This window comes from Pseudomonas putida (assembly GCF_001941965.1).
Classification (GTDB): Bacteria; Pseudomonadota; Gammaproteobacteria; order Pseudomonadales; family Pseudomonadaceae; genus Aquipseudomonas; species Aquipseudomonas putida_L.
This window is the reverse complement of the sequence record NZ_MKZO01000007.1, coordinates 1-113,191: the sequence shown is the minus strand read 5'-3', so window position 1 is coordinate 113,191 and position 113,191 is coordinate 1. Positions and strand designations below refer to the sequence as shown.

Sequence of the window (113,191 nt, the reverse complement as noted above, 5' to 3'; positions counted from 1 at the left end):
GCCATGCGCCCGCCGTGTTCGTGGCCGCGATGGAACATGACCACGGCCTTCCGGTCCTGGCCCGGCTCGCGTTGGGCCGGCCAGTGGCGGTAGAACAGCTCGACGCCGTCGTGGGTGGTGAAATGCGATGAGTGCGCCTGGCGCATGGGGCAGATCCTTATCCGGCAGGGAATTCAGCGGTTTCGGCCAGACCGTGGCGAACCCGGTTATAGAGGGTGAACAGGCTCAGCAACAGGACCACCAGCAGTACGCCGTTGACCCAGGCGGCCGGGAGGGCGAAGGCCACGCCCAGGCCCAGGGCTCCGAAGACGAAGGCCCGGTCGCTCTTGCCCATGGGCCCGTCATAGCGCCGCGAAGCGCCGGCCAGCGGTCCCATGACTCCGGCGTATTCGCTGACCAGCGCGGCCACTACCACCAGCACCACCAGCAGCGGCGATACGCCGGGCAGCAGGGCGAAGGGCAGGTACAGCGCGGTATCGGCGATCACGTCGCACAGTTCGTTGAGGTAGGCGCCCAGGCGCGATTGCTGGCCGAACTCCCGGGCGAGCATGCCGTCCACGGCGTTGAGGGCCATGCGCAGCAGCATCCACAGCGGCAACAGGGCGAACAGCCAGGCATGTTGGGCGCCCCAGGCCAGCAGCAGGCCAAGCAGCACGGAGGCGAGCGCGGCGGCGAGGGTCACCTGGTTGGCGGTGATGCCGCGTTGGTAAAGGCGGGTGACGCCGGGGCGCAGCAGCGCCTGGAAGCGGGGTTTGAGCTGGTAGATCGAGGGCACCGGGACGTCCTTGAGTGGTGTGCGGGAGAAAGCCATGGATAAAGCGTAAGCGCGAAACTGTGCTTTTCCAGCGAAGCGCCGTACAGGGCTTCAGTCGGGAAATGTTACCCAGCGCAAATTTTCGGTTAATATACGAATCGTCTGCGTTTCATATAGGAATTTTCCATGGGTATCGTAAAGATCTCGGAAAACATGCATGAGAGTCTTCGCATCGCCAGTAGTGCCCTGAGCCGTTCCATCAATGCCCAGGCCGAGCACTGGATGCGTATCGGCATGCTCGCCGAGCTGCACCCCGACCTGAACCACAACGAAATCTGCCGCCTGCTGATCCAGGCCGAACAGCAGGGCGGCCTCGACATCAAGCAGGTCTGCGCCCTCGACGGCACTTCGACTGCCCGCGCCATGGAGGCCCAGCATTGAGAAACATCACCCTGCATACCCCCGAGCAGATCGCCCAGTCGCGGGTTGCCGCCGAACTGACCGCCGATGTCCTGGCGATGATCGCGCCTTATGTCCAGCCGGGGGTCAGCACCGATGAACTGGACCGCATCTGCCACGACTACATCGTCAACGTGCAGAAGGCCATTCCGGCCAACGTCGGTTACCACGGCTTCCCCAAGACCATCTGCATCTCGGTCAACGAGGTGGTGTGCCACGGCATCCCCTCGGCGCGGGTGCTGAAGGATGGCGATATCGTCAATATCGACACCGCGGTGATCAAGGATGGCTGGTATGGCGATACCAGCCGCATGTACACCGTGGGCAAGGTCAGCGCCGAGGCGCAGCGCCTGATCGACGTGACCTTCGAGGCCATGTGGGCGGGCATTCGCGTGGTGCGGCCGGGGGCGACCCTGGGCGATATCGGGCATGCCATCCAGGCGGTGGGCGAGGGTGCCGGGTTCAGCGTGGTCCGTGAGTATTGCGGGCACGGGATTGGCCGGGTGTATCACGGCGAGCCGCAGATCCTGCACTTCGGCCAGCGCGGTTATGGCATGCGCCTGAAGGAAGGAATGATCTTCACCATCGAGCCGATGCTCAACTACGGCAAGCGCCAGACCCAGACCCTGGCGGACCAGTGGACGGTGGTCACCAAGGACAATTCATTGTCGGCGCAGTGGGAGCATATGGTGGTGGTGACCAGCGATGGGTTCGAGGTGCTGACTACTTGGCCGGAAGACCGCCGCTAATCCCTGTGGGAGCGGGTTTACCCGCGATTGCTATAGTGGGGTCACCACCGCAATCGCGGGTAAACCCGCTCCCACAAGGTACGCGGTGCTTTTGCCAGTCAGGCAACACTCCCAATGAAATTCGCCAGCTCCGGCGTCTGCGGCGCATCGAACAGCACCTTCGGATCGCCCATCTCATGCACCTTGCCCTGGTGCATGAACACCAGCTTGTCGCCCACCTCCCGGGCAAAGCGCATTTCATGGGTGACCATCACCAGGGTCATGCCTTCCCGGGCCAATTCCCGCACCACCGCCAGCACTTCATTGACCAGCTCCGGGTCCAGCGCCGAGGTGATCTCGTCGCACAGCAGCACCTTCGGCGACATCGCCAGGGCCCGGGCGATGGCCACGCGCTGTTGCTGACCGCCGGAAAGCTGGTCGGGGAAGGCGTCGAAACGATTGCCCAGGCCCACCCGCTCCAGCATGCGCTGCGCCAAGTCGCGGGCCTCGGCCTTGGGCGTTTTCTTCACCAGTTGCGGGGCGAGCATGACGTTCTCGCCGATGCTCAGGTGCGGGAACAGGTTGAACTGCTGGAAGATCATCCCGACCTTCTGCCGCAACGAACGCAGGTCGGCGCGGGCGGCGTCGAGGTATTCGCCGTCCACTTCGATCACCCCGTCATTGATCGACTCCAGGCCGTTCAGGGTGCGTAGCAGGGTGCTTTTGCCCGAGCCACTGCGGCCGATGATCGCCACCACCTCGCCCTGTTCGATGCTCAGGTCGACGCCCTTGAGGACGTGGTTGTCCCCGTAGTACTTGTGCAACGCGGACACTCTAACCAGCGGCATGCAGCCTCCTCTCCAGGTATCGCGCACCCAGGGACAATGGAAAACACAGGATGAAATAGCCCAGGGCAACCAGGCCGTAGATCAGGAAGGGTTCGAAGGTGGCGTTGGCCAGCATGCCGCCGGTCTTGGTCAGCTCGGTGAAGCCGATGATCGAGGTCACCGCCGTGCCCTTGACCACCTGCACCGAGAAGCCCACGGTCGGCGCAATGGCAATGCGCAAGGCTTGCGGCAGGATCACATGGCGCAGCTGTTCATAGCGGTTCAGCGCCAGGCTCGACCCGGCTTCCCACTGCCCGCGCGGAATCGACTCGACGCAGCCGCGCCAGATCTCGGCGAGAAAGGCGCTGGTGAACAGGGTCAGGGCGATCGCCGCGGCCATCCAGGCCGAGACGTCGATGCCGAACAGGGCGATGCCGAAGAACACCATGAACAGCTGCATCAGCAGCGGCGTGCCCTGGAACAGCTCGATATAGCAACGCGCAAGCACGCGCAGGCTGGCGTTTTCCGAGGTCCGTGCCAGCAGCATCAGCAAGCCGCCGAGGCCGCCGCAGACGAAGGCCACCAGCGACAGCAGCAGGGTCCACTGCAGGCCGACCAGCAGGTTGCGGACGATGTCCCACAAGGTGAAATCCATCAGCCCCTCCTCGTAATCAGGCGCCGGCCCAGCAGGTTCAGGAACTGGCGCACGGCAATGGCCATCAGCAGGTACACCAAGGTGGTCAGGAGATAGGTTTCGAACGCGCGGAAGTTGCGCGACTGGATGAAGTTGGCGGCGAACGACAGCTCTTCGGTGGCGATCTGCGAACACACCGCCGAGCCCAGCATGACGATCACGATCTGGCTCGACAGCGCCGGCCAGACCCGCGCCAGGGCCGGGCGCAGGATCACGTGGCGGAAGGTCTCGGCGCGGCTCAGGGCCAGGGCCGAGGCGGCTTCCAGTTGCCCGCGGGGGATCGCCTGAATGCCGGCGCGGATGATCTCGGTGGAGTAGGCGCCGAGGTTGATCACCATGGCCAGCAGCGCCGCCTGCCATTCCGTCATGCGCAGGCCCAGGGCCGGCAGGCCGAAAAAGATGAAGAACAGCTGGACGATGAACGGCGTGTTGCGGATCAGCTCCACGTACACCCCGAACAGCCAGTTGAACGGCCGCAACTGCCAGGCGCGGACCACCGCGCCAAGAATGCCCACGGCCACCCCGACCACGGTGCCGATCAGGGTCAGCTCCAGGGTGAACAGCGCGCCCTTGAGCAGCAGGTCACCCTGGGCCAGCACCGCAGCGAAATCGAATTGATAGGCCATGCGTACAGGCTCACTGGAAGTCGGCAGGCAGCGGCTGCTTCAGCCATTTCTCGGCATTGGCGTTGAGGCTGCCGTTGCTGCGGGCTTCGGCGAGGATGGCGTTGACCTTGTCGCGCAGCGCCGGCTGCTCCTTGCTCATGCCGACGTAGACCGGCGAGTCTTTGAGCTTGACCTTGAGCACCGGGACCTTTTTCGGATTTTTCTCGGCGATCGCCGACATCACCACGCTGCCGCTGGCGATCAGGTCGACCTGGCCGGAGAGGTAGGCGGCGATGGTCGAGTTGTTGTCCTCGAAGCGCTTGATGGTGGCGCCTTGCGGGGCCACGGCGCTGAGTTCCATGTCCTCGATGGCGCCGCGGGTCACGCTGATGGTCTTGCCGGCCAGGGCCTGGACGTTGTCGACGCTGCTGCCTTCGGGGCCGAACACACCGAGGTAGAAGGGCGCGTAGGGCAGGGAGAAGTCCACCACTTTCTCGCGCTCGGGGTTCTTGCCGAGGCTGGAGATCACCAGGTCGACCTTGCCGGTGGTGAGGAAGGGAATGCGGTTGGTGCTGTTGACCGGGGTCAGGGCCAGTTTCACCCCGAGCTTGTCGGCCAGCAGTTGCGCGGTGTCGATATCCAGGCCGCGGGGCTTGAGGTCCGGGCCGACCGAGCCGAAGGGCGGGAAGTCCTGGGGCACGGCGACCTTGAGCACGCCGCGCTGGGTGATATCGCCGAGCACATCGGCCTGGGCGCTGAGGGCGCTGCCGCAGAGGAGGGTGGCCAGCAGGAGTTTGCGGAACGAAATCATGGTCGGTGCCTCGCAGCGGAAAGGTGTGTTTCCGGCTATTGCAGCCGCCGTGCCAACTCGCGAAAAAACCATGGAAATGCGCTGGAAGCCGGTGCTTGCGCGGTATTACTGGTCTGAACAGTTGTGCGGCGAATCAACGGCGGAGAAAGCGCAGATGCCCCGAGAAAAGGCAGGCGCCACGGGGCTGCGCCAGGATGGGGCCAAACTTGCGTGATAGGTGAGAAAGGACGTAAAACAGCGCATCTTCCGTTCCGACTGGTCTGAACATATGTTCGAAACTCCCACCCGCAGCGCCGTCCCGGAGCAGGCTCTACAGGCTATCCAGCAACTGATCCGCGACGGCGGCTACCAGGCCGGTGATGCCTTGCCTTCGCAGCGTGATCTGGCGGAGCGCCTTGGGGTCAGCCGGGCGTCCCTGCGCGAGGCGTTGTCGTCCCTCAGTGCGTTGGGCGTGGTCAGCGTGCACCCGGGCAAGGGCGTGTTCGTGCAGGCGGCGAAGCCTGCGCCGAGCGCTGAGTCACCCTGGTTCGCCTGGCCTTTCGCCGCGCAGATCGGTGCGGCGGACACCTTCCAGTTGCGCTATGTGCTGGAAGGCTTCGCTGCCGGCCAGGCCGCCAATGCCCTGACCGCCGACGACCTGGATGCCCTGGAGCTGAATGTCGAGGCCATGCGCGTGGAGCTACGGGCGGGTAACTTCGAGGCGGCGGCGCAGCTGGATTTCGCCTTCCACCGGCGCCTGCTGGAAGCCGGTGGCAACCTGGCGATGCTGCATATCGTCACCAGCAGCGAGGCGATCTTCGTCGAAAGCCAGAAGCTGCCGTTCATTCGTCCGGAGCGGGCCATGGAGACCTGGCAGGAGCACCGCAAGATCCTCCGCGCCCTGGCCCGGCACTCACCTGCTGCGGCGCAGAAGGCCATGCAGGAACATATCCGCAATGCCGCGGCCCGTTGCGGGATCGTGTTTGCCGCTTAAGTCTCCAGCGCCAGGTTCACGCAAGCCCGCGCCAGCACCAGCGTCGGATCCACCAGCGCCACCCGATGCTCCCCCAGCGCAAATCCCTCGCAATGACCGAGCACCAGCGGCAGCTCGGTACAGCCGAGGATCAGCACCTCGGCCCCCAGGTCACAGAGGTGTTCCGCCGCCACCAGCAACTGCTCGCGGCAGATCCCTTCGGTAAACCCCGCCTTGATCCCCCGTTCCCCGTAGATCGCCTCCATCACCATGGCCTGGTAATCATGCCCCGGTGCGAGCAGTTGCAGCCCGGCCTGGGCGGCGGCCTGGTGATAGACCTGGCTTTGCACCGTGCCGGAGGTGGCCAGCAAGCCGATCACCTTGTCCGTACCATGGGTGCGACGGATATGCTCGACCGTCTCGCCGAGCATATTGACGATCGGCACCCGCAGGTGTGCCTGGATCCGCTCGACGAAGGCATGGGCGGTGTTGCACGGAATGGCGATGGCATTGGCCCCGGCGCTTTCCAGGCGCTTGCAGGTGGCGTAGAGGGCCAGGGTCGGATCGGTCTCGGCGTGCAGCAGGTTGGCAGTGCGGTCGGGGATCTGCGGGTTCTGCTCAACCACCATCTTCAGGTGGTCCTGGTCCTTGCCCGCCGGGGTGCTGGCCACCACCTTGCCCATGAAATCCACGGTCGCCGCCGGCCCCACGCCACCGACGATGCCCAGTTTGAAGGGTGGCCGGCGCTCTTCGCCGGGCTCGCGGATGGCGAAGCCGGCGTAGATCTCGTTGATGTCCAGGGTGGCGATGCCGCGCCGTTGCAGGTCGGCGCAGACCAGCGACAGTTCGGTCATGCCCGGCACCATCACCTGCGCGCCGCTGGCCTGCAGAGACAGGCAGACCTGGTACAGCGTTTCCAGCGGCAGGCCGTCGAGATGACCATCCTTGACCCCGCCAGTGCCGTACATGGCCTGCATCAGCGCCTCCTGCTCCGCGGTGGAGGGATAGACCAGCGGATAACGCCCGCCCAGGTAACGCTCAAGCAACCCGGAATGGCGCACGAAGTCCGAGGCGATCACTCCGAGCGGGGTCCCCGGCACAACGCTGCGTTGCAGGTGTTCGGCCAGGGCATCGAGCATGTCCAGCACCGGGATGCCCAGTTCCTCCTGAATCTCGGCGCGGAAGCTGTGGCTGGCGAAACACGGCAGCAGCACCGCATCCACCCCGCTGGCCTCGAACGAGCGACACACCTGGAACACATAGAACTTGCGCGCATTCATGTTCGCCCCGCGATCCAGCGGCAGCTTCAGGTCGCGAAACGGATGCTGTTCGAACAGGAAGTGATAGCGGTCCTGGTCCTCCAGCACCGCGCGGGAGCGCACCAGCTTGTAGAACAGGTCGCCACCGGCCAGGGAGCCGAGGCCGCCGACGATGCCGAGCTTGCGTGGGGTCTTGGTCATGACGGGATTCTCAGGCAACGGAGGCGGCGGACGGACGGGCGGCTTCGGGTTGATCTTCTTCTTCGGTCCGCCCGGCCTCGGCCTTGGCCACCACCGCCGTGGCGATGCTGTTGCCCACCACATTGGTCGCGGTGCGGGCCATATCGAGGAACTGGTCGATACCGAGGATCAGCAGCAGCCCGGCTTCCGGCAGGTTGAACATCGGCAGGGTCGCCGCGACCACTACCACCGACGCCCGCGCCACCCCGGCCATGCCCTTGCTGGTGATCATCAGGGTCAGCAGGATCAGCAGTTGCTGGGTAAAGCTCAGGTCGATGTTGTAGGCCTGGGCGATGAACATGATGGCGAAGGCCTGGTACATCATCGAACCGTCAAGGTTGAACGAGTAGCCAAGGGGCAGGACGAAGCTCGACACCCGTTTCGGCGCACCGAATTTCTCCAGGGCTTCCATGGTCTTCGGGTAGGCCGACTCGCTGCTGGCAGTGGAGAAGGCCAGAAGCACCGGCTCGCGGATCAGCTTGCCGAGGTGGAATACGCTGCGTCCGAGGAACAGGTAGCCGGCGCCGAACAGCACCACCCAGAGCAGGCCGATACCCAGGTAGAACTGGGCGATCAGCTTGCCGAAGTCCAGCAGCAGGCCCAGACCCTGCACGGTGATGGCCGAGGCCATGGCGGCGAACACGCCTACAGGGGCGAAGGCCATCACGTAGTCGGTGATGCGGAACATGACCTTGGCCAGCTCGTCCACGGCGTTGACGATGCCGTTGTAGCCGGCACGCTTGACTGCGGCCAGGGCAAAGCCGAAGAACAGCGAGAACACCACGATCTGCAGGATTTCGTTATTGGCCATGGCCTCGGCGAAGCTGCGCGGGAACACATGGCTGATGAACACCTTGAGGCTGAAGTCGCCGGTATTCACCGCCAGCGGTGCAGTGGCGTGCTGGCTGATATCCATGTTCAACCCGGCGCCGGGCTGGAACAGGTTGACCAGGCCCATGCCGATCGCCAGGGACACCGCCGAGGCCGTAACGAACCAGAGCATGGCACGCAGGCCGATGCGCCCCACCGAGCGCGAATTGCCCAGGCTGGCGATCCCGCCGACCAGGGTGGCGAAGACCAGCGGCGCGATGATCATCTTGATCAGGCGCAGGAAGATATCGGTGACCATGGAGAAATAGGCGGCGATGTCCTTCGCCTGCTGTTCGCTTCCCGCGAAGTGATGGCAGGCCCAGCCGATCAGCACGCCGAGCACGATGCCGTAGCCGATGCGGCGCGGAAGTCGATTGTTGTTCATGTAAGCCTCTTCGATGTTGTTGTTCTGTCGGTCGAGGGCGGTGGGGTACCGGCCCATGGCGGCGATTGTAGGAACGCCGCCCCAGGGGCTTGATGAGTAATCCCGATGGGCTCATGCGCTTTTGGAATAGTTTGGCGAAACGCCTGACGGGATGGGGCGGGGCAGCAGTACACTGGCGTCTCGCAGCGAGGTGGCGGCATGCAAATCAAATGGCTGGACGATCTGTTGGCGATCGCCGAATGGAAGAATTTTTCCCGGGCGGCGGAAGTGCGCTGCGTGACCCAGTCGGCGCTGTCGCGGCGGATCCGTTCGCTGGAGGAGTGGGTCGGAGTGGAACTGGTGGACCGGGGAACCTATCCGGTGCAACTGACCCCGGCAGGACGGATCTTCTGCGAGGAAGGCCGTGAGGCACTGGCCGGCCTGTTGCGCTTGCGTTCGGCGTTGCGTGAGGTGGAGCGGATGCCCGGGCGTTCGATCCGCATCACGGCCGGGCACAGCCTGTCGATGACCTTCCTGCCGCGCTGGCTCGACCAGTTCCAGCAGCGCAACGGTCGTTTCAATGCGCGGGTGGTGGCGGCGAATATCCATGACGCAGTGATCGCCCTGGAGGAGGGTGGCTGCGACCTGATGATCGTCTATCACCACGCGCTGGCGCCGATCCTCATGGATGCCAGCCGTTTCGGCAGCCTGACCCTCGGGCACGATCCGTTCCTGCCGGTGTGCGCCCCGGATGCCCAGGGCAAGCCGCGCTACCGCTTGCCGGGCAGCTCGGCGCGGCCGGTGCCGCACCTGGCCTACACCGCCACGACCTTTCTTGGGCGGGTGGCGGATATCGTGATCAAGAACGGGCCTTCGGCCTGTGCCCTGGAGCGCTGTTACGAGGCGGACATGGCCATGCTGCTGATGCGCATGGCCATCGACGGGCATGGGGTGGCGTGGCTGCCGCAGAGTGCGGTGGCCGAGGAGCTGGAGCAGGGCCGGCTGGTGCGGGCTGGCGGGGAGGAGTGGAGTACCCGGCTGGAGATTCGGTCGTATCGGGCCAGTGCCAACCAGAACCCGACGTTGCGCAGTTTGTGGACGTCGCTGGAGGAGGGTGTTTCGCGGGACTGAGCGTCACACGGACCCTGTGGGAGCTGGCTTGCCAGCGATTTGGCCCTATCTGACAGCATCATTGCTCAGGCCGGCCTCATCGCTGGCAAGCCAGCTCCCACAGGGTTTGCGGTGGCCTCAAGATGGATGCAGCACCAACTCCACCTCATGCTCCACCGGAAAATTCACCGACCGCGCAATAAAGCACTTCTGATGCGCCAACCGATGCAGCGTCCGCGCCTGCTCCAGGTCCGCGCCCGCAGCCAGGGTCACCTTCGGCCTCAAAGTCACCGAGGTGAATTGCCCCGCGCCATTGGCTTCCTCGACCATCTCGCCTTCCGCGCGGTCTTCATACGCCTGCACCACGATCCCGGCCTCGGCGCACAGCCCCAGGTACCAGAGCTTGTGGCAGGCTGAAAGCGAGGCCAGCAGCAACTCCTCCGGATTCCAGCGCGCCGGATCGCCGCGGAAGGCTGGGTCCGACGAGCCTTCGATCGCCGGCTTACCGTCGCCCTGGATCAGATGGTCGCGGCTGTAGCCCCGATAGGACGCCGTCCCCGTGCCCTGGTTGCCGGTCCAGGTGACAGTGACGGCGTAGTGGTGTTGTTTTTCGGCCATGGGCTTCGTCCTGAAAGTGAGCGGAAGTCCAGCCTACGCCCTGACCGCAGGGCAATGAAACGTGCAGTCCGGTCAGCAGTCATTGCGCGACTGCAATCGGTGCATGGCTGAGCAGCCAGTCCAGCGCCTCGTCCCACAGCGCTTCGGAGCCTTCGCGGAAATAACCCATGTGACCGATGCTGCGTTCGCCCTGTGGCTGGATATCCGGCAGGGTCAGGGCGGCATTGCGATAAGCCTTGACGAAGGCATCCCGTGAACGCGGCGGGGCCCAGGGGTCGTCGGTGGCGGTGGCGAAGACACAGGGCAGGCGCACGCTGGCGTAGGCGTCGTGGACATGCGGCATGTCCGGATCGTCGAAGTAGTAATGCGGGTAGCGGCACCAGCGTTTCCAGTCGCGATAGACCCCCAGCGGCAAGTCGTCGCCCATGCCCAGCAGGCTCCAGGCCATGTAGCCCCTGGCGCGGATGATCAGCGGCAGGATGGCGGTCCATAACAGCCTGACTTTCATCGCTTCCAGGGGCGGCATCCAGCCCGCCCAGCCGGCGCCGCTGCCGAAGCTGTAGCAGGCGCGCAGGTGCCGGTGGTTGGGCAGCAGGCCGATGGCATGACCGCCGAAGGAGTGGCCGACCCAGTAGAGGGGCAGGTTTTCGGCGGCGAGCAGGTCGACAGCGGCGGCGAGGTCCTGGTACGCCCAGTCGAGGTAGGACATCTCGAAGCCCTTGAGCGAGGGCGGGCGGGATTGGCCGACACCGCGATAGTCCAGGGTCATGACATTGAAGCCACGGCGTGCTGCGTACTCGGCGAAGCGTCGGTAGAAGCGCTGCTGCACGCCGGTGGCGCCAGCCAGGAGCAGGTTGCCGTGAGGTGTGCCGCTGGCCTCGTAGCGGGTGGCCGTGATTGGGTAGCCGTCTCGGGCTGGCAGGTGGATTTGCACTGTTTTCGTTCCGTCTTTGGTGGGTTCGAGGGCCTCATCGCCGCGATGAGGCCGGTAAGTGTTCAGCGACCTTTGAAGACCGGAGCCCGCTTCTGCATCATCGCCATCACCCCCTCCCGGGCATCTTCGCTGCGGATCAACCTGAGCATCTGTTCGTCCAGCAATGCCAGCGCCGCGGCATCCCCCTCATCCTGCGCAGCAAACGCCGACTCCAAGGTGGCCTGCACCCCCAGCGGCGCCGCCAGGGCAATCTTCCCGGCGAACTCGAGGGCGCGCGCCAATGCCTCACCCGGCTCCACCACCTCGGTCACCAACCTCATCCGCAGCGCTTCTGCCGCATCGAACTCATCGCCGGTCAGCAGGTAACGCATGGCGTCGCTCCAGCCCGCCGCCCGCGTAAAGCGCACGCTGGACCCACCCAGGGGGGCGATCCCGCGCAGCACTTCCAGATGGGCGAAGCGCGCATCCCGTTCGGCGACGACGATATCGGCGTTCAGCATCAGCTCGATCCCTGCTGTCCAGCAGGTGCCATTCACGGCCACCACCACCGGCTTGCGCCGCCGCCTGCCGCCGACACCCCAGGGATCGATCCCGCCCGGCGGATAGGCTAACGCGCCCGAGGCCAGCTTTGGCGCCAGTTCCATCAGGTCCAGCCCGGCGGTGAAATGCGCGCCATGGGCAAACACCACGGCACAACGCAACTCATCGTTGCTTTCGTACTCGCCCAGCGCCAGGGACAGCTCGCCAAGCAGGGCGCTGTCGAAGGCGTTGCGCTTGCCGGCCCGGTCCAGGCCGATGAGAAACACAGGTCCACGCTGCTCGCGGCTGACCCGCCCCGGTCCACTGTTGGCTTCACTCATCACTCGCTCTCCTGCATCGTTGAGGTTTACTGACCGTTTGTTCGGTTTGATGAAACTAAACAAACGTTCGGTAACCGTCAAATTGAGCGGGCTGCGCTTATACCCTAGAATCACCGCCCTTGATCGAGAGGACGCCCGGCCATGCGACCGCCGAAGATTTCCCGTGATGACCTGCTGTTACAGTGCGCCAGCACCTTCAAGCGCCTGGGTTATCACGGCACCACCATGGATACCCTGGCTGCCGCCTGCGGGCTGACCAAGGCATCCTTCTATCACCACTACCCGAACAAGGAATCGCTGCTGCGCGATGTCCTCGACTGGACCCACAAGGGCCTGGCCGAGGGCCTGTTCGCCATCACCGCCGACCAGGCCCTGAGCCCTGCCGAGCGCCTGGAAACCATGGGCCGCCGCGCCATGCGCCTGTTCCAGGGCGATGCCATCGGCTGCCTGATGGGCGTGGTGGCGGTGGACGCCAGCTACGGCAAGCCGGAACTGATGGCGCCGGTGCGGGCCTTTTTCGATGACTGGGCGGCGGCCTGCGCCTTGCTCTTCAAGCCGATTGCCGATGACGAGCAGGCGAGGGAACTGGGCCAGCAGATGGTCGCCGACTACGAAGGCGCGATCCTCCTGGCGCGCATCTACAACGATCCGGCGCCGATCGAGCGGGTCACCCGCCGCGCCCTGGCCCTGCTGGCCGAATGAGGATCCGCCCATGCGCTACGACCTGACCAGCCTCGACCTGTTCATCACCGTCGCCCAGGAGCGCAACCTGACCCGCGCCGCGCGGATCAAGCACCTGGCGGTGTCGGCCATCAGCAAGCGCATCAGCGAGCTGGAGGCGCAGATCGGCTCGCCGTTGCTGATCCGCAATGCCCGCGGCGTCGAGTTGACCCCGGCAGGGCAGTCGCTGCTGTTCTACGCCCGCCAGCTCAAGCAGACCCTGGCCCAACTGGACACCGAACTGGGCGACTACGCCAGCGGGGTGAAGGGGCATATCCGCATCCACGCCATCACCTCGGCGCTGTCGCAGTTCCTGCCCCAGGACGTGGCCGGCTTTGCCGAGCTGTACCCGCAGATCAAATTCGATATCGAGGAACGGGTCGGTTCGGCGGTGGTGCGGGCGGTGGCCGACGGCCGCGCCGACCTCGGCATCATCGCCTCGCAGACCGCTGCCCAGGGCCTGGAAACCCTGCCGTACCGCAACGACCAACTGACCCTGGTGGTCCCCGCCGGCCATGCCCTGGCCCAGCGCAAGTCGGTGCCGTTCCGTGATGCCCTGGAGCACGAGTTCGTCGGCCCGCATCTTGAAAGCTCGGTGCATATGCTGCTCACCCGCGAGGCGGAAAAACTCGGCATGGCCCTGCGCCTGCGCATCCGGATCAGCAGCTTCGACTGCATGTGCCGTCTGGTGTCCGCCGGTCTGGGCGTGGCGGTGCTGCCGCGCAGCGTGGTCAGCCAGTACCAGCGCAGTCATTCGCTGAAGGCGGTGCCGCTGGCCGAAGACTGGGCGCAACGCTCGCTGCTGCTGGCGTTCCGCAAATACGACGCCGCCTCCGCCACCCTCAGGACCTTCATCGACCACCTGAAACTCAGCGAAGGCTGATGACCCTGCGAGCGTTCTCCAACGGAGAACGCTGCAGTGGCAATTGATCAATTTTCATCCCTCCTGACTGCTCCTAGTATCGGCCCCATCAACGGTGCCTCGGCTTTGCCCGGCCCGTGAACACCATAAAAAAGCCGAGCGATGAGCAGCATGACCGAGACAGCCCGCGACCTTCTTTCTACCCTGGTGATCGACCAGCAGGACTTCGCCTACGTCGACCTGCACAAGCTGCTGGACGCGGCGCAGATCGAACGCCTGCCGTACTCGATCCGCATCCTGCTGGAGAACGTCGCCCGTTGCTCGCCCGAGGCCCTGCCCTCGGTGCTGGCCCGTGCCGTCGGCCAGGGCCCGACCTGCGAGGCGCCGTTCCAGCCCAACCGCCTGATGTTCCACGACACCACCTGCCTGCCGGCCCTGGCCGACTTCGCCGGGATGCGCGACGTGGTCGCCGAGCTGGGCGGCGATCCGCAGGCGATGAACCCGCTGATCCCGGCGGTGCTGACCATCGACCACTCGGTGATCGTCGAGCGCTACGCCGAGGCCGATGCGGTGGAGCAGAACCTCGATATCGATTTTCGCCGTAACAGCGAGCGCTACCGCTTTATCAAGTGGGCGCAAAAGAGCCTGGACAACTTCGGGGTGATCCCGCCGGGCACCGGGATCATCCACCAGATGAACATGGAAGCCCTGGCCAAGGTGGTCTGGGAAAGCCGCACGGCCGATGGCCGGCGCCTGCTGCACCCGGACGATATGGTCGCCACCGACAGCCATACGCCGATGATCAATGCCATCGGCGTGCTCGGCTGGGGCGTCGGCGGCCTCGAAGGGCAGGCGGCGATGGTCGGCGAGCCGGTGCCGATCAGCTTCCCTGAGGTGATCGGTATCCGCGTCAGCAACGCATTGCGTGCGGGTGTCACCGCCACCGACCTGGCCCTGCATGTGGCCGAGATCCTGCGTCGGCGTTCGGTGGTGGGCAAGTTCGTCGAGTTCACCGGTCCCGGTCTGTCGACCCTGGGCTGGGCGGCGCGGGGCACGGTGTCGAACATGGCGCCGGAGTATGGCGCCACGGTGGTGTTCTTCCCGTTCGATGACGAGACCCTGAATTACCTGGAACTGAGCGGCCGTTCGCCGGAACTGCGTCGCCAGGTGGTCGCCTATATGAGGGCCCAGCCGCTGTGGCGCCAGGACGACCTGGTGGAGCCGCAGTTCGACGAGCTGATCGAACTGGACCTGGCCAGCCTCGAACCGAGCGTCGCCGGCCCGCACCAGCCGCACCAGCGGCAATCGTTGTCCGCCGCCGGTGCTTCGTTCCGCCAGGAAGTGCTGGGCGGGGAAGGGCTGATCGCCGGTCCTGCGGCCCAGCAATTCTTCGAGCCGTCCTTTGGCGAATCCATTTCCCATGGCGCCGTGGTGATGTCGGCGATCACCAGTTGCACCAACACCGCCAACCCGTCGCTGATGATCCAGGCCGGCCTGCTGGCCCGCCGTGCCCGTGAGCTGGGGCTGCAACGCAAGCCGTGGGTGAAGACCTCGCTGTCGCCGGGCTCGCGGGTGGTTGCCGACTATCTGGCCGAGGCCGGGCTGCTGGAAGACTTTTCCGCCCTTGGTTTCGATCTCGCCGGTTTCGGCTGCATGACCTGCATCGGCAACTCCGGCAAGCTCGAAGAACATGTCGAGGACTTCGCCGAGCAGGGCCTGAAGGGTGTGGTGGTGTTGTCCGGCAACCGCAACTTCGAAGGCCGGGTCAACCCGAAGGTGCCTGCCGGCTACCTGGCCTCGCCAGCGCTGTGCGTGGCCTATGCCATTGCCGGGCGCATCGATATCGACCTGAACTGCGATGCCCTGGGTGAAGACGCCGACGGCCAGCCGGTCTACCTGCATGACCTGATGCCGGCGGACGCCGATGTCGCCGAGCAGGTGGCGCGTGTAGTACGGCCGGAGTACTTCCAGCAGCGCCTGGCGACCGTCTGGGACGGGACCCATCACTGGCAGGCGCTGTCTGCCGAGGGCAGCGTGCAGTTCCCGTGGAGCCCGCAGTCCACCTACCTGCGCCGCCCGCAATACCTCGCCGATATCCAGGCCGAGGCCCGCGACAGCCTGGCGATTGCCGGGGCGCGGGCTCTGATGGTGCTGGGCGACAACGTCACCACTGACCATATCTCCCCGGCCGGGGCAATTCCGGCCAACAGCCTGGCCGGGCAATGGCTGCTGGAGCGCGGCGAGGATCCGCAGGACCTCAACCAGTACTCCACCCGACGCAGCAACCACGAAGTCATGTTGCGCGGCGCCTTCACCAACAAATCCGTGCACAACCGCCTGCTGGCCGAGCAGCCGGGGCAGGGCGCCTGGGCGCGCACGGCGGATGGCGCTGACGTGCTGCCGTTGTACGAGGCGGCCAAGAGCTACGCCGGCACCCCGCTGGTGGTGTTCGCCGGGATCAACTATGGCGCCGGTTCCAGTCGCGACTGGGCCGCCAAGGCCCAGGCCCTGCTCGGGGTCAAGGCGGTGGTGGCGCGCAGCATCGAGCGGATCCACCGCAGCAACCTGATCGGCATGGGGGTGATCCCGCTGCAGTTCCGGGACGGGCAGGCGGTGGACGATCTGCAGCTGGACGGTAGTGAAAGCCTGGATTTTGTCGGGCTGGATGATCTGCAGGTCGGCGACAACCCGGTGCTGCTGGTGATTCGCCGGGTTGGTGGCGAGCGGGAGGAGGTGCAGGTCGGGGTGCGCATCGATTCGCTGCAGGAGGTGCGCTACCTGCGCAATGGCGGGGTGCTGCCCTATGTGATTCGCAAGGTCGTGGCCAGGACCAAGACTGCGCGGTGACCCCAATCGCTGGCAACGCCAGCTCCCACAGGTCCAGCGGCGCACGCGATCCCTGTGGGAGCTGGCTTGCCAGCGATGAGGCCCTCAAGAACAACAAGGATTTCGGAGTAACCCCCATGTTTGCCTACATCGGCTCCCGCACCACCCGCGAACGCCACGCCCGCGGCGACGGCATCAGCGTCTTCGCCGTCGACCCTGCGCAAGGCCGGCTTGAGCGTGTGCAGGTCGTCGAGGACCTGGTCAACCCGTCCTTCCTCGCCCTCAACCGCGCTGGCGACCGTCTCTACTGCGTCCACGGCGACCGTAGCGAAGTCAGCGCCTTCAGCGTCGACAAGTCCAGCGGCCAGCTGACCTTCCTCAACCGTCAGAGCTGCGAAGGCAAGAACCCGGTGCACCTGGCCCTGGACCCGAGCGAGCGCTTCCTGGTGGTGTCCAACCACCTGAGCGGCACCCTCGCGGTACTGGCAATCGAAGTCGACGGCGCACTCGGCGCACTTGTGCAACTGGTCGCCCTGCACGGCCCCGCCGGCCCGCACCGGATCGAACAGCCGTTCGCCAAACCCCATTTCAACCTGTTCGACCCCAGCGGCCGGTTCGTCCTGGTGCCGGACAAGGGCCTGGACCGGATCTTCGTCTTCCACTTCGAGGACGGCCGCCTGGTCCCCACCGCCCAGGGCTTCGTCGCCACCCGTGAAGGCTCGGGCCCGCGTCATGTTGCCGTGCACCCGAGCGCGCCACTGGTGTTTGCCGTCAACGAACTGGACTCCAGCGTCACCAGCTACCGCTTCGATCCTCTGACCGGCGCGCTGGACTCCGTGCAGGTACTGCCGTCCCTGCCCTCGACCTACACCGGCAACAGCCGCGCAGCGGAAATCGAGGTCAGCGCCGACGGGCGTTTCCTCTACGCCTCCAACCGCGGCTACGACAGCATCGCAGTGTTCGCCATCGATACCGCCAGCGGCTGCCTGAGCCCGGTGGAATTCGCCCCGAGCCTGGGCCGCACTCCGCGATTCTTCGCCCTGACGCCCAACCAGCGCTTCCTGTTCGTGCTCAACGAAGACAGCGATTCCATCGTCTCGCTGGCCGTCGACGCCGCCAGCGGGCAGCTACACGACAGCGGTTTCTCGATCGCCACCGGCAGCCCGGTGTGCCTGGTTTTTTCTGCCTGATCCACCCGGGATTTGCCCCGGTCACTATAAAAATGCATGAGGCGGGCGCAAGCTTGTCCTCCACGAGGTCGCCATGAACAACAACAAGACGCTTGATGAACACGCGATAGTCCGCAAGATCACCTGGCGGATCATCCCCTTTGTGTTCCTGCTGTACATCGTTTCCTACCTGGACCGGGCCAACATCGGCTACGCCGCGCTGGAGATGAACAAGGAACTGGCCCTGACCAGCGAGGCCTTCGGCTTCATTTCCGGGATCTTCTTCATCGGCTACTTCCTCTTCGAAGTGCCGAGCAACGTGATGCTCAACAAATACGGAGCGCGGGTGTGGATCGCGCGGATCCTGGTGACCTGGGGCCTGATCGCCGCCGGCACGGCTTTCGCCCAGACCGCCAACCAGCTCTATGTGCTGCGCTTCCTCCTGGGCGTGGCCGAGGCCGGGTTCTTCCCGGGGATCATCGTCTACCTGACCTACTGGTTCCGCTCCAAGGAACTGGCGACCACCGTGGCCCTGTTCACCGCGGCGATCCCGGTCAGCTATATCATCGGCGCGCCGCTTTCCACCTGGATCATGGACAACGTCAAGTGGTTCGACTGGAGCGGCTGGCGCTGGATGCTGTTCCTCGAAGGCATCCCTGCCGTGCTGCTGGGCGTCGCCTGCTACTTCTTCCTGACCGACAAGCCGGAGCAGGCCAAATGGCTCAAGCCCGAGGAGAAGGAATGGCTGCTGGCCGAGCTTGAGCGCGACCGCAAGAGCCGCAAGAACGTCAAGAGCCTGGGCGTCATGAAGACCATGACCAACCCCAAGGTGCTGTACCTGGCGTTCATCTACTTCGTCTACCAGTGCGGCAGCCTCGGTGTCGGCTATTGGATGCCGCAGATCATCAAGGGCTTCTCCACCAGCCTGACCCACACCGAGATCGGCCTGATCGCCATGCTGCCGTATATCGTCGCGACCATTGCCATGGTCATCTGGTCGCGCAGTTCCGACCGCCGCAACGAGCGCAAGCTGCACTCGGCGATCCCGCTGCTGGTGGCGGCGCTGGGGCTGGTGGGGGCGGGCATGCTGGGTAGCCCGGTGCTGTCGATGGCGATGATCTGTGTCGCGCTGTCCGGGTTGTACAGCTTCAAATCGCCGTTCTGGGCGCTGCCCACGCTGTTCCTCGACCGCACCACGGCGGCGGTGTCGATCGCGGTGATCAACTCGATCGGCAACCTGGGCGGCTTCGTCGGGCCTTCGATGATCGGCGTGGTGAAGGGCAGTAGCCAGAGTGCGGCGACCGGGTTGCTGTTCCTCAGCGGGCTGCTGGCGATTGCCTTCCTGATGACGGCCTTGATGCGGGTCAGCAACAAGGAGCCGGGTCAGCCCGTGGCGGCTTCCGCGCACTGACGACCGCTATCGCTGGCAGCCAGCCCCACACGGACCCTGTGGGAGCCGGCGTTGCCGGCGATGAGGCCCCCAAATCCAACACTTTCCTTCCTGCCTGGCCCCTGGGAGCCAAGGCCCCCCCCATACCTATAAAAAAGCGGACCCCACCGATGCACAACAACAAGAACATCATCAAGACCCTGCTCACCCTGTCCCCCTGCCTGGCCACCGGCACCGCAACCGCCGCCGGTTTCATCGAAGACAGCAAGGCCAGCCTGCAAACCTCCAACTACTACTTCAACCGCGACTTCCGCGACGGTGCCGGGCAGAACAAGCGCGAGGAATGGGCCCAGGGCTTTATCCTCGACCTGCGCTCCGGCTACACCCAGGGCACCGTCGGTTTCGGCCTGGACGCCATGGCCATGCTCGGCCTCAAGCTCGACTCCAGCCCTGACCGTACCGGCACCGGCCTGCTGCCGACCCACGATGACGGCCGCGCCGCCGACGAATTCGGCCGGGTTGCCCTGACCGCCAAGGTCCGTGTATCGGACACCGAACTGAAGTACGGCACCCTGATTCCCAAGCTGCCGACCCTGCAGGCCAACACCGGGCGCATCCTGCCGCAGACCTTCGACGGCGGCCTGCTGACCAGCAAGGAAATCGACGGCCTGACCGTCACCGGCGCGCGTTTCGAGCGCATGACCGACCGCGACTCGACCAATGCCGTGGGCCTGACCCTGAACAACAAGAACCGCCGCTTCCGTTCTACGGCCGACGGTGATGCCTTGCTGATCGGCGGTGCCGACTATGCGCTGAACAAGCAGCTCACCCTCAGCTACCAGTACGCCGAGCTGGAAGAGGTCTACCGCCAGCACTTCCTGGGCCTGGTCCACACGCTGCCGCTGGGCCCGGGCAAGCTGAAAAGCGACCTGCGCTACATGCTCAGCGACGATGCCGGTGCCGCCCGTGGCGGGCGTATCGACAGCGGGGCGCTGAGCGGCCTGTTCACCTACAGCCTCGGCGGCCATGCCGTTGGCCTCGGTTTGCAGAAGATGAACGGCTCGACCTCGATGCCGTTCGTCAATGGCACCGACCCGTACCTGGCCAACTACATCCAGATCAACGATTTCGCCGAGCCGGGGGAGCGTTCGTGGCAGGTGCGTTATGACTATGACTTCAGCGCCATCGGGATTCCCGGGCTGACCTTCATGAGCCGCTATGTCCGTGGTGACCAGGCCGATGCCGCGACGGCGGCCGGTGGCGGGCAGGAATGGGAGCGCAACACCGATGTGGGGTATGTGTTCCAGACCGGGGCCTTGAAGAATGTCGGGGTCAAATGGCGCAATGCGGCCTATCGTTCCAGCTTTGCCCGTGGTGCGGACGAGAACCGCCTGATCGTTTCCTATACCTTGCCGATCTGGTAAGCCTTTCGGGCCTCATCGCTGGCAAGCCAGCTCCCACAGGGTTCAGCAGCGCCGCGGACACTGTGGGAGCTGGCTTGCCAGCGATAGGGCCCGAGAGATCCCATCAATGCCGGAGACACACCAATGACCCCAGTAACCCCCGCCATCCTCGCCGACCTCGCCCCCGACGGCATCCTCCGCGCCGCCATCAACTTCGGCAACCCGGTCCTCGCCCAGCGCGGCCCCGACGGCGAGCCCCAGGGCGTTTCCGTGGCCCTGGCCAAGGCCCTCGCCGAAGAACTCGGTGTCACCCTGGAAATGCGCACCTTCGACGCCGCCGGCAAGGTCTTCGCCGCCCTCGAGGACAACGCCTGGACCGTCGCCTTCCTCGCCATCGAACCGGTGCGCGAGGCGCAGATCCATTTCAGCGCCCCCTACGTGCTGATCGAAGGCACTTACCTGGTGAAAAAAGACGCTCCGTTCCAGCATGTGGAACAACTCGACCAGCCCGGCCTGCGCCTGGCAGTCGGCGAGGGCGCCGCCTATGACCTGTATCTCAGCCGCACCCTGCAACACGCACAACTGCAGCGGGCCGGTACCTCGGCTGGCGCCGTAGACCTGTTTATCGAGCAAAACCTCGATGCGGCGGCCGGTGTGCGTCAGCCGCTGGAGAAGGTCGCCGCCGCCGATTCGCGCTTTCGAGTGCTGAACGGTGCATTTACGGCCATTCGTCAAGCCATGGCGGTGCCGAAAAGGTGCGACAATGGCGCCGTCTTTGTAAGTGACTTTATCCAGCGTTGCTTACGTCAAGACTTCGTCCGTGCCGCTTTGCTGGCGACCGGACAGACTGATGTCAGTGCCCCGCGCTGACCGCTCAACCTTTTTTCCCCGATCCTGCAATCCCATTTGAGGTAGCAAGCAAGATGGCCAAGGCCGCCGATGTCGTTGTGCAATGCCTGGAAAACGAAGGTGTCGAGTATGTGTTCGGCATTCCCGGTGAGGAAAACCTCGACCTGCTGGAATCCCTGCGCAAGTCGAAGATCAAGCTGGTGCTGACCCGCCACGAACAGTCCGCCGGCTTCATGGCCGCCACCTACGGCCGCCTGACCGGCAAGACCGGCGTCAGCCTGTCGACCCTAGGCCCTGGTGCGACCAACCTGGTCACCGCCGGTGCCTACGCCTACCTCGGCGGCATGCCGATGCTGATGATCACCGGCCAGAAGCCGATCAAGAAGTCCAAGCAGGGCCGCTTCCAGATCATCGACGTGTGCGCAATGATGGACCCCATCACCAAGTACACCCACCAGTTTGCTTCCGCCGACAACATCCCGTCGCGCATGCGTGAGGCCTTCCGCCTCGCCGAGGAAGAGAAGCCGGGCGCCGTGCACCTGGAGCTGCCGGAAGACATCGCTGCCGAGCAGACCGACGTCCTGCCGATCCCGCCAAGCCTGCACCGTCGCCCGCTGGCCGAGCACGTGGCGATCGACGCCGCCATCGACAAGCTGCGCACTGCCCGCAGCCCGATCCTGGTGATCGGCGCCGGCGCCAACCGCAAGATGACCGCCAAGGTCCTCGAGCAACTGATCGACAAGACCGGCATCCCGTTCGTCACCACCCAGCTGGGCAAGGGCGTAGTGGACGAGCGCAACCCGCGCTTCCTCGGCAACGCCGCGCTGTCCTCCGGTGACTTCGTTCACCGCGCCGTCGAAGCTGCCGACCTGATCATCAACATCGGTCACGACGTGATCGAGAAGCCGCCGTTCTTCATGGTCCGTGGCGGCACCGAAGTCATCCACATCAACTTCCGCTCCGCCGAAGTCGATGCCGTGTACTTCCCGCAGATCGAAGTGATCGGCGATATCGCCAACGCCGTGTGGCAGATCGGCGAAGGCCTGGGCGACGTGTCGCACTGGGACTTCACCCGCCTGATGGCGATTCGCGAAGCCAACGAAGCACAGATCGCCGAAGGCAAGGACGACGACCGCTTCCCGGTCTATCCGCAGCGCCTGGTTGCCGACATCCGTCGCGCCCTGCCGTCGGAAGGCATCGTTGCTTTGGACAACGGCATCTACAAGATCTGGTTCGCCCGTAACTACAAGGCGCACAAGCCGAACACCGTACTGCTGGACAACGCCCTGGCGACCATGGGCGCGGGCCTGCCGTCGGCCATGGCTTCGCACCTGGTGTATCCGGACCGTCCGGTGATCGCTGTTTGCGGCGATGGCGGCTTCATGATGAACAGCCAGGAACTGGAAACCGCAGTCCGTCTGAACATGCACGTCACCGTGGTGATCCTGCGGGATGACGGCTACGGCATGATCCGCTGGAAGCAGGCGAACATGGGCTTCACCGATTTCGGCCTGGACTACGGCAACCCGGACTTCGTCAAATACGCCGAAGCCTATGGTGCCAACGGTCACCGGGTGGAAAGCGCGGAAGGCCTGCTGCCACTGCTGGAGCACTGCATCAAGACTCCGGGCGTGCATGTGATCGACGTGCCGGTGGACTACAGCGAGAACGATCGCATCCTCAATACCGAACTGCGTGAGCGCGCCCTGGCCGTTTAAGCCGCTTCGGGATTGAAGAGAAACGCCGCTTTCCGGGTTCCGGAAAGCGGCGTTTTTTATTTGCTGGTAAAGGCGGCGAAGCGCTTGTTGAAGCCGGCGACCCGGCCTTCGGTCTTGGCTTTGCGCTCCTGACCGGTGTAGACCGGGTGGGAGGCGCTGGACACGTCCAGGGTCACGTAGGGGTAGGTGTTGCCGTCGCTGTGGACGTAGGTCTTGTCGGTGTCGACGGTGGAACCGATGAGCCAGAAGGCGTTGGCGCTGGTGTCGTGGAACAGGACAGGGCGATAGGCGGGGTGGATGCCGGGTTTCATGGGGTACTCCAATTGATACGATATAAAGTAACAAAACTCTAGTTGATATCGAATCTCATTTCAACCCTGGCTTATGGTTGTTCTCTCGGGCCTCATCGCTGGCAAGCCAGCTCCCACAGGTATCGCGGTGCTCTCAAGAACACTGGTGAACCTGTGGGAGCTGGCTTGCCAGCGATAAGATCGACCCGGTATCAAGCCGGGCTGAACAGCCGGATCTCCCGAATCTCTACCTTCTCCCAAACCCGCTCCATCACATAAACCTCACCCTGCAACCAATCCTCCAGCTCCTCGCGCCGCTCGAACCCCAGGTGCACATTCGAGCCGATCATCTTCCCGCCCTCATCCAGCAACACCCCGCCGCCGAGAAACAGCCCCTGTTCCGCCAGCGCCTTGAGCCGCCCCAGATGCTGCTCCCGACAAGCCAGGCGCCGCTCCAGCGCATCCGGGTAATCGTGGGCGATCACTGCAAAAGCCATGTGTGTACTCCTTGAAAAAGAAAGGCCCCGCACTAAGACGGGGCCAAGAGGGAATCAAGCGTGTCGTGCCTGCAACACCGGCTCGTCGGCACCCGCCGGCCGCGACACGATGGCCGCGATCGCCGCGAACAACGACAGCCCGCCGATAAAGCACGCCACCGGAAGCCAGTCATTGCCATCGCTCATCAGCGCATAGCACAGGCTTGGCGAGAAGCCGGAGATGATGAAGCTCAACTGGGTCGCCAGCCCGACCCCGGTATAGCGCACGCGAATGCTGAACATCTCCGCATAGAACGACGGCCACAGGGCGTTCGGTGCGCTGTACAGCACGCCCTTGAGCAGCACGGTGCTGAACAGGATCAGGCCGAGGTTGCCGGTGCTGATCGACCAGAGGAACAGGAACACTCCGGCGCAGCAGGCCAGCGAGCCGATGGCGAAGATGCGCTTGCGTCCGATGCGGTCGGCGAGCAGGCCGAACAGCGGCTGGCAGATCAGCGCCACCACCTGGCTCGCGGCAATCGCGCTAAGCATCGAGGGCCGATCGACGTTCTGGTTGTTGGTCGCCCAGGACAGGCCGAAGATCATCACCAGCGACGACACCGCGCAGATCAGCGCACAGCAGAACACGGTAAAGAACGCCCGGCGCTCCTTGCTGAACAGCTCGGCCACCGGCAGGCGCCGGGGCTCCGGTTTGCTGGCCTTGAACTCCGGGCTTTCCTCGACGCCACGGCGGATCAGCCAGGTAATCACCACCATCACCGCGCTGAGCAGGAAGGGAATCCGCCAGCCCCAGGCCAGCAGTTGTTCCTGGCTGAGCATCGACAGTGGAATGAACACCGAGGTCGCCAGGATCGAGCCCATGGACGCGCCGTTGATCAACCAACTGGTGTAGAAGGTTTTGCTCTTGCCGGGCGCATGTTCCATGGTCAGCAGGCTGGCGCCGACCTGTTCGCCGCCGGCAGAGAAGCCTTGCAGCAGGCGGCAGAACACCAGCAGCGCCGGAGCCCAGGCTCCGATGCTGGCGTGGGTGGGCAGCAGGCCGATGGTGAAGGTGGCCAGGCCCATCAGCAGCAGGGTCATCATCAGCACCTGCTTGCGTCCGATGCGGTCGCCGAGGTGGCCGCAGACCAGCGCGCCGATCGGCCGGGCGATATAGCCCACGCCAAAGGTCGCCAGGGCCGCCAGGGTCCCGGCCATGGGGTCGTTGGAGGGGAAGAACAGCGTGCTGAACACCAGCGCCGCCGCCGAGCCGTAGATGAAGAAGTCGTAGTACTCGACGACGCTGCCGAGGAAGCTGCCGAACGCAGCCCGGCGCGCCATGCGCCGGTTATCGGGATGGGGAGTGGTCATAGCGAACCTTTCTTGTAGTTGTGATGGTCGGGTAAGGCAGGTTTCAGTTGCCGAAGGGCGCCAGCTGGCTGCCACCGCAGACATGGATGACTTCGGCAGTGATGAAGGCGGCATCCTTCGAGGCCAGGAAGGCGGTGGTGCCGGCGACGTCGTCCGGGGTCACCAGGCGCTTCAGCGGCGTGTTGTTGATCGAGCCCTGGGCCATGCGCTCGAAGCTCTCGGCATCGCGCCCGTCCAGGGTGAAGGCCGACGGCAACAGGCCGGGGGCAATGGCATTGACGGTGACGTTGTGCGGCGCCAGTTCCCGCGCCATGGAGCGGGTCAGGCCGACCAGCCCGGCCTTGCAGGCGACATAGGCGGGCGGTCCGCCGGCGACCCAGCAACGCGAAACGATATTGATCACCCGGCCGCTGGCCTGGGCTTTCCAGTACGGCGCCACCTGCTGGCAGAGCAGGGCGGGGCCGCGCAGGTTGACGGCCATCATGTGGTCCCATTGCCCCGGGTCGAAGTCGTAGATCGAGCCGCGATGATTCACTGCGGCATTGTTCACCACCACATCGATGCGACCGAAGGTGCTACCGCCCAGCGCCACCAGGGCGGCGATGGAGGCGGCGTCGCCGAGGTCGGCGTGCACGGCGATGGCGCGTTGGCCCTCGGCCTGCGGCAGGCTATCGACCAGGGTTTGGGCGGCGTCCAGGTTGATATCCGCCGCGATCAGGTCGAGGCCGTCCTGGCTCAGGCGCTGGCAGATGGCGCGGCCCAGCTCGCCGGCGGCACCGGTGACCAGGGCGACGCGGCGCGGGGTGTGGGGCAGGTTCATGGGCAAAGTACCTCTGGGGTGGAAACAGGGACAGCCGGCGCATCCAGGTCGAGATAGCGGCGGATCAGGTCGCGGTTGCGCAGCAGCTTGTGGGCGTCGGGCCAGGTGGCGTCGAAGTCCTCGATCGACAGCCAGTCGGCGAAACCCCGGGCGGCCAGGGTCTGCAGCATGCTGCGCAGGGGCAGCACGCCCTGGTCCGGCGGGCACCATTCCCAGCGCCAGCCCTGGTCGTCGGCCTGGGCCACCCAGGCCACATTCTTCACCTGCACATGGGCCAGGTGCTCGCCCATCAGGTCGAGGGACAGGCGTACATCCTCGCGGCCTTCGATGGCCAGGTTGCCGAGGTCGTAGATGATGCCGAGGTGTTGCGCCGGATAGTGTTCGGCGATGCGCATGGCCAGGGACGGGCTGGAGCAGATGGTGCGTTGGTGCACTTCCAGGGCCAGGCGCACCCCGGCGGCTTCGGCGCGGGGCAGCAACTGGTCGAGGAAGCGGCGCATGCGCGCGCTGGCAGCGGCGTAGCGTTCGTCTTCGTAGCCCGGCGCCCACAGGCGCAGGCGGGCATTGCCGGCCAGGGCAGCGAGGTCGATCAGACGGAAGGCCTGCTCCACATCGCCCACCGGCAGGTAGGGGCTCAGGCCGAAGATCTCCAGGCCGTTGGCCTGGCACTGCTGGCGGATCCGGGCGATGGTCCGTTCGCACGGCGGCAGGGTGCAGCGGTTGTTGCTGCGGGCATCCCAGCCGCGGCTGGCGTCCAGCAGGTCGGTGTTGGCGACCCGCCATTCGACGCCCTGGTAACCCAGGCGAGCGAGTTCGTCCACCAGCGCCTCGGGAGCGAGGCTGGGCAGCGAGGCGCTGGAAACACCCAGGCGGGGGCGGGCTTGAGTCATGGCGAGGGAATCCTTGTTGACGATGGAGAGGATGCTAGATGAAGTTGGCGGTTGATTAAATTGATATAAAAGCGCGCCTTGGTTAACTTGCAGGTTGATTAACTCTTGAGTCGGTCCAGTGAATCTCTCCACTATCAACCTGCGTCACTTCCGCGTCTTTCTCGCCGTGGTCAGCTCCGGCAGCCTCGCCACCGCCTCGCGCCTGCTGCATATCACCCTCTCGGCGGTGTCCAAGAGCATCAAGGAACTGGAGCAGGAACTGGGCTCGCAATTGCTGGTGCGCGGGCGCAAGGGCGTGCAACTGACCCGGGCCGGCGAGGCCTTCCACAAGCATGCGGCGCAGGCCATGGCGAGTTTCCGCATGGCCCTGGACGAGGGCCAGGTGCAGCCCCAGGCGCCGCAGGTATTGCGGGTTGGCGCCTTGCCGACGGCGGCCGGCTACATGCTGGCGCCGGTGATCGCGCAGATGCGCCAGCGCTTCCCGCAGATCCAGGTGCAGGTGCTGGCGGGGGTGTATGACTTTCTGGTGGGCAAGCTGCGCACCCACGAGCTGGACCTGATCGTCGGGCGCCTGATCGGGCGCGACATGCTCGGGGTGGTGTTCGAAGCGCTGTACGAGGAAGACCTGCTGCTGGTGGTCCGCAGCGGGCACCCGCTGGCGGCACGCGAGCGCCTGGTGCTGGAGGACCTGCGACCCTATGTGCTGCTGGTTTCCCCCCAAGGCACGCTGGTGCGGATCAGTGTCGACAACTTCCTCCTGTCCAGTGGAGCGGGGGAGGACTTTGCAATCCAGGAGTCGCTGAGCGAGACGTTCTCGCGGGTGTATGTGCAGGATTACGACGGGGTGTGGTTCGTCCAGCGCGGGGTGGTGGATCTGGACCTGAGGTTGGGGATCGTCAAGGCGTTGCCGTTCAGCAGTACCTTGCTGCGGGCGCCGATCGGCCTGACCACGCCGACGGACCGGCCGTTGTCGGAGGCGGCGCAGGTGTTTGCGGGGTTGTTGCGGGAGTGGTGTGCCCCTCAAGCTTCAAGGTGATCTCCCGGGCCTCATCGCTGGCAAGCCAGCTCCCACAGGGTCAGCGGTGCACGCGGTCACTGTGGGAGCTGGCTTGCCAGCGATGAGGCCCGTCCAGACAGCACAAGTCCTTCAGGCCTCCATAACAGGCTTCAACAACGCCTGCGCCTCATACAGCGGCATCAGGTACCGCCGCCGCATCTCCTCCAGGCTGATCCTTGATGCATGGGTGGTAATGGTCAACGTCGACCGCAACACCCCATGCCGATCCACCAGCGGCACTCCCAGCACGCGCATCCCCACCTCGAATTCCTGGTCCACCTCGGCATACCCCTGGGCCGCCACCCGGCGCAGTTCCTCGCGCAAGGCCTGCTCATCGACACAGGTATGCGGCGTCAGCCCGCGCAACGTGACCCGCCCGAAATACGCCGCCAGTTCCTCCTCCGCCAGCGACGCCAGCCAGATCCGCCCACCCGCCGTGCAATACAGCGGCAAGCGCGACCCTGGCCGGATCGACAGCGAGGCGATGTGGCTGTAGCGACTGCGCACGATATGCACGATCTCGTCGCCATCCCGCGTGCCCACCGACACATGCTCCTGGGTGGTGCGCGCCACCTGTTCCACCACCGGCCGCAGCATCCGTGGCAGTTGCGCCGAATCCACATAGGCCTGGCCGATCCGCAGCGCCTTGGGCGTCAGCCAGTAATGGCGGCCATCGGTTTCGAGAAACGCCTCGTGCACCAGGGTCAGCAGAAAACGCCGCGCCGCACTCGGTGTCAGCCCCGACAAGCGTGCCGCCTCGGGCACGCTGAGCTTCGGCTGGTCGACGCTGAACAGCTGCATCAACGCCAGCCCCTTCTGCAGGCCGACGATCAGGTCACGGGGATGGATCTCGGGCTGGGCCATCTTCAGGCGCTCCGCTGATTTCGCAAAAGACTGCGATTATCGCAACCTCACAGCGAATAACAAGCAGATTGGCGATCCGCGCCATTGGCCCGGCCAGCGCCAGGCAGCACCCTTGCAGCACAACAACACCGACCCTCTGGAGGTCAGCATGCTGCACGGATCCACCGAACTGGTGGCGATCGTCGGGTCGCCCATCACCCAGGTCAAATCCCCGGAAAACTTCAATCGCTGGTTCCAGGCCAACAGCCAGAACCTGGCGATGCTGCCCATCGATATCCGCGAGGACGCCCTCGATGCGTTTCTCGCCACCCTGCGCGGCTGGCAGAACCTGCGCGGCGTGGTAGTCACCGTGCCGTACAAGCAGGTGCTGGCCGGGCGCCTCGATGAAGTCAGCGAGCGGGCCGGGGCGCTGGGCTCGGTGAACGTGATCCGCCGTCAGGCCGATGGCCGTCTGCTGGGGGACAACGTCGATGGCGAGGGCTTCCTCAATGCCGCCTGTCTCAACGGTTTCCAGGCCCGTGGCAAGCGCGCGCTGGTGATCGGGGCCGGTGGGGTGGGTAGCGCGATCGCCTGGTCGCTGTGCCAGGCCGGCGCCGAATTGCTGGTACTCAGCGATGCCAGTGCCGAACGTTGCCGGAACCTGGCCGGGTTGCTGGGCAAGGCGTTCGGCAAGGTGCTTATCGAGATCGGCTACGAATCCCTGGACAGCTTCGACTTGCTGGTCAACGCCACCCCGGCGGGCATGGGCGGCACCGGCGAGTTGCCGCTGCCCCTGGCGCAACTGGACAGCCTGCGCAGCAGCACCCTGGTCGCCGATGTGGTCACCTCGCCGGAAATCACCCCCTTGCTGGCCGCCGCCCGTGAACGCGGCTGCGCGATCCAGACCGGTCCGCAGATGGCCTTCGCCCAGCTCGGCAACCTCGGCCATTTCATGGGCGTCACGCCCTTGCAGTTGTGAGGAGCGCGGGATGAATACGGCAACCCGTTTCCCGCCCGGGGGCGAAGCGCAGTTCGACCTGATCGTGCTCGGCAGCGGTGCCGCGGGCTTTGCCGCGGCCGCCACTGCGACGCGCAAGGGCCTCAAGGTACTGCTGGTGGAAAAGGCCGCGCAGTTCGGCGGCACCTCGGCGATTTCCGGTGGTGCGGTGTGGCTCTATGGCACGGATCAGGCTTGCGCCGCCGGTGTTGTGGACAGCGCAGAAGCCATGCGCCGCTACCTGCACAAGACCATCGGCCCCGGCTACAACGCCGCGCTGGTGGACGCCTATATCGAGCAAGGCCACCAGGCGCTGCGCTGGCTGGAAGCCAATACCGAGCTGAAATACGCTCTGCGCCCGCTGTCGCCGGATTACTACCCGGACGAGGAGGGCGCCACCGATCGCGGGCGGGCGCTGGAGATGCTGGAGTACGACGGGCGTCGTCTCGGTGAGCACTTCAAGGACCTGAAGATGCCGCCGGCGGGCATGCTGCTGTTCGGCGGGATGATGGTCAATCGCGTGGACATCCAGCATTTCCTCAGCTTCCGGCGCTCGCCGCGCGCCTTGCTGCATTGCCTGAAGCTGATGGGGCGCTACGCCGTAGACCGTATCAGTCATCCCCGCGGGACCCGGCTGACCACGGGCAACGCCCTGATCGCACGGTTGGCGGCCAGTGCCTTCGAACATGGCCTGAGCCTGTGGCTGAACAGCTGCACCGAGGAACTGATCGTCGAGAATGGCGCCGTGGTGGGGGCGGTCATCACCCGCGAAGGTCGCCGCCAGCGCGTGCTGTCCCGTGGCGGTGTGGTCTGCGCCACCGGTGGTTTCGCCGCTGCGCCGCAAGCGGCTGCGCAGCGTCCGGAGACCGGCAGCGAACACCTGAGCATGTCGCCGCCGGGCAATACCGGTGACGGCCTGCGCCTGGCCCAGGCAACCGGCGCGGTGCTGGGGCAGGGGCTGGCGGCCAACTTCTTCTGGGCGCCGGTTTCCGAAGTCACCCACAAGAACGGCGAGCGCGAACGCTTCCCGCATCTGGTCACCGATCGTGCCAAGCCGGGGGTGATCGCGGTCAACGCAGCAGGCGAGCGTTTCGTCAACGAGTCCGACTCCTACCACCACTTCGTCCAGCGCATGTTCGCCACCGGCAGCACGCCGTGCTGGCTGGTCTGTGATGCCCAGGCGTTGAACAAATACGGTCTCGGCCTGGCCCGGCCCAAGCCGGTGGACAACCAGGCGCTGATCGACGCCGGCTACCTGCATCGCGCCGACAGTGCCGAGCAACTGGCGGCACTGATCGGCGTCGATCCCCAGGGGCTGCGGCGCACCCTGGACACCTACAACCGCGATGCCCGCGACGGTCTCGACCGCGCCTTCGGCAAGGGCGGCAACAGCTACAACCGCTACATGGGCGACCCCGAGCACCTGCCGAGCCCGTGCAATGCACCGCTGCTCAAGGCGCCGTGGTACGCGGTCCGCCTCCATACCGGCGACCTTGGTTCGGCCCGTGGTCTTGCCACCGACGGCCAGGCCCGGGTGCTGGATGCCAGCGGTGCGCCGATCCCGGGCCTGTATGCCGCCGGCAACGATATGAACTCGCTGATGGACGGCACCTACCCGGGGCCGGGCATCACCATCGGCCCGGGCCTGACCTTCGGCTGGCTCGCCGCCTGCCATGCCGCCGAGCGGCTGGCGCACACCCCCTCGATCACCCTGGAGAAATGACCATGTACTACGAACTGCGCACCTACACCCTGAGCCCGACCCGCATGGCCGACTGGCTGGCGCTGTACCAGAGCGACGCCCTGGCGGTGCAGACCGAACACCTGGGCAACCTGGTGGGCTTCTTCACCACCGAGTTCGGCGAAGCCAACCAGGTGGTGCATATCTGGGCCTATGAAAGCCTCGACGACCGTGCAGCGCGCCGTGCCAGCATGGCGGCCGACCCGCGCTGGGCCGAGGTCGGGCGCAAGAACAAGGAACTGGGCGCGGTGCTGAAACTGGAGTCGCGGCTGCTGCGGCCGACCGGTTTCTCGCCGCTGAAATGAGTCAGGCACCGATGCAGACGCTGGAATGCGACGTACTGGTGATCGGCTCGGGCGCTTCTGGACTGGCGGCGGCGGTGACCGCTGCCAGCCAGGGCCTGAGGGTGATCGTCGCGGAAAAGAGCCGCTGGCTGGGCGGTACCAGTGCCTGGTCCGGTGGCTGGTTGTGGGTGCCGCGCAATCCGCTGGGGCGGGTCGAAACCGACGATGCGCCGGAGCGTTACTTGCTGGCGCAGGTCCACGCAACTGCCCTGAGCGAGCAACAGCGGGCGTACCTGCAACGTGGCCCGGAGATGGTCGAGTTTTTCCATAACCATACGGCGGTGCAGTTCTATCCGGGCAACGCCATGCCGGATATGCGTGATGGCGAGGGTTCGGCGTCGGGTGGCCGTTCGCTGTGCGCGCAGCCGTTCGATGGTCGCGAGCTGGGGCCGTGGCTCGAGCATCTGCGCCCGCCGCTGGACATCGTCAGCCTGTTCGGCATGGGCATCGCCGGTGGCGCGGATATGGGCGCGTTCTTCAATGCCCGGCATTCGTTCAAGGCCGCCTGGCATGTGGGCAAGCGCCTTGGGCGGCATATGCTCGACCTGCTGCGTTACCGGCGCGGCACGCACCTGGTCAATGGCAATGCCCTGGTGGCGCGGCTGGTGCGCAGTGCGCTGGACCGGGAGGTGCAGTTGCTGACGCAAAGCCCGGTGCGGGGTTTGCTGCGCGACGGCGAGCGGGTGAGCGGGGCGCAGCTGGAGGGGCGACGGGTGCTGGCCCGGCGTGGCGTGGTACTGGCCTGTGGCGGTTTCGCCCATGATCCGCAGCGGCTGGAGCAGCGTCTCGGGCATCGACATCACTGCGCCGCGCCGCTGGACAACAGTGGCGATGGGCTGCGCCTGGGGGAGGCCGTGGGTGGCCTGCTTGGCGACGATCTGGCCCATGATGCGGCCTGGGCGCCGGTTTCTTTGGTGCCCCGGCGTGATGGGCCGCCAGGCCGTTTTCCGCATCTGGTGGATCGCGGCAAGCCCGGGTTTATCGCGGTGGGCGCGGATGGCCGGCGTTTTACCAACGAAGCCGACTGTTATCACGACTTCATGAATGATCTGTTCGCTCGCACCCCGGCAGGGCAGGAACCCGAGGCCTGGATGATCTGCGACCATCAGGCGCAACGGCGCTTCGGGATCGGCTGGGCCAAGCCGTGGCCGTTTCCGCTGGGGTATTACCGGCGTTGCGGGTACCTGCGCGAGGGGCGGGATGCGCGGGAACTGGCGCAGCGTTGTGGACTGGATCCCGAGCAATTGCAGGCAGCGATCGAGCGTTTCAACGAGCATGCGCGGCTGGGGCATGACCCGGATTTCGGGCGGGGACAGTCGGCCTACAATCGGGCTTCCGGGGATGCATTGAACGGGCCGAATCCGTCGTTGCGGCCATTGCAGGGGCGCTTGTATGCGGTGCGGCTGGTGGCCGGGAGCCTTGGGACTTTTGCCGGGTTGAAGACCGATGCGGCGGCGCGGGTGCTGGATCGGGACGGGCAGGTGATTCCGGGGTTGCATGCGGTGGGGAATGACATGAACAGCGTCATGGGCGGGTACTACCCCAGTGGCGGGATCACCCTCGGGCCGGGGATGGTGTTCGGGTATCTGGCGGGCTTGGCGCTGGCTTCCTGATCTTCTGGTGATCTTGCGGGCCTCATCGCTGGCAAGCCAGCTCCCACAGGTTCGGCGGTGCACGCGGTCCTTGTGGGAGCTGGCTTGCCAGCGATGAGGCCCTGAAGACCCACAGCAAATCCTCGGATAGACTGCTGACCCCCAGCCGCAGACGGACCCCTGCAATGCTCCAGGACGGACTCGCCCACCTCGCCACCTACCTCCTGCACATCACCCCCGGCCTGATCCTCTGCCTGCTGTGGTTCGCGTTCACCCCGAAAGCCCAGGCCGGCCTGCGCATCGCCATCCTGCTGCTGACCTTCATCCTCCTGCGCGACGCCATGACCCCCACCGGCCTGTGGGCCCTGGACGGCCAGGTGCGTATCGGCTTCATCGCCAATCCACTGGTGCTCGCTGCGCTGGGGCTGATGTCGCTGGGGCTGATTGCGGCCTTGCAGCGGCTGGCGCCGGAGCTTTGCAGACTGATTGTCTGGCGCAAGGGCCATCTCCCTACGGGACTGGCCCTCGGCCTGTTGGCGGGTTGCGCCATTGGTCTTCCTCTACGCCTGTACCAGGGCACCGAGTTCAGTGGCTTCACTCTCTGGTTCGTCGGTTTGCTAGTGCTTGCCTATGGCGGCAATGCACTTGAGGAAGTGCTGTTTCGCGGGGTGTTGCAGGGCTATCTGGAACAGCATGCCTCGCCGCTGCGGGCCGCCCTGGGCAGTGCGCTGGCCTTTGCGGCTTGCCATGTGTTTCTTGCTTACACCGTCACCCAGGCGGGCTGGTCGGTGTTGCTGTTCACCTCGCTCGAGGGTGTGACCTGTGCCTTGCTGAGGCTGCGTTATGGGGTGATTCCGGCAGTCGCTGCCCATGGCACGGCGATCCTGCTGATCGCACAGCCTTTCTAAAGGCACGCTCGCAACCACTCCAGGAATGACCGGGTCAGCGGACTCTTCTCACTGTCCTGATGCACCAGGCACACCCAGCTCATCCCGGTCACCCGCCGCTCGCTCAGCGGCTGCAGCACGCCTTTTTCCACCGCCCGCGCCGCCAGCAACTGGCTGACCAGCGCCACCCCGTGCCCCTCGCACGCGGCATCCAGCAGCAACCCCGGATCGGAAAAATTCAGCCCGTGGGTGCGTTGCCCGACATCCTCGCCACCCTGCACCGACCAGCGACTCCAGTCCATCTCCCGCTCGCCATGCAAGGTGGTGCGCTGCGCCGCCGGCCGGTCGATCAGGTCAGGGTGACAGGCCGGGTACAGCCGGTCTTCCAGCAGCACCTCGTAGCTGCATTCGGCCTGCTGCTCCAGGTCATCCCGCAGGCACAGGTCCACGGTCTGGCTGGCCATGTCCGGTGCCTCGTAGGTGGTGAACAGCCACAAATCCACCTCCGGATGCAGCCGATGGAAATCCCCCAGTCGCGGCAGCAACCAGTGCCGGGCAAAGGCCGGGGTGGTGTTGACCACCAACTGGTTGGGCTTGCGGTACTGGTCGAGGCGGCGGATCCCCACCGACAACTGCTGCAGCATGGCCTGGGTGGTGCTGTGCAGGTCGTGCCCGGCATCGGTCAGGCTGACGCTGCGCCCGCTGCGATAGAACAGCGGCTGTTCGAGAAAGGTCTCCAGGCTGCGGATCTGCTGGCTGATCGCCGATTGGGTCAGGTGCAGTTCCTCGGCAGCCTTGTGGAAACTGCCCAGGCGCGCGGCGGCTTCGAAGCCGCGCAGGGCATTCAGGGGTGGCCAGTGTTTCAGCATGATCGATAAGTCTCGCTAATCAGTTGTCGGCTAAATCCATCGTTTGTTGCCGCTCGGGTGACGCCATAGCATGACATCCATTCCGCAGCTGCGGATTTCAGTCATAAAAAATACTTAACTGAAGGTGGAATGAGCATGTTGTGCAACGGCGATCGAAGCAGTGGTTGGATGATGCCCGCGGAGTGGGCGCCCCATGCAGCGACCTGGATGGTCTGGCCGCATAACCGGGCCTTGTGGGAGAGCACCTGGAGCGTGCGCCTGGAGCAGGTGCAGGAAGACTTCGCCCGGGTGGCCAACGCCATCGCCCGCTTCGAGCCGGTGAAACTGGTGGTCGCCCCCGACGCCCGGGCCCGTGCCGCCGAGCTGTGTGGCGTGAACATCGAGCTGATCGAGCAGGCGGTGGACGACAGCTGGTGCCGCGATTCCGGACCGACCTTCGTCTGCCATCTGCAGCACGGCCTGGCCGGCGTCAGCTGGCGCTTCAACGCCTGGGGCGGCAAGTCGGCCCACGGGCTGGATGAGGGCCTGGCGCGGCGTCTGCTCAATGGCCTGGGCCTGGACTGCTTCGGCACCTGGCTGGCCAACGAAGGCGGGGCCATTCATGTCGATGGCGAAGGCACCCTGGTCACCACCGAATCGGTATTGCTCAATCCCAACCGCAACCCGGGGCTGGACAAGGCCGATGCCGAGGCCATCTTCGCCCGCCTGCTGGGCGTGAAGAAAACCATCTGGCTGCCCGGCGATCCGCAGTACGTCACCGGCGACATGACCGACGGCCATGTCGATGGCGTCTGCGCCTTCGCCCGCCCGGGTGTGCTGCTGGTGGACGCGACCCACGACCGCGATTCGGTGTACGCCGAAGTGGTGCGCGAGAACCGTCGCGCCCTGTCCCTGGCCCGGGATGCCAAGGGTCGCAGCTTCGAACTGATCGACCTGTACGAAGCCAGCGCTGCCGTGGACCCGGACGCCGAGGTGTTCTGCGCCTCGTACACCAATTTCTACATTGCCAACGGCGCGATCATCATGCCGGCCTACGGCATCGAGGCCGACCGTGAAGCGGCCAGCGTGCTGGCCGGTGCCTTCCCCGGTCGCGAAGTGGTGCCGGTACGCATCGAGCACCTGGCCCACGGGGGTGGCGGCGTGCACTGCATCACCCAACAACAACCGGCCTGGCCACTGAAGGGGCAAGCAGCATGACATTTCTCACCGTTGCCACCACCCAGATGCCGTGCACCTGGGACCTGCCGGCCAACCTCGATCGCGCCGAGCAACTGGTCCGCGATGCCGCCGCCCAGGGCGCCCAGGTGATCCTCTTGCAGGAGCTGTTCGCCACCCCGTATTTCTGCATCGAGCAGGACCACAAGCACCTCGCCCTGGCCGAGGAATATGCCCATAGCCGCGTGCTCCAGCGCTTCGCCGCGCTGGCCCGGGAGCTGGGCGTGGTGCTGCCGCTGAGCTGGTATGAGAAGGCCGGCAATGCGTTCTTCAATTCCCTCAGCGTCGCCGATGCCGATGGCCGCCTGCTGGGCGTCTATCGCAAGACCCACATCCCCAACGCCATCGGTTACCAGGAGAAGGAATACTTCAGCCCTGGCGATACCGGCTTCCGTGTCTGGGACACCGCGTTCGGCCGCCTTGGCATCGGTATCTGCTGGGACCAGTGGTTCCCGGAAACCGCGCGCAGCCTGGCGCTGATGGGCGCCGAGGTGTTGCTGTTCCCCACGGCGATCGGTTCCGAGCCGGGCGCTGCCGCCTTCGATTCCCGCGACCACTGGCAGATGACCATGCGCGGCCACGCGGCGGCCAACCTGCTGCCGGTGGTGGCGGCCAACCGCATCGGTCGCGAGGTGGCGACCGGCGACCCTGAGCTGCATATGGACTTCTACGGCTCATCCTTCATCAGCGACCACAAGGGCAAGCTGCTGGCCGAGGCCGACCGTGATACCCCCGGCGTGCTGATGCGCACCCTCGACCTCAAGGCCATGCGCGAAGAGCGCCTGACCTGGGGCATCTTCCGCGACCGCCGGCCGGAAATGTACGGCACCCTGCTCAGCCTCGACGGTGGTTCGACCAGCGTCTGGCGCCCGGCCCGGGAGGTGTGAGATGAAGCGCCTGATTAGCGTGATCAGCCTGTCCCTGTGCCTCGGCACGGTCCAGGCCGACGACCAGGACAAGCTGCTGCGCCTGTACAACTGGTCCGACTATTTCGCCGAGGACACCCTCGCGCGCTTCACCGCCGAGACCGGGATCAAGGTGATCTACGACGTGATGGACGGCAGCGAGGTGCTGGAGGCCAAGCTGATGACCTCCGGCAGCGGCTACGACCTGATCTTCCCCGGCGACACCGTGGCCGAACGGCTGATGCGTGCCGGCAGCCTGCAGCGGCTCGATCCGGCGAAGATCACCGCGCTGGCGGATATCGAACCGGGCCTGCGCCAGTTGCGCGAGCACTATCCGCATTCGGCGGCGGCCACGGTGCCCTATACCTGGGGCAGCATCGGCCTGACCTACAACGACGAGATGATCCGCAAGCGCATGCCCGACGCGCCGGTCAACAGCCTCGACCTGCTGTTCAAGCCGGAGTACGCGGCGAAGTTCGCCGACTGCGGGATCTCGGTGATCGACTCGCCGGACGAGGTGCTGGCGGTGGTGCTCAACTACCTCGGCCGCGAGCCGCGCAGCGCCAGGCCCGAGGACCTGGCCGCCGCCAGCGAACTGCTGATGAAGGTGCGCCCGTATATCCGCAAGTTCCAGTCGCAGCCGGTCACCGACCTGGTCAACGGCAACCTGTGCCTGTCCCTCGGCTACAGCGGCGACATGACCCAGGCCCAGCGCGCTGCGGATGGCGCCGGCAAGCCGGTGAGTTTCCAGTACCGCATCCCCCGCGAGGGCACCACGGTATGGATGGACAACATGGCGATCCCGGTCGACGCCAAGCACCCGGAATATGCCTACGCCTTCATCAACTTCGTCATGCGCCCGGAGAACATGGCAGCGATCAGCAACTTCACCGGCTACCCGACGTCGAGCGCCAAGGCACGACCGCAGGTCGACCCGAAGATGCGTGACAACCCGGATATCTATCCTGATGAAAGTGCCTTTGCCCGGTTGATCCCGGGCAAGGACATCCCCCAGTCGGCCATGCGCGCGCGGATGCGTGCCTGGACCAAGTTCAAGACCGCCAGTTAAAGAGTGCTTTGAATATGCCAACCCGCCGCCAGTTTATCCGGCAGCTTTCCATTGCCGGCAGCCTCGGCCTGATCGCCAGTACCGGACTGAATCCCCTGCGTGCCTTCGCCGCCGGTGAAGAGGAGTGGTTCATGCCTGACGAGGGCGAACGCCAGCGCCATGCCTGGATGGCCTTCGGCGCCCAGGACGCGATCTGGGAGGACTTCACTGGTGATGTACAGGAAGCCCTCGGCCGCATCGCCCGCGCCATCGCCCGGTTCCAGCCGCTCACCGTGCTGTGTAGGGCCGAGGAACGGGAACTGGCGGAGGAACTGTGCGGCGCCAGCAATGTGCGCTTTATCGAGACCGAGCTGGACGATATCTGGATGCGCGATATCGGCGCCAACTTCCTCGTCACCGAGGACGGCGCCGGGCTGACCGCGATGGACTTCAACTTCAATGGCTGGGGCAACAAGCAACAGCATGCCAGCGATGCGCGGATCGCGGCGTTGATGGCCCGGGATGTCGGGGCGCGGCATGTGCGCAGCGAATTGGTGGGCGAGGGCGGTGGTATCGAGGTGGACGGCCACGGCACCGCGATCATGACCGAGAGTTGCTGGGTCAATGCCAATCGCAACCCGGGCTGGAGCCGGGCGCAGGTGGAAGAGGAGCTCAAGGCCTGTCTGGGCTTGCGCAAGATCATCTGGCTACCGGGGATTCGCGGCAAGGACATCACCGATGCCCATGTGGATTTCTATGCGCGCTTCGTCAGCCCTGGGGTGGTGGTGGCCAACCTGGATACCGATCCCGAGTCCTATGACCATGAGGTGACCCGGCGGCATCTGGAGATCCTGCAGAACGCCACGGATGCCGACGGGCGCAAGCTCAAGGTGCATGTACTGTCGCCGCCGCTGGAGCCGCGCCGCAGTCGGTTCAATCGGGACAATCCGGATTTTGCCGCGGGGTATATCAATTATTTCGTGATCAATGGCGCGGTGATCATGCCGCAGTTCGGCGATGGGCCGGCGGACCGCAAGGCGCGGGCGTTGCTGGAGGCGTTGTATCCGGATCGAGAGGTGGTGGCCGTGGATATCGACGCGATTGCGGCGGGCGGCGGCGGGATCCATTGTGTGACGCATCAGTTGCCGTGGATCTAGTTGCGCACTGTCGGGCCTCATCGCAGCGATGAGGCCCGACGGCACTCAGTAGATCTCCGGCACGATCAAGCCGTCCGGCGTCGGCGTGCGGCTGTAGTCGGCCTGGCGCACCCGTTGCGGCAGCGAAACCATCGGCGCCTCCACTTCCTCGTAAGGCACCTGCTTGAGCAGATGGTTGATGCAGTTCAGCCGCGCCTTCTTCTTGTCGTCAGCCTGTACCACCCACCAGCGCGCTTCGTCGATATGGGTGCGCTCGAGCATGATTTCCTTGGCCTTGGTGTAGGCTTCCCAGCGCCGCCGCGATTCCAGGTCCATGGGGCTGAGCTTCCACTGCTTGAGCGGGTCGTGGATGCGGCTGAGGAAGCGCAGGTTCTGCTCCTGGTCGGAGATCGAGAACCAGTACTTGATCACCTTGATCCCGGAACGCACCAGCATGCGCTCGAACTCCGGCACGCTGCGGAAGAACTCCTCGTACTGCTCGTCGTTACAGAAGCCCATGACCCGCTCGACCCCGGCGCGGTTGTACCAGCTGCGGTCGAACAGGGCGATCTCACCCGCCGCCGGCAGGTGCGGCACGTAGCGCTGGAAGTACCACTGGGTCTGCTCGCGGTCGTTCGGCGCCGGCAGCGCGACCACGCGGCACACCCGCGGGTTGAGGCGCTGGGTGATGCGCTTGATCACGCCACCCTTGCCGGCAGCATCGCGGCCTTCGAAGATGATCACGATCTTCTGCCCGGTCTTGACCACCCAGCTCTGCAGCTTCACCAGTTCGCCCTGGAGGCGGAACAGTTCACGGAAGTAGCGGCGCCGCGCTTCCTTCTCCGGGCTGTCCGGGGCGTGCTCGTCGAACAGCTCGTCGAGGTTGGCGACGTCTTCGGCCAGTTCCAGTTCGAGTTCTTCGTCGCTATGGTCGACCAGCTCGTCGTAGATGCGCTGGATCAGGGATTCATCGGTCATCACCATGATGGGCCTCGTCAGATGTTGTGACGACCGATGTTAGGCCCGCTGCGTGGCAGGCAGGTGACACTACTGCAATGGCACGTAGATATCGGTTTCCCATTCGTCCAGCGGGGTCTGCGGGAACACGCTGAGGTACTGGAAGAACAGCGGCTGGTCGCGCAGTTCCTCGCCGCTGGCCGGCAGCCAGTCGCGGTACACCGGGTAGATGGTCTCGCCGATATGGTCGGGCGAGCCGTGATGGCGGACTACGGCATAGCGGCCGCCGGCGATGCGCAGTTCGCCGACGCCGGTATCGTTGGGCTTCACGGCTTCCTCGATCTCGCCGCAGACGGCGAAGCGGAAGTCTACCGCTGGCGTGGTATCGGGGTTGTTGAAGGGGATGCCGAAGGTGCGGCTCGACGCCACCGGTGACTGGCCGCTGTGCATCCGCCAGTCGATGAAGCGGCGTACGGTTTCCTGGACCAGGCCGGGCGGGCCCTGGTGTTCCAGGGCGGCGACGCGGACTTCGGCGAACTCGACGATCTTCACTTGCATGCTGATATTCCTCGAAAAGTGGGGGATGGCGAATACCGCATTCCACACCTGCCATTCCGGGTGCTGGCGAAAGGCGCTGGGGCTGCTGCCGAAGTCCCGGCGAAAGGCCCGGCTGAAGGCTTCGGGGCTGTCGAACCCGGCGTCCAGCGCCGCCTCCAGCACTGCATACTCCGCCTGACCCGCCAGCCGCCGTGCTGCGCGGCGCAGGCGCATCAGTTGCACATAGCGGGCAACCGGCACACCGACGAAGGCGCTGAACTGGCGATGGAAATGGTAGGTCGAGAAGTGCGCTACCTGGCTCAGGGTCTTCACCGACAGGTCGCCTTCGAGATTGGCGTCGATATAGGCGAGGACGGCGGTGAAGCGGGCGGTGTAGGAGGTGGGCATCTGGGGTACCGGTGGTGTGGCTTGCGATGAGCACAGGTTGGGGGATTTCGAGATTGGCAGCCTAGCCGGATTTGCTCTTGTCAGTCAGGGCCCTATCGCTGGCAAGCCAGCTCCCACAGGGTCTTGCAGCGACTCGGACCCTGTGGGAGCTGGCTTGCCAGCGATGAGGCCCTGACAGGCAACATCATCTCCTGAGCCGCGCCTGATCCGCACACCCCAGGAATGTCTCCACCACCTGGCTCGTCCGCCGCTCCGCCAGGCAATACAGGTAGGTCTCGGTAAACACCGGATCCCCCTCGATCCTGATCGCCTTCAACTGCGGCCCCGGAATGAACTCCGCCTCCGACACCACCCCCAGCCCGATCCCGCGCACCACCGCTTCGCGCAGGGCTTCGCGGCTGCCGATCTCCATCAGCATGCGCGGTGTCACCTCGCGCTCGGCCAGGGCTTTTTCGAAGTTCAGTCGCGTGGTCGAGCCCTGTTCCCGGCGCAGCATCGGCTGCCCCTGGAGCTCCTCCAGGCGCACGCTGTCGCGCCTGGCCAGGGGATGCTGGTGATGGGCGAAGACGATCACCGGATGCCGCGCATACAAGGTCGCATGAAACGCCGGATCTTCATGCAGCCCCGCCAGCACACCGATATCGATCACATAGTTCTCCAGGTCCGCCAGCACCGAGGCCGAGTTGCCGACGCGGATCGACAGTTCGATCTGCGGGTACTCGCGCTGGTAGGCATCGACCATCTCGATCACATGGAACGGCCCCACCGCGCCCAGGCGCAACTGCCCGCGCACCAGGCTGCCGGAGTCCTTCAGCAGCCCCTCGGCTTCGGCCTCCAGGGCCAGCAACTGCTGGGCAATCGGCAACAACTGCCGGCCCACCGTCGACAACTCCGCCCGTCGTCCGCGCCGATGAAACAGCTCCAGGTTGTGCGAACGCTCCAGCGCCTGCACCTGGGTGGTGATGGTCGGCTGGCTCAGCCCCAGGGCCCGGGCCCCGGCGCTGAAGCTGCCATGCCGGGCAACGGCAAGAAAGGCGCGCAGCTTGCTGTTGGACATATAGATCCTTTCAATACTTTTTCGAGAAAAGCCATATTGAATCGATGGTATGACCGTCACATGACGAAGCGAGGATGGGCGCACTCCAACCACAATCCGGAACTGCCATGAATCGCCTTCGCCAGTTGCTGTGTGCCGCCAGTCTTTCCCTGCCGTTGTTCACCAGTGTTGCCGCCCAGGCCGAAGAGGCGCTGCGCATCGGCCTGATCCCGTCCGAGGATGCCCAGTCGATGATCGAGAGCAGCAAGCAGGTGCTCGACCAGTTGCAGGCGCAACTGGGCATGCCGGTCAAACCCTTCGTCGCCACCGACTACAACGGGGTGATCGAGGCGCTGCGCTCGAAAAAGCTGGATGTCGCCTACCTCGGCCCGTTCTCCTATGTGCTGGCGAACAAGGTCGCCGGCGCCGAGGCCTTCGCCGTGGCAGTCACCCGCAAGACCGGCAAGAGCGCCTACCACAGCCTGATCATCAGCCGCGCCGACAGCCCGATCAAAAGCCTGGCCGACCTGAAAGGCCATACCTTCGCCTTCGTCGACCCGAGCTCGGCCTCCGGCCACCTGTTCCCCAAGGCCGGCCTGGAACAGGCCGGGTACAAACCGGAATCGACCTTCTCGCGGATGATCTTCTCTGGCTCCCATGACGCCAGCATCCTCGCCGTGGCCAACCGCAAGGTGGACGCCGCCGCCGTCGCCGACCGCATCCTCGCCACCGCCGTAGCCCAGGGCTCGGTCAAACAGGACGAACTGCAAGTGGTCTGGACCTCCCCGGATATCCCCGAGTCGCCCATGGTCTGGCGCAAGGACCTGGACCCGGCGCTGAAGCAGAAACTGGCCGCCGCCCTGGCCAACGTCAAGGACGTGCCCTGGGGCGACCAGGGCATGCTCAACGGCTTCCAGCCCACCACCGACGCCGCCTACGACGTGGTCCGCGACACTGCCACGGTGCTCGATCTCGACCTGGGCAAGATGAAATGATCCGCGTCCGCCAGCTCACCAAGCAGTACGGCGACAACCCGGTGCTGCGCGGCATCGACCTGGATATCGGCGCCGGCGAGTTCGTCGTGGTGCTGGGCCAGTCCGGCGCCGGCAAATCGACCCTGCTGCGCTGCATGAACCGTCTGGCCCGGGCCGATGGCGGCGAGTTGCAGGTGGCCGGCATCGATGCGATGCAGCCCCGCGACGAGCGCGCACTGCGCCGCCAGGTGGCGATGATCTTCCAGCATCACAACGTGGTGCCGCGCCTGTCGGTGCTGAAGAACGTGCTGACCGGGCGTCTCGGTGCCGTCTCGACCCTCGCGTCGATCCTGCAACTGTTCAGTCGCGCTGATGTGGACCTGGCGCGGCAATGCCTGGCCCGGGTCGGACTGGGGCACAAGGCCTCGGCCCGCACCGACTCGCTCTCCGGCGGGCAGATGCAGCGGGTCGGCATCGCCCGGGCCCTGGCCCAGCAGCCACGGGTGATTCTCGCCGACGAACCGGTGGCAAGCCTCGACCCGAAGACGGCGCGGCTGGTCATGCAATACCTGCGCGACGCCAGCCGCGAGCTGGGCATCACCGTGGTGTGCAACCTGCACCAGGTGGATTTCGCCCGGGAATTCGGCGACCGCATCGTCGGCCTGGCCCATGGCCGGCTCGTCTACGACGGTGATGCCGGCGGTCTTGATGACGCAGCGCTGCAACGTATCTATCCGGCGACGGAGGAGGGCGACTCGAACAGTCTTGCCGCCCCGGCCAGCCTGCACTACGCCACTGGCCTGGGAGGTTGAAATGGCGACCCGAGATTACCGCTGGATGGTCGACACCCCGAACAGCCTGCGCGGCTGGGCCCTGAGAGCCGGGCTGCTGCTGGCGCTGCTGGTCCTGCTGCACTGGAGCGCCGGCGGTGCCCAGCTCAGCTGGGGCGAACTGGCGGCGGGGCTGCCGCAGATCGGCGACTTCATCAGCCGTTCGCTGCCGCCGGATCCGGCGATCCTGCCGCGCCTGCTGGCGCCGGCCCTGGAAACCGTGCAGATCGCCATCTGGGGCACCTTGCTGGCGATCCTCTGCGCCGTGCCCCTGGCATTCCTGGCCGCGCGCAACCTGCACGGCAACCGCTGGCTGTACCAGGGCACCCGCCAGGGCCTGAACGTGATTCGCAGCATCAACGAGCTGATTCTTGCCCTGGTCTTCGTCTCCGCCGTCGGCCTGGGGCCGTTCCCCGGCGTACTGGCGTTGGCAGTGCATGGGGTGGGCATGCTCGGCAAGTTCTTCGCCGAGAGCATCGAGGAGATCGACCAGGGCCCGCTGGAAGCTCTGCGTGCCACCGGGGCGCGGCCGTTGCAGGTGATCGTCTTCGGCGTGCTGCCCCAGGTGATCACCGCCTGGATCGCGGTGGTGCTGTACCGCTTCGAGGTCAACCTGCGTTCGGCCACGGTGCTGGGCATGGTCGGCGCCGGTGGCCTGGGTTTCGAGCTGGTCAGCAGCCTGAAGCTGTTCAAGTACCCGGAAACCGCCACCTGCATCATCGTCATCACCCTGATGGTGATCGCCGCCGACCTGCTGTCCAGCCGCCTGCGCCGGGCCATCCAGGATAACGGCCGGCACTGAGCCGCAGCCGTTATCGGTTCAGCCGATGCTGACCCAGGATCAATCGATTGGAGTCGGTCCCGCCGCGCACTGAAGATGCGCCCAGGTGCCAACAACAAGAACGGAGATACCATGCCTGCCTACTTCCACAACCCGGTCGCCAGCCACTTCGGCGCCGGCAGCCTGAACCGCATCGTCGACCTGACCGAGGGCCAGCGCGTGGCCCTGGTGATCTTCCCCGAGGCCCGCGCCCTCGGCCTGCTGGCGCGGATCGAAGCGCTGCTGGGGGAGCGTCTGGTGCATGTCGTCGAGGATGTCCAGCCGAACCCGGACGTGGCCCATCTGCGCGCCACCTACGAAACCTTCTGGCGTGAAGCCGCCGACTGCGAAACCGTGCTGGCGGTGGGTGGCGGCAGCGCCATCGACACGGCCAAGGCGTTGATGGTCGGCACCGGTTCCGGCCGTTTCGACGAACTGCTCGGCCTGCTCGCCGCCGGCAAGCCGTTCACCCCGCCACGCTGCAAGACCCTGATCGCCGCGCCGACCACCGCCGGCACCGGCAGCGAAGTGACGCCCTGGGCGACGATCTGGGACGCTGGCGCGCAGAAGAAATACTCCCTGCACCTGGACTGCACCTGGCCGCGGGCCGCCCTGATCGACCCGGAACTGATGCTCACGGTGCCGGCCGGGGTTACCGTGTCCACTGGTCTCGATGCTCTGTCCCATGCCCTGGAAGCGATCTGGAACGTCAACGCCAACCCGCTTTCCGACACCTTTGCCATCTCCGCCATCGAGGACATCCTCGACTGCCTGCCGCGCCTGCGTGGCGACCTGGAGAACCCTGATCTGCGCGCGCGCATGGCCCTGGCTGCGCTGAAGGCGGGGATGGCCTTTTCCAACACCAAGACCGCGCTGGCCCATTCCATCTCCTACGAGATGACCCTGCGCCACGGCCTGCCCCACGGCATCGCCTGTTCCTTCACCTTGCCCCATGTCCTGGGCCTGGCCTGGGGCCGCGATGCGGCACGGGACCAGACCCTGCAGCGGGTCTTCGGCGCCGACCTCGACCAGGCCCAGGCGCGCTTGCGCGACTTCCTCCACAGCCTCGGGGTCAAGACCGAGTTCACCGACTACGGGGTCAGCGAGGAGCAGGCCCAGGCCATGATTCGCCACGCCCTGCAGGGCGCCCGGGGCAAGAACTTCATCGGTTCGCAAGCCGCCTGACCGCCATTTCTGTTGCTTTCGTCGCACCCACGAGAATGCCTGCTTGCGGCGGCGACGCCGCGAGCGCATAACAAGAAGGAAAAAGCCTCATGAACCGTGCGCAATCCCTGTCTGGTCTCGCCGTGCCCTCCCATTCGACCTTTCGCCTGGCCCAGTGGCGCATGCTCCTGGCCGCGATGTTCTGCTACCTGTTCTTCTATACCGGTCGACAGACCTTCGGTTTCGCCATTCCCGGGATCCAGGCCGAATTCGGCCTGAGCAAGGAAACCCTCGGCTGGATCTCCGCCGCCATGCTCTGGGCCTACGCCATCGGCCAGGCGATCAATGGCAGCCTCGCCGACAGCTACGGCGGCAGGCGCATCATGAGCCTCGGCGCGGTGCTGTCCTGCGCAGCCAACTGGCTCACCAGCTTCGCCGCCGGCTTCACCAGCCTGATCCTGCCCTGGGCCCTGAACGGTTATCTCCAGGCCCTGGGCTGGGCGCCGGGCAGTCGCTTGCTGTCGAACTGGTGGGGCGTGTCCGAGCGCGGCAAGGTCTATGGTTTCTATGTCTTCGCGGCCGGTTGCGCGTCGATCCTGTCCTATGTCACCTCGATGGTAGTGCTGGAGGTGCTGCACCTGGAATGGCGCTGGATCTTCCGCCTGCCGGTGCTGTTGATGCTGGCCGGGGGCATCCTGTTCTACCTGATTGCCCGTGACCGCCCGCAGGACCTCGGCTTCGAGCCCCTGGCCGACACCGGTGTGGCCAATGCCGATGACAAGGGCCATGAGGTCGCCAGCGACGCCCAGGAAAGCGCCGCGCAACGCTACAAGGCGGTGCTGAAGAACGTGCGCCTGCTGATCGCCGCCGTGTCCCTGGGCTTCCAGAACGCCGCCCGCTACGGCCTGATCGTCTGGGTCCCGGTGCATTTCCTCGGCGCCGACTGGAAGCATGGCGATGGCTGGATCGATCCGAAGTGGATCACCGTGGCCCTGCCGGTGGGCATGGCCGTGGGCGCGCTGAGCAATGGCTGGATCTCGGACAGGCTGTTCGGCTCGAAACGCTACCTGGCGATCATGCTCTACATGGTCCTCGGCGCCGCCACCAGCCTGTGGATGTGGAGCCTGCCGGCCCACAGCGGCATCGGCCTGGCCGCGCTGTTCCTCTGTGGCTTCTTCGTCTACGGCCCGGCCTCGAGCTTCTGGGCGCTGTGCCCGGACCTGGTCGGCGCACGCCGTGCCGGCACCGCCACCGGGGTGATGAACTTCTCTTCGTACCTGTTCGCCGGACTCTGCGAACCGCTGATCGGCAGCCTGCTGGACAGCACCGGCAATACCTCGCTGATCTTCATCGTGGTCGCCAGCGCCTGCCTGTGCAGCGCCGTGGTGGCGATGTTCGTGCGCCGTTGAACTTCCACTGACCCTGGATAAGGCAAACCCATGTACCAGTACCACAAATGGCTGCGCTCCTTTCACGCGGTTGCCCAAACCGGCAGTTTCACCCTGGCGGCCGAGTACCTCAGCGTGGGCCAGCCGACCGTCAGCGAGCAGGTCGGGGCGCTGGAGCAGATGTTTGCCGTGGAGCTGTTCCACCGCCGCGGGCGCTCTGTCGAGATGAGCGCGGCGGGGCGGCAGTTGTATGCCATTACCCAGGGCCTGTTCGGCCAGGAAGACGAGGCGATCCAGTTGCTGCACAGCTTCCGCGAACGCAAGGCGGGGCTGCTGCGCATCGGCGCGGTGTCGCCGCCGATCGCCATGAACCTCACCTACGAACTGATGCAGCAGTACCCGGATATCAAGCTGGAAACCTCGTTCTCCCCGGAGCACGAAACCCTGGAGCGCTTGTACAGCTTCGATATCGACCTGGCGATCCTCGCCCTGTCGGAGTTCGACCAGCGCCTGCATACCCGGCTGTACCGGCGCTACCCGATCATCGCCGTGGTCCGCGACGACCATCCCTGGGCGCAGCAGGACCAGGTGCATATCGAGCAGTTGCGCGGTGAGCGCCTGGTGCTGCGCGAGCCGTCGTCACGCACCCGGCAACTGGTCGAGGAAACCTGCCGGCATGCCGGGATCGAGCTGGACTGCGCCATGCAACTGAACAGCCGCGAAGCCATCGTCCACGCGATCGCCCGGGGTATCGGCATCGGTTTCGTCTCGGCCGTGGAGTACGCGGAGACCCCGGGGACGCGGCCGATCACCTTCGTCGACCACCCGTTCCATATCGACTACCACCTGTGCTGTCTGGCGCTGCGACGCAACCGCGCGATGATCGCCGAGTTGTTCGACGCGCCGGCCTGAACCCTGATTTTTCTGACCTGCCACTGGAGATCCACCATGAACTACCAGCAACCCAAACGCCTGCAAGCGGTCATCCTTGACTGGGCCGGCACCGTCGTCGACTTCGGCTCCTTTGCCCCGACCCAGATCTTCGTCGAGGCCTTTGGTGAATTCGGTGTCGAAGTGTCCCTGGAAGAAGCCCGCGGCCCGATGGGCATGGGCAAGTGGGACCATATCCGCACCCTGTGCGACCAGCCGGCGATTGCCGAGCGTTACCGGGCGCGTTTTGGCCGGGCGCCGAGCGACGAGGATGTCACCGCCATCTACGAACGCTTCATGCCGCTGCAGATCGACAAGATCGGCCTGCACTCGGCGCTGATTCCGGGGGCGCTGGAGGCGATTGCCGAATTGCGTGAAAAGGGGTTGAAGATCGGTACCTGTTCCGGCTACCCGAAGGTGGTCATGGCCAGGGTGGTGGAGCTGGCGGCGGCCAATGGCTACAGCCCGGACCATGTGGTGGCCACCGATGAAGTGCCCAATGGCCGGCCGTATCCGGCGCAGTCCCTGGCCAACGTGATTGCATTGGGCATCGACGATGTGGCGGCCTGCGTCAAGGTCGACGACACCTGGCCGGGAATTCTCGAAGGGCGCAGCGCCGGGATGTGGACGGTGGCGCTGACCTGCTCGGGGAATGCGCTGGGGCTGACGTATGAGCAGTACAAGGCGCTGCCGGCTGACCAGCTGGAGGCCGAGCGGGCGCGGATCGGGCGGATGTTCGAGGGCTCGCGGCCGCATTACCTGATCGACACCATTGCCGAATTGCCGGCGGTGATCGAGGACATCAATGCCCGGCTGGCGCGGGGGGAGATGCCGCAGGGCTTTTAAGTAAGGTCCGGCCGAAGTTGCTGTGGTGAATTCACCACAGCAATCGCTGGCAAGCCAGCTCCCACAGGTACAGCGCAGGTCCTGGGCTTTGTGCTGACCCTGTGGGAGCTGGCTTGCCAGCGATGGGGCCCGAAAGCCAGGCACCGATTTGGCCCCCTCACACAATCCTCGATTGGACCTTCCTCTACCCACCCCCAACAGCCTATCCTCCCGTCCTTTTGCACCTCTTGGGCACCCATGGACTCCCTCTGGCTCATCATCATCTTCGGCGCCATCCTGGCCGGCTTCGTCCAGGGCCTGTCCGGCTCCAACTTCGGCCTGGTGGCCATGGCCTTGTGGGCCTGGGCCGTACCGCCAGCCCTGACCGGCCCGCTGGTGGTCTGCGGCTCGCTCACCGGCCAGTTGCTCGCCGCCCGCACCCTGCGCCGCGGCCTGAAACGCGAGCACTTGCTGCCCATGGTGATCGGCGGCCTGATCGGCGTGCCCGTGGGCGTCCTCCTGCTGCACCAGATCGACCCGCTGCTGTTCCGCCTGCTGGTGGGCATCGTCCTGGCCCTGTGGTGCCCGCTGATGCTGTTCTCGTCCAGCTTGCCGCGCGTTCGCAGCGGCGGCGCCGGGGCGGATGCGCTAGTGGGTGTGGTTGGTGGAGTCATGGGCGGCCTCGGCGGCCTGACCGGCCCGGCCACGGCATTGTGGGCGGTGCTCAAGGGCTGGGACCGGGATACCCAGCGCTCGGTGATCCAGGGCTTCAACCTGGCCATGCAACTGCTGACGATGATGACCTACGTGGTGGCCGGGACCATTACCACCGAGGCCCTGGGTCTGTTCCCCGTGGTGATTCTCAGCGTGCTGCTGCCGACCCTGCTTGGCGTGCGCCTGTACCGGCATTTCAGTGATGTCGCGTTCCGTCGCGTGGTCCTGGGGCTGTTGGGACTGGCCGGCATCCTGCTGATCGCCCAGTCCCTGCCGCACTTCATCTAGGCAACCGGTACATCCAGCCCCACCTTCACATTGCTCATCGACACCAGGGTCTTGAAGCGCTTGACGTTGTTGCTTTCGAAGAACAGCGTCCGCGTCAGCTCGGTGTACTGCTCCATGTTGCGCACCGCCATGATCAGCACGAAGTCGCATTCCCCGGCCACGTAGTAGCACTGCTGGACCTGCGGGCAGGCGAGGAAGGTGCGCTTCATGGCGTCGAGCAGGTCGAGGCGTTCGTTCTCGACTTCCACTTCGGTGATCACCGTCAGGCCGTAGCCCACCGCTACCGGGTCCACCAACGACACGGTCTTGCGCACCACGCCATCGGCATTGAGCTTCTTCAGGCGACGATTGACCGCTGCGGGGGAGAGATTGACCCGGGCGCCGAGGTCCTGCTGCGAGGTGTTGGCGTCCTGCTGCACGGCGTCGAGCAGGGCGAGGTCGAACGGATCCAGACTCATGACGGCGGATTTCCTGAGTGAAGGCGAATGCGAAATAAAAATTCATTTCCGGGGCGAAGATCAAGAAATAACTCCATCGCATTGAAATAGCATTTACCTCATCGACGAACACCCCTTGGAGTACCTGGATGAACCTTCAACTCGACGGCGCGCTGCTGCTGGAGCAGATCCGCATCCTTGGCGAACTGGGCGCCGACCCGGTGCAGGGCGGCCGCACCCGCATCGCCCTGACCGATGCCGAAAAGGCCGGGCGCGACCAGGTGGTGGCCTGGATGAAGGCGCTGGACCTGGAGGTGCGTATCGACCGCATCGGCAATATCTTCGGCACCTTGCCGGCCGCCTCCGGCGAAGATCTGGCGCCATTGATGATGGGCTCGCATATCGACACCGTGACCAATGCCGGCGCCCTCGATGGCTGCTACGGCGTGCTTGCCGGCCTCGCAGTGATCCGTGCCTACCGTGACGCCGGCGTGCTGCCGGCGCGGCCGATCACGGTTGGTGCCTTCACCAACGAGGAGGGCGTGCGCTATCAGCCGGACATGATGGGCTCCTTGGTGTATGCCGGCGGCCTGGAGGTGCAGGTGGCGCTGGATACCCTTGGCACCGACGGCACCCGCCTGGGCGACGAGCTGGCGCGCATCGGTTATGCCGGCGACCTGCAACCCGGCGCCATCGTGCCGCATGAATACCTCGAGCTGCATATTGAGCAGGGCCCGATCCTCGAGGCCGAGGGCATCCAGATCGGCGTGGTGGAAAACCTCCAGGGCATTTCCTGGCAGCAGGTGACGGTGCAGGGCAATGCCAACCATGCCGGCACTACGCCGACCCGACTGCGCCATGACGCCGGCTACGTGGCCTGCGCCGCTGTGGCCGAGGCTCGCGCCATCGCTCGCGAGGCCGGGAGCACCCTGGCCACCACCGGCTGCATTGCCTTCGAGCCCAATGTGATCAACGTGATTCCGCGCAAGGCGGTGTTCACCGTCGACCTGCGTGACCCCGATGAAGCCCGCTTGCAACAGGCCGAACAGCGTTTCGCCGACTTCCTCGAGCGGATCGCCGCAGAGGAGGGCGTGAAGATTTCCAGCGAGCGCCTGGTGCGTTTCGAACCGGTGATCTTCGACGCCACCCTGGCCGACCAGATCGAAGCCAGCGCCGTGCGCCTGGGCCTGAGCCACCGGCGCATGACCTCCGGTGCCGGCCACGACGCACAGATGATCGCCCGTATCGCCCCGGCGGCGATGATCTTCGTGCCCAGCCGTGGCGGCATCAGCCACAACCCCCGCGAGCACACCGATGACGCGCAACTGGTGATGGGCGCCGAAGTCCTGCTGGACGTGGTCGCCCGCCGACTCGCCTGACCCCTTTGCCAACGCCAACGCCGATGCCCCACGCCATCGGTGACGGCACCCCTTTGCCTGATGGAGACCGCAATGCTGCTAGCCAACCGCAACGCCCGCCGTATCCCGTACCCCGAAGACCTGCGCGAGATCATGAGCATCGCCAGGGCCGGCCAGAGCCGTGACTGGCTTGCGCACTGGGCTGGCCTCAACCGGGGCGCCACGCCGCTGTACAGCCTGCCGGACCTGGCCGCCGAGCTGGGCGTGGGCCAGTTGCTGGTCAAGGACGAGTCGCAGCGCTCGCAACTGGGCAGCTTCAAGGCCCTGGGTGCGCCGATTGCCCTGGTGCGCCTGATCCTGCGGCGCTTCCCCGAGCACAATTTCAATGTCCGCGCCTTGCTCGCTGGCGAGTACGCCCAAGCCCTGGCCGGCTTCACCGTGATCAGCGCCACCGACGGCAACCACGGCCGCGCCCTGGCGGCTGCGGCACAGACCCTGGGTTGCCGCTGCGTGATCGTGCTGCATGCCAATGTCAGCGTTGAACGGGAAGAGGCGATCGCCGCCTATGACGCCGAGATCGTGCGCATCAGCGGCAACTACGACGAGTCGGTGGAAGAGGCTGCGGCCCTGGCCTTGCGCAATGGCTGGCTGGTGGTGTCCGACACCTCCTATGACGGCTACGAGGAGATTCCCCGGGACGTGATGCAGGGCTACGGCACCATCGCCGCCGAGATCGTCGAGGCCTATGACCAGGGCTTTACCCATGTCTTCCTGCAGGGTGGCGTCGGTGGCCTGGCGGCCGGGATCGCCAGTTACCTGTGGGAGTTGCAGGGTGCACAGCGGCCGACCTTGGTCATGGTCGAGCCGGCCCAGGCCGACTGCCTGTACCAGAGCGCCCTGGCCGGGCGCGCGGCGAATGCCAGTGGCTCGGTGGACTCGGTGATGGCGGGGCTGGCCTGTGGGGAAACCTCGCCGCTGGCGTGGAAATTCCTGGAGAACAGCGTCGATTTCTTCATGACCCTGCATGACGACGAGGCGGTGCTGGCGATGCGGCGCCTGGCGGCCGGCAGTGAGCGGGATATTCCGCTGGAGTCCGGCGAGTCGGCGGTGGCCGGGCTGGCGGCCTTGCAGCGCCTGGCGAAGGCACCGCAACAGGCTGCCGAGCTGGGGCTGGGCAAGGACTCCCGCGTGCTGCTGATCAGCACCGAAGGCGCCACGGCGCCGGGTGTGTATGCCGAACTGGTGGGCGAGTCCGCCGAGTCGGTCCTGGCCCGCCAGCGCGAGTGGCTGGCCCGGGCCTGACAATAATTCCCCGACCCGGCGCGGTCCCTGTGGGAGCTGGCTTGCCAGCGATGAGGCCGGCAAGGGCACCTCTGATGCCAGATAGGGCCCTATCGCTGGCAAGCCAGCTCCCACAGGGTTCTCCATCAGCCACAAGAACGGATTCCACTCCTCTAAAAAAACAACAACGGAGACTCAGATGCACACCACCAAACGCAATATCGGACCCTGGTCGCTGATGCTGACCGGCCTGGGCTCCATCATCGGCTCAGGCTGGCTGTTCGGCGCCTGGCACGCTTCGGCCATCGCCGGCCCGGCCGCGATCCTGGCCTGGGTGATCGGCGCCGTGGTGGTCCTGGCCATTGCCCTGACCTATGCGGAAATGGGCGCGATGTTCCCCGAGTCCGGCGGCATGGTGCGCTATGCGCGCTATTCCCACGGCTCGCTGGTGGGCTTCATGGCGGCCTGGGCCAACTGGATTTCCATCGTCTCGGTGATCCCCATCGAAGCCATCGCCTCGATCCAGTACATGGCCTCCTGGGATTACCCCTGGGCCCGGGCCATGGTCGCCAACGGCGAACTGACCACCCCCGGCCTGTGGGCCAGCGCGGCGCTGGTCATGGTCTATTTCGGCCTCAACTACTGGGGTGTGAAGCTGTTCGTACGCACCAATACCGCGATCACACTGTTCAAGCTGGTGGTCCCGGCGCTGACCGGCGTGGCGCTGATCTGGGCCGGCTTCAACGGCGCCAACTTCGGTGACGGCAGCGAGGCCAGCTTCGCGCCGTATGGCTGGTCCGCCGTGTTCACCGCCGTGGCCGCCAGCGGCATCGTGTTCAGCTTCAACGGCTTCCAGAGCCCGGTCAGCCTGGCCGGCGAGGCGCGTGATCCGGGGCGCAGCATTCCCTTTGCGCTGATCACTTCGGTACTGATCGCCCTGGTGATCTACGTACTGCTGCAAGTGGCCTTTATCGGTGCCGTCAGCCCCGAGAGCATCGCCGCCGGCTGGCACAGCCTGAGCTTCGATTCTCCGTTGGCGCAACTGGCCCTGGCCCTGAACCTCAACTGGCTGGCCATGCTCCTGTACCTGGATGCCTTCGTCAGCCCCTCCGGCACCGGCTCGATCTACACCGCCACCACGGCGCGAATGATCTACGCCATGGAACGCAACAACACCATGCCGAAGATCTTCGGCCGCCTGCACCCGCTGTATGGCATTCCTCGCGAAGCCATGTGGCTGAACCTGGCGGTGTCCTTCGTCTTCCTGTTCTTCTTCCGTGGCTGGGGTGCGCTGGCGGCGGTGATTTCGGTGGCGGTGATCATCTCCTTCCTCACCGGCCCGGTGAGCCTGATGACCCTGCGCACGACCGCCGCCGACGTGCCGCGGCCGCTGGTGATCAAGGGCATGCGGGTGATCGCGCCGTTCGCCTTCGTCTGCGCCTCGCTGGTGCTGTACTGGGCGCGCTGGCCGCTGACCGGGCAGGTGATCCTGCTGGTGGTGGGCGCCTTGCCGATTTTCTTCTGGTTCCAGGCCAAGGCCGGCTGGACGGGCTTTGCCAAGGACCTGTACTCGGCGCTGTGGCTGATCGGCTTCCTGCCGGCCATGGCCCTGGTGTCCTGGCTGGGCAGCAGCGACTTCGGCGGTATCGGCCTGATTCCGTCGGGCTGGGACATGCTGGTGGTGGCGCTGCTGGCCCTGGCTTTCTACTACGCCGGAGTCTGCAGCGGCTACCGCACCCGCTATCTGCAAGAGAGCGCGATGTGGCGTGAAGCCCCGAGCGAGACCGTATCCACTTCTTCATTCCCCGAGGGACAGCGAGCATGAGCGCGCAATTCGAACAACGCCTGAAAGCCTGGCGCCACGCCTTCCACCGTCACCCGGAAACCGGCTTCGAGGAAGTCGACACCTCGGCACGGGTGGCCGGGATTCTCGAAGGCCTGGGCCTGGAGGTGCATCGCGGAATCGGCGGCACCGGGCTGGTGGCGAGCCTGCGGGTGGGTGAGGGTGCCGGGGTGATCGGCCTGCGCGCCGACATGGACGCGCTGAACATCACCGAGCAGGTACCGGAGCGCGAGCATGCTTCGCGGATCGACGGCAAGATGCACGCCTGCGGGCATGACGGGCATATGGCGATGATCCTCGGTGCAGCCCAGTTGCTCTGCGAGCGCCGCGACTTCAACGGCACCGTGCGCTTTATCTTCCAGCCGGCCGAGGAGCATGGCTGCGGGGCCAAGGCGATGATGGCCGACGGGCTGTTCCAGCGCTTCCCGGTGGATGCCATCTATGGCGCGCACAATATGCCGGGGATGCCGGCCGGGCATATCGCTACCCGTGCGGGCGGGATCATGGCGAGCGAAGACAATTTCGTCATCCGCATCCAGGGCCGGGGTACCCACGCGGCGCGGCCGCATATGGGCGTGGACCCGCTGGTGACCGGGGCGCAGATCGTCGTCGCCCTGCAGACAGTGGTGGCGCGCAATGTCGATCCGGGGTTGTCGGCGGTGGTGTCGTGCACGGAGTTCCTGACCGATGGCATCCGCAATGCGATTCCGACCCATGTGACCATCAAGGGCGATACCCGCAGCTACAGCCCCGAGGTGCAGAAGCTCCTGGAAACCCGCATGCGCGAGATCTGCATGGGCATCTGTGCGGCGAACGGGGCGAGTTGCGAGTTCGAGTACACCCATGAGTTTGCGCCGACGGTGAACTGGGCGGAGAACACAGCGTTGGCAGTCGAGGCAGCAAGGGCCGTGGTCGGCGAGGCGGCGGTGGACGGGGAGGTGATGCCGATGATGATTTCCGAGGACTTCGGCGCGTTCCTCCAGCAGGTGCCGGGGAACTTCGTGTTTATCGGCAATGGGGCCAATGGCGAGACGGGCGGGACGCCGTTGCATAACGCTTGTTATGACTTCAATGACGGGATTCTGAAGACCGGGGCGGAGTATTTTGCCGAGGTGGTGCGCAGGAGCTTGCCTCTCTAAACCAATCTTCCTGTGGGTGCAGGACCTGTGGGAGCTGGCTTGCCAGCGATGAGGCCGGCAATGACAAAGAGGTTGTCAGGTCGGGCCAAATCGCTGGCAAGCCAGCTCCCACAGGGTGCGGTGTCGGTCTCAGGAACCTATCAGTGCACCTGCTCCGCCGTCAGCTTCCCCCAGGCCGACAGCACCGTGGCCAGGATGATCAACGCCGCCCCCGCCACCATCCGCAGCGACGGCTGTTCACCGAACAGCCACCAGGCGCAGGCGATTGCATACACCGGCTCCAGCGCAATGATCATCCCCGCGCTGCGCGCCTCCAGCCCTTCCAGGCTCTTGACGAACAGGTACTGGGACAACCCGGTGCAGAAGATCCCGAGGATCGCCAGGTACAGCCAGTCGCTGTGACTCAGCCCCTGCACCAGCAGGGTGTCGAAGGCGAACGGCGCCACCAGCACGGCCACCGTGAGGTTCTGCCAGAACGCCACCTGTACCGCGTTCATGCCTTGCAGGCCGCGGCGGTTGATGATCGCCAGCAGGGCGAAGGACAGGCCCGAGCCCAGGCCCCAGAGCAAGCCGACCGTACCCTGGTCGAGCAGGTCGAAGGACGGCACCACCAGCACCAGGCCGAGGCTGACCAGCAGCAACAGCATGCCCTCGGCGGCACGAATGCGCTCGCGGAATACCAGCAGGTCAAGCACCGCGATAAACGCCGGGAAGCTGGCGAAACCGAGGGTCGCCACGGCCACGCCACCGACCTTGATGGCGATGAAGAAACTGACCCAGTGCGAGGTCAGCATCACCCCGCTCAGGGCCATGACCCCGAATTTGCGCCAGCTCAGGCGGTGGAACACGCCACGTTTCTGCAATTGCGCTACCGCACCCAGGGCAAACACGGCAAAAGCGGCGCGACCGAAGGTGATGACCGAGGCGGATGAGTGGATAAGGGCGCCGAGAATGCCGGTCAGACCGAACAGCACGGCGGCGATGTGGGCCACGATCAGCGCATTGCGGTGACCGAGAGTGGAGCTATGGGTTGAAACGTTCGAAGCGAGCATGGGCAGTAGGAAAGTCTGTGCATGTGTTCGCACGCGAGCGCTCTCCGGCGGTCGTGCGGACGGGTTTTTGGGTAGTTGGATTGTGTGGCCGCCCGGGAAGAAATCCGGGAGCCTTCAGCGCCGCAGCGTTGTAGTGGCCTGCACGGGCCGTGCTGCTCGTTCGCCGTACTGCGAAAGGAAACGGGGGTGGCCACCGCCTGCGTGGGGCGGTGGCCGGGTCAGGTACCGAACTCCGTCAGAACAGCACCCGGGTTTCAGCTCACGAAGCGTCGATCCAGATGGTCTTCAGCTCCGTGTACTGATCATGCGCCCAGATCGATTTGTCGCGACCGCCAAATCCGGACTCTTTGTAGCCTCCGAACGGCGTCGAGGCATCGCCTTCACCGAAGCAGTTGACCGTGACCACACCGGCGCGGATTTCCCGCGACAGGCGCAGGGCATTGCGCAGGCTGCCGGTGTAGGCCGACGCCGCCAGGCCGTAGATGGTGTCGTTGGCCAGTTCGATGGCTTCGTCGAGGGTCTCGAAGGTGGTGACGCTGAGCACCGGGCCGAAGATTTCCTCGACGAACAGGCGGCTGTCGCGGGCCACGCCATCGACGATGGTCGGCTGCACGAATACGCCATCCTGGGTCTCGCCACCCAGGGCCACGGTGAGCTTCTGCTCGGCGGCGTATTCCAGGTAGGAACGGACTTTCTCGAAATGCGCCTTGCTGACCATGGCACCGAGACGGTTGTCCGGGTCCAGCGGGTCGCCGAGTTTCCAGTCCTTCACATGCTTGGAGATCAGGCTCAGCAGCTCGTCCTTCACATCCTTGTGCACGATCAGGCGCGACGACGCGGAGCAGTTCTCGCCCATGTTCCAGAAGGCACCGGCGGTGACGAACTGGGCCACGGAGTCCAGGTCCTCGCAGTCGTTCATGACCACGGCCGGGTTCTTGCCACCCAGCTCCAGGACCACGCGCTTGAGGTTGGACTCGGAGGCGTACTTGAGGAACAGGCGACCGGTATCGGTGGAACCGGTGAAGCTGACCATGGCCACGTCCATGTGACGACCGATGGCCTCGCCGGCCTCACGACCGCCGCCAGGCACGATATTGAACACGCCTGCCGGAATACCCGCTTCGTGGGCCAGTTCGGCCACGCGCAGGGCGGTCAGGGTGGTTTCCTTGGCCGGCTTGACCACGATGGAGCAACCGGCGGCCAGGGACGGACCGATCTTCCAGGCCAGCATCAGCAGCGGGAAGTTCCACGGCAGGACCAGGCCGACAACACCGATGGCTTCGCGCACGACCATGGTCACCGCCGCGGAACCGGTCGGGGCGGTGGCGTCGTAGATCTTGTCGATCAGCTCGGCGTGCCAGCGCAGGGTGTGGATGGTCTCCGGCACGTCGACGTTCTGGCATTCGCTGACGGGTTTGCCGCTGTCCAGGGCTTCCAGTACCGCCAGTTCGTGGGAGTTGTCTTCCAGCAGCTGGGCGAACTTCAGCAGGACCTTTTTCCGGGCACCCGGGGTCAGCGCGCTCCAGCGGCCGTCTTCGAAGGCCGCCTTGGCGGCAGCGACGGCGACGTTGACGTCCTGCACATCGCAGGCCGACACTTCCGCCAGCTTCTCGCCGGTGGCCGGGTTGGTGGTGACGAAGGTACGACCGCTGATCGCGTCGCGGAATTCGCCGTCGATAAAGGCCTGGTTGCGCGGCAGCAGCTTGGCGGCCAGGGCCTGGTACTCGGCTTTGCTCAGCAGTTCGGCCATGTTATTTGCCCTCGACGATGGCAGCGATGTTGCGCTTCAGGGTGGCGACCACGTTGGCCAGCTCGGCCTGCTCGGCAGCGTCCAGGCCTTGCAGCGGGGCGCGCACGCCGCCGGTGCTCAGGCCGTTGAGGCTGACGCCATGCTTGATCGACTGGACGAACTTGCCGCCTTCGAGGAAGTCCATCAGCGGCATCATTTCCGCCATGATGCGCCGGCCCTTGTTGAAGTCCTTCTCGATCACGCAGGCCTCGTACAGCGCCACGTGCTCGCGCGGGATGAAGTTGGAACCGGCGCAGACCCAGCTCTGGGCGCCCCAGGCGAAGAATTCCAGGGCCTGGTCGTCCCAGCCGCAGGACAGGGAGATGTGCGGGTATTTGGTGGCCAGGCGGTGCAGCTGGTTCATGTCGCCCGAGCTTTCCTTGATCGCGACGATGTTCTTCACATCGGCCACGGCATCGAAGAACTCAGGGCCCATGCTCACGCTCATGCGGCCCGGGTAGTTGTAGAGCATGATCGGCAGGTCGGCGGCGGCGTCCACGGCTTTGACGTGCACGGCGATTTCCTGCTGGGTCGGCAGCGCGTAGGGCGGGGTGCCGACCAGCAGCGCGTCAGCCTTGATTTCCCTGGCGTGCTTGGCGAAGGCCACCGAGTCTTCGGTGCGGATCGCGCCGGTACCGATGATCAGCGGCAGGCGGCCGTTGATCACGTCCTTGGCCTGGGCGGCCAGGTCGATGCGCTCCTGGGCGGTGTGGGCGTAGTACTCGCCGGTGGAGCCGCCGATGATGATGCCGTGGATCTTCGATTCCACCAGGTAGTCGAGGACGGCGGCGAAGCCGGCCTTGTCGATGCTGCCGTCGGCGTTCAGCGGGGTGACGGCGGGGGTGTAGATGCCTGCGAATTTCATGCTTTTCTCTCCAGTGGGACGCAAGGAATGTCAGACCGCGCTCAGTTCAGCGAGGCGGCTTGTTGCAGAGTCAGGGAACGGGTTTCCGGGGCCAGGGCCCAGGCGAACAGCAGGCCGACCAGGGTGACGATGGCGGCGGCGTACATGGTCTGGGCGATGCCCAGGGACTGCAGCGACATCGGTACCAGCCAGGTGCCGACCGCTGCGCCGATACGCGACAGCGAGGTGCCGATGCCGACCGCGACGGCGCGGATCTCGGTTGGGAACAGCTCGTTCGGGTACACCAGTTGCAGCACCTGGGCGCCGCCGATGAACAGGGCGTAGGCACCGAACAGCACCAGCACCAGCATCGGCGAGCCGTCGTGCATCGCCGCCAGGCCGAGCAGGGCCAGGCCGGACCAGAGGAAGCTGTGGATCAGCATGCTGCGCCGGCCCATGCTGTTGATCAGGCGGGTGGCGATGATGCAACCGACCACGAACAGCAGGGTGATCGCCACCGAGCCGAAGGACGCCCAGTCACCTTTCAGGTGCAGCGCTTCAAGGACCTTCGGGGCGAAGGAGTAGACCGCGAACACCGGGATCACCGAGCACGACCAGAACATGCTGACGAACAGCATGCGTTTGCCGTAGCCCGAGTGCAGCAGGCTGAGCAGCGAGGCTTTCTGTTCCTTGGCTTGCTCCGGCAGGTTCTTCAGCGAGAAGGCGTTGCCGTAGACCTGCTTGATGATCGCCTCGGCTTCCGCCGCGCGGCCCTTGTTCAGCAGCCAGCGGGGCGATTCCGGGGTGCCCATGCGCAGGCCGAAGAGGATCGCGCCGATCACCACGGGGCTTGCCAGCACCAGGCGCCAGGCGTTCTCGTCGCCGGAGGCGAGGAGGAAGTGGCCGACGATATAGGCGAAGGCGGCACCGGCGAACCAGAGGATGGTCAGGGTGGCCAGGCGTGGGCCGCGGTATTTCTTCGGCAGGAATTCCACCAGCAGCGCGGTGGCCACCGGGTATTCGATGCCCACCGCGACACCGATCAGGAAACGCAGGGCGAACAGCATGGGGCCCGAGTCGACCCAGAACTGGGCGAGGGAACCGAGGATGAACAGGGTAGGGCCGACGAAAAAGATGCGCTTGCGCCCGAAATGGTCGGTCAGCGCGCCGCCGAGGAAGCCGCCGAAGAAGATGCCGATCAGCGCCGAGGCGGCGATCATGCCCTGCCAGAAGGCGCTCAGGCCCAGGCCTGCGGACATCTGCACCATGGCCACGCCAATGATGCTGAGCACATAGCCGTCGACGAAGGAGCCGCCACCGGAACGGGCGGTGAGCAACTGGTGGAAGCGATTGAGGGGTACGTCTTCAACGGATTGATTGGAAGTTGTCATTATTGTTTCCTGCACTATCGAACCTGTTTTTCGGCCGAGCGGGTCCGCGGATCTGAATGGGAACTTCAGTCCGGGGGTTGGCGCCTGGCCGGCGCGACACTGTTTGTTACTGCTCTACTTCAACTAGCCGAGTGATCTTTGGGACCGCTGCGCGGTCCTTCGTGACGGTTCGGCGCTCCGACAAGCTCGCTCCCACAGGGCATGGGTATGGCTTAAGGGCTTAGCTTTCCTTGCCGGCGCGCATCTGGCCCCAGGTCAGGTTGGCGTTGACGCCAAGCGACAGGAACGGCTGCGGCGGGTTGGCATTCGGGCCCGGGGACTTCAGGAGGAAGTCGATCAGGTCGTTCTTTTCGCCCGCCAGCCAGTCCGCCAGCAACTTGCCGGTGGCCGTGCCACGGGTCACGCCGAGGCCGTTGCAGCACAGTGCGCCATAGACGTTCGGCGCCAATTGGCCGAAGAAGCTCTCGTGGTTGCGCGACATGGCCAGGGCACCGCCCCAGGTGTATTCGATACCCACGTCCGGCAGCATCGGGAAGCGCCGGGCGAAGGACGCCTTGTGGCGCGCGACGTAGCGCTGCAGGTACTTGGGATTGGCGCGACCGTCCGGGTTGAAGCTGAAGCTGTTGCGGATCAGCAGGCGGTTGTCCGGGGTGCGCCGCACCGTGGTGCCGAACGGGTCCGCCGGGATCACGCCCCAGTACGGCTTGCCACCCAGGCGCGCCTGTTCCTGTTCGGTCATCGGCCGGGTCAGGCTGGCGTAGGTGAAGATCGGCAGCATGGCGCCCTTGAGGAAGCCGAAGTGGCCGCCGAAGGCGTTGTTGGCCAGCACCAGCTTGTCGGCAGTGATGCTGCCGCGGGCGTGGCGCAGCACGGTCTTGCTGCCGTACTCGACGTCGAGGATCGGGGTGTTTTCGTACAGGGTGACGTTGGCCGGCAGGCTTTCCGCCAGGCCCTTGACCATGGCCGAGGGCTGGATCAGCGCGGTGCCGGGGGTGAACAGCGCCTTGCGGTAGAAGTGGGTGCCGATATGGTCGGGCAGGTCCGCGCCTTCGATCACTTCGAAGGGCTGGCCGAGCTTTTCCAGGCCGCGACGGTAGGCGTCGAGGACGGCGATACCGCGGTCTTCCACGGCGGCCTGGTACTTGCCGCAGAACTTCATCTGGGCGTCGATGTTGTGCGCGGCGACCAGGTCCTTGAGGTAGTTCTGGCCGGTGAGGTTCAGGCGCAGGCAGGTCTTGGCGATATCGATGTCGCCGATATAGTCGTCGGCGCCGATATCGTGGGGCAGGTCGATGGCGAAGCCGGCGTTGCGGCCAGCGGTGCCGAAACCGACTTCCTGGGCTTCGACCAGGAGGATCTGTTCATCGGGGAAGTTCAGTGCGAGCTGGCGTGCGGCGGCAAGGCCGACATAGCCTGCGCCCAGCACCACCCAACGGGCCTGGCTAGTGCCGGAATGAGCCGGGCGCGGCGTGCGCTTCGGGCTCAGGTGATACCAACCGCACGAACTGTCGTCGGCCGGCAACGAGGTTACTTTTGTCATTTCAGGGACCTGGCTGTTCTTGTTTAATCCGGTGTTGCCACCCAGGCCGAAATGACTAGCGAAACCTCGCTACCTCTTCATGCTCCGGGGCCTTTCAAAACGCGAGCGATACCTCCATGCCTTCCGGTGCGGCGTATTCCGCCATGCGCCGGCGCGACATTTCCATATGCTCGCGAATCAGTTGTCCCGCTGCCTCGGTGTCGTGGCGGGCGATGGCCTCGATGATCTGGTCGTGCTGGTCGCAGGCCAGTTCGAGGTCCTTCTGCATGTCCACGGTGGTCGGGTGGCGGTAGAAAATCTTGCCCAGTCGCGCATGGTCGATGAGCACACGGCGCAGGCTCGGCATCAGGTAATCGTTGTGCGCCATCTTGCCGATCTCGAGGTGGAACTCGTCGTTGTAGATGACGCGGTTTTCTACGTGCTGCTCCTGGATCGCCTGGCGGAACAAGGCCTGGATCCGGCGCAGCTCTTCGATTTCGCTCGCGGTGGCGCGGGTCGCTGCCAGTTGCGTGGTCGCGATGTACACCAGCGGTGCGGCCAGGAAGAACGCACGCAATGACTCATGACTCATGGCCGCGACGCGGGGTGCGCGGTTGGCCTCCAGCTCGATATAGCCTTCGGCGGCGATCTGGCGCAGCAGCTCGCGCACTGGTGGCCGGGACAGACCGAATTCGTCGCACAACGCCAGTTCATCCACCACCGCTCCGGGCGCCAGCTCCATGCTCAGGATGCGCCGGCGCAGCGCTTCGGCGAGAAGCGCCTTGCGATCCGGGGAGGCATCGGCAGGGGTGGAGGAGACAGCCGCGGTGGCTTTCATGGGAGCCTTTTTTGTACTCATCAGGTTGTGTCTACAATTTGTATAACGACTATAGGGGAGGATTAGACAATGTGTCTACAGATATTTCGACGAGCGGTTTTCGCTGCTTATCTGGGTATCTGTGACAGGGTCTGACCCCCGGTTTTATTGGGTTTTGTGTTGTTCTTGAGGGCCTCATCGCTGGCAAGCCAGCTCCCACAAGGACCGGTGTACACCGTACCTGTGGGAGCTGGCTTGCCAGCGATGAGGCCATGACAGGCGACGGGAATCTCAGCTCTCTATGGCATCCACGAGACACACTCTTATCAAATCCCGCCATCGCCATATCCACCCACGACAGCTTTTCCCCGGGCTCGACTACCCTCAGAGCCCCGAAAACACTGGGGAAAATAGCACTTCTGATGAATTCTTTTGGAATTCCTTGGGTATACACAAAGAATACAATTCCGTTGACCGCCTCTGGAACCCGTGCGAATCTCGCTCCAAGGCCAGTGTTCGCGGGGTCTTTCGCCCTTTGGCAGGCCTTGCCGGGCGCCAGAAAACCCCCGCCAGAAAGTTGTGCAAGACGCAGTGCGAAAAAAACCAAAAACAAGCAACGGGCGCGGTCAACGCGTCCGGCCAGCACCACAACCCAGGAGACGAACAACAATGAAAGGCTTCCGGAAAGCGCTCTGTACCCTCGCCATGGTCGGTTTGACCGTATTCCAGGCCCAGGCCGAGGAAAAGACCATCACCATGGGCACCCTCTCGTGGGAAGACCTCACCCCGATCACCACCGTCACCAAGAAGGTCCTCGAAGACGCCGGCTACACCGTCAAGGTGACCAACTTCTCCGAATGGGGCATCGCCTACGCCGCCCTCGGCAAAGGTGACATCCAGTTGCTGGCCTCGCAGATCGACTACGCTGCCCAGGACTACTGGAAGAAGAACAAGAACCGTCTGGAGAAGATCTCCCCGGTTTCCCACGGCCTCTACCAGGCCATCGCCGTACCGAAGTACGTGACCATCGATTCGCTGGAAGAGCTCAACGCCAACGCCGACAAGTTCGGCAACAAGATCGTCGGCATCGAGCCGGGTTCGGGCCTGATGAGCGATGCGGCCAAGGCCGTGACCGACTACGGCCTCAAGCTCAACCTCCTGGAAGGCAGTACCGCCGCCATGACCGCCGCCCTCAAGTCTGCCGTGGACCGCAAGGAGTGGATTGCGGTGACCACCTGGGAGCCGTCGTGGATGAGCCAGAAGTTCGACGTGAAATTCCTCAAGGATCCGAAAGGCTCCTTCGCCCCGCCGCAGGGCTACTACTGGATCGGCCAGAAGGGCTTTTCCGCCGAGTACCCGCAAGCGCGTGAGCTGATCGCCGGGGTTTACCTGCCACTGGCCGACATCACCGCGATCAACGGCGAAATGAAGGACGGCAAGACCGTGGAGCAGGCCGTGCAGGAGTGGACCACGAAAAACGCTGACCTCGTGAAGCGCTGGGAAAACATCAAGAAATACTGATAACGAAGTACCGCGTTGTCCGGCCTGAACAGCGGACAACGCCTTTACCACTGCCGAACTGAACGTAATAAAAAAGCCAACCAGATTCCTGGTTCGACGGGTGCGAGATGAACACAGCAAGCGAAGTAGCTGAAGACGTATTGGTAGAGTGCCAATCGGTCTGGAAGATTTTTGGCAAGAACGCCGATACCGCCATGCGTGCTTATAAAGAGCGTGGTTTGTCGAAGAAGCAGATTCTTCAGGACCATGGCTGTGTTGTCGGCGTCTCGAACGTCAGCCTCAAGGTCAGGCGTGGTGAGATCTACTGCATCATGGGCTTGTCCGGCAGCGGCAAGTCGACCCTGATCCGCATGTTCAACCGCCTGATCGATCCCACCTCCGGGCAGATCCTGATCAAGGGCAAGGACCTCGCCAGCCTCGATGCGGCGGCCCTGCGCGAAACCCGCGCGCGGCACATCGGCATGGTGTTCCAGAGCGTGGCCCTGCTGCCGCACCGCACCGTGCTGGAAAACGCCGCCTTCGGCCTCGAAGTGCGCGGCGTGTCCAAGGCCGAGCGGCACAAGGTGGCTGAGCAGGCCCTGGCCAAGGTCGGCCTGAGCGACTGGGCACAGCGCTACCCGGACGAGCTGTCCGGCGGCATGCAGCAGCGCGTCGGCCTGGCCCGGGCGATCACCTCGGATCCGGAAGTGATCCTCATGGACGAACCCTTCAGTGCTCTCGACCCGCTGATCCGCCGCCAACTGCAGGACGAGTTCCGCCAGTTGACCAAATCCCTCGGCAAGTCCGCCGTCTTTATTACCCACGACCTGGAAGAAGCCATCCGCATCGGCGATCGCATTGCGATCATGAAGGACGGGGTGATCATCCAGGAAGGCACCGCCGAAGACATCGTGCTCAAGCCCGCCGATGACTATGTGGCGGAGTTCGTCGCCGGCATCTCGCGGCTGCACCTGGTCAAGGCGCACTCGATCATGTCGCCGCTCGCTGCGCACCCGCACCTCAACCCTGGCTCGCTGCCGAGTGCCGGCCCGCAAGCCGATCTCGATGCCCTGATCAACCTGATGATCAGCTCCAATGGCGATGCCCTGGCGGTGGTGGAGGGCGGCCAGGTGCTTGGGGTGATCACCCAGCAGGACCTGCTGCGTGGCGTGCAGGGCGCACCGGCCGCCGAGCAGCCGGTGGCGCAAGCGGAGCACGCGCTATGAGCCCCGTGGAATTCGCCGCGGCCTTCGACGAGTTCGTCGATGCCCGGCTGGAATGGCTGTCGGACAACGGCGCCTGGTTCTTCGACGGGCTGAACGATGTGCTGCACGCCGGTTACCAGGCCATTTACAGCGGCCTGACCCTGCTGCCGTTCTGGGCCGTGATCCTGGCTTTCGGCGCGCTCGGCTGGCGCCTGACCGCCAGCTGGCGCTTCGCCGTCGGGGCCATGCTCGGCCTGGTGCTGTGCGTGGCCATGGGCCTGTGGCCGCAGACCATGAGCACCCTGGCGCTGGTGCTGTCGGCGACCAGCATGGCGCTGGTCATCGGCATCCCGCTGGGTGTCGCGGCCGGCCTGATGCCGTCCCTGGACCGGGTCAGCGAGCCGGTGCTGGACCTGATCCAGACCCTGCCGCCCTACATCTACCTGCTGCCGGCGATCGCCTTGCTCGGCTACGGCCCGGGCACCGCACTGGTGGCCACCTTCATCGTCGCCGTGCCACCGGTGGTACGCCTGACCTCCCTGGGCATCCGCATGACGCCCAAGGTGTTCATCGAACTGGGGCAGGCCACCGGCACCACGGGCTGGCAGCAGTTCTTCAAGATCCGCCTGCCGTTCGCCCTGCCGAGCATCATGGCCGGGGTCAACCAGGGCCTGATGATGGCCTTCGGCATGGTGGTGATCGCCGGTATCGTCGGTTCCGGCGGGCTGGGCGAAGTGATCTACGGCGCGATCCGTACCCTGGATATCGCCATGTCGATCAACGCTGCCATCGCCATCGTCATCTTGACCCTGATCCTCGACCGCATGGCCCAGAGCGCCACCCGTCTCGGCCGGAGGGCTGCACATGAATCCTGATATCACGTTCTCCCCGGGCGCCTGGCTGGCGCCGTCGGTGGATTGGCTGAACGCCAACCTGCACGGCCTGTTCGCCCTGATCAGCCGCTTTATCGAAACCGTCCTCGGCGGGATCGAAGGCCTGCTGCTGGTGATCCCGCCCTACGGCATGATTGCGCTGGTAGCGGTGGCGGCATTCTTCCTGGTCAACCTGCGGGCGGCGATCCTCGCCGTGGTGATGCTCGGCTTCTGCCTGATCTCCGGGTTCTGGGTAGCGTCGATGCAGACCATCGCCCTGGTCACGGTGGCGGTGCTGATCTCGGTGACCGTGGCCTTCCCCATCGGTGTCGCGGCCTCGCGGGTCAAACGCCTGGACGCGGTGCTCAGCCCGATCCTCAACGTCATGCAGACCGTGCCGCCGTGGGTCTACCTGATTCCGGCGGTGATGGTGTTCAGCCTGGGCAAGGTCCCGGCGATCCTCGCCACCATCATCTATGGCATCCCGCCGATGCTGCGCCTGACCACCCTGGCGTTCAACCAGGTGCCCCGCGACCTGCTGGAACTGGGCAAGGCCATGGGTGCGCCGCCCCAGGCGATCCTGCTGAAGATCGAGCTGCCCACGGCCATGCCGACCCTGCTGGTGGGCTTGAACCAATGCATCCTGCTGTCCCTGGCCATGGTAGTGCTGGCCGGGCTGGTGGGGGCGGGCGGCCTGGGCGCGGAAGTGACCCGCGGCCTCACCCGGATGGAAATGGGCCTCGGCCTGCGTGCGGGCCTGGCCATCGTCGCCGTGGCCCTGTTGCTGGACCGTCTCTCTCGCGGAGCCTTGCAAGGCCGTAGGATTCGAGCCGCAACTTAATCAGAAATTTCCGAAGGAAAGTTGGACACCGCCACGCCGGCGTGCATCATTCGACGATGCATGCCGGCGTAGCGGTTTCGGCGCTTCGGATTCCCAGAACAAGATCGGAAGACAGATAACGTGGTTGAAAGAAGGCAGTTCAGTGATGCCATGCAGGGTTCGAACCTGCGCTTCACGGGCGAAAAGCAGGCCCCGGGCGGGCAGGGCAGGGTCGGTTTCATCCTGCTCGAACACTTCTCCCTGCCGGCCTTCACCCAGGCCCTGGACACGGTGGTCACCGCCAACCTGATCCAGGCGGCGTCCTTTACCTATCGCACCTTTACCCTGGATGGTGGCTCGCGGGTCAGTGATCTTGGGCTGGTGATCTGCCCGGATGCGCCGCTCAATGCCGCCGCGCTGGATGACCTCGACCTGCTGGTGGTCTGCGGCGGCTTGCGCACCGTGCTGCGGCCGATCCCGGAGCTGAACCAGATCCTGCACAAGGCGGCGGAACGGCATGTGGCGTTGGGCGCCCTGTGGAACGGCGCCTGGTTCCTCGGCCAGGCCGGGCTGCTGGATGGCTACCGCTGCGCCGTGCACCCGGAGCATCGCGGTGCCGTGGCGGAAATCGCCAAGGACAGCCAGGTCACCAGCGAAAGCTATATGGTCGACCGTGACCGGCTCACCGCTGCGAGTCCGGCGGGGGGCTTCCATCTGGTGCTGGAGTGGATCAACAGCCGCTGCGGCCGTGGGCTGGTGGATGCGGTGGTGGATATCCTCGCCTTCGAGGAGTCGCGTTACCGCCGGGCGCGGCCGACATTGCACGAGAAGATGAGCGAGCCGCTGCGCGAAGCCATCAACCTGATGAGCGCGAATATCGAGGAGCCGTTGAGCCAGGATCAACTGGCCCACTATGTGGGGCGTTCGAAGCGGCAGATCGGGCGCTTGTTCATGACCCAGCTGGGGACTACCCCGGTGCGCTATTACCTGGAACTGCGCATCACTGAAAGCCGCAGGCTGTTGCAGCACTCCGACCTGTTGCTGATCGACGTGGCGCTGGCTTGCGGGTTCGTTTCGCCCAGCCACTTCAGCAAGTGCTATACCTCGTTCTACGGCTATGGGCCGTCGAAGGAGATTCGCTATGGGTTGGTGAAGGGCGGCAAGGCGAAGAAAGCCGAGTGATTTGTGCTGACTGAGCCGGCCTCATCGCTGGCAAGCCAGCTCCCACAGGTTTTGGCGGCGCTCGCGATACCTGTGGGAGCTGGCTTGCCAGCGATGAGGCCCTGAAAGACACCAAGGATCTTAAGGGCCTGCCGAATCAGCCAATCACCGCCTGCAACACCACTTCCAGCGGATGCCGCAGCTTGCGGTCGGCCATGCGTTTGACCTGGCTGCGGCACGAGTACCCGGTCGCCAGCGGCTCGCCGTCCTTGTCCAGCTTGCCGGCCCAGGACTGCTCGAAGAGGGTCTTCGAGGTTTCCTGGTTGCGCGCTTCATGCCCGTAGGTCCCGGACATCCCGCAGCAACCGGTGGCCTCGGTCACCAGCTTCAGGCCCAGGCGCGAGAACACCTGCTCCCATTGCCTGGTACTGGCCGGCACATTGGTCTTCTCGGTGCAGTGCGCCAGCAGGCGGAAATTGCCGCCCTTGCTGGCTTGCTCCGGCAGTACCTCCATCAGCCATTCCTGCGGCAACAGCACGTTCGGGCTGCCTTCCAGGCCCGGGACCTTCTGGTACTCCTGGCGATAGACCAGGGTCATCGCCGGGTCCAGCCCCACCAGCGGCACGCCGCAGTCGGCCAGGGCCTTGAGCTGGGTGCCGTTGCGGATCGCCGCCTTGGCGAAGGCGCCAAGGAAGCCCTGCACATGCAGCGGCTTGCCGTTGGCGCTGTACGGCGCGAGGAAGATCTTGTGGCCCAGGCGATGGGCCAGGTCGATGAACGACGCCAGCAGCGGCGTTTCGAAGTAGCGGGTAAAGGCATCCTGGACCAGCACGATGCTGCGCTCGCGCTGCGCCGGGGTCAGCTCGCGCAGGGCCGGGACGCTGGCCGCACGCACGCCGCAGCGCTTCAGGGTGGCCTGGAAGTTGAAGCGGCTGATCAGCGGGCTGTCGACCATGCCGATGCGATCGGCCAGCAGGCCGCTGACGAACTTCGATCCCATCACCGCGTTGTACAGCCCCGGCGCGTGGGCCAGGTACGGGATGGTGAATTCCAGCGAGCCGATCAGGTAGTCGCGCAGCGGACGCTGGTAGCGGTTGTGGTACAGCTCGAGGAAGCGCGAGCGGAAGTCTGGCACGTTGACCTTGATCGGGCACTGCCCGGCGCAGGACTTGCACGCCAGGCAGCCGGCCATGGCGTCGTAGACTTCGTGGGAGAAGTCGGCCTGGCCCTGTTTCTGCGCGCGCACATTGCGCAGGCGCTGGGGCAGGCCCTTGAGCCAGGACACCTTGTTCGGTGCCAGCACATCGATATTCGCCGCCCCTTGCAGGCGCAGCCATTCGCGGATCAGCGAGGCACGGCCCTTGGGCGAGTGCTGGCGCTGGCGGGTGGCTTTCCACGACGGGCACATGGCGTCGTCGGGGTCGTAGTTGTAGCAGGCGCCGTTGCCGTTGCAGTGCACGGCGCTGCCGAAGCTTTGCCATACGCGCTCGTCGATCTGCCGGTCATGCTCGCCACGCAGCGGTGCTTCGTTGACCTTGATCAGGCCCTCCGCGCTGTCCGGCGGAGTGCAGATCTTGCCCGGGTTGAGCTGGTTGTGCGGGTCGAACGCACCTTTCAGGCGCTGCAGCGCCGGGTACAGTGCGCCGAAGTAGTCCGGCACGTATTCCGAGCGCAGGCCCTTGCCGTGTTCGCCCCAGAGCAGGCCACCGTAGCGCTGGGTCAGGGCGGCGACGGCATCGGAGATCGGCTTGACCAGCGCCGCCTGGGCCGGGTCCTTCATGTCCAGGGCCGGGCGCACATGCAGCACGCCGGCATCGACATGGCCGAACATGCCGTAGGTCAGGCCGTAGCCGTCGAGCAGGGCGCGGAACTCGGCGATGTAGTCGGCCAGTTGCTCCGGCGGTACCGCAGTGTCCTCGACGAACGGCTGCGGGCGCACCTCGCCCTCGACGTTGCCGAGCAGGCCCACCGAGCGCTTGCGCATGGTGTAGACGCGGGTCACCGCCGCCGAGCCTTCGGCCAGGGTGTGGCCCAGGCGCTCGACGCTGGTGTCCTGCTGCAGATGCTGGATAAAGGCTGCGACCCGGGCGTTGACTTCGTCCGGCTCATCGCCGCAGAACTCCACCAGGTTGATGCCCAGGGTCGGCTTCTCCGGGTCGGCCGGGAAGTATTCGGCGACGCTGTGCCAGACGATGTCCTGCATCGCCAGCATCAGCACCCGCGAGTCCACCGTCTCGATCGACAGCGGCTTGTGCGCCATCAGCGCATTGGCGTCGCGCAGGGCGTCCATGAAGCTGGTGTAGCGCACGTTGACCAGCACCGCGTATTTCGGAATCGGCAGCACGTTGAGCTTGGCTTCCACCACGTAGCCCAGCGAGCCTTCGGCGCCGCACAGCACGCTGTTCAGATTGAAGCGGCCGTCGTCGTCGCGCAGGTGGGCGAGGTCGTAGCCGGTCAGGCAGCGGTTGAGCTTGGGGAAGGTGCTTTCGATCAGTTCGCCCTGGGTTTCCTGGATATCCCGGGCCATGCGGTACACCTCGCCGACCCGGCCGGGCAGGGCGCAGGCAGCGTCGAGGGTGGCGTCATCCACCGGCAGGCTGTGCAGGCGCTCGCCGCCGAGCAGCACGCTGTGCAGCTCCAGCACGTGGTCGCGGGTCTTGCCGTAGGTGCAACTGCCCTGGCCGCTGGCGTCGGTGTTGATCATGCCGCCGACGGTGGCGCGGTTGGAGGTGGACAGCTCGGGGGCGAAGAACAGCCCGTGGGGCTTGAGCGCGGCGTTGAGCTGGTCCTTGACCACCCCGGCCTGGACCCGTACCCAGCGCTCCTCGACGTTGATTTCGAGAATGGTGTTCATATGCCGCGACAGGTCGACGACGATGCCGTCGGTCAGCGATTGGCCATTGGTGCCGGTGCCGCCGCCGCGCGGGGTCAGCTTGATCTGGCGGAAGCGTGGCTCGGCCATCAGCGCGGCGACCTTCGCCACATCGTCGGCATCCAGCGGGAACACTGCGGCCTGGGGCAGGCGCTGGTAGATCGAGTTGTCGGTGGCGAGCACGGTACGGGTGCCGTAGTCGGTGCTGAACTGGCCACGGAAACCGGCGGCGCGCAGGGCATCGAGGAAGGCGGCGTAATCGGTGGCGGGTGCGCTCACCGGGAGTTGGGCGATCATCGGCGGATGGCCTCTTTTAATTTGGGCTAATCATGAATACCTGAGCTGAGGGTATGGTCATGGCTCGCTCAGGTAGTGGATGATGCCAATGATTCCGTAGTGTCGCGCCGGGCACAAACGGAAAATGACACAGTCTTTGATGAGTTTTATGAATGAATTACCGCAACCTGACCCCGTCGATGTCGTTGCTCCTGGCCTTCGAGGCCGCCGCCCGGCATGAAAGCTACACCCGCGCCGCCGAGGAACTGTCCCTGACCCAGAGCGCGGTGAGCCGCCAGGTGCAGACCCTGGAGCAGCAGTTGGGGGTCATCCTGTTCCGCCGTGAAGGGCGCACGGTCAAGCTCACCGAGGTCGGGCGCCTGTACCAGCGCGAGATCAGCGAGGCGCTGGGGCGGATCCGCAGCGCCACCCTGCATGCCATCGCCCACCAGGGCGGCGGCGGCAGCCTGCGCCTGGCGACCCTGCCGACCTTCGGCTCGAAATGGTTGTTGCCGCGCTTGCATGAGTTCTACCGGCGGCATCCCGAGGTGCTGGTGCATATCAACTCGCGGATCGAACCGGTGGACTTCGCCACCAGCGGCATCGATGCCGCTATCGTGGTTGCCAGTGGCGACCAGCCGGGGCTGGTCTGTCACCGGCTGCATGCCGAGGAACTGGTGGTGATCCTCTCGCCGGCCCTGGCGGCGACCCGCAGCGAATGGACGCCGCAGGACATCAGCCGGCAGACGCTGCTCAGCGTCACCAACAACCCCAACGCCTGGGGGGACTGGTTCACTCACCATGGCGTTGCCCATCAGGCGATGCGCCTGGGGCCGAGTTTCGAGCTGACTTCACACCTGATCCAGGCGGTGCGGGCGGATATCGGGATTGGCCTGGTGCCGCGCATCCTGATCACCGATGAGCTGGCCGAGGGCAAGCTGGTCAGTCCGGTGCTGCCTTATGCCAGTGCGCGGGGGTATTACCTGGTGTATCCAGCGAGGAACCGGGCGTTGCCGGCGCTGGAGGCGTTTCGGGGGTGGTTGCTCGATGAGTCGGACTTACGTTCAGGCAATGTGTGATGCCGTGTGTGTTCAGGGTATCTCCGGATCTCTGCGCTGAAGTACTATGTTGCACTTCGTGAACTGCCGAAAGGGCGCCTGCCTTGACAGCTCTGGACTGCCTGCAATTATCTATCAGGCGTTGTGATCCGGATGAAATTCACCTGTTGTTGGCTCATGTCGTTACGACGAGATGAGTAAAGGAAACTGCAAGGGCCTTGTTATGTTGAAACGTGTCGAGATAAACAATTTTGGCCCTTTGCCAAATGAGACATTCAAGTTCGCCCCCGGTCTGAATGTGATCGTTGGCGAAAACGGCTGTGGTAAAAGCCAACTGCTGAAATTGCTCTACAGCCTTTTGAAGGTTCAGGCGGACACCAAGGGTCTGACCAAGTCTGCATTGCAGAAGAACTGTGCGGATAAGCTCATGGGCGTTTTTCGCCCCGATGCTCTTGGTCGCCTCTCCAAACGACGTCAGGGTAAAGGGAAGTGCGAGGTGTCTCTGATCATGCAGGATGAGCAGGAAAATCTTGCAATCAGTTTTTCCAGTCAGTCCAGCAGTTCTGTTCAGGTGGATGTTCATCCGGAAAGTGGCCTTGAGAAGTCGCCGGTCTATCTGCCCACAAGGGAACTGGTCACGCTGTGCCCGTGGTTTCTGCCGCTGTATGACAACTACCACCTAGAGTTCGAGGAAAGCTGGCGAGACACGGTTTCGCTGCTCGGCAGCCCCACGTTGAAGGGGCCCCGGGAAAAGAAGGTCGCTGCGCTGGTAAAGCCGCTGGAGCAGATCATGGGCGGCAAGGTCATCGTCGATCCCGCCAATGGCCGTTTTTATCTCCAGGTGCCGGGCGAGGGCAAAATGGAGATGCCACTGGTTGCCGAGGGCCTGCGTAAGATCGCGATGCTGGCACGCCTGATTAGTACCGGCGTACTGCTGGAGCAGGGCTACCTGTTTTGGGACGAGCCTGAAACCAACCTCAATCCCAAGTTGATCAAGGTTATCGCTGCCTGCATCCTGAATCTCTGTCAGCAAGGTATCCAGGTATTTGTTGCCAGTCACTCGCTGTTCCTGTTACGCGAACTTGAAATGCTCTCGGAGCAGGCAGAGTTCAAAAAGGTGAAGCAGCGCTACTTTTCCCTCAAAGCAGGGGAGGAGGGCGTCGAGTTGGAACAGGGGGATTCGACAGATGATCTGCGCACACTGGTTCTTCTTGATGAAGAGTTGAAACAGTCCGATCGCTTCATGGCATTGGGGGAATGAGATGACTATGCTTCAGGAAGGGCTGTTGACGTTCAGTTTTCCACAGGGGGCTGCTGCTAGCAAATATGACGACTGGGAACATTACCGCCAGCAGTTCAACAGTGCCTTTGGCGGAACCAAAGCGGTGGACCTGGTGTTTGCCGACGAAGAGATCAGTTGGCTGATTGAAGTCAAAGATTACCGTATGCACGACAGGACCAAGACCATTGACCTTGCTGATGAAGTTGCCCTCAAGGTTCGCGACACCCTTGCAGGTCTTGTTTCCGCCAGATTCCAGGGCCGCGACCGCCATGCGCGTGGAATTGCACGCAAGCTGCTGGCTAAACAGCGATTGCGCATAGTCTTGCATCTGGAGCAACCGGCCAAGCACAGCAGGCTTCGCCCTCGAGCGATAGACCCTGCTGTTGTAAAAAAGAAAATGAAAGGCCTTTTGAAAGCGCTCGATGCCCATCCGGCAGTCGTCGATCAGCACAGCCTTAAGGCTGATATGAAGTGGACGGTCACCGGCTAGGCTGCCATTGAGCATCTGAATGGAACGAGGCCCGAACGAGCCTAGCCCTCCAGCACCCGCCGCACCTTCTCCAGCAACTCGCCGATCTGGAACGGCTTGAACAGCATGTCCATCCCCGGCGCCAGGAACGCCTGGCGATTCAGTGCGGTTTGCGCATACCCGGTCATGAACAGCACCGGCAGTCCCGCCCGCCAGCCCCGGGCCACGTCCGCCAGTTCCCGTCCGCTCATGCGCGGCAGGCCGACATCGGTCAGCAGCAGGTCGATGGACGCATCCTTTTGCAGATGCTCCAGGGCCAGTTCGATGCTTTCCACCGTGGTACAGCGATAACCGGCATCGAGCAGCACTTCGCTGACGAACAGGCGCACCGAGGCCATGTCCTCGACGATCAGGATATGTTCGCCCTGGCCCTGCGGATCGACGTTGCCCTGGGGCTCCGGCGGCGACCCCGGCACTTCGTTGGCCGCCGGCAGCAGCAGGGTCACTTCGGTGCCCCGGCCCATCACGCTGCGGATATGCGCATCGCCGCCAGACTGGCGGGCGAAGCCGTAGATGGTCGAGAGCCCCAGCCCGGTGCCCTGGCCCAGCGGCTTGGTGGTGAAGAAGGGTTCGAAGACCTTGTCGATCACGCTGTGGTCGATGCCGATACCGTCGTCGCGTACCGACAGCGAGACATAGGCACCATCCTGCATCTTCGGGTTGCCGCGGGAGTACGCGGCATAGGTGCTGATCCAGATATGCCCGCCCTGGGGCAGGGCGTCGCGGGCGTTGATCGCCAGGTTGAGCACGGCACTTTCCAGTTGCACCGGGTCGACCAGGGCGATGGCTGGCTGGTTGGTCAACTCCAGCTTGAGCACGATACGTTCGCCGATGGTGCGGATCAGCAGGTCTTCCAGCGAGCGTACGTGTTCGTTGATATCCACCGGGCGGGTGTCCAGCGGCTGCTGGCGGGCAAAGGCGAGCAGGCGGTGGGTCAGGGACGCCGCGCTGGTGGCCGAGGCGAGCGCGGCCTCGGCGTAGATCTGCAGTTTCGGCGACGCCTGGACACCGGCCTGTTTGCCGATCAGTTCCAGGCTGGTGATGATCCCGGTGAGCATGTTGTTGAAGTCGTGGGCGATACCGCCGGTAAGCTTGCCCAGGGCGTCCATTTTCTGCGCCTGGAGCAGTTGCTCTTCGGTGCGCGCGCGCACCGCCACTTCCTTGGCCAGCTGGCTGTTGGCATCGTCGAGCTGGGCCTGGTGCGAGCGCTCGCGATGGCGGTGCTCGGTGACGTCCTCGACGAAGACCAGGCTGGAGCCCGGGGTGCGGTAAGGCGAGATCTGCCATTCGGTCTCGCGCAGTTCACCCTTGACCCGCATGTTCAGCGTGCCTTTCCAGCGCTCGCCATCGGCCAGGCGCAGGCGCAGTTCACCGATCACCGAAGGCTCGTTGTCATCCAGGCATTCCCGTGGGGTCTGCGGGTCGCTGACGCCTTCGAGCAGCTGGGCGAACGCCTGGTTGCATTCGTGGATGGTCAGGTTGGCGTCAAGCACGGCGATCGGAGCCGAGACGTTGGCGAAGATCTCGCGAAAGCGCAATTCGCTCTCGCGCAGGGCGTTTTCCGTGTCGCGCACCCGCAGCAGGGTGCGCAGGGTGGCGAGCAATACATCGGCATCGACCGGGTGGATCAGGTAGGCGTCGGCGCCGGCATCCAGGCCGGTGATGATATCGCCGGTCTGGATCGACGCCGCCGAGACGTGGATCACCGGCAGCAAGGCCGTGCGCGGGTCGGCACGCAGGGTGCGGACGATATCGAAGCCGCTCATGTCCGGCAGGTTGACGTCGAGGATCAGCGCATCGAGGCGTTCGTTCTCGATCAGCGCCAGGCCTTCTCCGCCGGTACCGGCCTCCAGCACCGTGTAGCCCTGGCGGTCGAGGCGACGGCGCAGGGCATAGCGTGTGGCAATGTTGTCATCGACGATCAGCAGGCGCAGATCACGTTTCATCGACGGCCTCCGTGGCCATGGCCAGGGGGATGATCACGAAGAAGGTCGAGCCGACCCCGGGTTCGCTGCTCACCCCGACTTCACCGCCCAGCAGCTCGGCGAAGCGTTTGCACAGCGACAGGCCCAGGCCCGTGCCACGCAGGCGCTTCTGCAGTGGCGAATCGACCTGGGAAAAGTCCTCGAACAGCGCCCCGTGCAGTTCCGGGGCGATGCCGATGCCGGTATCGGTCACCGCAAAGCGGATCCGGTCGCGGTCTTCCAGGCTGGCCGAGACCCGCACCTCGCCGCTGGTGGTGAACTTCAGCGAGTTGGAAATGAAGTTGCGCAGGATCTGCGCCAGCTTCTTGTCATCGGTATAGAGCCGCGGCAGGCCGGTGGGTTCCTCGAAGATCAGGTCCACGTTGGCGCTGTTGACGATCGGCCGGAACATGCCGCGCAGGGCGGCGAACAGGTCGAGCATGTCGAACCAGCCCGGCGAGATGGTGATGCGCCCGGCCTCGATCTTGGCGAGGTCCAGCAGGTCGTCGACCATGTCGCTGAGCTCGCGGGTGGCATTGCTGACGAAAGCCACCTGCTTGTGCTGCTCGGGGCTCAGCGGGCCGTCCAGTTCGTCGGCGAGCAGGCTGGTGATGCTCAGGATCGAGCCCAGCGGGGTGCGGAATTCATGGCTCATGTAGGACAGGAAGCGGCTTTTCAGGTCGGAAGCCTGGCGCAGTTGCTCGGCCTGCATGTCCAGCTCGGAATACAGGGCCAGCACGCCCTGGTTGGTTTCGTCGAGTTCGGCGCGCAGGGCATCGGTTTCGCCCTGCAGGCGCTCGAACAGGGCGCGCTGCTCGGCAGTGAGGTTGGACAAATCAGTCATCGACGGTCTCCAGGGCTACCACCAGCACGGTCACATCGTCGCGACCCCGGTTGAAATCGCGGTGCAGCACCGTGGCGATCACCGCCGGGTGGCGTTGCAGCAGACCGGGGTAGTCGCGCAGGTTCCAGCGCGATTGCAGGCCGTCGCTGTGCAGGATCAGCAGGTTGCCCCTCACGCCAGCGTAGTCGAAGGTCTGCACCTTGCGGTACTGGGCGCCGACGATGCCGGCGTGGGAGGTCAGGCCGCGGGCTTTCTCCGGATTGACCAGGCTGGCGTTGATATTGCCAATGCCGGTAAAGCGGATCTGGTCGTGCGCATCGTCGAACTGGGCGAAGGCCACCGCTCCGCCGCGAGTGCCGCGCATGGCCTCGTGCATCTCTTCCATGAGGCGCTCGGGTGCCATGAATGGTTGCAGCGCGAACGCCTCGCGGCCGTGCAACGCGGCGTGTTCCGCTTCTACCCCGTGACCCAAGCCGTCTACCACCATGGCGCTGATTCGATGGTCGGCGAAGGCCAGGAACCAGCTATCGCCGCAACGTGGGTCGTTGTACAAGGAATGCTGGCTGATGCCGTAGGGAATATCCGCGTCCCGGTCGTTGGAGCGGAATATCCGCGCCAGCAATACGGTGCCACGCTCGTCGGTGTGCATGTCGAACACATCGGACTGCCGGGCTACCGCGCCCAGACCGATGCCCTGGGTGCCGCCGGTGGAGAAGCCGTCGATCATGCAGGCGTCGCGGTCGAAGCCGCTGGCCCGATCAACGGACAGCACCTCGAAGCCGGTGGCGCCAGGTCGCGGCAGCATGCGCAGGTGCAGTTCGCCGCTGCCGGCGTGCTTGAGCAGATTGCTCGCCAATTCGGTCACCACCAGTGCTACCCGACCGGCATCGGTATCATTGAAGCGATGCAGTTGCACCAGTTGCTGCGCGGTGCGCCGGGCATGGCCAACCTGTGAATCATCTTCGATTGCCAACACCTGGGTTGGCGATCCATCAAAGCTCAAGTCCATCGGGTAATCGTCACGCAGGTGCCCTCGCCGGGCGCGGTTTGCAGGTCGAATTCGTCTACCAGGCGCTTGGCGCCGGTCAGGCCCAGGCCGAGGCCGCCGCCGGAGGTCCAGCCGTCGGTCATGGCCAGGCGGATATCGGCAATGCCCGGGCCCTGGTCGCGGAAGCTCAGGCGCAGGCCGACCCGGCCGATGTCTTCCAGCACTTGCCAGTCCATATCGCCACCGCCGCCATAGACCACGGTGTTGCGCGCCAGCTCGCTGACCGCGGTGACCAGCTTGGTCTGGTCGATCAGGCGCATGCCGCACTCGGTGGCCAGCTTGCGTGCGGTCTGCCGGGCCAGGACCACGTCCTGCTCCAGGCGCACTGCCTGGGTGCCGCTGCTGCGCAGGTTCATGAGTGTGCTATCCGGTCGCGAAGTTTCTGCATGCCGCGCTCGACGTTGAGCGCGGTGCTCACCCCCGGCAGGGTCATGCCCAGTTCCACCAGGGTGATCGCCACCGAAGGCTGCATGCCCACCAGCACGGTCTGCGCGTCCATGATCCGCGACAGCCCGGAGATGGTGCCGATCATCCGGCCGATAAAGGAATCGACCATGTCCAGCGCGGAAATATCGATGAGCACGCCCTTGGCCGACGTGCGGCTGATGCGTTCGGCCAGGTCTTCCTGGAGGGTGAGGGCGAGCTGGTCGTGCATGTCGACCTGGATGGTCACCAGCAGGTACTCGCCCATTTGCAGGATCGGGATGCGTTCCATGGCTTCAGCCCGCTTTCACGGCGCTGACGCCGAGGCGCGACAGCGCGAGCTTGAGGGCGTCGGCCAGGTTGGCCTTGGTGGTCACGCCCTGCAGGTCGAGGCCGAGGTGGACGATGGTCTGGGCGATCTGCGGACGCACGCCGCTGATGATGCAGTCCGCACCCATCAGGCGGATGGCGGTGACGGTTTTGAGCAGGTGCTGGGCCACCAGGGTGTCGACGGTCGGCACGCCGGTGATATCGACGATGGCGATTTCCGCGCCGGTATCGACGATGCGTTGCAGCAGCGACTCCATCACCACCTGGGTGCGCTGGGAGTCGAGGGTGCCGATCATCGGCAGGGCGAGGATGCCATCCCAGAGCTTGACCACCGGGGTCGAGAGCTCCAGCAGTTCTTCCTGCTGGCGCTTGATCACCGCCTCGCGCGAGCGCTGGAAGGTGCGGATGGTGTGCATGCCCAGGGAGTCGAGCAGTTCCGAGATCGCCCAGAGCTGTTCGGCCAGGGTTGCCGGTTCGTCGCTGAAGTGCTTTTGCAGCAGGGCGAACAGCGGGCCCTTGAGGGCGAAGATGAAATAGGCGGTCTGGTGCGAGTCGTGGCCGAGCAGGGCGCGGCTGTTGGAGAGTTTTTCGAGGAACTGGCGGATCTCGTCCCAGCCGGTGGTGTTGATGTTCTCGCCGGTCCTGGTTTCCATGCTGCTGATCAGCAATTGGAGGAATTCGCTGGTCTGTTGCTGCAGGTCCTGTTCCTTGAGGTTGCGCGTGGCGCCCTTGTCCTCCAGGTCCCGGGTCCATTCCCCGAGCAGTTGGGTGCGCTGGGCCTTGATCGCGTCGAGCGTGCTGGAACTGAGTGCTGCCATGTGCGTGTTGCTCCTGGGAATGATGGCCGGTTCTCTGTGTGTGCCGGCTTTTGGACAGTAGCACTGCCTTGGGAAAAAGTGCTGGGCGGATTGCCAGTATCCGTGGGAATTGAACTCGGATCATTGCGCTGTGCAAATGGTTCCGTGGGGGAAGAGGAGATTTTGTTCACATTTCTGCGGATTGCCGAGAACCCTGTGGGAGCTGCGGTTCGGCGCTCCGACTTGCCAGCGATGAGGTCAGACCTGACAACACCTTTGTCAGTACCGGCCAAATCGCTGGCAAGTCGGAGCGCCGAACCGCAGCTCCCACAGGTTAGTCGTGGAGGCGTCCAGCGCGGATTGTCAGCGGCCAGGTCACCAGCCGCCGCGTTGCCGGATCACCCCATTCCTCACCCAGCGCCTTGGCCAGGGCGTCCACCGGATTGACTCCCAGCGCCCGCTGCGCTGCCTTCACCGCCGACCAGGTATTCAGGTAGCCCACCAGTTGCGGCAAGGTCCAGCGCATCTCGATCACCTGGGGCGGCACCTCGATGGGTGTAAAGGGGAAGGGCAGGTCGCGGTAGCCGGTTTCCACATGGCGGCGCTCCGCCGGCCAGTAGGGCGCGATGGCCTGGTAGTAGAAATCGTGCAGGTGCCGGTCCAGCCCGCCTTCCAGGTGCAGCACGCCATAGGTGATCAGGGCCACGGCCGCCTGTGGCCGGGCGATGCGCCGGGCTTCGGCGTAGAACTTGTCCAGATCCAGCCAGTGGGCGGCCTGGGCCACGGTGATCAGGTCGACGCTGGCGTCCGCCAGGCCGCTGTCTTCGGCCAGGGCGGTGCGGTAGACCACGCCTTCGCGGGGCTCGGCGGCAGCAATCTGCGCGGCGCTGGCGTCGGTGGCGATGACCTCGTCGAAACGCTCGGCCAGCAGCACCGACAGTTGCCCGGTGCCGCAACCGCAGTCCAGCACCCGGCCGGTGCCGGGACTGATGCTGGTCAGTTCGTCGATCAGTTCCAGCGGGTAGCTCGGACGATAGGCCGCGTAACCGGCCGAGCCGCTGGAGAAATGATCCTTGAATGTCGCGCTTGTCATGAAACCGGCCTCTGTCTTTCTTTTTGGATCCGCCGATCCTAGCGCGCGCTTTCGCAAGCGGACATTCGACCTTTTTCTGCCCCCGGCGACAGGAACTGCACTTATTGCGACGAGGTCGCCTGCACCGGCTCGATGCCGGCGTCGGTCACCTGCACCTGCTGGTGGGCGTTCAGGGTCAGCTGATCGCCGATCCGGCTGCTGCCGGCAAGCTGGCGGATGCGGGTGGTGCCTTGCAAATATTCGATCTGCAGGTGGGCGTCATGGGTGTCGATGCGGGTTTGCGGGGTGATGACCTGGAGCGGAGAGGAGCCGGCTTCCAGGAGGATCTGGCCGGCGATCAGGTGGATCTGGTGGGGATCTTCGCTGAATTGCAGGGTAACCGAGGAGTCGGCGGACAACGTCAGCTGGCTGCCGTCGGCGAGCCGTTCGCTATGGGTCTCGCCGCTGCCGGTGCTGAGGTCGGCCATGGCGAACTCCTCGCGCCAGTAGGGCAGGCCGAGCAGGGCCGAGGCCAGGATCAGCGCGGCCATGCCGAGGGCGGTGGTGGTGCGGTTGTAGGAGGATCGGGACATGGGGGCGGTCTGTGTCGGGGCCTTGGAGAAAGGTAGACCACCTGCCGGATCATCTGTTGCTCTGGAGGGCCTCATCGCTGGCAAGCCAGCTCCCACAGTGTCCGCGGCGCTGCCGAACCCTGTGGGAGCTGGCTTGCCAGCGATGAGGCCGGACCAAGCGAAGAAGGTCTAGCGGTCTTTCACCGCTCGAATATGCTTGACCAGCAGCTTCTCCAACTGCTCCCACAACGCCGGATCGGTACTGAACGCCACATTGAACCGCATCCACCCGGTCGCCTGGCTATCGACCATGAACAACTGCCCTGGCCCGAGCATGATGCCCTGGTCCAGCGCGTCGTCGAGCAGCGCGGCGCTGTCGGGGATGGCCGGGTGGCGGGTCCAGATGTACATGCCTTCGTCGCTGTCGATAAAGCGCTCGAAACCCAGCCGCGCCAGTTGCCGGCCCACTTCCTGGTGCGCTTCGGCCAGACGCTGGCGCAGGCGCTTGAGGTGCTTGCGCCAGCGCCCGTCGGTGATCGCCGCATACACCACCCGTTCCATCACCTGGGAGGTGGTCAGCCCCGAACGCATCTTCAGTTGCAGCAACTGCTGCATCAGCTCCGGGTTGGCCAGCATGTAGCCGACCCGCACGTTGGGCGAGATGCTTTTCGAGTAGCTGCCGACGTACACCACCTGCTGCAGGTGGTCGAGGCTGGTCAGGCAGGGCAGGGGCTCCTCGATCATGTCGGCGTAGAGGTTGTTCTCCACCAGGCGGAAACCATGCTGGGTCGCCAGTTGCAGCAGGCGGTGCAGCTGTACCAGCGGCGTGCGGGTGCAGGTCGGGCTGTGCAGGTGCGGCTGGGTGAAGAACACCGTCGGCCGGTATTGGTCGAGCAGGCGCTCCAGGTGATCGAGGTCGTAGCCGTTGGGCGTGCGCGGCACGCCGACCAGGGTCGCGCCCTGGAAACGCAGGATGCTCATCAGGTTGGGGTAACCGGGGTCATCCACCAGCACCACGTCCCCGGGGCGCACCAGGGTCCGCACCGCGAGGTCGAGGGCCTGGCTGGCGCCGTGGGTGAGCATCAGCTGGTTGGGCGGCACGACGATGCGCAGGTCCTGCTGCAGGTTCTGCGCGGTCAGGGTGCGCAGTTCGGCCAGGCCCATGGGGTCGCCGTAGCCGCTCAGTTCCAGCACGCTGCTGGCGACCTGGCGCAGCCCGCGGCGCAGGCCGTCCTCGAACATCCAGTCGTTGGGCAGCCAGCCGCAGCCTGGCTTGAACGCCAGTTGCCGGCTCTCGAAGATCTGTTGCAGGTACCACTCGGAGTTGAACGCCGGCTTGGCCGTGTCCGGCTCGCTGGCCTGGGCCTCCAGCAGGTCGCCGGCGGCGCGGTTGACGAAGAACCCGGCGGTGCCGCGGCTGACCAGCAGGCCCTGGGCCACCAGGCGGTCGTAGGCTTCCACCACGGTGAAGGTGCTCACCGAGTATTTCGCCGCGAACGCGCGGATCGACGGCACCTTGGCGCCGGGCTTGAGGGTCTGGTTCTCGATCGCGTCGCGCAGTCCGTTGATGATCTGGTTGACCAGGGGAGGCGAGGCGTCGGGGCGGAGTTCGAACATGGGAAAACGGTGCCTTGGGTGAGCGTAACGCCGGCCGCGCATGCGCTGTATTGCAATGACGACCTGTACAGTGCAGTGACAATCAGTGGGCACTGTGCATGGCTCTTGAGGCCGGACATTTTTACATTAGGTATCAGTTACCGCTAGATCAAAGCCGTGAAGCTTCATGAACAACCGCTCGTCGGACCACAAATTCCCGAGGTGGGGATCATTCTCCGCGTCTCACCCGCTGTTGCCGTTGCCCGCAAGGGCCGTGCGCAGTGTCTTCGCAGTAACTTTCCGGGCTTAGCGGACGAGCCCGGGCGCGACAACAAGCTGCCAGCACATAGCCGTTCGTCGGTTCCGGCAGCGTCGTGCACGTCAAATCAGAGCAGCTGATGCAACAAGGGGTGCGACCTCAGGTCGCGCCCCTGTCGAGTTTCCTTGGATAAAAAGAACACGGGGTAGACCACTGATGGACGCAACATCCACATCGACTTCGGCAGCGAAGTCGGAGAACGAGAGCAAGCTGGCGGCTTCGCTCAAATCGCGCCACCTGACCATGATGTCGATCGCCGGGGTCATCGGCGGCGCACTGTTCGTCGGTTCCGGCAGCGTGATCCACAGCGCCGGCCCGGCTGCAGTGCTGGCGTACCTCGCCGGCGGCATCCTGGTGGTGCTGATCATGCGCATGCTCGGTGAGATGGCGACCTCCTCGCCGGACACCGGCTCCTTCTCCACCTATGCCGAACGTGCCATCGGGCGCTGGGCGGGCTTCACCATCGGCTGGTTGTACTGGGGTTACTGGGTGATCCTGATGGCCTGGGAAGCCTACGTCGCCGGCAAGATCCTGCATGGCTGGTTCCCCTCGGTCAGCATCAACAGCTTCGTCCTGATGGCGACCCTGGCGCTGATCTGCGTCAACTTCTTCAACGTCAAGCACTACGGCGAGTTCGAGTTCTGGTTCGCCCTGATCAAGGTGGTGGCGATCGTCTGCTTCCTGGTGGTGTGCACGGCGGCAGTGATGAACTTCTGGCCAACCGGTGAAGTCAGCGGCATGGCCAACCTGACTGCCCATGGCGGCTTCATGCCCAACGGCATCGAGTCGGTGGTGGTGGCGATGCTCGGGGCGATGTTCGCCTTCCTCGGTGCGGAAATCGTCACCATCGCCGCTTCCGAGTCGAAAGACCCGGCTGGTCAGATCGTCAAAGCGACCAACTCAGTTGTCTGGCGCGTGTGCCTGTTCTACATCGGCTCGATCTTCCTGATCGTCTGCCTGGTACCGTGGAACGACCCGCTGATGGGCACCTCGGGCTATGGCTCGTACCGCCGTACCCTGGAACTGCTGGGCATCCCGGGCGCCGAGTTCGTGATGAACTTCGTGGTCCTGACCTCGGTCAGCAGCTGCCTGATCTCGGCCCACTACACCGCGTCGCGCATGCTGTTCTCCCTGGCCACCCGTGGCGACGCGCCGAAGATCTTCAAGATGACCCGTGCCGGCACCGGCGTACCGGTATTCGCCATCATCGGCTCGTGCTCGATCGCGATCATCTGCGCCCTGATCAACTTCAACGAGGCCCTGCGTCCGAAGGACGTGCTGGACACCCTGATGAACACCACCGGCATGATCGCCATGCTCGTCTACCTGGTGATCGCCTGCTCGCAACTGAAGATGCGCCGCAAGCTGGAAGCCGAAGGCAAGCAGATCCGCCTGAAAATGTGGCTGTTCCCGTGGCTGACCTACCTGAGCATCGTGTTCATCGTCGGCTGCCTGGTGACCATGGCGTTCGTCGAGGAGTACCAGGTGTTGGTGGTGTCCACCGGCGTGGCGGCGATTGTCGTGGCGCTGATCGGTGTGATCGTGCACCAGCGCGCCCTGAAGCAGGCTGCTGCCTGATCGCTTAGGCGCCGCTGACCCTGTGGGAGCTGGCTTGCCAGCGATGAGGCCCGACCTGACAACATCTTCGTCAGTGCCGGCCAAATCGCTGGCAAGCCAGCTCCCACAGGGTTTTCCATCAGCCTTGAGATTTCAATGCTGCTTGGCCTTCCTGATCCGCAACAGGATCACCCCCAGGATCAACCCCACCACCGGCGCCAGCCCCACCAGGGCATCCTTCGGCGCAATATGCGCCCCAAGGGTATCCAGCCCCGCATACAGCAGCTTGAACAGGCTCAGCAAGTAATAGGTGATCGCAATGATCGACAAGCCTTCAACCGCCCGCTGGATCTTGATCTGCGACTCCGCCCGGGCATTCAGCCCGCGCAGGATCTCCACGTTCTGTTCCTCCATCTCCACCTGCACCCGCGCCTGCAGCAGGTCGCCGAGGTTGGCCACGCCCTTGGCCAGGTGATCCAGGCGCTGTTCCGTCGCCGCGCAATAGCGCACCGTCGGCTTGAAGCGCCGCTCGATGAAGATGCCCAGGCGCTGGCAATCATCCACATGCCCTTCACGCAACTCCGCCAACCGCTCGAACACCAGTTGCGCATAGGCCTGGGTCGCGCTGAAGCGATGCCGGCTCTTCACCGTCCCGGCCACCACCTGGCGTGACAGCTCGGCGATATCCTCCAGCAACACCTTGGCTTGTACCCCGCTGGCCCCGGCGTTGCGCTGCGACAGGTGCACCAGCGTACGGTCGAAGCCATCCAGTTGCGGGCCCAGATCCTTGGCCGTGCTCAACGCCAGTGACGCCATCATCCGATAGGTCTCGATTTCCAGCAGGCGGCGGATCATCCGGCCCAGGCGGTAGGCATTCAGGCGGCGATTGACGAACAGCAGGCGATTATTGCCCTGTTCGTCGAGGCGAAAGTCGCTCCACGCCACGGCATCGCCGCCGCCGACGCTGGAACCGGCCGGGTCCTTGAAGCCATACCGGGCCAGTTGCAGCCCGTCTTCCTCGCGCACCAGCACCTGCATGGCATTGATGATCAGGTCACGCCAGGGGGCGATGGCTTCGGCGAGGGCGGCGGGCAGTTCGCTCCAGTCCGGCGCGCTGCTGTCGGCCGGACGCACCAGGGTCAGGGTAAAGAACTCGGAATGCCGCTCCCACTTGAATGGGCAGCCATCGAAGCGGGTAATGCCCTGAACCGCATCGGTATTGCCCGCATCCGGGCAGCAGCGGCGGAGCAGGGCGTCGCACTGCTGCGCGGTGCCGACGAAGGCCAGGTGGAAGACATGGGCCGGCGCGTCGAAATACAGCGACGGGCGGGCGTGCAGCTCGTTGTGCAAGGCAGTGCGTTGCGGATGCATGGGGTCAGCCGTGTTGTTGTGATTGTTGTCGTAAAGAGGGAGACAACCACGGCTCGCCAGCGGGTCACGTCCTGTGACCCGGGCGAAATGTCGCAGGTCGGGCTCAGGCGTTGTTCAACTGCCCGGCCGCGCTTTTGCTGCTGCGCCGGCGATACATCAGCAGCAGGAACACGAACCAGAACGGCATGGCCAGCAGCGCCGCGCGGGTATCGGCTTCCAGGGCCAGCAGCGACAGGACGAACAGCAGGAAGCCCAGGGTCGCCACGGCCATCGGTACGCCGCCCGGCAGCTTGAAACGGGAGCGCTGGTGCGCCGCCGGATTGGCCCGGCGATAGGCGATATAGGCGATCAGGATCATCGACCAGGTAAACAGCACCAGCACCGCCGACACCGTGGAGATCAGGGTGAACACCGTCATCACCTCGGGAATCACGAACAGCAGGGTCAGGCCCACCAGCATGCACACCCCCGAGAACAGCAGGCTGTACACCGGCACACTGAGCTTGGACAGGCGCCCGAAGATCCCCGGAGCGTTGCGCCGCTCGGCCAGGCCGAAGAGCATCCGGCAGCCGGAATACACGCCGCTGTTGGCCGAGGACGCCGCCGAGGTCAGCACCACGAAATTGATCATCCCGGCGGCGGCAGGGAAGCCGGCGAGCAGGAACAGTTCGACGAAGGGGCTGCGGTTGGCCGGCACTTCGGCCCAGGACACCACGCTGATGATGCACACCAGCGCAAGGATGTAGAACAGCAGGATCCGCGCCGGGATGGTGTTGATCGCCTTGGGCAAGGTGCGCTCCGGGTTCTTGGCTTCGGCGGCGGTGGTGCCGATCAGCTCGGTGCCGGCGAAGGAGAATACCGCGATCTGGAAACCGGCGAAGAAGCCGCTGAGGCCATGGGGAAAGATCGCCCCCGGGGTTGCCATATGCCCGAGTGACGCCTGCACGCCGTTGGGCGAAGTGAAACCGGTGGCGATCATCACCAGCGCGGTGAGGATCAGGGCGACGATGGCGATGATCTTGATGATCGCGAACCAGAATTCCACCTCGCCGAAGATCCGCACCGCCAGCATGTTCAGGCCGAGCAGGAGGAACAGGGTGAAAAACGCCGGCATCCACGCCGGCAGGTCCGGGTACCAGTACTGCATGAAGCCGGCGACCACCACCACGTCGCCGACCACCGCCACGCTCCAGCTCAGCCAGTACGACCAACTGAGGACGAAGCCGGCCCGTGGCCCGAGGTAGGCGGCGACGATATCGGCGAAGGACTTGAAGCGCAGGTCGCTGAGCAACAGCTCGCCCATGGCGCGCATCACGAAATACAGGAAGAAGCCAATGATCGCGTAGACCAGGATGATCGAGGTGCCAGCCAGGGCGATGATCTTGCCAGAGCCCATGAACAGCCCGGTGCCGATCGCCCCGCCGATGGAGATCAGCTGGATATGGCGGTTTTCCAGGGTGCGTTGCAGATGCCCGGCAGCCTCCGGGCGTGCGGATGACGTGTGCATTGGTCGAACCTCTTTTGTTGTTCTAGTAGGTCGTTGAAGCCCCGCCAGGCGGGCGGGGCGGGTGCGTCAGGTGTTGGCTTCGAAGCCCTGCAGGGTGTTCACCGCGTTGATGCCGATCTCGTCGACCATGTAGCCGCCTTCCATCACGAACAGGGTCGGCAGCCCGGCCCCGGCGATGCGCTGGCCCATGCGCAGGAAGTCCTCGCTGGTCAGGCGGAAATGGCTGATGGGGTCGTCCTCGAAGGTGTCGACGCCGAGGGAGATGATCAGTTGCTCCGGGCGGTAGGCGACGATCCGCGCCAGGGCGTGGTCCAGTGCCTCGCTGAAGCGGCTCCACGTCGTGCCGCGGGCCAGTGGGTAGTTGGCGTTGCAGCCTTCGCCTGCACCGGTGCCGGTTTCCTCGGCATAGCCGGAGAAGTACGGGTAGGACACGTGCGGATCACCGTGGATCGAAGCGAAGAACACATCCGGGCGGTCGTAGAAGATGTTCTGCGTGCCGTTGCCGTGGTGGAAGTCGACATCGAGGATGGCGACCCGTTTCGAGCCCTGGGCCAGGCAGCGTTCGGCGGCGATGGCGGCGTTGTTCAGGTAGCAATAGCCGCCCATGTATTCGCGGGCGGCGTGGTGTCCTGGCGGTCGGCACAGGGCGAAGGCGCTGTGATGGCCGTCGAGCACCTTGTCCATCGCGGTCAGGGCCACGTCGGCGCTGGCGCGCACCGCTTCCCAGGTGCCGGCGGTGATCGGCGAGCCGGCGTCCATGGCGTAGAAGCCCAGCTTGCCGTCGATAAAGCCGGGTTCCGGGGCGCTGGCCAGGTCGCGAACCGGCCAGACCAGGGGCAGGGCGTCGTGGGTCTTGCCGGTGGCCGACCACTCGCTCCAGGCATTTTCCAGGAAACTCACATAGCGCTCGCTATGGGCGGCAACGTAGCAGGCGCGGTCATGGCGCTGCTCGCCGATCACCTCGCCCAGGCCGCTGCTGCGCACCCGGGCCAGGACGGTCTCGGCCCGTTGCGGTTTTTCGAAGGACGGCGTCAGCGCGCCATCCTTGAGCTCGGTGCCGTGGTGCAGGCGGTGGCTGGAACTGAAAACGGTCAGCACGGGAGTGTCCTCACTGGGGTGTTGTTGTGAAGACGATTTTCGCGCTGGCGTCGGGAAATTGTTTTGCTTTATTTCCGATGAATCGGGTTAAGTGAGCAAAGTCATTTCAAGAGGTGGGCGATGTGAGCAAAGACAGTTCTTTCGAGTCGCTGGATGGTGTCGACCGTACCTTGCTGGGGCTGTTGCAGGAGGACGGCACCCTGTCCAGCGCGGCCCTGGGCGAGCGCCTGTCGATGTCGGTGACCCCGTGCTGGCGGCGGCGCAAACGCCTGGAGGACCTGGGCATCATCCGTGATTACCAGGCCAACCTGGATCGCCGCAAGCTTGGCTATGACGTCATGGCCTTCGCCCAGGTGCGTTTCGGTAATGTCTCCGACAATGCGCCGGACCAGTTCGAACGGGCGATCAAGGCGCTGCCCCAGGTGCTCTCGTGCCACAAGGTCACGGGGGAGGCGGACTACATGCTGACGGTGGTGGCGACGGACCTGGAGAGCTACGGGCGCTTCGTCGAGGACGTGCTGCGGCGCCAGCCGGGGATTGCCTCGATCCAGTCGAGCCTGTCGTTGCGCGAGGTCAAGGCGGTGACGCGTTTGCCGGTGCCGGAGTGAGGTCTGCGCGGCGCTGCGACGGTTTTGAGGGAACTGTTGTGCCAGAGCTGTTGCCTGATATTGCTGGCAGTGATTTTCATTCGAACCTTCCGCCGGTTCTTGTCTAAGCTCTCAAGCGATTTTTTCTGCGAAATAAGGAACGCGCCCAATGAAAAAGTGGATTGCCCTGTCAGTTGCCCTGTGTGCCAGCGCCGCGGTGCAGGCCGCCGACTCGATCAAGGTCGAACTCAAGGAAGCCACCGCCCAGGGCGAAGGCAAGAGCGTCGGCTTCGTCACCATCACCGAAAGCCGGTACGGCGCGGTGTTCACCCCTGAACTGACCGGCGTGGCGCCGGGCGTGCATGGGTTCCACGTGCATGCCAACCCCAGCTGCGCGCCGACCGAGGCCGATGGCAAGCCGGTACCGGCCGGTGGCGCCGGTGGTCACTGGGATCCGAAGAACACCGGCAAGCACAACTTCCCGTGGGAGGATGACGGCCATCTGGGCGACCTGCCGGCCCTGATCGTCACCGCCGATGGCAAGGCTTCGCAGCCGCTGCTGGCACCGAAGATCAAGACGCTGGACGAGCTGAAGGGGCATGCGCTGATGATTCATGCCGGTGGGGACAACCACTCGGATCATCCGGCACCGCTGGGTGGCGGGGCGGCTCGGTTTGCTTGTGGGGTGATCAAATAAGGCTTCTGTGAACATGAAGATCCCGGTCATCTGGCCGGGATTTTTTTTGGGTGTTTGCGGGCCTCATCGCTGGCAAGCCAGCTCCCACAGGGACCGCGTGCACCGCCGAACCTGTGGGAGCTGGCTTGCCAGCGATGAGGCCCTGGAGGACGCCAGGGAATCAGGCCACTGCCAGCCTCCGCCCAGGCACCGCCTCCAGCAACTCCCGGGTATAGCTGGCCTGCGGCTGCCCCAGCACCTGACCTGCCTCCCCTTGCTCCACCACCTGTCCCTGTTTCAGCACCACCACCTGGTGCGCCAGGCTGGCGACCACCGCCAGGTCATGGGACACCAGCACATAGGCCACCCCCAGTTCCGCCTGCAACTCCCGCAGCAGATCGAGAATCTGCGCCTGCACCGACACGTCCAGCGCCGAGACTGGCTCGTCCAGCAGCAACAGGTCCGGCTGCAACGCTAGCGCCCGGGCAATCGCGACCCGCTGGCGCTGCCCGCCGGACAGCTCCCGGGGCAGCCGGTCCAGATAACTGGCCGGCAGCTGCACCTGCTCCATCAAGCGCCGCGCCGCCTGTTCCAGCGCACGACCCTTGAGCAGGCCGAAGGACACCAGTGGCTCGACCACGCTTTGATAGATACTGAACTTCGGGTCCAGCGCGGCGAACGGATTCTGCTGCACCAATTGCATGCGCTGGCGCAGCGGCCTGAACGCTTTCCAGCTCAGCCCGCCGATATCCTGCCCGGCAAACCGCACCCGGCCCGTGCTCGGTTGCTCCAGCCCCAGGGCAATCCGCAGGCTGGTGCTCTTGCCCGAACCGGATTCGCCAACGATGGCCAGCGTCTGCCCCGGGTAGACCGCCAGGCTCAGGTCCTGCAGCGCCCGGAAATGCTGCCCGCGCGGTAGCTGGAAGCGCTTGCCGACCCCTTCGAATTCCAGCAGTGGCTGTGCGCCGAGGCTCGATACCGGCACCGGCCGCGGCGTTTCGCCAAAGGCCGGCGCAGCGGCCAGCAGGTCGCGAGTGTAGGGATGGGCCGGATCTGAAAGCACTTCACGCGCCACACCGCTTTCCACCACCTCGCCCTGGCGCATCACCAGCACCCGGTCGGCACGGTCCGCCGCCACGCCCAGGTCATGGGTGATGATCACCAGGGCGATCCCCCGCGCCTTAACCAGTTGCTCCAGATGATCCAGGATGCGCTTCTGCACCGTTACATCCAGGGCACTGGTGGGCTCGTCGGCGATGATCAATTGCGGCTCGCTGGCCAGGGCAATGGCGATCAGCACCCGCTGGCGCATGCCGCCGGACAGTTCATGGGGATACTGGGCCGCGCGCAGGGCCGGGTTGTCGAGTCCGACCTGTTCGAGCAGTTCCAGCACATCCGCATCCAGCCCCGGATAGCGCTTGCCATGGCGCAGGATCAGGCTTTCGCCGATCTGCTTGCCGATGCTCAGGGTCGGATTGAGGCTGACCATCGGATCCTGCGGCACCAACCCGACCACCCGGCCGCGCAGTTGCTGCTTGCTGCGCTCGCTGGCGTGGCTGATATCGTGATCGGTGATCTTCAGCACGCCGCCGTCGATCCGCGCCGTCGCCGGCAACAGGCCGAGCAGGGCGCTGGCGATCGTGGTCTTGCCCGAGCCCGACTCACCGACGATGGCCAGGGTCTCCCCCGGCTCGAGATGAAAGCTCACCCCGCGCACCGCCTCGGTGACGCGGCCGCCACTGTGGTAGCTGACCCGCAGGTCCTGCACATCGATCAGGCGGCTCATCGCTGGGTCTCCTCGAAGGTACGGGCGATATGGTTGAGGCTGAACACCACCAGCACCAGGAACAGCCCCGGCAGCAGCGACACCCAGGGGGCGGTGATGAGGAAGTGCCGACCGTTGGCGATCAGCGTGCCCCACTCGGCCGCCGGTGGCGCGGCGCCGAAGCCGAGGAAACTCAGGCCGGCTGTGGCGAGGATCGCCGCGCCGATATCCAGGGTCGCCAGCACCGCCACAGGGCCCCAGGCGTTAGGCAACACATGGCGCAGCAGGGTCCGGCCCCAGCTCGCACCGCCCAGGCGTGCGGCTTCGACATAAGGCAGGGTCTTGATCCGCAGCACCTCGGCGCGGGTGGTGCGGGCAAAGCCGGGGATGATGCCGACGCCCACGGCGATCGCCACCGGAATGGTGCCGAAGCCGATGGCAGTGACGATGGCCAGCGCCAGCAGCAGGCCGGGCAGGGCCAGCAGCACGTCCACCAGGCGCATGATCAGGTTGTCGACACGCCCACCGATAAAGCCCGAGACGATGCCCAGGCCCAGGCCGCTGACCAGCGCCAGTCCCACCGCGAGCAACGCTGCTTCGACCGACAGCCGCGCGCCATACAGCACCCGGGTATACAGATCGCGCCCCAGCTCATCGGTGCCGAACCAGTGCACGGCACTCGGCGGCAACAGCTTGGCCGACGGCTGTGTCGCGTAGGGATCGACCTGGGTGAACAACGCCGGCCAGAGCGCGGCGAGCAGGGTGAACAGCACCAGGATCAGCGCCACCACGAACCCCGGCCGGCGCAGCAGCGGCCCGGCCTGGTCGAGCAGCCGTTGCAGGCGCCGGCGCGGACGCCAGTGGGCCACATCGCGGGTCACGGGAATCAGACGTTGCAGTACGGTCATCTCAGCTCACCTTGGGCGCATGGGTGATGCGCGGATCGAGGATGGGGTAGAGCAGGTCCACCAGCAGGTTGACCAGCACGAAGGCGGCGGCGGACACCGTGACCACCGCCAGCACCAGCGGGATGTCCTGGCGCAGCACGGCCTCCTGGACCAGGCGGCCGACGCCGTTGCGGGCGAAGATGGTTTCCACCAGCACCGCGCCGGACACGGTATTGCCCACCTGCAGGCCGATCAGGGTCAGCAGCGGCAGGGCGGCGTTGCGCAGGCCATGGCGGGCCTGGACCTGGGCACGGCTCAGGCCCTTGGCGTAGGCGGTGACGATGTAGGGCTCGCGCCAGACATCCTGGAAGCCCCGCTGCAGCACCTGGGCGTACACCGCCGCGCTGGGGATCGCCAGGGTCACCGCCGGCAGCACCAGGCTGTCGAAACCGACGCTGCCGGTGGCCGGGAACCAGCCCAGGCCGAAGGCGAATATCTGGATCAGCAGCAGGCCCATCCAGAACACCGGCACGGAAAAGCCCAGGGCCGGCAGGCGCGACAACGCGGTTTTCAGCGGCTGCCAGCGCACGTAGGCAGCCAGGTACGCCAGGCCCACACCGCCGATCAGCGACAGGACGATAGCGAACCCCGCCAGGGCCAGGGTCTGCGGCAGGCGCTCGGCGAGGATCTCGGTGACCGGGCGATTCAGGGTCAGGGACTGGCCCAGATCACCCTGCAAGACGCCGAGCAGCAGGTCGACGTAGCGCTCCAGCAAGCCCTGGTCCAGCCCGTAGTAGGCCTTGGCCTTGGCCAGTTGCTCCGGCGACAGCGCATCGATCTCCATGCCCGAGGCACTGAGCATGATGCTCAGCGGGTCCCCCGGCAGCAGGTAGAGGATGAAGTAGGTGATGCTGTACGCCCCCCACAACACCAGCGCGGCCTGGGCGATACGGCCGAGCAGGTAGCGGCTCATGGCTTGACCTCGATGTCATTGAGGAAGGCGAAGCCCTCGGCGCTCCAGCGGAAGTTCTGCACGCGCTTGGAGGTTGCCGCCTGCCAGACCCGCTCGTACACCGGGATCGCCGAGCCCTGGTCGATCAGCAGGTCCTGCAGCTCGCCGTAGGCATCGGCGCGTTGCTCGGAAGCGGTAGCGGTGAGGCCAGCGTCGAACAGGGTCTGCGCCAGGGGCAGCACGTTGGGTTCGTAGGTGTTGGTGGCCAGGGTCGAGCTGTTGGCGCTGCGCGGGTCGAGGATGGTCTGCAGGATGATCGGGTCGGCCCGGGTCATGTAGCTGTAGGTCAGGTCGTAGGCGCCGGCGGCGTTGGCGGCGGCCCATTCGGCAGTGGTTTGCACCTTGAGCTTGAGCTCGATGCCGACCTTGCGCAGTTGGTCCTGGATCAGCACATCGCCTGCGGTTTCCTTGCCGGGCAGGTTGTATTGCAGGGCCAGGCGCTTGCCGTCCTTGTAGCGGTAGCTGTCCTGGCCGAGGGTCCAGCCGGCGGCGTCCAGCAGCTTCGCCGCGCCTTGCGGGTCGTAGGCGAGCTTGTCGCCCTGGCTGCGGAAATACGGGGTGGTCACGTCGTAGACGCCGTCCACCACCGGGAAGGCGTCGTTGTAGACGGTGCTGGCGTAGCTCTTGCGGTCGATGGCCTTGAGCAGGGCCTGGCGCACCTTCTGGTCGGCGAGGATGCGGTTGCCCCGGGTGTTCGGGTAGAGGTTCAGCGCAGGGCCGGGCAGGGAGCGGCTCTGGATGGTCGCGTCATTGCGCTGGAACAGTTGCAGGTCGACCTCGGAGAACGGCACCCGCGGCCAGAGGATATCCACCTTGCCCTGCAGGAACAGGCCGTTGCGTACGCTTTCCTCCGGCACATAGCTGACCTCGATGGCCGACAGGTGCGCATCGCCCTTGTTCTGCACGTTGGCTGAAGCCCAGGCATAGCCCTCGCGACGCACCAGGCGCAGGCCGGTTTCCGGGGTGTAGTGTTCGATCTTGAACGGGCCGCTGCCGATCACCGCGCCGAGGGAGCGCTCCTTGGCAGTCTTGCGGTAGGACTCGGGGGCGAGGATCGACAGGTTGGTGGTGGAGGTGGCCTGGAGGAAGCCGGCGTTGGGCTTGCTCAGCACCAGCTTGATGCTGTGCGGGTCGAGGATCTCGGCGTGGTCGTAGCCGGCCAGATAAGTGGCGCCGAAGGTGCTGGGCAGCTCGGCGGCGAAGGCCTTGTTGCTGTCGAAGGCGGTCTTCACCGCCTGCGCGTCGAAGGGCTCGCCATTGCTGAAGGTCACGTCCTTGCGCAGGTAGAACGTGTATTCCCGGGCATCCGGGCTGATCTCCCAGCGTTCGGCCAGCCAGGGGATGATCTGCCCGGTCTGCGGGTCCTGGTCGGTCAGGGCCTCGACCACGTTGCGCAGCACCACCCGGTGTTCCAGCCAATAGACCTGGAACGGGTCGATGCTGACCAGTTGGGTGTTGTCATTGAAGAAGGCGATCTTCAGGGTGCTCGCCGCCTGGGCGTCCGGTTGCGAGGGCGAGCAACCCGAGAGGCCCAGGGCGAGCAGGATGGCCGCGCTGGCCAGGGTTCGTTGCAGTCTCATGGGCGTTCCTCGTCGAAAGGCCGCGCTGCATCCTGGCAGCGCGGCCGGATGGGTCAGAAATCGTAGGCGATCTTGCTGTACCAGTAGCCGCCACCGGGGTGGAACGGCGGGTTGCCGTAGGGCGCCAGGCCCAGCGGGCTGTACACCGCGTGCTTGTCCGGGCGCACGTCGAACAGGTTGGTGGCGCCGACGCTGACGGTCAGCTGGTCGAAGAAGGTGTAGGCCACGTCCAGGTCGGTGATCCACTTGGCGCCGAAGCTGCGGTCGCCGCTGGGGTTGACCGCGAGGGTCTTGACGCTGCCGTAGCGGGTGGTCTGCAGGTTGACCGCGAGGTCGTCGACCTTCCAGTTGGCGCCGAGGATCCACTTGGTTTCCGGGCTGGCCACGGTCAGGTCGCCTTCACGGTCGCGGCCCACCAGGGTGATGCCGGAGCCGGCCAGGGACGCCGGGGTATCGCGCACGTCCTCGATGCTGGTCTTGTTCCAGTTGAACGCCAGGCTCCAGCGCACATCGCCCCAGGCGCCGAAGTCGGTGCTGTGATCGGCGACGATGTCCAGGCCCTTGGTGCGGGTGTCGTAGGCGTTGGTGTAGTAGTTGACCCAGGTGCCCGGAGCGACGCCCTGGCTTTGCAGGATGTTGGTGATGACGCCGTTGCCCTGGTCGTAGATGTTGCTGGTCAGGGTGATGCGGTCGTCGATATCGATCAGGTAGGCGTCGGCGGTGATGCTGGTGCGTGGCGCCGGTTGCCAGGTCACGCCGAAACCGAGGTTGCGGGATTTCTCCGGCTTGAGCTTGTCGCCACCGAGGGCCGCGGCCAGGCTGCTGTCGGACGGAGTCAGGCGGGTCACGGCCGGGACCACGTTGCCGTTGACGTCGGTGGCCACGCGGTTGTCGGCCACGGTGTAGCCGATCTGGGTCAGGGACGGTGCGCGGAAGCCGGTACCGACGGTGCCGCGCACGGCCCACTGGTCGGTCAGTTCATAGCGCGAGTTGAGCTTGAGGCCGAAGGTGTTGCCGGAATCGTCGTCGTAGTGCTCGACGCGCCCGGCCAGGTCGAGGAACCAGCGCTCGGTGAGGTCGAAGCCAAGGTCGAGGTAGGCCGCGTAGTTGTTGCGGATCAGGCTGACCTCGTCTTCCGGGCGCAGCGTTACGGCGGCCTGGGCGCCGGAGGCGGCGGGGTAGCTGCCGGTGATATAGGCCTCGGGGTCGCCGGCGAAGGTGCTGAAGCGCTCCCAGCGATGTTCCAGGCCGGCCGAGACCTGTACCGGCGAGGTCAGGCCGAACAGGCTGTCGTAGCGCCGGGTCAGGTCGAAGTTGTTGACCCACTGCTCGAAGCGGAAGGTCGCCAGGTTGTCGAAGCTGGTCGGGGTCGCGGTGCCGAGGGACGGGTTGATATTGAAGTCGCTGGAGTGGTGGATGTTGTTGCGCCCGTAGGTGGTGCTCAGGTCCCAGTGCCAGTCGGCGCGTTCGCCCTTGCCGCCAAACAGGAACTGGTAGTCGCGGTCCTTGATGTTGTTCAGCGGGTAGTAGCCGTCGGGGAACAGCTCGGGTACGGCGGCGGTGCCGGTGGGCAGGCGGAAATAGTTGTAGGCTTCGGCCTCGCGTTCGCCGTAGGTGGCGTAGGAATAGAGGGTCAGGGCGTCCAGCGGCAGCTCGGCGTTATAGGCGACGTTGAAGGCCTTGATCTCCGGGTCGCCGTTCTTGATCGCCACGCGATCCCAGGCGGCTTCCTTCACCGGGTCGGAAAAGGCCTTGACGCTGCTGTCGGCCTTGCCGTTCCAGGCGGCGGTACCGCGCTTGCGGGCATCGGCGGAGAGGTGCAGGAAGCCGCTCTCACCCAGCTTGAAGCCTTCGTCACCGGCCACCTTGATGGTTTCGCCCTGGCCGGAATAAAGCTTGCCGTAGCTGCTCTCGACATGGCCGCCGGAGGCGCTGGACTTGAGGATGATATTGATCACCCCGGCCACGGCGTCCGAGCCGTACTGGGCGGCGGCGCTGTCCTTGAGCACTTCGATATGGTCCACGGCGCTGACCGGGATCAGGTCGATATCCACCGCGTTGGCGCCGCTGTTGTCGATATTGCCGCGCTGGCCCACCGCGCCGTTGTGCCGGCGCTTGCCGTTGACCAGCACCAGGGTATAGGCCGGGCCCAGGCTGCGGTTGCTCAGGGGGCGGGTGACCGAGTTGTAGCCGGCGATATTGGTGCCGAAGTTGAACGACGGCAGCAGGCGCGAGATGGCTTCGGAGAGTTCGGCGCGGCCGGTCTTGAGCAGTTGTTCGCTGTTGATCACATCGATCGGCGCCGGGCTGTCGGCCACGCTGCGTTCCTGGCCGCGGATACCGGTGGAGATCACGGTCACGGTGTCCAGGTGGGTGTCGTTGCTCGCAGCCTGTGTGCTCGGGGCGAGGCCGGCGAAGAGCAGGGCGGCGGTCAGGGCGCTGATAGGGAAGTGCTGGGGCATGGGCGGGCTTGGTCCGTCAAAGCTGGCACTGGCCCGGGGTGTGGGTGCAGGTGGATTGCCTGGGGTGTGGTGAAGGGGTGACGAGATCGTCTGGGGATGATCTTATTTTTATAAGAAATTGAGTGGAAATTCTTTTTTGGAATATAAATATTATTCTTTTTGGGAATTATTAATTTTGATAAATATGCATAAAAATGATTTTTAGTCAGTTGCACAAAACCCTGTGGGAGCTGGCTTGCCAGCGATAGGGCCCTGAAGAACACCGGTGTTCTTGATGGCCTCATCGCTGGCAAGCCAGCTCCCACAGGGATTGTTGTCGGGGTTTGGAAAAGTGGTGTGTCAGATCACATGGAAACCATGCGTCCCATCCCGCCCCAACTGCTCCACCAACCCGAACTCCCAATCCAGATAGCCCTGCATCGCTTCCCTCGGGTTATCCGTCCCCTCATACGGCCGGCGATAACGATCGCTGCGCGGCACCGCCAGATTCGTCTCGCCGTGCTCCAGTGCCCGCCCTTCGGCAATCCAGCGCCCGGTGCCGCCTTCCAGCAGAAACACCGGCTTGCGCGTCAGCGTCTGCAGGTCCACTGCCGCAAAACGCGCCAGCAGGCTGCTGCCACACGTCACCACATAGCGCTCGGCCACCGGCAGTTTCTCCAGCGCTTGCGCCAGTTGCGCACGGATCGCCCAGTGCGCACCGGGGATATGCCGCTGCACATAGTTGGCACTGGTGGTGAAATCCAGCAGCACGGTGTCGCCGGCTTCCAGCCATTGCTGCAACTGCTCACCCGGGATCGACGGTGGTTGCGGCAGTTCGGGCAACGGCGCCTGCCACTCGCCGGTCTCGCTGAAGTCGCTGGCGTCGAAACCATCGAGCACCGCGACCTGCCAGCCCATCTGCGCGAGCCACGAGGCACTCATATTGGCCCGCACGCCCTCGTCATCCACCAGCACGATCCGCGCACCGCGCACGCTGGCGTTGTGATCGGTCTCCTGGACCAACTGGCCGCCCGGGGTGGAGCGGCTGCCGGGCAGGTGGCCCTTGGCGTATTCCTCCGGGGTGCGCACATCGAACAGATAGGTGGTGCGGTTAGCCTCAGCCTGCCAGGTCGCCAGTTCACTTTTGGAAATACGCGCCACCCCGGCCTTGTCTGCCACGGCTCGGGCCTGGCGTGCGGCGTTGTCGCGGGTTTCAGCGCTGACTTCGACAAAGCGCTGCGCCTGCCCATGGGCCAGTTGCTGCCCGGCCAAGGTCCAGCCGATGGTGCCGTTGCGCAGGGCCGAGACCGGGTTGGGAATCCCGGCATTGACCAGCGACTGGGTGCCGATGATGCTGCGGGTACGCCCGGCGCAGTTGACGATGACCCGGGTCTGCGGGTCCGGTGCCAGTTCCGCCACGCGCAACACCAGTTCCGCCCCCGGCACGCTGATGCCGCCGGGGATGCTCATGGTCTGGTATTCGTCGAAGCGGCGGGCGTCGAGCACCACCACGTTGGCCTTGTCATCCAGCAACTGCTGGACTTCCTCGGCGGCCAGCGACGGCGTATGCCGCTTGGCCTCGACCAGTTCGCCAAAAGCCTTGCTCGGTACATTGACGTCGCGGAACAGCTCGCCGCCGGCGTCACGCCAGCCGGCCAGGCCACCTTCGAGCAGGGCCACATCGCTGTAGCCCAGCTCGCGCAGGCGCTCGGCGGCACTTTCGGCAAGACCTTCGCCATCGTCATAGACAGTGACCTGGGTATCCCGGCGGGGCACCCGGGCGTAGATCTCGATTTCCAGTTTCGACAGCGGGATATTGGCCGCGAAAAGCGGGTGCTCCAGGGCGAAGGGCGCTTCCTCGCGCACATCGATCAGGGCCAGTTCATCCTTGGCCAGCAGGTGCTGGCGCAGCTCGGCATAGGAGCGGGTAGTCGCGGTGCTCATGGGGCGGGGTTCTCTTTGGACAGGTCCCAGATATTGGGCAAGCGGGTGTTGGAATAGCCGGAGATAAAGGGTTTCTCGCTACCGTCGGCGAGGTACACGGCGCGCTTCACTGCGCCGATATTGGCGCCGTAGACGTGGATGCTGATGGACACCTGGTCGTCGTGGGCATTGCGCACTTCATGGATATCGCCAATACGTGGCGACACCGCTTCGACCTGCCCGGGCGCCAGGCGCACGGCGTCGCCCGCCGGAATCAGCGCGCCGCTTTCGGTACGGGCGAAGCCCTGGGAATACTCGGCGCCGCGCAGCATGCCGATCAGGCCCCAGACCCGGTGATCGTGGATCGGCGTGCGCTGCCCCGGGCCCCAGACGAAACTCACCACCGAAAAGCGCTGGCGTGAATCGGCGTGCAGGAGGAACTGCTGGTAACGCTCGGGGCTGGGTTGGGCCAGCTCCGGTGGCAGCCAGTCGTCATGGGCTACCAATTGCTGCAACAGGTTCTGCCCGCGATCGAGGATGGCGGCTTCTTCGTGTTCCTGCTCCAGCAGTTCGGCCAGGTCGCCGATGAACCGGCGCAGGCGGTCGAGACGTAGGGGATGGGTCATTTTTCAAGGCTCAGGCTGCGGTTTCAAGGAACCCTAGCAACGGCAGGATCATTCTCAAAATTCGAATTCCGCATAAGCTAATATGCGAAACAAGAATTTTAAAGATAAAAGATTATTCTTTATTTTTTGAATTAGCTTATGCCGGAAAAGAATTTCACAGCGGACGGTGCGGCCGTTAGCTTATAAGCGATCGTTTTGAACATCCCCGTTCCTATAACCGTCCGCCTTCAGGGAGATCCAGCATGAGCGTGCAATTCATCGGCATGATCGGCCATCGGCTGTCATCGGAAACCATCGACGCCAGCGGCCCGATCTTCGACAAGGCGTACATCACCCGTTTCGCCCAGGTGCATGAAGAGGCGGGTTTCGACCGTGTCCTGGTGGGCTATTGGTCCGATCAGCCGGACGGCTTCCTGGTCACCGCCCTGGCCGGGCTGGCGACGTCCAGGATCCACTTCCTGCTTGCCCACCGCCCGGGCTTCGTCGCCCCGACCCTGGCCGCACGCAAGCTGGCGACCCTTGAGCACCTGCTCGACGGGCGTCTGGCCCTGCATGTGATCAGCGGCGGCAACGACGTCGAGCAGCGCAAGGACGGCGACTACCTCGAGCACGACCAGCGCTACGCCCGCACCGACGAGTTCCTCGAGGTGGTGCGCAAGGTCTGGACCGAGGAACGTCCATTCGACCACGCGGGTACCTACTGCCAGGCAGAAAAGGCCTTCTCGGCGATCAAGCCCCTGCAGAAACCCCACTTGCCGGTGTATTTCGGCGGCTCCTCGGCGGCCGCGCTGCAGGTCGCCGGCAAGCATGCCGATGTCTTCGCCCTGTGGGGCGAATCGCTGGAGCAGACCCGCGAGACCATCGCCGCGGTGCGTGCCGAGGCGGCTCGCCACGGTCGCGAGATCGAGTTCAGCGTGTCGTTCCGGCCGATCATCGCCGCCACCGAGGAGGCCGCCTGGGCCAAGGCCGAAAGCATTCTTGGAACGGCGCGCCAGCGTATCGAGCGCTCCGGCCCGGTGATCGCCAACAAGCCGCAGAGCGTCGGCGCACAGCGCCTGCTCGACACCGTGGCCAAGGGCGAGCGGGTCGATGAACGGCTGTGGACCGGGATCGCCGGGCTGGTCGGCGGCGGGCACAACTCCACCGCGCTGGTGGGCACCCCCGAGCAGGTGGCCGATGCCTTGCTGGCCTACTACGACCTGGGCGTGAAGACCTTCCTGATTCGTGGCTTCGACCCGGTGGTCGATGCCGAGGACTATGGCTGCGAATTGCTGCCCCTGACCCGGGCCAAGGTCGCTGCCCGACTGGCCTGATCCATTCCATTCAGCCCCCACGAGACCGCACGCGCGGATCGTCAACCACAGTGCCGGACACTGGCACCTGGAGAGACCCGTGCGTACCCGACTGATTCCCGATGCCCGCGAATTGCTGGCCGGCCTGCTGTTTCTCGGCTTCGGCCTGGCCGGCCTGCTGATCGGCCGCGACTACGCCAGCGGCACGGCCATGCGCATGGGCGCCGGTTATTTCCCCTGGTTGGTCAGCCTGGCGCTGTGTGTGCTGGGGGCGGTCCTGCTGGTACGCGGCCTGGCGTTGTCGCGGGAACGGGTGGCGCTGGGCGAGCTGTTCCAGGCCCGGCCCGGGCTGTCCATAGGCGGCAGCGTGGTGGCCTTCGCCCTGTTGCTGCCTAGCCTGGGCCTGGCCCTGTCAACCCTGCTCATGACCCTGCTCAGCGGCCTGGCCCGGCGCCGCGCCCACCTTGGCGAACTGACCGTGCTCGGTTGTGTGCTGGGGCTGTTCAGCGTGGCGGTGTTTGCCTGGGGCCTGGGTCTGAACCTGCCGGCCTGGCCGGTCTGAGGGCGCGCCATGGAACTGCTCGATCACCTGGCGATCGGCCTGCAAGCGGCCTTTACCCTGAACAACCTGCTGTACTGCTTCGTCGGCGTCACCCTCGGCACCCTGGTCGGCGTCCTGCCGGGGCTGGGGCCGGTGGCGACCATCGCCATGCTGCTGCCGATCACCTACGGCCTGACCCCGTCGGCGGCGCTGATCATGCTCTCCGGTATCTACTACGGCGCCCAGTATGGAGGCTCGACCACCGCGATCCTGGTCAACCTGCCCGGCGAGTCCTCCTCGGTGGTGACCTGCCTCGACGGCCATGCCATGGCGCGCAAGGGCAGGGCGGGAGCGGCGCTGGCCATCGCGGCGATCGGTTCGTTCGTTGCCGGCAGCCTGGCGATTCTGCTGCTGGCCGCCGCTGCCACGCCGTTGGCGGAAGCCGCCTTGAAATTCGGCCCTGCGGAATACTTTTCGCTGATGCTGCTGGGCTTGGTGGCGGCCATCGTCCTGGCCCAGGGCGACGTACTCAAGGCCATCGCCATGACCCTGCTCGGGCTGCTGCTCGGGCTGGTCGGCACCGATGTGAACTCCGGGGTCGAGCGCTTCACCTTCGGCATTCCCGAATTGAGCGACGGCATCAGCTTCGTGGTGATCTCGATGGGCATCTTCGGTATCGCCGAGATCATCGCCAACCTTGAGCGCGATCACGGCGGCAAGGCCCAGGTGGCCCGGGTCGGCAGCCTGATGCCGTCGCGGGACGACTATCGACGCAGCTGGAAACCGATCCTGCGGGGCACCGGGCTCGGTTCGCTGCTGGGCATATTGCCCGGCGGCGGGGCGATGCTCGGCTCCTTCGGCTCGTACATGATCGAAAAGCGCCTGGCCAGGGAGCCGGAGCGCTTCGGCCAGGGCGCCATCGAAGGGGTTGCCGGGCCCGAGTCGGCCAACAATGCCGGGGCGCAGACTTCCTTCATTCCCATGCTGGTGCTGGGCCTGCCGTCCAACGCGGTGATGGCGCTGATGGCCGGGGCCATGATGATCCACGGTATCGTCCCCGGCCCCCAGGTGATCGACGAGTGCCCCGAGCTGTTCTGGGGCCTGATCGTCAGCATGTGGCTGGGCAACCTGTTGCTGCTGGTGCTCAACCTGCCGTTGGTGGGCATCTGGGTGCGCCTGCTGGCGGTGCCGTATCGCCTGCTGTACCCGTCGATCCTGCTGTTCTGCTGCATTGGCGTGTACAGCGTCAACAACAGCCTGTTCGACGTGCTGCTGACCGTGGCCTTCGGCTTGCTCGGCTACCTGTTCATCAAGCTGCGCTGCGAGCCGGCACCGCTGCTGCTGGGCTACCTGCTCGGCCCGCTGATGGAAGAGAACCTGCGCCGGGCGATGCTGCTGTCTCGTGGCGATCCCACGGTGTTCTTCAGCCGGCCCTTGAGCCTGACCCTGCTGATCGTCACCGCATTGGTGGTGCTGTTGATGTGCTCGCCACGCTTGCGCGCCACCCGCCAGGTGGCCTTCAGCGAAGACTGACTTTCTTCTCCCACTCGTCCAGGAATTGCCCCATGAAACTTGCCCGCTCCGTCACCTTCGCCCTGGCCGCCCTGGCCCTGGGCATCACCGGCCTGGCCCAGGCCGACAATTACCCGAGTCGACCGCTGACCCTGGTGGTGCCATTCCCGCCCGGTGGTGCGGCGGACACCATCGGCCGTTATTACGCCGAGCAGCTTTCCGCCTCGTTGGGCCAGCCAGTGGTGGTGGACAACAAGCCCGGCGCCGGCACGGCGATCGCCGCCGAAGCGGTGGCCAAGGCCAGGCCCGATGGCTACACCCTGTCCCTGGCCACGGCCGGACAACTGGCCATCCTGCCGAACCTGCAAAAGGACCTGCGCTACGACCCGGTCAAGGACTTCGTGCCGGTGGCGGTGGTGGCCTCGGTGCCGAACGTGGTGGCGGTGCAGGCGTCGAGCAAGATCGACTCGCTGCCGGCACTGATCGCCGAGGCCAAGGCCAGGCCGGGGGCGTTGAGCTATTCGTCGTGCGGCAATGGCACGCTTTGCCATCTCTCCGGCGAGCTGCTCAAGCACCTGTCCGGCACCGACCTGCTGCATGTGCCCTACAAGGGCAGCGCTCCGGCAGTGACCGGCCTGCTCGGCGGCGAAGTGGACGTGGCGGTGGATACCCTCACCGTCCTCGCCCCGCAGATCCAGGCCGGCAAACTCAAGGGCCTGGTGCTCAGCAGTGCCGAGCGCTCGCCGCTGCTGCCCGGCGTGCCCAGCGCCACCGAAGCCGGGTTGCCGGGGTTCGTCGCCTCGGGCTGGTTCGGCATCGTATTGCCCAAGGGCGCGGCGCCGGAACTGGTGGAAAAGTTGAGCGGGGCCATTGGCGTCATCGCCAGGTCACCACAAACCGCCGAGCGCTTCGCCCAGAACGGCATCAGCGTCGAACAGGGCACGCCTGCCGGATTCGCCGAATTGATCGCCGAGGATGGCAAGCGCTGGGGCGAGGTGATCGAGGCGGGGAAAATCACCCTGGAATGATGGGGCGGTAAATGCCCTTGCAGGCTGCGCGAGGCGTTGGGTCGCTGATCCAAAGAACACTGCAGGCCCTGTGGGAGCTGGCTTGCCAGCGATGAGGCCAGATCAGGCAACATCACTGCCCTTGCCGGCCCTATCGCTGGCAAGCCAGCTCCCACAGTGATTTGTGCAAGCCGCTGATCAGTCGCGGTACCCGCACAGGTAAGCGGTATCCACCGCTACCTTCAATTGGAACTTGGCATTGGCCGGAACACTGAACTGGCTGCCGGCGGAGCGGGTTGCACAATTCCTGAAGTGAGCTCAGCTCCCACAGGGATCACCTGAAATCATCTGTCAGGCCATCTCCACCTTCACCGGCTGCGCCCTTGTCGTGCACAGCGGCACCAGCCGCGAGCCGCTGTAGCGGCTCTGGCGAAACAGCTTCCAGCGCCCGAACAGCCCGTACACGTGCATTACCCGGCCTTGCTCCTGGTAACCCATGCGCAGGTGCAGCTTGAGGGCCGGCACGTTGTGGGTTTCCACCACATCCACCACCCGGCTGCAGCCACGTGCCTGCATGGCTTGCCACAGGCTAACCTGGGCATCCACCGAGAGCCAGGTGCCAAAATAGGCGGGGATCATTTCCCCGCCGAATTCGAAGAAGTCCCCCGGCGCCACCGGGAAGGTGCAGCCGTAGTAATGACGGTCGTGATAATCGCGGGTACTGGCCCAGATAAAGGCCACCGCGTCGCCCGCGTCATCCAGGTACATGTGCCCGACATGCCCTTCGCGGGCCAGTTCGCGCATGGTCCCGACGCGATCGCCGAAATGGCGGGCGAAGGCATCGGCATTGGCTTCGGTGATGGTCTCCAGGCGCACCGGCGGGTGGTCCTTGAGGCTATGCGGGCCGACCGGCGTCGTCAGGTCACGCTCCATCCACAACAGCTCCCAGTGGAAGAACACATGGCGGCGCCACAGGGTGAGAAGGGTGCGGCGCAGTCCCTTGCGCTTGAGTTGGACGGTCAGGGCAGTGAGTGCGCGCATAAAGCCTCCGGAGCAGGCTGTGTCAAGAAAATGAACTTTTTTTCATGTATAGCGCAGCAATTTGCCATCCCGTCAAAAACCCAGCGGGCCAGTTGTATCAAAATGTGTGAAATTCAACGCTCTCGCTCTATCACGGGCTTCGCAGCCGCGATTGAAAGATCTCGCGGAGCAGCCAGGCTCCTGACGTTAATCTGGCGCCCGATTCCCAAACCACGCGCCAAGCGTTTGCGGCGGGGCAGGGGCTGTCGTAGACTCCGGCGCAATTATTCCTACAAAGACCGCATGGCACATCCGACCCCCAGGGTCACGGATGCCTTTGTCACGCGTGCGATTTGTACTGTTCAGGAGCTGTATCCCTCGCATGAATAGCCCCGTCGACGCCCGTAGCGGCAGCTGGCTCAGTGTCTTCGCCCTGGCCCTGGGTGCCTTTATCTTCAACACCACCGAGTTCGTGCCGGTGGCGTTGCTCAGCGATATCGGGCGCAGTTTCGAGATGCCGGCGTCCCAGGTCGGGCTGATGCTCACGGTGTACGCCTGGGTGGTGTCGCTGACCTCGCTGCCGATGATGCTGCTGACCCGTAATATCGAGCGCCGGCGCCTGCTGGGCCTGTTGTTCGTGCTGTTCAGCGTCAGCCACGTGATGTCGAGCATGGCCACCAGCTTCGGCATGCTCCTGGTCAGCCGGGTAGGGATCGCCCTGGCCCACGCGGTGTTCTGGTCGATCACCGCCTCGCTGGCGGTGCGCGTGGCACCGCCGGGCAAGCAGGCCAAGGCCCTCGGCTTGCTGGCGACCGGCACCACCCTGGCGATGGTCCTCGGCATCCCGCTGGGCCGGGTCGTGGGTGAAGCCCTGGGCTGGCGTACCACTTTCCTCGGGATCGCCGTGGTCTCGGTGGCGACCCTGCTCTGGCTGCTGCGTTCGCTGCCGCTGCTGCCAAGTCAAAACTCCGGCTCGCTGCGCAGCCTGCCGATCCTGCTCAAGCGCCCGGCGCTGATGTCGGTGTATGCCCTGGTGGTGCTGGTGATCACCGCGCAATTCACCGGCTACAGCTATATCGAGCCGTTCGCCCGGGAAGTCGCGGCGCTGAGCAGTGAAATGACCACGGTGTTGCTGCTGGTGTTCGGTGGCGCGGGGATCTTCGGCTCGTTCCTGTTCAGTCACTTCAGCGAGCGCTTCCCGCGCGGCTTCCTGATCGCCGCGATCGCCGCGCTGGGCGTCGCCTTGCTATTGCTGCTGCCGCTCGCCGGTATGCCGGTGCTGCTCTGCGCTCTGTGCGGGCTGTGGGGCATGGCGATCATGTGCTTCAGCCTGGCCTTGCAATCCAAGGTCCTGCAACTGGCGTCGGACGCTACCGACGTGGCCATGGCCATGTTCTCCGGGCTGTACAACGTCGGTATCGGCGGCGGCGCGCTGCTGGGCAGCATCGTGGTGAGTCAGGTGGGGCTGTCGTATATCGGTGGCGTCGGCGGTTCCCTCGCCGTGGCCGGCCTGCTCCTGTGCCTGTACGCCACCTGGCGGTTCTTCGGGATTCAGCAGGGTCTCAGTGAGCGCTCGGTGAAGTAACGTTCCAGCGCCGAGGTGGAGGATGACGCCTCGGCCAGCGCCACATAGCTGTCCGGGCGGATCAGGTAGAAGGCATTGCGCGCCAGCCCGGCCGCCTCGTGGGCCGGGCTCCAGGCGAACACATGCAGCGGAATCTGCCGCGCTGCGCACCAGCCGGTCAGGTCCTTGCCGGCAAGCCCGTAGACATGCACCTGCCAGCAGGGCCGCGCCAGTTCGGCGAAATTGTCTGCCGTTTCATCATGCGCCCAGGGCAGCCGGTCGCCGCCATGCACATGCCCGGCCGTGCCGAAACTCAGCGGCATCAGCCGGTAGTTGAGGCCGATCTGCGACACCGTGCGGAACATGAACGAACGCACCTTGCCCATCGCCACCAGCCGCGACAGCAGCACCGGTGCCAGCCGCGTGCGCAGCAGATTGGCGACACGCCCGTTGGCGCTGATGAAGTTGAAGACCTGGTCGGTGGTCGCTACAAGGCGTTCGGCAAAGGCCTTGCGCTCGATTTCATAGCTGACCAGCAACTCATCGGTGGCCTTGCCATGCAGCACCGCAGCCAGTTTCCAGGCCAGGTTGATGGCATCGCCTATCCCGGTATTCATGCCCTGGCCGCCGGCCGGGCTGTGCACGTGGGCGGCGTCGCCGAGGAGGAAGGCGCGATGGCGGCGGAACTGCTGGGCCACGCGATGATGCACGCGGTAGGTGGAAAACCAGTTCACGGTCTCCACCTGGATCTGCATCTGCTCGATGGCGCGGTTGCCGACGTCGGCGAAGGTCAGCCTTTCCGGGTGTTCGGCGCGTTCGTCGCGCACGGTGCCGATCAGCCGTACGCGGCCCTCGCCAGCAAGCGGGAAGACCGCGACGAAATCTGCTTCATCCAGGTCCACATGCAATTCGCCATCGATGGCAGGCCCCGAGGCCTGCACATCGGCGACATAGAACACCTGCCCGAAGGTCCCGCCGGGAAAGCCGATGCCCAGGGCCTTGCGTACCACCGAGCGGGCGCCGTCGCAGCCGGCGAGGTACGGGGCGCTGCAGTCTTCTTCGCTACCGTTGGCCAGACGCAGGCGGGCCACGGTCTGATGATCGTCCTGGCTGAGTTCCAGCAGCTCGGTATTCCACTGCACCTCGATGCCGAAGCCTTGCAGGCGCTCGATCAGCAGCTTCTCGTGTTCGTCCTGCGGGTAGATTTCCAGGAAGGGGTAGGGCGTCAGGCCGGCGCCGATATTCTGCAGGGACAGCTTGGCCGCCGGCTGGCCGCGGACCCAGAGATTGGCCGCCGGCACCTGATGGCCGCGCTCGACCACGGTGTCGGCCAGATCGAGCTGGCGATACAGCTCCAGGGTCCGTGCCTGTACGGCCAGGGCGCGGGAGGTGGTGCCTGGTCCGCTCGCCTTGTCGACGATACGCACCTTGACGCCCAGCTTGCTCAACCACAGGGCGAGCACCAGGCCTGTGGGGCCGGCGCCGATGATCAGGACTTCTGTGTCATTCATGCCACGCTCTCCTGGTGATTGTCAGAAGAGTGTAGAGGTGGGCGTCAGTCTTCGCCGAAGCTGGCTGTGAGGAATTCCCGCACGGTTGCCAGAATCTCCCGCGACATCTCCTCATCCGCGCAGGCCCGGGCCAGGCCCAGGGCGCCGACCATGGCGCTGAAGGCGATCATTGCCTGTTTGCGTTTTTCGCCGTCCGCACCGCCCAGCAAATGGGCGATGCCCTTGAAGTTGGCGCGCAGCTTGTTGGTGTACAGCTCGCGGGCCTCACCCTCGACCCGGCCGATATCGCTGACCAGTGCGCCGACGGCGCAGCCGGTACCGACGCCGTCGCGGTGTTCGGGGCTCAGGTAGTCGCTGACCAGGGTGTTGAAGTCCTTGCGTTGCGGGGTTTCCGAGCGTTTGAAGGCAGTGTCCAGGGCTTCTGCGACAAGCTGGTCGCGGGACTCGAAATGCTTGTAGAAGCCGCCGTGGGTCAGGCCGGCTTCCTTCATCAGGTTGGCAATGCTCAGGCCGTCGAGGCCCAGTTCGCAGAAGCGCTCGGCGGCGATGGCGACGATGCGTTCGTGGGTACTCTGCTTGCTGGCTTGGGAATGGCCCATGGTGGCGGTCTCCTGCTTGGTCCGGGGGCTGATCATAGCACCGGCCCCCGGCTGGCGGCGCGGCTTACCAGGTCTCGCCGAAGGGCCGCACCTCGGTCAGGAAGGTCCAGGCGCTGCGGGGTTGCTGGATCAGATGGCCGACTTCGGCGGCGATATCGTCGGGCTGGATAAAGAAGTCGTCGGGCTTGGTCGGATGCATCTCGCGGGTCCACTGCATATCGATCACCGCATCGATCACCAGATAGGCCACGTGCACGCCTTTCGGCCCCAGGTCTCGGGCGATGGACTCGCTGAGGATGCGTTGTGCCGCCTTGGTCGGGGCGAAGGCGGCGAAATGGACTTTGCCGCGCAAGGCCGAGGTATTGCCGGTCACGATGATCGCGCCCTGGCCCTTGTCCACCATCGCCGGGGACAGCGTGCGGGCCAGATGGAGCAGGGCCATGACGTTGGTGTGGAAGTTGGTTTCCAGGGCCTGCGGGTCGATCTCGCGGAAATTGCCGAAGGTCGCACCCACGGCGTTGTGGACGAGCACATCGGCGTCGCCCAGTTGGGCCTTGATCTGGTCAAGGGTCTGTTCCAGTTGCGCGGTATCGCTGACATCCACCGGGAAGGCGTGGGTGTCGGGCAGTTCGTCCTGCAGGGCGGCGAGGCGTTCGGCGTTGCGGGCAAGCATGGCCACGCGGTAGCCGTCGGCGAGCAGGCGGCGAACGATGGAAGCCCCGGTGCCCGGGCCGACGCCGGTGACGATCGCGAGTTTTTTGGTGGTCATGGTTTCAGGCTCCTTTGGCTTGCTGGATTGCGGCGCGTACGAAATCGAGGCGGTCGTTGCCGAAGAACATCTCGTTGTCGCAGAAGAAGGTGGGCACGCCGAACACGCCGCGCTCGATGGCGAGGGCGTTGTTGGCGGCGAGTTGGGCGTGGATGTGCGGGGTGTCGGCGAGGTGCCAGAGGGTGGGGTCGAGGTTCAGGGATTGCAGGAAGGTTTCTCGGGCGTGTGGGGTGGTGAGGTCGGTGGAGCTGGCCCAGAGGGCTTTGAATAATGCTGGGTGGAGGGTTTCGAAGACGCCGGTTTGTTGGGCGGCGATGGCCAGGCGGACCAGCAGGGCACCGTCGAACCGGCCTTCGCCCATGGCCTGGAGCAGGGCGCTGTTGGGGGCGAAGGGGACCTGGTACAGCGCGGCCCAGCGGGTGGCGTCGATGCCGGAGTAGCGGAGTTTCGGCGGGCAGGCGGGAGAGGGTTGGTTGTTGACCTGCTTCATCACGGTGAGGATGTCGATGGGGAGGTGGTCGACGGGGTGGTCGAGGCTGGGCAGGCGGGTGTTGGCGAGGTAGGCGTAGGGGCTGCGGTAGTCGAAGACGGATTGGAGATTCATGGATCTCGGGGCCTTTGGTGGGTGGTTGGGTGGGGGGCTGCTGGTGTGGATGTTATTCATCATCCTAAATGGATGTCAAATGACATCCTCAGGATCGAGCGCAGGATCTCAGCACCACATCGCCCTCATGTGGGAGCGGGTTCACCCGCGATTACGGTTGCAAATTCACCACTGCAACCCCCGATCAAACCCTCACGAAAGGCCCACGCCACCGCGCAAATCCAGCGGCCACCAAAGACCGTTGTGGGAGCTGGTTTGCGAGCGATGAGCATGGGTATCTACATATCTCGCGTCGATGCGCAGATCTTCAGGCGACGCCGTTCAGGTAGGAGCGAGGCTTGCCCGCGAAGGGCCGCACTGCGGCCCCAAAACCATCCCGCACGAGCTAGGTTGGGGGAACCTGTTTTGGATACAGCGCCTGCTTGGCCTCAGTGCCCCAGATATTCGGTGTGGCAGGTTTAGGGGCCGCAGTGCGGCCCTTCGCGGGCAAGCCGCGCTCCTACAAATCCAGCGCAAGCCCAGCATCCGGGCCCGAACGAGAGATGTGTAGATACCTATGCAGCGATGAGACCCGACCAGACAACCCACCACCACCTTTCCCCGCAACAACGAATCAACCAACGCCTGACACATCTCCAACGAATGCTGAGTAGTCCAGGCCAGCGATCGCACCCGCGTCCCCGCCAACTCACAAACCTGGAAATTGGTTTCACTGGCAGCCACCAGCGTCATGGCCAGATGCGCCAGGGCATCTTCTATGCTGATGCCAGCACAGACGCTGAACATGTGGGGATGGGTGTTGTTGCAGGAGCCGAAATGGGTGTGGGCGGTGGTGGGGCGTTGGCGATCAGTGGATGTAACTGGAACGATTTTTTTCATTGCATAGGCCCTTGTTGGGTAGACCTTAGCTCTTTCAGGCGACCAGGCCTGACCGCTGATTTGACAGCGACCCGGGTAGAGTAGGTGTCGACTCCATTGGGCGCAATGGAGGAAACGGCCTCAGGGGGTGGTTAGGAAATTCACTACATGAAAGCCGGAGATAGCTGAAGATTTGCAGCTTTATACATGCCAGGGGCAAGAGCGCGTGCTTTGGCTAGAGGCTGCTTCAATTGCGTTCACTCCGTCCATCACGATCTTCAGGAGGCAGGACTGTTAGGGTGATGGCTTCCTGCCATGACCTGTAGGTAGCGAAAGGCGGCTATCGACCCATTGCTGCCCTTGACCAAAGGATGGTCTGAAGTAGCCCCTGTTTTCCGGCTACTTCGCCATCGACACTTTCAAAAAACGGTAGCCGCTCAAATCCCGGTCAAACCTGCCGTCTATTTCAGCCTTTTTTGCCGCTGCAAGCACCTCGCAGC

The 113,191-nt window shown here is 65.0% G+C and carries 104 protein-coding genes and 1 pseudogene (1 of these 105 cut by a window edge); 51 read left to right on the top strand and 54 right to left on the bottom strand.

The window, feature by feature from the left end:
- Both PSEMO_RS04275 and PSEMO_RS04270 read right to left on the bottom strand, forming a co-directional pair.
- Positions 1–146: the 5' end (the start) of a bifunctional alpha/beta hydrolase/class I SAM-dependent methyltransferase gene (locus PSEMO_RS04275; RefSeq protein WP_075801924.1), read on the bottom strand. It extends 1,609 nt beyond the left edge of the window; 146 of the gene's 1,755 nt are visible here — the first part of the coding sequence; it begins with the start codon at positions 144–146; its stop codon lies off the left edge, out of view.
- A gap of 11 nt (positions 147–157) precedes the next feature.
- Complete coding sequence (locus tag PSEMO_RS04270; protein ID WP_075801923.1) at positions 158–775, bottom strand: CDP-alcohol phosphatidyltransferase family protein; 618 nt, start codon at positions 773–775, stop codon at positions 158–160.
- Positions 776–940: 165 nt separating this feature from the next.
- Here PSEMO_RS04270 and PSEMO_RS04265 point away from each other — a divergent pair, with 165 nt between their 5' ends.
- Positions 941–1,195 carry a ParD-like family protein gene (locus tag PSEMO_RS04265; RefSeq protein WP_075801922.1) on the top strand — a complete coding sequence of 85 codons (255 nt, stop codon included), beginning with the start codon at positions 941–943 and terminating at the stop codon, positions 1,193–1,195.
- A complete protein-coding gene (map, locus tag PSEMO_RS04260) occupies positions 1,192–1,962 on the top strand; it encodes a type I methionyl aminopeptidase (protein WP_075801921.1) in 771 nt (256 codons plus the stop codon). The genes PSEMO_RS04265 and map overlap by 4 nt, the downstream gene beginning before the upstream one ends.
- Positions 1,963–2,060: 98 nt before the next feature.
- On the opposite strand, the gene PSEMO_RS04255 is transcribed toward map, so the two are convergent.
- Genes PSEMO_RS04255 through PSEMO_RS04240 form a run of 4 tightly spaced genes read right to left on the bottom strand, consistent with a single transcriptional unit; the run spans position 2,061 to position 4,878 of the window.
- Positions 2,061–2,789 carry an amino acid ABC transporter ATP-binding protein gene (locus PSEMO_RS04255; RefSeq protein ID WP_075801920.1) on the bottom strand — a complete coding sequence of 243 codons (729 nt, stop codon included), beginning with the start codon at positions 2,787–2,789 and terminating at the stop codon, positions 2,061–2,063.
- On the bottom strand, positions 2,776–3,426 hold the full coding sequence (locus PSEMO_RS04250; RefSeq protein ID WP_081430198.1) for an amino acid ABC transporter permease: 651 nt from the start codon (positions 3,424–3,426) through the stop codon (positions 2,776–2,778). Before PSEMO_RS04250 ends, PSEMO_RS04255 begins: the two co-directional genes overlap by 14 nt.
- A complete protein-coding gene (locus PSEMO_RS04245) occupies positions 3,423–4,088 on the bottom strand; it encodes an amino acid ABC transporter permease (protein WP_075801918.1) in 666 nt (221 codons plus the stop codon). Before PSEMO_RS04245 ends, PSEMO_RS04250 begins: the two co-directional genes overlap by 4 nt.
- Before the next feature lie 10 nt (positions 4,089–4,098).
- Positions 4,099–4,878 carry a transporter substrate-binding domain-containing protein gene (locus PSEMO_RS04240; protein WP_075801917.1) on the bottom strand — a complete coding sequence of 260 codons (780 nt, stop codon included), beginning with the start codon at positions 4,876–4,878 and terminating at the stop codon, positions 4,099–4,101.
- On the opposite strand from PSEMO_RS04240, the gene PSEMO_RS04235 reads away from it, so the two are divergent.
- Together PSEMO_RS04235 and PSEMO_RS04230 are read left to right on the top strand one after the other, a co-directional pair.
- Positions 4,877–5,092: a hypothetical protein gene (locus PSEMO_RS04235; protein WP_075801916.1), complete on the top strand. Its 216-nt coding sequence runs from the start codon at positions 4,877–4,879 to the stop codon at positions 5,090–5,092. The two genes, PSEMO_RS04240 and PSEMO_RS04235, sit on opposite strands and share 2 nt — an antisense overlap.
- A 54-nt stretch (positions 5,093–5,146) precedes the next feature.
- Positions 5,147–5,851, top strand: coding sequence for a FadR/GntR family transcriptional regulator (locus tag PSEMO_RS04230; protein ID WP_075801915.1), 705 nt, complete (start codon positions 5,147–5,149; stop codon positions 5,849–5,851).
- Here the strand turns inward: PSEMO_RS04230 and PSEMO_RS04225 are convergent.
- Complete coding sequence (locus PSEMO_RS04225) at positions 5,848–7,290, bottom strand: aspartate/glutamate racemase family protein (RefSeq protein WP_075801914.1); 1,443 nt, start codon at positions 7,288–7,290, stop codon at positions 5,848–5,850. The two genes, PSEMO_RS04230 and PSEMO_RS04225, sit on opposite strands and share 4 nt — an antisense overlap.
- Before the next feature lie 10 nt (positions 7,291–7,300).
- Positions 7,301–8,584, bottom strand: coding sequence for a dicarboxylate/amino acid:cation symporter (locus PSEMO_RS04220; protein WP_075801958.1), 1,284 nt, complete (start codon positions 8,582–8,584; stop codon positions 7,301–7,303).
- 198 nt (positions 8,585–8,782) lie between these two features.
- On the opposite strand from PSEMO_RS04220, the gene PSEMO_RS04215 reads away from it, so the two are divergent.
- Positions 8,783–9,694: a LysR substrate-binding domain-containing protein gene (locus PSEMO_RS04215; RefSeq protein WP_075801913.1), complete on the top strand. Its 912-nt coding sequence runs from the start codon at positions 8,783–8,785 to the stop codon at positions 9,692–9,694.
- A gap of 117 nt (positions 9,695–9,811) precedes the next feature.
- Here the strand turns inward: PSEMO_RS04215 and PSEMO_RS04210 are convergent, their stop codons facing one another.
- From PSEMO_RS04210 to PSEMO_RS04200, 3 genes are all read right to left on the bottom strand, one after another.
- Positions 9,812–10,291, bottom strand: coding sequence for an OsmC family protein (locus tag PSEMO_RS04210; RefSeq protein WP_075801912.1), 480 nt, complete (start codon positions 10,289–10,291; stop codon positions 9,812–9,814).
- A gap of 79 nt (positions 10,292–10,370) precedes the next feature.
- The gene (locus tag PSEMO_RS04205) at positions 10,371–11,225 is read right to left on the bottom strand and encodes an alpha/beta hydrolase family protein (RefSeq protein ID WP_075801911.1); all 855 of its coding nucleotides are present in this window, start codon (positions 11,223–11,225) and stop codon (positions 10,371–10,373) included.
- 62 nt (positions 11,226–11,287) lie between these two features.
- Positions 11,288–12,085, bottom strand: a complete 798-nt coding sequence (locus PSEMO_RS04200; protein WP_075801910.1) for a crotonase/enoyl-CoA hydratase family protein — start codon at positions 12,083–12,085, stop codon at positions 11,288–11,290.
- A 141-nt stretch (positions 12,086–12,226) separates the two neighbouring features.
- Here PSEMO_RS04200 and PSEMO_RS04195 point away from each other — a divergent pair, with 141 nt between their 5' ends.
- From PSEMO_RS04195 to PSEMO_RS04160, 8 genes are all read left to right on the top strand, one after another.
- Positions 12,227–12,787: a TetR/AcrR family transcriptional regulator gene (locus tag PSEMO_RS04195; protein WP_075801909.1), complete on the top strand. Its 561-nt coding sequence runs from the start codon at positions 12,227–12,229 to the stop codon at positions 12,785–12,787.
- Between the two features lie 10 nt (positions 12,788–12,797).
- The gene (locus tag PSEMO_RS04190; RefSeq protein ID WP_075801908.1) at positions 12,798–13,688 is read left to right on the top strand and encodes a LysR family transcriptional regulator; all 891 of its coding nucleotides are present in this window, start codon (positions 12,798–12,800) and stop codon (positions 13,686–13,688) included.
- A 150-nt stretch (positions 13,689–13,838) separates the two neighbouring features.
- The gene (acnA, locus tag PSEMO_RS04185) at positions 13,839–16,514 is read left to right on the top strand and encodes an aconitate hydratase AcnA (RefSeq protein ID WP_075801957.1); all 2,676 of its coding nucleotides are present in this window, start codon (positions 13,839–13,841) and stop codon (positions 16,512–16,514) included.
- Between the two features lie 116 nt (positions 16,515–16,630).
- Positions 16,631–17,683 carry a lactonase family protein gene (locus PSEMO_RS04180; RefSeq protein ID WP_075801907.1) on the top strand — a complete coding sequence of 351 codons (1,053 nt, stop codon included), beginning with the start codon at positions 16,631–16,633 and terminating at the stop codon, positions 17,681–17,683.
- 73 nt (positions 17,684–17,756) lie between these two features.
- The gene (locus tag PSEMO_RS04175) at positions 17,757–19,073 is read left to right on the top strand and encodes an MFS transporter (protein WP_075801906.1); all 1,317 of its coding nucleotides are present in this window, start codon (positions 17,757–17,759) and stop codon (positions 19,071–19,073) included.
- Positions 19,074–19,222: 149 nt separating this feature from the next.
- Entirely contained in the window at positions 19,223–20,476 is a 1,254-nt protein-coding gene (locus PSEMO_RS04170) for an OprD family porin (RefSeq protein ID WP_075801905.1), read from the top strand.
- A gap of 123 nt (positions 20,477–20,599) precedes the next feature.
- Complete coding sequence (locus PSEMO_RS04165; protein WP_075801904.1) at positions 20,600–21,325, top strand: transporter substrate-binding domain-containing protein; 726 nt, start codon at positions 20,600–20,602, stop codon at positions 21,323–21,325.
- 53 nt (positions 21,326–21,378) lie between these two features.
- Positions 21,379–23,022, top strand: a complete 1,644-nt coding sequence (locus tag PSEMO_RS04160; RefSeq protein WP_075801903.1) for an acetolactate synthase large subunit — start codon at positions 21,379–21,381, stop codon at positions 23,020–23,022.
- A 56-nt stretch (positions 23,023–23,078) separates the two neighbouring features.
- On the opposite strand, the gene PSEMO_RS04155 is transcribed toward PSEMO_RS04160, so the two are convergent.
- From PSEMO_RS04155 to PSEMO_RS04135, 5 genes are all read right to left on the bottom strand, one after another.
- A complete protein-coding gene (locus PSEMO_RS04155; protein WP_075801902.1) occupies positions 23,079–23,333 on the bottom strand; it encodes a type B 50S ribosomal protein L31 in 255 nt (84 codons plus the stop codon).
- 191 nt (positions 23,334–23,524) lie between these two features.
- On the bottom strand, positions 23,525–23,809 hold the full coding sequence (locus PSEMO_RS04150; RefSeq protein ID WP_075801901.1) for a YciI family protein: 285 nt from the start codon (positions 23,807–23,809) through the stop codon (positions 23,525–23,527).
- Between the two features lie 54 nt (positions 23,810–23,863).
- A complete protein-coding gene (locus PSEMO_RS04145) occupies positions 23,864–25,159 on the bottom strand; it encodes an MFS transporter (RefSeq protein WP_075801900.1) in 1,296 nt (431 codons plus the stop codon).
- A gap of 43 nt (positions 25,160–25,202) precedes the next feature.
- Positions 25,203–25,979, bottom strand: a complete 777-nt coding sequence (locus PSEMO_RS04140; protein WP_075801899.1) for an SDR family NAD(P)-dependent oxidoreductase — start codon at positions 25,977–25,979, stop codon at positions 25,203–25,205.
- Entirely contained in the window at positions 25,976–26,869 is an 894-nt protein-coding gene (locus tag PSEMO_RS04135; protein WP_075801898.1) for a sugar phosphate isomerase/epimerase family protein, read from the bottom strand. The genes PSEMO_RS04140 and PSEMO_RS04135 overlap by 4 nt, the downstream gene beginning before the upstream one ends.
- Before the next feature lie 118 nt (positions 26,870–26,987).
- On the opposite strand from PSEMO_RS04135, the gene PSEMO_RS04130 reads away from it, so the two are divergent.
- Entirely contained in the window at positions 26,988–27,905 is a 918-nt protein-coding gene (locus PSEMO_RS04130; protein WP_075801897.1) for a LysR substrate-binding domain-containing protein, read from the top strand.
- Between the two features lie 111 nt (positions 27,906–28,016).
- Here the strand turns inward: PSEMO_RS04130 and PSEMO_RS04125 are convergent, their stop codons facing one another.
- The gene (locus PSEMO_RS04125; protein WP_075801896.1) at positions 28,017–28,790 is read right to left on the bottom strand and encodes an IclR family transcriptional regulator domain-containing protein; all 774 of its coding nucleotides are present in this window, start codon (positions 28,788–28,790) and stop codon (positions 28,017–28,019) included.
- Positions 28,791–28,938: 148 nt separating this feature from the next.
- Here PSEMO_RS04125 and PSEMO_RS04120 point away from each other — a divergent pair, with 148 nt between their 5' ends.
- The 5 genes from PSEMO_RS04120 (at position 28,939) to PSEMO_RS04100 (ending at position 34,351) form a co-directional block, all read left to right on the top strand.
- Positions 28,939–29,748 carry a shikimate dehydrogenase family protein gene (locus tag PSEMO_RS04120; RefSeq protein WP_075801956.1) on the top strand — a complete coding sequence of 270 codons (810 nt, stop codon included), beginning with the start codon at positions 28,939–28,941 and terminating at the stop codon, positions 29,746–29,748.
- 10 nt (positions 29,749–29,758) lie between these two features.
- Positions 29,759–31,489 carry an FAD-dependent oxidoreductase gene (locus tag PSEMO_RS04115; RefSeq protein WP_075801895.1) on the top strand — a complete coding sequence of 577 codons (1,731 nt, stop codon included), beginning with the start codon at positions 29,759–29,761 and terminating at the stop codon, positions 31,487–31,489.
- A gap of 2 nt (positions 31,490–31,491) precedes the next feature.
- Positions 31,492–31,812 (top strand): NIPSNAP family protein, encoded by a 321-nt coding sequence (locus tag PSEMO_RS04110; RefSeq protein ID WP_075801894.1) that lies wholly within the window; start codon positions 31,492–31,494, stop codon positions 31,810–31,812.
- 11 nt (positions 31,813–31,823) lie between these two features.
- Positions 31,824–33,464, top strand: coding sequence for an FAD-dependent oxidoreductase (locus tag PSEMO_RS04105; RefSeq protein ID WP_075801893.1), 1,641 nt, complete (start codon positions 31,824–31,826; stop codon positions 33,462–33,464).
- A 164-nt stretch (positions 33,465–33,628) separates the two neighbouring features.
- Complete coding sequence (locus tag PSEMO_RS04100; RefSeq protein WP_075801892.1) at positions 33,629–34,351, top strand: CPBP family intramembrane glutamic endopeptidase; 723 nt, start codon at positions 33,629–33,631, stop codon at positions 34,349–34,351.
- Here PSEMO_RS04100 and PSEMO_RS04095 read toward each other — a convergent pair.
- The gene (locus tag PSEMO_RS04095) at positions 34,348–35,199 is read right to left on the bottom strand and encodes a LysR substrate-binding domain-containing protein (RefSeq protein ID WP_075801891.1); all 852 of its coding nucleotides are present in this window, start codon (positions 35,197–35,199) and stop codon (positions 34,348–34,350) included. The genes PSEMO_RS04100 and PSEMO_RS04095 overlap by 4 nt on opposite strands.
- Before the next feature lie 135 nt (positions 35,200–35,334).
- On the opposite strand from PSEMO_RS04095, the gene PSEMO_RS04090 reads away from it, so the two are divergent.
- The 4 genes from PSEMO_RS04090 to PSEMO_RS04075 are packed head-to-tail and all read left to right on the top strand — an operon-like array spanning position 35,335 to position 39,524.
- Positions 35,335–36,396, top strand: a complete 1,062-nt coding sequence (locus tag PSEMO_RS04090; RefSeq protein ID WP_075801955.1) for an agmatine deiminase family protein — start codon at positions 35,335–35,337, stop codon at positions 36,394–36,396.
- Entirely contained in the window at positions 36,393–37,301 is a 909-nt protein-coding gene (gene aguB / locus PSEMO_RS04085) for an N-carbamoylputrescine amidase (RefSeq protein WP_075801890.1), read from the top strand. Before PSEMO_RS04090 ends, aguB begins: the two co-directional genes overlap by 4 nt.
- 1 nt (position 37,302) lies before the next feature.
- Positions 37,303–38,388: an extracellular solute-binding protein gene (locus PSEMO_RS04080; RefSeq protein WP_144443533.1), complete on the top strand. Its 1,086-nt coding sequence runs from the start codon at positions 37,303–37,305 to the stop codon at positions 38,386–38,388.
- A gap of 14 nt (positions 38,389–38,402) precedes the next feature.
- Positions 38,403–39,524 carry an agmatine deiminase family protein gene (locus PSEMO_RS04075; protein WP_075801889.1) on the top strand — a complete coding sequence of 374 codons (1,122 nt, stop codon included), beginning with the start codon at positions 38,403–38,405 and terminating at the stop codon, positions 39,522–39,524.
- A 45-nt stretch (positions 39,525–39,569) separates the two neighbouring features.
- Here PSEMO_RS04075 and ppk2 read toward each other — a convergent pair whose 3' ends face one another.
- The 3 genes from ppk2 to PSEMO_RS04060 form a co-directional block, all read right to left on the bottom strand.
- Complete coding sequence (gene ppk2 / locus PSEMO_RS04070; RefSeq protein WP_256720970.1) at positions 39,570–40,481, bottom strand: polyphosphate kinase 2; 912 nt, start codon at positions 40,479–40,481, stop codon at positions 39,570–39,572.
- Positions 40,482–40,550: 69 nt separating this feature from the next.
- Positions 40,551–41,405: an AraC family transcriptional regulator gene (locus PSEMO_RS04065; protein WP_075801887.1), complete on the bottom strand. Its 855-nt coding sequence runs from the start codon at positions 41,403–41,405 to the stop codon at positions 40,551–40,553.
- 184 nt (positions 41,406–41,589) lie between these two features.
- Positions 41,590–42,462, bottom strand: coding sequence for a LysR substrate-binding domain-containing protein (locus tag PSEMO_RS04060; RefSeq protein ID WP_075801886.1), 873 nt, complete (start codon positions 42,460–42,462; stop codon positions 41,590–41,592).
- Between the two features lie 107 nt (positions 42,463–42,569).
- On the opposite strand from PSEMO_RS04060, the gene phnD reads away from it, so the two are divergent.
- The 8 genes from phnD (at position 42,570) to PSEMO_RS04020 (ending at position 50,374) form a co-directional block, all read left to right on the top strand.
- On the top strand, positions 42,570–43,436 hold the full coding sequence (phnD, locus tag PSEMO_RS04055) for a phosphonate ABC transporter substrate-binding protein (protein ID WP_075801885.1): 867 nt from the start codon (positions 42,570–42,572) through the stop codon (positions 43,434–43,436).
- Positions 43,433–44,227: a phosphonate ABC transporter ATP-binding protein gene (gene phnC, locus PSEMO_RS04050; RefSeq protein ID WP_075801884.1), complete on the top strand. Its 795-nt coding sequence runs from the start codon at positions 43,433–43,435 to the stop codon at positions 44,225–44,227. The genes phnD and phnC overlap by 4 nt, the downstream gene beginning before the upstream one ends.
- 1 nt (position 44,228) lies before the next feature.
- Entirely contained in the window at positions 44,229–45,047 is an 819-nt protein-coding gene (gene phnE, locus PSEMO_RS04045; protein ID WP_075801883.1) for a phosphonate ABC transporter, permease protein PhnE, read from the top strand.
- Positions 45,048–45,158: 111 nt separating this feature from the next.
- Complete coding sequence (gene psrA, locus PSEMO_RS04040; protein WP_075801882.1) at positions 45,159–46,250, top strand: iron-containing alcohol dehydrogenase PsrA; 1,092 nt, start codon at positions 45,159–45,161, stop codon at positions 46,248–46,250.
- 89 nt (positions 46,251–46,339) lie between these two features.
- Positions 46,340–47,638 (top strand): MFS transporter, encoded by a 1,299-nt coding sequence (locus PSEMO_RS04035; protein ID WP_075801881.1) that lies wholly within the window; start codon positions 46,340–46,342, stop codon positions 47,636–47,638.
- A gap of 30 nt (positions 47,639–47,668) precedes the next feature.
- Complete coding sequence (locus PSEMO_RS04030; RefSeq protein ID WP_075801880.1) at positions 47,669–48,529, top strand: LysR substrate-binding domain-containing protein; 861 nt, start codon at positions 47,669–47,671, stop codon at positions 48,527–48,529.
- A gap of 36 nt (positions 48,530–48,565) precedes the next feature.
- Positions 48,566–49,393 carry a phosphonoacetaldehyde hydrolase gene (gene phnX, locus PSEMO_RS04025; protein ID WP_075801879.1) on the top strand — a complete coding sequence of 276 codons (828 nt, stop codon included), beginning with the start codon at positions 48,566–48,568 and terminating at the stop codon, positions 49,391–49,393.
- Between the two features lie 237 nt (positions 49,394–49,630).
- Positions 49,631–50,374, top strand: a complete 744-nt coding sequence (locus PSEMO_RS04020) for a sulfite exporter TauE/SafE family protein (RefSeq protein WP_075801878.1) — start codon at positions 49,631–49,633, stop codon at positions 50,372–50,374.
- Here the strand turns inward: PSEMO_RS04020 and PSEMO_RS04015 are convergent.
- Complete coding sequence (locus tag PSEMO_RS04015; protein ID WP_075801877.1) at positions 50,371–50,832, bottom strand: Lrp/AsnC family transcriptional regulator; 462 nt, start codon at positions 50,830–50,832, stop codon at positions 50,371–50,373. The genes PSEMO_RS04020 and PSEMO_RS04015 overlap by 4 nt on opposite strands.
- Positions 50,833–50,960: 128 nt before the next feature.
- On the opposite strand from PSEMO_RS04015, the gene PSEMO_RS04010 reads away from it, so the two are divergent.
- The 4 genes from PSEMO_RS04010 (at position 50,961) to PSEMO_RS03995 (ending at position 56,432) form a co-directional block, all read left to right on the top strand.
- Positions 50,961–52,190, top strand: coding sequence for a Zn-dependent hydrolase (locus PSEMO_RS04010; protein WP_075801876.1), 1,230 nt, complete (start codon positions 50,961–50,963; stop codon positions 52,188–52,190).
- 72 nt (positions 52,191–52,262) lie between these two features.
- Positions 52,263–53,471, top strand: a complete 1,209-nt coding sequence (locus tag PSEMO_RS04005; RefSeq protein ID WP_075801875.1) for a diaminopropionate ammonia-lyase — start codon at positions 52,263–52,265, stop codon at positions 53,469–53,471.
- A 178-nt stretch (positions 53,472–53,649) separates the two neighbouring features.
- Positions 53,650–55,275 (top strand): APC family permease, encoded by a 1,626-nt coding sequence (locus tag PSEMO_RS04000; RefSeq protein ID WP_075801874.1) that lies wholly within the window; start codon positions 53,650–53,652, stop codon positions 55,273–55,275.
- Positions 55,272–56,432, top strand: coding sequence for a M20 aminoacylase family protein (locus PSEMO_RS03995; protein WP_075801873.1), 1,161 nt, complete (start codon positions 55,272–55,274; stop codon positions 56,430–56,432). Before PSEMO_RS04000 ends, PSEMO_RS03995 begins: the two co-directional genes overlap by 4 nt.
- Positions 56,433–56,572: 140 nt before the next feature.
- On the opposite strand, the gene PSEMO_RS03990 is transcribed toward PSEMO_RS03995, so the two are convergent.
- From PSEMO_RS03990 to PSEMO_RS03965, 6 genes are all read right to left on the bottom strand, one after another.
- On the bottom strand, positions 56,573–57,484 hold the full coding sequence (locus tag PSEMO_RS03990) for a DMT family transporter (RefSeq protein ID WP_075801872.1): 912 nt from the start codon (positions 57,482–57,484) through the stop codon (positions 56,573–56,575).
- 259 nt (positions 57,485–57,743) lie between these two features.
- Complete coding sequence (locus tag PSEMO_RS03985) at positions 57,744–59,234, bottom strand: aldehyde dehydrogenase (protein ID WP_075801871.1); 1,491 nt, start codon at positions 59,232–59,234, stop codon at positions 57,744–57,746.
- A gap of 1 nt (position 59,235) precedes the next feature.
- A complete protein-coding gene (locus tag PSEMO_RS03980) occupies positions 59,236–60,138 on the bottom strand; it encodes a dihydrodipicolinate synthase family protein (protein ID WP_075801870.1) in 903 nt (300 codons plus the stop codon).
- Between the two features lie 41 nt (positions 60,139–60,179).
- Positions 60,180–61,508: an MFS transporter gene (locus PSEMO_RS03975; protein ID WP_075801869.1), complete on the bottom strand. Its 1,329-nt coding sequence runs from the start codon at positions 61,506–61,508 to the stop codon at positions 60,180–60,182.
- 220 nt (positions 61,509–61,728) lie between these two features.
- Positions 61,729–63,048 (bottom strand): NAD(P)/FAD-dependent oxidoreductase, encoded by a 1,320-nt coding sequence (locus tag PSEMO_RS03970; protein ID WP_075801868.1) that lies wholly within the window; start codon positions 63,046–63,048, stop codon positions 61,729–61,731.
- A gap of 94 nt (positions 63,049–63,142) precedes the next feature.
- Positions 63,143–63,865 carry a GntR family transcriptional regulator gene (locus tag PSEMO_RS03965; protein WP_075801867.1) on the bottom strand — a complete coding sequence of 241 codons (723 nt, stop codon included), beginning with the start codon at positions 63,863–63,865 and terminating at the stop codon, positions 63,143–63,145.
- Positions 63,866–64,513: 648 nt separating this feature from the next.
- Here PSEMO_RS03965 and PSEMO_RS03960 point away from each other — a divergent pair.
- The 5 genes from PSEMO_RS03960 to PSEMO_RS03940 all read left to right on the top strand — a co-directional run bounded on the left by PSEMO_RS03960 (position 64,514) and on the right by PSEMO_RS03940 (position 69,423).
- Entirely contained in the window at positions 64,514–65,365 is an 852-nt protein-coding gene (locus tag PSEMO_RS03960) for a glycine betaine ABC transporter substrate-binding protein (protein ID WP_075801866.1), read from the top strand.
- Positions 65,366–65,472: 107 nt separating this feature from the next.
- A complete protein-coding gene (locus PSEMO_RS03955) occupies positions 65,473–66,570 on the top strand; it encodes a quaternary amine ABC transporter ATP-binding protein (protein WP_075801865.1) in 1,098 nt (365 codons plus the stop codon).
- Positions 66,567–67,424, top strand: a complete 858-nt coding sequence (locus PSEMO_RS03950) for an ABC transporter permease (RefSeq protein WP_075801864.1) — start codon at positions 66,567–66,569, stop codon at positions 67,422–67,424. Before PSEMO_RS03955 ends, PSEMO_RS03950 begins: the two co-directional genes overlap by 4 nt.
- The gene (locus tag PSEMO_RS03945; RefSeq protein WP_075801863.1) at positions 67,414–68,262 is read left to right on the top strand and encodes an ABC transporter permease; all 849 of its coding nucleotides are present in this window, start codon (positions 67,414–67,416) and stop codon (positions 68,260–68,262) included. The genes PSEMO_RS03950 and PSEMO_RS03945 overlap by 11 nt, the downstream gene beginning before the upstream one ends.
- Before the next feature lie 150 nt (positions 68,263–68,412).
- The gene (locus PSEMO_RS03940; protein WP_178391963.1) at positions 68,413–69,423 is read left to right on the top strand and encodes a GlxA family transcriptional regulator; all 1,011 of its coding nucleotides are present in this window, start codon (positions 68,413–68,415) and stop codon (positions 69,421–69,423) included.
- Positions 69,424–69,559: 136 nt separating this feature from the next.
- Here the strand turns inward: PSEMO_RS03940 and ydiJ are convergent, their stop codons facing one another.
- Positions 69,560–72,571, bottom strand: coding sequence for a D-2-hydroxyglutarate dehydrogenase YdiJ (gene ydiJ, locus PSEMO_RS03935; RefSeq protein WP_075801861.1), 3,012 nt, complete (start codon positions 72,569–72,571; stop codon positions 69,560–69,562).
- Between the two features lie 152 nt (positions 72,572–72,723).
- Between ydiJ and PSEMO_RS03930 the strand changes: the two genes are divergently transcribed.
- The 3 genes from PSEMO_RS03930 (at position 72,724) to PSEMO_RS03920 (ending at position 75,380) form a co-directional block, all read left to right on the top strand.
- The gene (locus tag PSEMO_RS03930) at positions 72,724–73,629 is read left to right on the top strand and encodes a LysR substrate-binding domain-containing protein (RefSeq protein WP_075801860.1); all 906 of its coding nucleotides are present in this window, start codon (positions 72,724–72,726) and stop codon (positions 73,627–73,629) included.
- 202 nt (positions 73,630–73,831) lie between these two features.
- Complete coding sequence (locus PSEMO_RS03925) at positions 73,832–74,869, top strand: AAA family ATPase (protein WP_075801859.1); 1,038 nt, start codon at positions 73,832–73,834, stop codon at positions 74,867–74,869.
- Between the two features lie 25 nt (positions 74,870–74,894).
- Positions 74,895–75,380: a hypothetical protein gene (locus tag PSEMO_RS03920; protein WP_256720969.1), complete on the top strand. Its 486-nt coding sequence runs from the start codon at positions 74,895–74,897 to the stop codon at positions 75,378–75,380.
- Positions 75,381–75,421: 41 nt separating this feature from the next.
- Here the strand turns inward: PSEMO_RS03920 and PSEMO_RS03915 are convergent, their stop codons facing one another.
- The 9 genes from PSEMO_RS03915 to PSEMO_RS03875 all read right to left on the bottom strand — a co-directional run bounded on the left by PSEMO_RS03915 (position 75,422) and on the right by PSEMO_RS03875 (position 84,086).
- The gene (locus PSEMO_RS03915; protein ID WP_075801857.1) at positions 75,422–77,365 is read right to left on the bottom strand and encodes a response regulator; all 1,944 of its coding nucleotides are present in this window, start codon (positions 77,363–77,365) and stop codon (positions 75,422–75,424) included.
- Positions 77,355–78,227, bottom strand: a complete 873-nt coding sequence (locus tag PSEMO_RS03910; protein ID WP_075801856.1) for a sensor histidine kinase — start codon at positions 78,225–78,227, stop codon at positions 77,355–77,357. Before PSEMO_RS03910 ends, PSEMO_RS03915 begins: the two co-directional genes overlap by 11 nt.
- Positions 78,220–79,236, bottom strand: coding sequence for an ATP-binding protein (locus PSEMO_RS03905; RefSeq protein WP_178391962.1), 1,017 nt, complete (start codon positions 79,234–79,236; stop codon positions 78,220–78,222). Before PSEMO_RS03905 ends, PSEMO_RS03910 begins: the two co-directional genes overlap by 8 nt.
- Positions 79,227–79,631 (bottom strand): anti-sigma regulatory factor, encoded by a 405-nt coding sequence (locus PSEMO_RS03900; protein ID WP_075801855.1) that lies wholly within the window; start codon positions 79,629–79,631, stop codon positions 79,227–79,229. The genes PSEMO_RS03905 and PSEMO_RS03900 overlap by 10 nt, the downstream gene beginning before the upstream one ends.
- Positions 79,628–79,990, bottom strand: a complete 363-nt coding sequence (locus tag PSEMO_RS03895) for an STAS domain-containing protein (protein WP_075801854.1) — start codon at positions 79,988–79,990, stop codon at positions 79,628–79,630. The genes PSEMO_RS03900 and PSEMO_RS03895 overlap by 4 nt, the downstream gene beginning before the upstream one ends.
- A 4-nt stretch (positions 79,991–79,994) precedes the next feature.
- A complete protein-coding gene (locus PSEMO_RS03890; RefSeq protein WP_075801853.1) occupies positions 79,995–80,846 on the bottom strand; it encodes an STAS domain-containing protein in 852 nt (283 codons plus the stop codon).
- Between the two features lie 313 nt (positions 80,847–81,159).
- A complete protein-coding gene (locus PSEMO_RS03885) occupies positions 81,160–81,918 on the bottom strand; it encodes a class I SAM-dependent methyltransferase (RefSeq protein ID WP_075801852.1) in 759 nt (252 codons plus the stop codon).
- 101 nt (positions 81,919–82,019) lie between these two features.
- A complete protein-coding gene (locus PSEMO_RS03880; protein ID WP_075801851.1) occupies positions 82,020–82,490 on the bottom strand; it encodes a FecR domain-containing protein in 471 nt (156 codons plus the stop codon).
- 168 nt (positions 82,491–82,658) lie between these two features.
- Positions 82,659–84,086 (bottom strand): aminotransferase-like domain-containing protein, encoded by a 1,428-nt coding sequence (locus PSEMO_RS03875; protein WP_075801850.1) that lies wholly within the window; start codon positions 84,084–84,086, stop codon positions 82,659–82,661.
- Between the two features lie 454 nt (positions 84,087–84,540).
- On the opposite strand from PSEMO_RS03875, the gene PSEMO_RS03870 reads away from it, so the two are divergent.
- Positions 84,541–85,962: an amino acid permease gene (locus PSEMO_RS03870; protein WP_075801849.1), complete on the top strand. Its 1,422-nt coding sequence runs from the start codon at positions 84,541–84,543 to the stop codon at positions 85,960–85,962.
- Positions 85,963–86,094: 132 nt separating this feature from the next.
- Here PSEMO_RS03870 and PSEMO_RS03865 read toward each other — a convergent pair whose 3' ends face one another.
- The 3 genes from PSEMO_RS03865 to PSEMO_RS03855 form a co-directional block, all read right to left on the bottom strand.
- Positions 86,095–87,312, bottom strand: a complete 1,218-nt coding sequence (locus PSEMO_RS03865) for a DUF3422 domain-containing protein (protein ID WP_075801848.1) — start codon at positions 87,310–87,312, stop codon at positions 86,095–86,097.
- 103 nt (positions 87,313–87,415) lie between these two features.
- On the bottom strand, positions 87,416–88,819 hold the full coding sequence (locus tag PSEMO_RS03860) for an amino acid permease (RefSeq protein WP_075801847.1): 1,404 nt from the start codon (positions 88,817–88,819) through the stop codon (positions 87,416–87,418).
- Positions 88,820–88,885: 66 nt separating this feature from the next.
- Positions 88,886–89,917: a histone deacetylase family protein gene (locus PSEMO_RS03855; protein WP_075801846.1), complete on the bottom strand. Its 1,032-nt coding sequence runs from the start codon at positions 89,915–89,917 to the stop codon at positions 88,886–88,888.
- A 122-nt stretch (positions 89,918–90,039) separates the two neighbouring features.
- On the opposite strand from PSEMO_RS03855, the gene PSEMO_RS03850 reads away from it, so the two are divergent.
- Positions 90,040–90,525 (top strand): Lrp/AsnC family transcriptional regulator, encoded by a 486-nt coding sequence (locus PSEMO_RS03850; RefSeq protein ID WP_075801845.1) that lies wholly within the window; start codon positions 90,040–90,042, stop codon positions 90,523–90,525.
- A 148-nt stretch (positions 90,526–90,673) separates the two neighbouring features.
- Entirely contained in the window at positions 90,674–91,201 is a 528-nt protein-coding gene (gene sodC / locus PSEMO_RS03845) for a superoxide dismutase family protein (RefSeq protein WP_075801844.1), read from the top strand.
- A gap of 160 nt (positions 91,202–91,361) precedes the next feature.
- Here sodC and PSEMO_RS03840 read toward each other — a convergent pair whose 3' ends face one another.
- The 7 genes from PSEMO_RS03840 to PSEMO_RS03810 all read right to left on the bottom strand — a co-directional run bounded on the left by PSEMO_RS03840 (position 91,362) and on the right by PSEMO_RS03810 (position 101,414).
- Positions 91,362–92,966 carry a dipeptide ABC transporter ATP-binding protein gene (locus tag PSEMO_RS03840; protein WP_075801843.1) on the bottom strand — a complete coding sequence of 535 codons (1,605 nt, stop codon included), beginning with the start codon at positions 92,964–92,966 and terminating at the stop codon, positions 91,362–91,364.
- Positions 92,963–93,853 carry an ABC transporter permease gene (locus PSEMO_RS03835; protein ID WP_075801842.1) on the bottom strand — a complete coding sequence of 297 codons (891 nt, stop codon included), beginning with the start codon at positions 93,851–93,853 and terminating at the stop codon, positions 92,963–92,965. The genes PSEMO_RS03840 and PSEMO_RS03835 overlap by 4 nt, the downstream gene beginning before the upstream one ends.
- 1 nt (position 93,854) lies before the next feature.
- Complete coding sequence (locus PSEMO_RS03830) at positions 93,855–94,805, bottom strand: ABC transporter permease (protein ID WP_075801841.1); 951 nt, start codon at positions 94,803–94,805, stop codon at positions 93,855–93,857.
- Positions 94,802–96,424: an ABC transporter substrate-binding protein gene (locus PSEMO_RS03825; RefSeq protein WP_075801840.1), complete on the bottom strand. Its 1,623-nt coding sequence runs from the start codon at positions 96,422–96,424 to the stop codon at positions 94,802–94,804. The genes PSEMO_RS03830 and PSEMO_RS03825 overlap by 4 nt, the downstream gene beginning before the upstream one ends.
- Before the next feature lie 53 nt (positions 96,425–96,477).
- Entirely contained in the window at positions 96,478–98,886 is a 2,409-nt protein-coding gene (locus PSEMO_RS03820) for a TonB-dependent receptor plug domain-containing protein (protein WP_075801839.1), read from the bottom strand.
- Positions 98,887–99,225: 339 nt separating this feature from the next.
- Positions 99,226–100,809, bottom strand: coding sequence for a rhodanese-related sulfurtransferase (locus tag PSEMO_RS03815; protein ID WP_075801838.1), 1,584 nt, complete (start codon positions 100,807–100,809; stop codon positions 99,226–99,228).
- Positions 100,806–101,414 carry a cysteine dioxygenase family protein gene (locus tag PSEMO_RS03810; protein WP_064303470.1) on the bottom strand — a complete coding sequence of 203 codons (609 nt, stop codon included), beginning with the start codon at positions 101,412–101,414 and terminating at the stop codon, positions 100,806–100,808. The genes PSEMO_RS03815 and PSEMO_RS03810 overlap by 4 nt, the downstream gene beginning before the upstream one ends.
- Before the next feature lie 242 nt (positions 101,415–101,656).
- On the opposite strand from PSEMO_RS03810, the gene PSEMO_RS03805 reads away from it, so the two are divergent.
- The 4 genes from PSEMO_RS03805 (at position 101,657) to PSEMO_RS03790 (ending at position 105,787) form a co-directional block, all read left to right on the top strand.
- Positions 101,657–102,727 (top strand): LLM class flavin-dependent oxidoreductase, encoded by a 1,071-nt coding sequence (locus PSEMO_RS03805; protein WP_075801837.1) that lies wholly within the window; start codon positions 101,657–101,659, stop codon positions 102,725–102,727.
- 79 nt (positions 102,728–102,806) lie between these two features.
- Positions 102,807–103,268, top strand: a complete 462-nt coding sequence (locus PSEMO_RS03800) for a tripartite tricarboxylate transporter TctB family protein (protein ID WP_256720966.1) — start codon at positions 102,807–102,809, stop codon at positions 103,266–103,268.
- Positions 103,269–103,277: 9 nt separating this feature from the next.
- A complete protein-coding gene (locus PSEMO_RS03795) occupies positions 103,278–104,780 on the top strand; it encodes a tripartite tricarboxylate transporter permease (protein WP_075801836.1) in 1,503 nt (500 codons plus the stop codon).
- Positions 104,781–104,812: 32 nt separating this feature from the next.
- Positions 104,813–105,787, top strand: coding sequence for a Bug family tripartite tricarboxylate transporter substrate binding protein (locus tag PSEMO_RS03790; protein WP_075801835.1), 975 nt, complete (start codon positions 104,813–104,815; stop codon positions 105,785–105,787).
- Positions 105,788–105,964: 177 nt separating this feature from the next.
- On the opposite strand, the pseudogene PSEMO_RS32495 reads toward PSEMO_RS03790, so the two are convergent.
- Together PSEMO_RS32495 and PSEMO_RS03780 are read right to left on the bottom strand one after the other, a co-directional pair.
- Positions 105,965–106,057, bottom strand: a pseudogene (locus PSEMO_RS32495) (pyrimidine/purine nucleoside phosphorylase); the annotation flags it as partial.
- Positions 106,058–106,117: 60 nt separating this feature from the next.
- Positions 106,118–106,807 carry a GNAT family N-acetyltransferase gene (locus tag PSEMO_RS03780; RefSeq protein WP_075801834.1) on the bottom strand — a complete coding sequence of 230 codons (690 nt, stop codon included), beginning with the start codon at positions 106,805–106,807 and terminating at the stop codon, positions 106,118–106,120.
- A gap of 361 nt (positions 106,808–107,168) precedes the next feature.
- Between PSEMO_RS03780 and PSEMO_RS03775 the strand changes: the two genes are divergently transcribed.
- Positions 107,169–108,371, top strand: coding sequence for a sugar transporter (locus PSEMO_RS03775; protein WP_075801833.1), 1,203 nt, complete (start codon positions 107,169–107,171; stop codon positions 108,369–108,371).
- On the opposite strand, the gene PSEMO_RS03770 is transcribed toward PSEMO_RS03775, so the two are convergent.
- The 4 genes from PSEMO_RS03770 to PSEMO_RS03755 all read right to left on the bottom strand — a co-directional run bounded on the left by PSEMO_RS03770 (position 108,338) and on the right by PSEMO_RS03755 (position 111,833).
- The gene (locus PSEMO_RS03770) at positions 108,338–109,861 is read right to left on the bottom strand and encodes an FAD-dependent oxidoreductase (protein WP_075801832.1); all 1,524 of its coding nucleotides are present in this window, start codon (positions 109,859–109,861) and stop codon (positions 108,338–108,340) included. The two genes, PSEMO_RS03775 and PSEMO_RS03770, sit on opposite strands and share 34 nt — an antisense overlap.
- A 44-nt stretch (positions 109,862–109,905) precedes the next feature.
- Positions 109,906–110,460, bottom strand: coding sequence for a TetR/AcrR family transcriptional regulator (locus PSEMO_RS03765; protein ID WP_075801951.1), 555 nt, complete (start codon positions 110,458–110,460; stop codon positions 109,906–109,908).
- Positions 110,461–110,524: 64 nt separating this feature from the next.
- Positions 110,525–111,229: an SDR family NAD(P)-dependent oxidoreductase gene (locus PSEMO_RS03760; protein WP_075801831.1), complete on the bottom strand. Its 705-nt coding sequence runs from the start codon at positions 111,227–111,229 to the stop codon at positions 110,525–110,527.
- Between the two features lie 4 nt (positions 111,230–111,233).
- The gene (locus PSEMO_RS03755) at positions 111,234–111,833 is read right to left on the bottom strand and encodes a 2-hydroxychromene-2-carboxylate isomerase (protein WP_075801830.1); all 600 of its coding nucleotides are present in this window, start codon (positions 111,831–111,833) and stop codon (positions 111,234–111,236) included.
- Positions 111,834–113,191: the final 1,358 nt, after the last annotated feature.

Coding starts and splice junctions, on each gene's coding strand:
- PSEMO_RS04265 (WP_075801922.1), top strand. CDS start 941: ATGGGTATCGTAAAGATCTCGGAAAACATGCATGAGAGTCTTCGCATC.
- PSEMO_RS04255 (WP_075801920.1), bottom strand. CDS start 2,789: ATGCCGCTGGTTAGAGTGTCCGCGTTGCACAAGTACTACGGGGACAAC.
- PSEMO_RS04245 (WP_075801918.1), bottom strand. CDS start 4,088: ATGGCCTATCAATTCGATTTCGCTGCGGTGCTGGCCCAGGGTGACCTG.
- PSEMO_RS04235 (WP_075801916.1), top strand. CDS start 4,877: ATGGTCGGTGCCTCGCAGCGGAAAGGTGTGTTTCCGGCTATTGCAGCC.
- PSEMO_RS04240 (WP_075801917.1), bottom strand. CDS start 4,878: ATGATTTCGTTCCGCAAACTCCTGCTGGCCACCCTCCTCTGCGGCAGC.
- PSEMO_RS04230 (WP_075801915.1), top strand. CDS start 5,147: ATGTTCGAAACTCCCACCCGCAGCGCCGTCCCGGAGCAGGCTCTACAG.
- PSEMO_RS04225 (WP_075801914.1), bottom strand. CDS start 7,290: ATGACCAAGACCCCACGCAAGCTCGGCATCGTCGGCGGCCTCGGCTCC.
- PSEMO_RS04220 (WP_075801958.1), bottom strand. CDS start 8,584: ATGAACAACAATCGACTTCCGCGCCGCATCGGCTACGGCATCGTGCTC.
- PSEMO_RS04215 (WP_075801913.1), top strand. CDS start 8,783: ATGCAAATCAAATGGCTGGACGATCTGTTGGCGATCGCCGAATGGAAG.
- PSEMO_RS04210 (WP_075801912.1), bottom strand. CDS start 10,291: ATGGCCGAAAAACAACACCACTACGCCGTCACTGTCACCTGGACCGGC.
- PSEMO_RS04200 (WP_075801910.1), bottom strand. CDS start 12,085: ATGAGTGAAGCCAACAGTGGACCGGGGCGGGTCAGCCGCGAGCAGCGT.
- PSEMO_RS04195 (WP_075801909.1), top strand. CDS start 12,227: ATGCGACCGCCGAAGATTTCCCGTGATGACCTGCTGTTACAGTGCGCC.
- PSEMO_RS04190 (WP_075801908.1), top strand. CDS start 12,798: ATGCGCTACGACCTGACCAGCCTCGACCTGTTCATCACCGTCGCCCAG.
- acnA (WP_075801957.1), top strand. CDS start 13,839: ATGACCGAGACAGCCCGCGACCTTCTTTCTACCCTGGTGATCGACCAG.
- PSEMO_RS04180 (WP_075801907.1), top strand. CDS start 16,631: ATGTTTGCCTACATCGGCTCCCGCACCACCCGCGAACGCCACGCCCGC.
- PSEMO_RS04175 (WP_075801906.1), top strand. CDS start 17,757: ATGAACAACAACAAGACGCTTGATGAACACGCGATAGTCCGCAAGATC.
- PSEMO_RS04170 (WP_075801905.1), top strand. CDS start 19,223: ATGCACAACAACAAGAACATCATCAAGACCCTGCTCACCCTGTCCCCC.
- PSEMO_RS04165 (WP_075801904.1), top strand. CDS start 20,600: ATGACCCCAGTAACCCCCGCCATCCTCGCCGACCTCGCCCCCGACGGC.
- PSEMO_RS04160 (WP_075801903.1), top strand. CDS start 21,379: ATGGCCAAGGCCGCCGATGTCGTTGTGCAATGCCTGGAAAACGAAGGT.
- PSEMO_RS04155 (WP_075801902.1), bottom strand. CDS start 23,333: ATGAAACCCGGCATCCACCCCGCCTATCGCCCTGTCCTGTTCCACGAC.
- PSEMO_RS04150 (WP_075801901.1), bottom strand. CDS start 23,809: ATGGCTTTTGCAGTGATCGCCCACGATTACCCGGATGCGCTGGAGCGG.
- PSEMO_RS04145 (WP_075801900.1), bottom strand. CDS start 25,159: ATGACCACTCCCCATCCCGATAACCGGCGCATGGCGCGCCGGGCTGCG.
- PSEMO_RS04140 (WP_075801899.1), bottom strand. CDS start 25,979: ATGAACCTGCCCCACACCCCGCGCCGCGTCGCCCTGGTCACCGGTGCC.
- PSEMO_RS04135 (WP_075801898.1), bottom strand. CDS start 26,869: ATGACTCAAGCCCGCCCCCGCCTGGGTGTTTCCAGCGCCTCGCTGCCC.
- PSEMO_RS04125 (WP_075801896.1), bottom strand. CDS start 28,790: ATGGCCCAGCCCGAGATCCATCCCCGTGACCTGATCGTCGGCCTGCAG.
- PSEMO_RS04120 (WP_075801956.1), top strand. CDS start 28,939: ATGCTGCACGGATCCACCGAACTGGTGGCGATCGTCGGGTCGCCCATC.
- PSEMO_RS04115 (WP_075801895.1), top strand. CDS start 29,759: ATGAATACGGCAACCCGTTTCCCGCCCGGGGGCGAAGCGCAGTTCGAC.
- PSEMO_RS04110 (WP_075801894.1), top strand. CDS start 31,492: ATGTACTACGAACTGCGCACCTACACCCTGAGCCCGACCCGCATGGCC.
- PSEMO_RS04105 (WP_075801893.1), top strand. CDS start 31,824: ATGCAGACGCTGGAATGCGACGTACTGGTGATCGGCTCGGGCGCTTCT.
- PSEMO_RS04100 (WP_075801892.1), top strand. CDS start 33,629: ATGCTCCAGGACGGACTCGCCCACCTCGCCACCTACCTCCTGCACATC.
- PSEMO_RS04095 (WP_075801891.1), bottom strand. CDS start 35,199: ATGCTGAAACACTGGCCACCCCTGAATGCCCTGCGCGGCTTCGAAGCC.
- PSEMO_RS04090 (WP_075801955.1), top strand. CDS start 35,335: ATGTTGTGCAACGGCGATCGAAGCAGTGGTTGGATGATGCCCGCGGAG.
- aguB (WP_075801890.1), top strand. CDS start 36,393: ATGACATTTCTCACCGTTGCCACCACCCAGATGCCGTGCACCTGGGAC.
- PSEMO_RS04080 (WP_144443533.1), top strand. CDS start 37,303: ATGAAGCGCCTGATTAGCGTGATCAGCCTGTCCCTGTGCCTCGGCACG.
- PSEMO_RS04075 (WP_075801889.1), top strand. CDS start 38,403: ATGCCAACCCGCCGCCAGTTTATCCGGCAGCTTTCCATTGCCGGCAGC.
- ppk2 (WP_256720970.1), bottom strand. CDS start 40,481: ATGACCGATGAATCCCTGATCCAGCGCATCTACGACGAGCTGGTCGAC.
- PSEMO_RS04065 (WP_075801887.1), bottom strand. CDS start 41,405: ATGCCCACCTCCTACACCGCCCGCTTCACCGCCGTCCTCGCCTATATC.
- PSEMO_RS04060 (WP_075801886.1), bottom strand. CDS start 42,462: ATGTCCAACAGCAAGCTGCGCGCCTTTCTTGCCGTTGCCCGGCATGGC.
- phnD (WP_075801885.1), top strand. CDS start 42,570: ATGAATCGCCTTCGCCAGTTGCTGTGTGCCGCCAGTCTTTCCCTGCCG.
- phnC (WP_075801884.1), top strand. CDS start 43,433: ATGATCCGCGTCCGCCAGCTCACCAAGCAGTACGGCGACAACCCGGTG.
- phnE (WP_075801883.1), top strand. CDS start 44,229: ATGGCGACCCGAGATTACCGCTGGATGGTCGACACCCCGAACAGCCTG.
- psrA (WP_075801882.1), top strand. CDS start 45,159: ATGCCTGCCTACTTCCACAACCCGGTCGCCAGCCACTTCGGCGCCGGC.
- PSEMO_RS04035 (WP_075801881.1), top strand. CDS start 46,340: ATGAACCGTGCGCAATCCCTGTCTGGTCTCGCCGTGCCCTCCCATTCG.
- PSEMO_RS04030 (WP_075801880.1), top strand. CDS start 47,669: ATGTACCAGTACCACAAATGGCTGCGCTCCTTTCACGCGGTTGCCCAA.
- phnX (WP_075801879.1), top strand. CDS start 48,566: ATGAACTACCAGCAACCCAAACGCCTGCAAGCGGTCATCCTTGACTGG.
- PSEMO_RS04020 (WP_075801878.1), top strand. CDS start 49,631: ATGGACTCCCTCTGGCTCATCATCATCTTCGGCGCCATCCTGGCCGGC.
- PSEMO_RS04015 (WP_075801877.1), bottom strand. CDS start 50,832: ATGAGTCTGGATCCGTTCGACCTCGCCCTGCTCGACGCCGTGCAGCAG.
- PSEMO_RS04010 (WP_075801876.1), top strand. CDS start 50,961: ATGAACCTTCAACTCGACGGCGCGCTGCTGCTGGAGCAGATCCGCATC.
- PSEMO_RS04005 (WP_075801875.1), top strand. CDS start 52,263: ATGCTGCTAGCCAACCGCAACGCCCGCCGTATCCCGTACCCCGAAGAC.
- PSEMO_RS04000 (WP_075801874.1), top strand. CDS start 53,650: ATGCACACCACCAAACGCAATATCGGACCCTGGTCGCTGATGCTGACC.
- PSEMO_RS03995 (WP_075801873.1), top strand. CDS start 55,272: ATGAGCGCGCAATTCGAACAACGCCTGAAAGCCTGGCGCCACGCCTTC.
- PSEMO_RS03990 (WP_075801872.1), bottom strand. CDS start 57,484: ATGCTCGCTTCGAACGTTTCAACCCATAGCTCCACTCTCGGTCACCGC.
- PSEMO_RS03985 (WP_075801871.1), bottom strand. CDS start 59,234: ATGGCCGAACTGCTGAGCAAAGCCGAGTACCAGGCCCTGGCCGCCAAG.
- PSEMO_RS03980 (WP_075801870.1), bottom strand. CDS start 60,138: ATGAAATTCGCAGGCATCTACACCCCCGCCGTCACCCCGCTGAACGCC.
- PSEMO_RS03975 (WP_075801869.1), bottom strand. CDS start 61,508: ATGACAACTTCCAATCAATCCGTTGAAGACGTACCCCTCAATCGCTTC.
- PSEMO_RS03970 (WP_075801868.1), bottom strand. CDS start 63,048: ATGACAAAAGTAACCTCGTTGCCGGCCGACGACAGTTCGTGCGGTTGG.
- PSEMO_RS03965 (WP_075801867.1), bottom strand. CDS start 63,865: ATGAAAGCCACCGCGGCTGTCTCCTCCACCCCTGCCGATGCCTCCCCG.
- PSEMO_RS03960 (WP_075801866.1), top strand. CDS start 64,514: ATGAAAGGCTTCCGGAAAGCGCTCTGTACCCTCGCCATGGTCGGTTTG.
- PSEMO_RS03955 (WP_075801865.1), top strand. CDS start 65,473: ATGAACACAGCAAGCGAAGTAGCTGAAGACGTATTGGTAGAGTGCCAA.
- PSEMO_RS03950 (WP_075801864.1), top strand. CDS start 66,567: ATGAGCCCCGTGGAATTCGCCGCGGCCTTCGACGAGTTCGTCGATGCC.
- PSEMO_RS03945 (WP_075801863.1), top strand. CDS start 67,414: ATGAATCCTGATATCACGTTCTCCCCGGGCGCCTGGCTGGCGCCGTCG.
- PSEMO_RS03940 (WP_178391963.1), top strand. CDS start 68,413: ATGCAGGGTTCGAACCTGCGCTTCACGGGCGAAAAGCAGGCCCCGGGC.
- ydiJ (WP_075801861.1), bottom strand. CDS start 72,571: ATGATCGCCCAACTCCCGGTGAGCGCACCCGCCACCGATTACGCCGCC.
- PSEMO_RS03930 (WP_075801860.1), top strand. CDS start 72,724: ATGAATTACCGCAACCTGACCCCGTCGATGTCGTTGCTCCTGGCCTTC.
- PSEMO_RS03925 (WP_075801859.1), top strand. CDS start 73,832: ATGTTGAAACGTGTCGAGATAAACAATTTTGGCCCTTTGCCAAATGAG.
- PSEMO_RS03915 (WP_075801857.1), bottom strand. CDS start 77,365: ATGAAACGTGATCTGCGCCTGCTGATCGTCGATGACAACATTGCCACA.
- PSEMO_RS03910 (WP_075801856.1), bottom strand. CDS start 78,227: ATGACTGATTTGTCCAACCTCACTGCCGAGCAGCGCGCCCTGTTCGAG.
- PSEMO_RS03905 (WP_178391962.1), bottom strand. CDS start 79,236: ATGGACTTGAGCTTTGATGGATCGCCAACCCAGGTGTTGGCAATCGAA.
- PSEMO_RS03900 (WP_075801855.1), bottom strand. CDS start 79,631: ATGAACCTGCGCAGCAGCGGCACCCAGGCAGTGCGCCTGGAGCAGGAC.
- PSEMO_RS03895 (WP_075801854.1), bottom strand. CDS start 79,990: ATGGAACGCATCCCGATCCTGCAAATGGGCGAGTACCTGCTGGTGACC.
- PSEMO_RS03890 (WP_075801853.1), bottom strand. CDS start 80,846: ATGGCAGCACTCAGTTCCAGCACGCTCGACGCGATCAAGGCCCAGCGC.
- PSEMO_RS03885 (WP_075801852.1), bottom strand. CDS start 81,918: ATGACAAGCGCGACATTCAAGGATCATTTCTCCAGCGGCTCGGCCGGT.
- PSEMO_RS03880 (WP_075801851.1), bottom strand. CDS start 82,490: ATGTCCCGATCCTCCTACAACCGCACCACCACCGCCCTCGGCATGGCC.
- PSEMO_RS03875 (WP_075801850.1), bottom strand. CDS start 84,086: ATGTTCGAACTCCGCCCCGACGCCTCGCCTCCCCTGGTCAACCAGATC.
- PSEMO_RS03870 (WP_075801849.1), top strand. CDS start 84,541: ATGGACGCAACATCCACATCGACTTCGGCAGCGAAGTCGGAGAACGAG.
- PSEMO_RS03865 (WP_075801848.1), bottom strand. CDS start 87,312: ATGCATCCGCAACGCACTGCCTTGCACAACGAGCTGCACGCCCGCCCG.
- PSEMO_RS03860 (WP_075801847.1), bottom strand. CDS start 88,819: ATGCACACGTCATCCGCACGCCCGGAGGCTGCCGGGCATCTGCAACGC.
- sodC (WP_075801844.1), top strand. CDS start 90,674: ATGAAAAAGTGGATTGCCCTGTCAGTTGCCCTGTGTGCCAGCGCCGCG.
- PSEMO_RS03840 (WP_075801843.1), bottom strand. CDS start 92,966: ATGAGCCGCCTGATCGATGTGCAGGACCTGCGGGTCAGCTACCACAGT.
- PSEMO_RS03835 (WP_075801842.1), bottom strand. CDS start 93,853: ATGACCGTACTGCAACGTCTGATTCCCGTGACCCGCGATGTGGCCCAC.
- PSEMO_RS03830 (WP_075801841.1), bottom strand. CDS start 94,805: ATGAGCCGCTACCTGCTCGGCCGTATCGCCCAGGCCGCGCTGGTGTTG.
- PSEMO_RS03825 (WP_075801840.1), bottom strand. CDS start 96,424: ATGAGACTGCAACGAACCCTGGCCAGCGCGGCCATCCTGCTCGCCCTG.
- PSEMO_RS03820 (WP_075801839.1), bottom strand. CDS start 98,886: ATGCCCCAGCACTTCCCTATCAGCGCCCTGACCGCCGCCCTGCTCTTC.
- PSEMO_RS03815 (WP_075801838.1), bottom strand. CDS start 100,809: ATGAGCACCGCGACTACCCGCTCCTATGCCGAGCTGCGCCAGCACCTG.
- PSEMO_RS03810 (WP_064303470.1), bottom strand. CDS start 101,414: ATGACCCATCCCCTACGTCTCGACCGCCTGCGCCGGTTCATCGGCGAC.
- PSEMO_RS03805 (WP_075801837.1), top strand. CDS start 101,657: ATGAGCGTGCAATTCATCGGCATGATCGGCCATCGGCTGTCATCGGAA.
- PSEMO_RS03795 (WP_075801836.1), top strand. CDS start 103,278: ATGGAACTGCTCGATCACCTGGCGATCGGCCTGCAAGCGGCCTTTACC.
- PSEMO_RS03790 (WP_075801835.1), top strand. CDS start 104,813: ATGAAACTTGCCCGCTCCGTCACCTTCGCCCTGGCCGCCCTGGCCCTG.
- PSEMO_RS03780 (WP_075801834.1), bottom strand. CDS start 106,807: ATGCGCGCACTCACTGCCCTGACCGTCCAACTCAAGCGCAAGGGACTG.
- PSEMO_RS03775 (WP_075801833.1), top strand. CDS start 107,169: ATGAATAGCCCCGTCGACGCCCGTAGCGGCAGCTGGCTCAGTGTCTTC.
- PSEMO_RS03770 (WP_075801832.1), bottom strand. CDS start 109,861: ATGAATGACACAGAAGTCCTGATCATCGGCGCCGGCCCCACAGGCCTG.
- PSEMO_RS03765 (WP_075801951.1), bottom strand. CDS start 110,460: ATGGGCCATTCCCAAGCCAGCAAGCAGAGTACCCACGAACGCATCGTC.
- PSEMO_RS03760 (WP_075801831.1), bottom strand. CDS start 111,229: ATGACCACCAAAAAACTCGCGATCGTCACCGGCGTCGGCCCGGGCACC.
- PSEMO_RS03755 (WP_075801830.1), bottom strand. CDS start 111,833: ATGAATCTCCAATCCGTCTTCGACTACCGCAGCCCCTACGCCTACCTC.